Origin of the sequence: Ectopseudomonas khazarica (assembly GCF_017915135.1) — a bacterium.
GTDB classification, from domain to species: Bacteria; Pseudomonadota; Gammaproteobacteria; order Pseudomonadales; family Pseudomonadaceae; genus Aquipseudomonas; species Aquipseudomonas khazarica.
This window is the reverse complement of the sequence record NZ_CP068551.1, coordinates 5183152-5293996: the sequence shown is the minus strand read 5'-3', so window position 1 is coordinate 5293996 and position 110845 is coordinate 5183152. Positions and strand designations below refer to the sequence as shown.

106 protein-coding genes and 2 pseudogenes (1 of these 108 cut by a window edge) are annotated in these 110845 nt (G+C 66.7%); 38 read left to right on the top strand and 70 right to left on the bottom strand.

Annotation, left to right across the window (positions count from 1 at the left end; translation table 11 throughout):
• Positions 1 to 7 precede the first annotated feature (7 nt).
• Both zigA and JLK41_RS24890 read left to right on the top strand, forming a co-directional pair.
• Positions 8 to 1213 (top strand): zinc metallochaperone GTPase ZigA, encoded by a 1206-nt coding sequence (gene zigA / locus JLK41_RS24895; RefSeq protein WP_037055578.1) that lies wholly within the window; start codon positions 8 to 10, stop codon positions 1211 to 1213.
• Positions 1213 to 1857 carry a DUF1826 domain-containing protein gene (locus JLK41_RS24890; protein ID WP_210390065.1) on the top strand — a complete coding sequence of 215 codons (645 nt, stop codon included), beginning with the start codon at positions 1213 to 1215 and terminating at the stop codon, positions 1855 to 1857. Before zigA ends, JLK41_RS24890 begins: the two co-directional genes overlap by 1 nt.
• 185 nt (positions 1858 to 2042) lie before the next feature.
• On the opposite strand, the gene JLK41_RS24885 is transcribed toward JLK41_RS24890, so the two are convergent.
• Positions 2043 to 2393 (bottom strand): hypothetical protein, encoded by a 351-nt coding sequence (locus tag JLK41_RS24885; protein WP_037055574.1) that lies wholly within the window; start codon positions 2391 to 2393, stop codon positions 2043 to 2045.
• A gap of 84 nt (positions 2394 to 2477) precedes the next feature.
• On the opposite strand from JLK41_RS24885, the gene JLK41_RS24880 reads away from it, so the two are divergent.
• Together JLK41_RS24880 and JLK41_RS24875 are read left to right on the top strand one after the other, a co-directional pair.
• Positions 2478 to 3455 (top strand): CobW family GTP-binding protein, encoded by a 978-nt coding sequence (locus tag JLK41_RS24880; RefSeq protein ID WP_210390064.1) that lies wholly within the window; start codon positions 2478 to 2480, stop codon positions 3453 to 3455.
• A gap of 36 nt (positions 3456 to 3491) precedes the next feature.
• Positions 3492 to 4370: an alpha/beta fold hydrolase gene (locus tag JLK41_RS24875; RefSeq protein ID WP_210390063.1), complete on the top strand. Its 879-nt coding sequence runs from the start codon at positions 3492 to 3494 to the stop codon at positions 4368 to 4370.
• A gap of 95 nt (positions 4371 to 4465) precedes the next feature.
• Here the strand turns inward: JLK41_RS24875 and JLK41_RS24870 are convergent, their stop codons facing one another.
• Complete coding sequence (locus tag JLK41_RS24870) at positions 4466 to 4861, bottom strand: DUF3301 domain-containing protein (protein WP_037055569.1); 396 nt, start codon at positions 4859 to 4861, stop codon at positions 4466 to 4468.
• A gap of 121 nt (positions 4862 to 4982) precedes the next feature.
• Here JLK41_RS24870 and JLK41_RS24865 point away from each other — a divergent pair, with 121 nt between their 5' ends.
• Complete coding sequence (locus JLK41_RS24865; RefSeq protein ID WP_047584225.1) at positions 4983 to 5516, top strand: TFIIB-type zinc ribbon-containing protein; 534 nt, start codon at positions 4983 to 4985, stop codon at positions 5514 to 5516.
• 25 nt (positions 5517 to 5541) lie between these two features.
• Here JLK41_RS24865 and JLK41_RS24860 read toward each other — a convergent pair whose 3' ends face one another.
• Positions 5542 to 6027, bottom strand: a complete 486-nt coding sequence (locus JLK41_RS24860; protein ID WP_037055566.1) for an acyl-CoA thioesterase — start codon at positions 6025 to 6027, stop codon at positions 5542 to 5544.
• Between the two features lie 104 nt (positions 6028 to 6131).
• Here JLK41_RS24860 and JLK41_RS24855 point away from each other — a divergent pair, with 104 nt between their 5' ends.
• Positions 6132 to 6842, top strand: a complete 711-nt coding sequence (locus tag JLK41_RS24855) for a tetratricopeptide repeat protein (protein ID WP_210390062.1) — start codon at positions 6132 to 6134, stop codon at positions 6840 to 6842.
• Positions 6842 to 8089 carry a hypothetical protein gene (locus JLK41_RS24850; RefSeq protein ID WP_210390061.1) on the top strand — a complete coding sequence of 416 codons (1248 nt, stop codon included), beginning with the start codon at positions 6842 to 6844 and terminating at the stop codon, positions 8087 to 8089. Before JLK41_RS24855 ends, JLK41_RS24850 begins: the two co-directional genes overlap by 1 nt.
• Positions 8090 to 8201: 112 nt before the next feature.
• On the opposite strand, the pseudogene JLK41_RS24845 reads toward JLK41_RS24850, so the two are convergent.
• The 3 genes and pseudogenes from JLK41_RS24845 to JLK41_RS24835 form a co-directional block, all read right to left on the bottom strand.
• Positions 8202 to 8357: pseudogene (locus JLK41_RS24845) on the bottom strand (glutamine synthetase family protein); the annotation flags it as partial.
• Positions 8358 to 8460: 103 nt separating this feature from the next.
• Positions 8461 to 9828 (bottom strand): glutamine synthetase family protein, encoded by a 1368-nt coding sequence (locus JLK41_RS24840; protein ID WP_210390060.1) that lies wholly within the window; start codon positions 9826 to 9828, stop codon positions 8461 to 8463.
• A 96-nt stretch (positions 9829 to 9924) separates the two neighbouring features.
• Positions 9925 to 11319: an aspartate aminotransferase family protein gene (locus JLK41_RS24835; protein WP_134676568.1), complete on the bottom strand. Its 1395-nt coding sequence runs from the start codon at positions 11317 to 11319 to the stop codon at positions 9925 to 9927.
• Positions 11320 to 11564: 245 nt separating this feature from the next.
• Between JLK41_RS24835 and JLK41_RS24830 the strand changes: the two genes are divergently transcribed.
• Entirely contained in the window at positions 11565 to 12218 is a 654-nt protein-coding gene (locus tag JLK41_RS24830) for a GntR family transcriptional regulator (protein ID WP_210390059.1), read from the top strand.
• Positions 12219 to 12319: 101 nt separating this feature from the next.
• Here JLK41_RS24830 and JLK41_RS24825 read toward each other — a convergent pair whose 3' ends face one another.
• Positions 12320 to 12727, bottom strand: coding sequence for an SMI1/KNR4 family protein (locus JLK41_RS24825; RefSeq protein WP_037055555.1), 408 nt, complete (start codon positions 12725 to 12727; stop codon positions 12320 to 12322).
• Between the two features lie 106 nt (positions 12728 to 12833).
• Here JLK41_RS24825 and JLK41_RS24820 point away from each other — a divergent pair, with 106 nt between their 5' ends.
• A complete protein-coding gene (locus tag JLK41_RS24820; RefSeq protein WP_210390058.1) occupies positions 12834 to 13310 on the top strand; it encodes a GNAT family N-acetyltransferase in 477 nt (158 codons plus the stop codon).
• Positions 13311 to 13461: 151 nt separating this feature from the next.
• On the opposite strand, the gene JLK41_RS24815 is transcribed toward JLK41_RS24820, so the two are convergent.
• The 4 genes from JLK41_RS24815 to uvrD all read right to left on the bottom strand — a co-directional run bounded on the left by JLK41_RS24815 (position 13462) and on the right by uvrD (position 18919).
• Positions 13462 to 14307, bottom strand: coding sequence for a Tim44 domain-containing protein (locus tag JLK41_RS24815; RefSeq protein WP_210390057.1), 846 nt, complete (start codon positions 14305 to 14307; stop codon positions 13462 to 13464).
• A 166-nt stretch (positions 14308 to 14473) separates the two neighbouring features.
• A complete protein-coding gene (locus tag JLK41_RS24810; protein ID WP_150607219.1) occupies positions 14474 to 15556 on the bottom strand; it encodes a TRAP transporter substrate-binding protein in 1083 nt (360 codons plus the stop codon).
• A 52-nt stretch (positions 15557 to 15608) separates the two neighbouring features.
• Positions 15609 to 16709 (bottom strand): TRAP transporter substrate-binding protein, encoded by a 1101-nt coding sequence (locus JLK41_RS24805; protein ID WP_150607217.1) that lies wholly within the window; start codon positions 16707 to 16709, stop codon positions 15609 to 15611.
• A gap of 26 nt (positions 16710 to 16735) precedes the next feature.
• Positions 16736 to 18919, bottom strand: coding sequence for a DNA helicase II (gene uvrD, locus JLK41_RS24800; RefSeq protein WP_037055547.1), 2184 nt, complete (start codon positions 18917 to 18919; stop codon positions 16736 to 16738).
• Between the two features lie 493 nt (positions 18920 to 19412).
• On the opposite strand from uvrD, the gene JLK41_RS24795 reads away from it, so the two are divergent.
• Together JLK41_RS24795 and JLK41_RS24790 are read left to right on the top strand one after the other, a co-directional pair.
• On the top strand, positions 19413 to 22295 hold the full coding sequence (locus tag JLK41_RS24795; RefSeq protein WP_210390056.1) for a putative bifunctional diguanylate cyclase/phosphodiesterase: 2883 nt from the start codon (positions 19413 to 19415) through the stop codon (positions 22293 to 22295).
• A gap of 58 nt (positions 22296 to 22353) precedes the next feature.
• A complete protein-coding gene (locus JLK41_RS24790) occupies positions 22354 to 23082 on the top strand; it encodes a hypothetical protein (protein WP_244976459.1) in 729 nt (242 codons plus the stop codon).
• Positions 23083 to 23114: 32 nt separating this feature from the next.
• Here JLK41_RS24790 and JLK41_RS24785 read toward each other — a convergent pair whose 3' ends face one another.
• Positions 23115 to 23540: a VOC family protein gene (locus JLK41_RS24785; protein WP_037055538.1), complete on the bottom strand. Its 426-nt coding sequence runs from the start codon at positions 23538 to 23540 to the stop codon at positions 23115 to 23117.
• Between the two features lie 108 nt (positions 23541 to 23648).
• Between JLK41_RS24785 and JLK41_RS24780 the strand changes: the two genes are divergently transcribed.
• The 3 genes from JLK41_RS24780 to JLK41_RS24770 all read left to right on the top strand — a co-directional run bounded on the left by JLK41_RS24780 (position 23649) and on the right by JLK41_RS24770 (position 26150).
• Entirely contained in the window at positions 23649 to 24509 is an 861-nt protein-coding gene (locus tag JLK41_RS24780; RefSeq protein ID WP_037055537.1) for a LysR family transcriptional regulator, read from the top strand.
• 61 nt (positions 24510 to 24570) lie between these two features.
• Positions 24571 to 25083, top strand: coding sequence for an RNA polymerase sigma factor (locus tag JLK41_RS24775; protein WP_210390055.1), 513 nt, complete (start codon positions 24571 to 24573; stop codon positions 25081 to 25083).
• Between the two features lie 98 nt (positions 25084 to 25181).
• Complete coding sequence (locus JLK41_RS24770) at positions 25182 to 26150, top strand: FecR family protein (protein WP_210391269.1); 969 nt, start codon at positions 25182 to 25184, stop codon at positions 26148 to 26150.
• Here the strand turns inward: JLK41_RS24770 and JLK41_RS24765 are convergent.
• Entirely contained in the window at positions 26144 to 26302 is a 159-nt protein-coding gene (locus tag JLK41_RS24765; protein ID WP_210390054.1) for a hypothetical protein, read from the bottom strand. The two genes, JLK41_RS24770 and JLK41_RS24765, sit on opposite strands and share 7 nt — an antisense overlap.
• Before the next feature lie 228 nt (positions 26303 to 26530).
• Between JLK41_RS24765 and JLK41_RS24760 the strand changes: the two genes are divergently transcribed.
• Positions 26531 to 27121, top strand: coding sequence for a biliverdin-producing heme oxygenase (locus JLK41_RS24760; RefSeq protein ID WP_037055528.1), 591 nt, complete (start codon positions 26531 to 26533; stop codon positions 27119 to 27121).
• Complete coding sequence (locus JLK41_RS24755) at positions 27114 to 27509, top strand: YbaN family protein (protein WP_134676550.1); 396 nt, start codon at positions 27114 to 27116, stop codon at positions 27507 to 27509. Before JLK41_RS24760 ends, JLK41_RS24755 begins: the two co-directional genes overlap by 8 nt.
• 158 nt (positions 27510 to 27667) lie before the next feature.
• Here the strand turns inward: JLK41_RS24755 and JLK41_RS24750 are convergent, their stop codons facing one another.
• The 7 genes from JLK41_RS24750 to zur all read right to left on the bottom strand — a co-directional run bounded on the left by JLK41_RS24750 (position 27668) and on the right by zur (position 33374).
• The gene (locus JLK41_RS24750) at positions 27668 to 28438 is read right to left on the bottom strand and encodes a MetQ/NlpA family ABC transporter substrate-binding protein (protein ID WP_210390053.1); all 771 of its coding nucleotides are present in this window, start codon (positions 28436 to 28438) and stop codon (positions 27668 to 27670) included.
• A gap of 64 nt (positions 28439 to 28502) precedes the next feature.
• Positions 28503 to 29171 (bottom strand): methionine ABC transporter permease, encoded by a 669-nt coding sequence (locus tag JLK41_RS24745; protein ID WP_210390052.1) that lies wholly within the window; start codon positions 29169 to 29171, stop codon positions 28503 to 28505.
• Positions 29171 to 30178, bottom strand: coding sequence for a methionine ABC transporter ATP-binding protein (locus tag JLK41_RS24740; protein WP_175253163.1), 1008 nt, complete (start codon positions 30176 to 30178; stop codon positions 29171 to 29173). Before JLK41_RS24740 ends, JLK41_RS24745 begins: the two co-directional genes overlap by 1 nt.
• A gap of 181 nt (positions 30179 to 30359) precedes the next feature.
• Positions 30360 to 31199: a PA5502 family lipoprotein gene (locus JLK41_RS24735; RefSeq protein ID WP_210390051.1), complete on the bottom strand. Its 840-nt coding sequence runs from the start codon at positions 31197 to 31199 to the stop codon at positions 30360 to 30362.
• A gap of 116 nt (positions 31200 to 31315) precedes the next feature.
• Entirely contained in the window at positions 31316 to 32104 is a 789-nt protein-coding gene (gene znuB / locus JLK41_RS24730; RefSeq protein WP_037055522.1) for a zinc ABC transporter permease subunit ZnuB, read from the bottom strand.
• Complete coding sequence (gene znuC, locus JLK41_RS24725) at positions 32104 to 32892, bottom strand: zinc ABC transporter ATP-binding protein ZnuC (RefSeq protein WP_210390050.1); 789 nt, start codon at positions 32890 to 32892, stop codon at positions 32104 to 32106. Before znuC ends, znuB begins: the two co-directional genes overlap by 1 nt.
• On the bottom strand, positions 32889 to 33374 hold the full coding sequence (zur, locus tag JLK41_RS24720; RefSeq protein ID WP_037055519.1) for a zinc uptake transcriptional repressor Zur: 486 nt from the start codon (positions 33372 to 33374) through the stop codon (positions 32889 to 32891). Before zur ends, znuC begins: the two co-directional genes overlap by 4 nt.
• Before the next feature lie 266 nt (positions 33375 to 33640).
• Between zur and znuA the strand changes: the two genes are divergently transcribed.
• Positions 33641 to 34567 (top strand): zinc ABC transporter substrate-binding protein ZnuA, encoded by a 927-nt coding sequence (gene znuA, locus JLK41_RS24715; RefSeq protein WP_244976458.1) that lies wholly within the window; start codon positions 33641 to 33643, stop codon positions 34565 to 34567.
• Between the two features lie 268 nt (positions 34568 to 34835).
• Positions 34836 to 36095, top strand: coding sequence for an MFS transporter (locus JLK41_RS24710; RefSeq protein WP_210390048.1), 1260 nt, complete (start codon positions 34836 to 34838; stop codon positions 36093 to 36095).
• Positions 36096 to 36120: 25 nt separating this feature from the next.
• Here the strand turns inward: JLK41_RS24710 and JLK41_RS24705 are convergent.
• Together JLK41_RS24705 and zwf are read right to left on the bottom strand one after the other, a co-directional pair.
• Positions 36121 to 36270, bottom strand: a pseudogene (locus JLK41_RS24705) (Hcp family type VI secretion system effector); the annotation flags it as partial.
• Positions 36271 to 36531: 261 nt separating this feature from the next.
• Positions 36532 to 37974 (bottom strand): glucose-6-phosphate dehydrogenase, encoded by a 1443-nt coding sequence (zwf, locus tag JLK41_RS24700; RefSeq protein WP_210390047.1) that lies wholly within the window; start codon positions 37972 to 37974, stop codon positions 36532 to 36534.
• A 202-nt stretch (positions 37975 to 38176) separates the two neighbouring features.
• On the opposite strand from zwf, the gene hexR reads away from it, so the two are divergent.
• The 3 genes from hexR to JLK41_RS24685 all read left to right on the top strand — a co-directional run bounded on the left by hexR (position 38177) and on the right by JLK41_RS24685 (position 40589).
• Positions 38177 to 39043, top strand: coding sequence for a transcriptional regulator HexR (hexR, locus tag JLK41_RS24695; RefSeq protein ID WP_037054469.1), 867 nt, complete (start codon positions 38177 to 38179; stop codon positions 39041 to 39043).
• A 247-nt stretch (positions 39044 to 39290) separates the two neighbouring features.
• Complete coding sequence (locus JLK41_RS24690) at positions 39291 to 39476, top strand: PA3496 family putative envelope integrity protein (protein ID WP_210390046.1); 186 nt, start codon at positions 39291 to 39293, stop codon at positions 39474 to 39476.
• Between the two features lie 105 nt (positions 39477 to 39581).
• Positions 39582 to 40589 carry an Ldh family oxidoreductase gene (locus JLK41_RS24685; RefSeq protein ID WP_210390045.1) on the top strand — a complete coding sequence of 336 codons (1008 nt, stop codon included), beginning with the start codon at positions 39582 to 39584 and terminating at the stop codon, positions 40587 to 40589.
• 89 nt (positions 40590 to 40678) lie between these two features.
• On the opposite strand, the gene JLK41_RS24680 is transcribed toward JLK41_RS24685, so the two are convergent.
• The 14 genes from JLK41_RS24680 to JLK41_RS24615 form a co-directional block, all read right to left on the bottom strand.
• Positions 40679 to 42262: an aldehyde dehydrogenase (NADP(+)) gene (locus JLK41_RS24680; protein ID WP_210390044.1), complete on the bottom strand. Its 1584-nt coding sequence runs from the start codon at positions 42260 to 42262 to the stop codon at positions 40679 to 40681.
• Positions 42263 to 42341: 79 nt separating this feature from the next.
• Positions 42342 to 43277: a dihydrodipicolinate synthase family protein gene (locus JLK41_RS24675; RefSeq protein ID WP_210390043.1), complete on the bottom strand. Its 936-nt coding sequence runs from the start codon at positions 43275 to 43277 to the stop codon at positions 42342 to 42344.
• Positions 43278 to 43418: 141 nt separating this feature from the next.
• Positions 43419 to 44456, bottom strand: a complete 1038-nt coding sequence (locus JLK41_RS24670) for a trans-3-hydroxy-L-proline dehydratase (RefSeq protein WP_150607168.1) — start codon at positions 44454 to 44456, stop codon at positions 43419 to 43421.
• Positions 44457 to 44468: 12 nt separating this feature from the next.
• On the bottom strand, positions 44469 to 45191 hold the full coding sequence (locus JLK41_RS24665) for an amino acid ABC transporter ATP-binding protein (RefSeq protein WP_037054492.1): 723 nt from the start codon (positions 45189 to 45191) through the stop codon (positions 44469 to 44471).
• On the bottom strand, positions 45184 to 45834 hold the full coding sequence (locus JLK41_RS24660) for an amino acid ABC transporter permease (RefSeq protein ID WP_037054493.1): 651 nt from the start codon (positions 45832 to 45834) through the stop codon (positions 45184 to 45186). Before JLK41_RS24660 ends, JLK41_RS24665 begins: the two co-directional genes overlap by 8 nt.
• 13 nt (positions 45835 to 45847) lie before the next feature.
• Positions 45848 to 46513, bottom strand: coding sequence for an amino acid ABC transporter permease (locus JLK41_RS24655; RefSeq protein ID WP_210390042.1), 666 nt, complete (start codon positions 46511 to 46513; stop codon positions 45848 to 45850).
• Between the two features lie 3 nt (positions 46514 to 46516).
• Positions 46517 to 48292, bottom strand: coding sequence for a cis-3-hydroxy-L-proline dehydratase (gene lhpI, locus JLK41_RS24650; protein ID WP_425321831.1), 1776 nt, complete (start codon positions 48290 to 48292; stop codon positions 46517 to 46519).
• A 22-nt stretch (positions 48293 to 48314) separates the two neighbouring features.
• A complete protein-coding gene (locus tag JLK41_RS24645; RefSeq protein WP_037054498.1) occupies positions 48315 to 49133 on the bottom strand; it encodes an ABC transporter substrate-binding protein in 819 nt (272 codons plus the stop codon).
• Positions 49134 to 49382: 249 nt separating this feature from the next.
• Complete coding sequence (locus JLK41_RS24640) at positions 49383 to 50135, bottom strand: AraC family transcriptional regulator (RefSeq protein WP_051800625.1); 753 nt, start codon at positions 50133 to 50135, stop codon at positions 49383 to 49385.
• 70 nt (positions 50136 to 50205) lie between these two features.
• Positions 50206 to 51441 carry an NAD(P)/FAD-dependent oxidoreductase gene (locus tag JLK41_RS24635; RefSeq protein ID WP_134676529.1) on the bottom strand — a complete coding sequence of 412 codons (1236 nt, stop codon included), beginning with the start codon at positions 51439 to 51441 and terminating at the stop codon, positions 50206 to 50208.
• On the bottom strand, positions 51438 to 51674 hold the full coding sequence (locus JLK41_RS24630; RefSeq protein WP_037054509.1) for a (2Fe-2S)-binding protein: 237 nt from the start codon (positions 51672 to 51674) through the stop codon (positions 51438 to 51440). The genes JLK41_RS24635 and JLK41_RS24630 overlap by 4 nt, the downstream gene beginning before the upstream one ends.
• On the bottom strand, positions 51667 to 52776 hold the full coding sequence (locus tag JLK41_RS24625; protein WP_175254337.1) for an NAD(P)/FAD-dependent oxidoreductase: 1110 nt from the start codon (positions 52774 to 52776) through the stop codon (positions 51667 to 51669). Before JLK41_RS24625 ends, JLK41_RS24630 begins: the two co-directional genes overlap by 8 nt.
• Positions 52773 to 53708, bottom strand: a complete 936-nt coding sequence (locus JLK41_RS24620; protein ID WP_210390040.1) for a 4-hydroxyproline epimerase — start codon at positions 53706 to 53708, stop codon at positions 52773 to 52775. Before JLK41_RS24620 ends, JLK41_RS24625 begins: the two co-directional genes overlap by 4 nt.
• 132 nt (positions 53709 to 53840) lie before the next feature.
• Positions 53841 to 54512, bottom strand: coding sequence for a GntR family transcriptional regulator (locus tag JLK41_RS24615; protein ID WP_037054516.1), 672 nt, complete (start codon positions 54510 to 54512; stop codon positions 53841 to 53843).
• 247 nt (positions 54513 to 54759) lie between these two features.
• On the opposite strand from JLK41_RS24615, the gene JLK41_RS24610 reads away from it, so the two are divergent.
• Positions 54760 to 55218: a (2Fe-2S)-binding protein gene (locus JLK41_RS24610; RefSeq protein WP_210390039.1), complete on the top strand. Its 459-nt coding sequence runs from the start codon at positions 54760 to 54762 to the stop codon at positions 55216 to 55218.
• Positions 55219 to 55386: 168 nt separating this feature from the next.
• Positions 55387 to 57624, top strand: a complete 2238-nt coding sequence (locus JLK41_RS24605) for a xanthine dehydrogenase family protein molybdopterin-binding subunit (protein ID WP_179555244.1) — start codon at positions 55387 to 55389, stop codon at positions 57622 to 57624.
• A gap of 480 nt (positions 57625 to 58104) precedes the next feature.
• Here the strand turns inward: JLK41_RS24605 and JLK41_RS24600 are convergent, their stop codons facing one another.
• Both JLK41_RS24600 and JLK41_RS24595 read right to left on the bottom strand, forming a co-directional pair.
• Entirely contained in the window at positions 58105 to 59292 is a 1188-nt protein-coding gene (locus JLK41_RS24600) for an XdhC family protein (RefSeq protein ID WP_210390038.1), read from the bottom strand.
• 81 nt (positions 59293 to 59373) lie between these two features.
• Positions 59374 to 60348, bottom strand: a complete 975-nt coding sequence (locus JLK41_RS24595; RefSeq protein WP_280527679.1) for a LysR family transcriptional regulator — start codon at positions 60346 to 60348, stop codon at positions 59374 to 59376.
• 156 nt (positions 60349 to 60504) lie between these two features.
• On the opposite strand from JLK41_RS24595, the gene JLK41_RS24590 reads away from it, so the two are divergent.
• Both JLK41_RS24590 and oadA read left to right on the top strand, forming a co-directional pair.
• Positions 60505 to 61920 carry an acetyl-CoA carboxylase biotin carboxylase subunit gene (locus tag JLK41_RS24590; protein WP_037054528.1) on the top strand — a complete coding sequence of 472 codons (1416 nt, stop codon included), beginning with the start codon at positions 60505 to 60507 and terminating at the stop codon, positions 61918 to 61920.
• Positions 61921 to 61928: 8 nt separating this feature from the next.
• A complete protein-coding gene (gene oadA, locus JLK41_RS24585; RefSeq protein WP_037054531.1) occupies positions 61929 to 63737 on the top strand; it encodes a sodium-extruding oxaloacetate decarboxylase subunit alpha in 1809 nt (602 codons plus the stop codon).
• Between the two features lie 249 nt (positions 63738 to 63986).
• Here the strand turns inward: oadA and JLK41_RS24580 are convergent, their stop codons facing one another.
• The 13 genes from JLK41_RS24580 to JLK41_RS24520 form a co-directional block, all read right to left on the bottom strand.
• On the bottom strand, positions 63987 to 64715 hold the full coding sequence (locus JLK41_RS24580) for a carbonic anhydrase (RefSeq protein WP_051800626.1): 729 nt from the start codon (positions 64713 to 64715) through the stop codon (positions 63987 to 63989).
• Positions 64716 to 64873: 158 nt separating this feature from the next.
• The gene (gene pgi, locus JLK41_RS24575; protein ID WP_210390037.1) at positions 64874 to 66538 is read right to left on the bottom strand and encodes a glucose-6-phosphate isomerase; all 1665 of its coding nucleotides are present in this window, start codon (positions 66536 to 66538) and stop codon (positions 64874 to 64876) included.
• A 14-nt stretch (positions 66539 to 66552) separates the two neighbouring features.
• Positions 66553 to 67506, bottom strand: a complete 954-nt coding sequence (locus tag JLK41_RS24570) for a carbohydrate kinase family protein (protein ID WP_210390036.1) — start codon at positions 67504 to 67506, stop codon at positions 66553 to 66555.
• A 109-nt stretch (positions 67507 to 67615) separates the two neighbouring features.
• Positions 67616 to 69115, bottom strand: coding sequence for a xylulokinase (xylB, locus tag JLK41_RS24565; protein ID WP_134678325.1), 1500 nt, complete (start codon positions 69113 to 69115; stop codon positions 67616 to 67618).
• Between the two features lie 2 nt (positions 69116 to 69117).
• A complete protein-coding gene (tal, locus tag JLK41_RS24560) occupies positions 69118 to 70080 on the bottom strand; it encodes a transaldolase (RefSeq protein WP_210390035.1) in 963 nt (320 codons plus the stop codon).
• A 15-nt stretch (positions 70081 to 70095) separates the two neighbouring features.
• A complete protein-coding gene (locus tag JLK41_RS24555; RefSeq protein WP_210390034.1) occupies positions 70096 to 71571 on the bottom strand; it encodes a mannitol dehydrogenase family protein in 1476 nt (491 codons plus the stop codon).
• A 26-nt stretch (positions 71572 to 71597) separates the two neighbouring features.
• Positions 71598 to 72701 (bottom strand): ABC transporter ATP-binding protein, encoded by a 1104-nt coding sequence (locus JLK41_RS24550; protein ID WP_152489985.1) that lies wholly within the window; start codon positions 72699 to 72701, stop codon positions 71598 to 71600.
• Between the two features lie 13 nt (positions 72702 to 72714).
• The gene (locus JLK41_RS24545) at positions 72715 to 73548 is read right to left on the bottom strand and encodes a carbohydrate ABC transporter permease (protein ID WP_037054547.1); all 834 of its coding nucleotides are present in this window, start codon (positions 73546 to 73548) and stop codon (positions 72715 to 72717) included.
• A gap of 10 nt (positions 73549 to 73558) precedes the next feature.
• Complete coding sequence (locus JLK41_RS24540) at positions 73559 to 74491, bottom strand: carbohydrate ABC transporter permease (protein ID WP_037054550.1); 933 nt, start codon at positions 74489 to 74491, stop codon at positions 73559 to 73561.
• Between the two features lie 167 nt (positions 74492 to 74658).
• Complete coding sequence (locus JLK41_RS24535; RefSeq protein ID WP_037054551.1) at positions 74659 to 75969, bottom strand: ABC transporter substrate-binding protein; 1311 nt, start codon at positions 75967 to 75969, stop codon at positions 74659 to 74661.
• Between the two features lie 227 nt (positions 75970 to 76196).
• Positions 76197 to 77102, bottom strand: coding sequence for an AraC family transcriptional regulator (locus JLK41_RS24530; protein ID WP_134678236.1), 906 nt, complete (start codon positions 77100 to 77102; stop codon positions 76197 to 76199).
• A gap of 61 nt (positions 77103 to 77163) precedes the next feature.
• Positions 77164 to 78225, bottom strand: coding sequence for a PA0069 family radical SAM protein (locus JLK41_RS24525; RefSeq protein ID WP_210390033.1), 1062 nt, complete (start codon positions 78223 to 78225; stop codon positions 77164 to 77166).
• A gap of 76 nt (positions 78226 to 78301) precedes the next feature.
• A complete protein-coding gene (locus JLK41_RS24520; RefSeq protein ID WP_047585233.1) occupies positions 78302 to 79288 on the bottom strand; it encodes a bile acid:sodium symporter family protein in 987 nt (328 codons plus the stop codon).
• Positions 79289 to 79369: 81 nt separating this feature from the next.
• On the opposite strand from JLK41_RS24520, the gene JLK41_RS24515 reads away from it, so the two are divergent.
• Entirely contained in the window at positions 79370 to 80161 is a 792-nt protein-coding gene (locus JLK41_RS24515) for an AraC family transcriptional regulator (protein WP_150607133.1), read from the top strand.
• Between the two features lie 190 nt (positions 80162 to 80351).
• Here JLK41_RS24515 and JLK41_RS24510 read toward each other — a convergent pair whose 3' ends face one another.
• Positions 80352 to 80639 carry a YheV family putative zinc ribbon protein gene (locus JLK41_RS24510; RefSeq protein ID WP_037054561.1) on the bottom strand — a complete coding sequence of 96 codons (288 nt, stop codon included), beginning with the start codon at positions 80637 to 80639 and terminating at the stop codon, positions 80352 to 80354.
• Positions 80636 to 82684, bottom strand: coding sequence for an oligopeptidase A (gene prlC, locus JLK41_RS24505; RefSeq protein WP_175254319.1), 2049 nt, complete (start codon positions 82682 to 82684; stop codon positions 80636 to 80638). Before prlC ends, JLK41_RS24510 begins: the two co-directional genes overlap by 4 nt.
• 130 nt (positions 82685 to 82814) lie before the next feature.
• Between prlC and JLK41_RS24500 the strand changes: the two genes are divergently transcribed.
• Together JLK41_RS24500 and JLK41_RS24495 are read left to right on the top strand one after the other, a co-directional pair.
• A complete protein-coding gene (locus JLK41_RS24500) occupies positions 82815 to 83351 on the top strand; it encodes a gamma carbonic anhydrase family protein (RefSeq protein ID WP_047585228.1) in 537 nt (178 codons plus the stop codon).
• 2 nt (positions 83352 to 83353) lie between these two features.
• Positions 83354 to 83854: a GNAT family N-acetyltransferase gene (locus tag JLK41_RS24495; protein WP_210390032.1), complete on the top strand. Its 501-nt coding sequence runs from the start codon at positions 83354 to 83356 to the stop codon at positions 83852 to 83854.
• Positions 83855 to 84022: 168 nt separating this feature from the next.
• Here the strand turns inward: JLK41_RS24495 and JLK41_RS24490 are convergent, their stop codons facing one another.
• Positions 84023 to 85309, bottom strand: coding sequence for a HipA domain-containing protein (locus JLK41_RS24490; protein ID WP_210390031.1), 1287 nt, complete (start codon positions 85307 to 85309; stop codon positions 84023 to 84025).
• Entirely contained in the window at positions 85306 to 85557 is a 252-nt protein-coding gene (locus JLK41_RS24485) for a helix-turn-helix domain-containing protein (protein ID WP_150607125.1), read from the bottom strand. The genes JLK41_RS24490 and JLK41_RS24485 overlap by 4 nt, the downstream gene beginning before the upstream one ends.
• A 387-nt stretch (positions 85558 to 85944) precedes the next feature.
• Between JLK41_RS24485 and JLK41_RS24480 the strand changes: the two genes are divergently transcribed.
• On the top strand, positions 85945 to 86622 hold the full coding sequence (locus JLK41_RS24480) for an HAD family hydrolase (RefSeq protein WP_210390030.1): 678 nt from the start codon (positions 85945 to 85947) through the stop codon (positions 86620 to 86622).
• On the opposite strand, the gene JLK41_RS24475 is transcribed toward JLK41_RS24480, so the two are convergent.
• Both JLK41_RS24475 and JLK41_RS24470 read right to left on the bottom strand, forming a co-directional pair.
• Positions 86607 to 86837 (bottom strand): DUF1161 domain-containing protein, encoded by a 231-nt coding sequence (locus tag JLK41_RS24475; protein WP_179555232.1) that lies wholly within the window; start codon positions 86835 to 86837, stop codon positions 86607 to 86609. The genes JLK41_RS24480 and JLK41_RS24475 overlap by 16 nt on opposite strands.
• A 62-nt stretch (positions 86838 to 86899) precedes the next feature.
• Positions 86900 to 87961, bottom strand: coding sequence for an aminopeptidase (locus tag JLK41_RS24470; protein WP_210390029.1), 1062 nt, complete (start codon positions 87959 to 87961; stop codon positions 86900 to 86902).
• 135 nt (positions 87962 to 88096) lie between these two features.
• On the opposite strand from JLK41_RS24470, the gene JLK41_RS24465 reads away from it, so the two are divergent.
• Complete coding sequence (locus tag JLK41_RS24465) at positions 88097 to 88516, top strand: PA0061/PA0062 family lipoprotein (protein WP_134678245.1); 420 nt, start codon at positions 88097 to 88099, stop codon at positions 88514 to 88516.
• A gap of 15 nt (positions 88517 to 88531) precedes the next feature.
• Here JLK41_RS24465 and JLK41_RS24460 read toward each other — a convergent pair whose 3' ends face one another.
• The 3 genes from JLK41_RS24460 to JLK41_RS24450 form a co-directional block, all read right to left on the bottom strand.
• Positions 88532 to 88957, bottom strand: a complete 426-nt coding sequence (locus JLK41_RS24460) for an OsmC family protein (protein ID WP_134678246.1) — start codon at positions 88955 to 88957, stop codon at positions 88532 to 88534.
• Between the two features lie 84 nt (positions 88958 to 89041).
• On the bottom strand, positions 89042 to 90043 hold the full coding sequence (locus JLK41_RS24455) for an LLM class flavin-dependent oxidoreductase (protein ID WP_150607118.1): 1002 nt from the start codon (positions 90041 to 90043) through the stop codon (positions 89042 to 89044).
• A 113-nt stretch (positions 90044 to 90156) separates the two neighbouring features.
• Positions 90157 to 91185, bottom strand: a complete 1029-nt coding sequence (locus JLK41_RS24450; protein WP_037054583.1) for an AraC family transcriptional regulator — start codon at positions 91183 to 91185, stop codon at positions 90157 to 90159.
• Between the two features lie 172 nt (positions 91186 to 91357).
• On the opposite strand from JLK41_RS24450, the gene JLK41_RS24445 reads away from it, so the two are divergent.
• A complete protein-coding gene (locus tag JLK41_RS24445) occupies positions 91358 to 92329 on the top strand; it encodes a TAXI family TRAP transporter solute-binding subunit (protein ID WP_037054586.1) in 972 nt (323 codons plus the stop codon).
• 65 nt (positions 92330 to 92394) lie between these two features.
• Here the strand turns inward: JLK41_RS24445 and JLK41_RS24440 are convergent, their stop codons facing one another.
• The gene (locus JLK41_RS24440) at positions 92395 to 93300 is read right to left on the bottom strand and encodes a LysR family transcriptional regulator (protein ID WP_210390028.1); all 906 of its coding nucleotides are present in this window, start codon (positions 93298 to 93300) and stop codon (positions 92395 to 92397) included.
• Positions 93301 to 93428: 128 nt separating this feature from the next.
• Between JLK41_RS24440 and JLK41_RS24435 the strand changes: the two genes are divergently transcribed.
• The 5 genes from JLK41_RS24435 (at position 93429) to JLK41_RS24415 (ending at position 100473) form a co-directional block, all read left to right on the top strand.
• The gene (locus tag JLK41_RS24435; protein ID WP_037054587.1) at positions 93429 to 94667 is read left to right on the top strand and encodes a D-amino acid dehydrogenase; all 1239 of its coding nucleotides are present in this window, start codon (positions 93429 to 93431) and stop codon (positions 94665 to 94667) included.
• A 39-nt stretch (positions 94668 to 94706) separates the two neighbouring features.
• Positions 94707 to 95066: a RidA family protein gene (locus tag JLK41_RS24430; protein ID WP_037054590.1), complete on the top strand. Its 360-nt coding sequence runs from the start codon at positions 94707 to 94709 to the stop codon at positions 95064 to 95066.
• An 80-nt stretch (positions 95067 to 95146) separates the two neighbouring features.
• Positions 95147 to 96118: a TAXI family TRAP transporter solute-binding subunit gene (locus JLK41_RS24425; protein ID WP_047585207.1), complete on the top strand. Its 972-nt coding sequence runs from the start codon at positions 95147 to 95149 to the stop codon at positions 96116 to 96118.
• 172 nt (positions 96119 to 96290) lie between these two features.
• Positions 96291 to 98849 (top strand): TRAP transporter permease, encoded by a 2559-nt coding sequence (locus JLK41_RS24420; RefSeq protein ID WP_210390027.1) that lies wholly within the window; start codon positions 96291 to 96293, stop codon positions 98847 to 98849.
• A gap of 115 nt (positions 98850 to 98964) precedes the next feature.
• On the top strand, positions 98965 to 100473 hold the full coding sequence (locus JLK41_RS24415; RefSeq protein ID WP_210390026.1) for an NCS2 family permease: 1509 nt from the start codon (positions 98965 to 98967) through the stop codon (positions 100471 to 100473).
• Position 100474: 1 nt separating this feature from the next.
• On the opposite strand, the gene JLK41_RS24410 is transcribed toward JLK41_RS24415, so the two are convergent.
• Together JLK41_RS24410 and JLK41_RS24405 are read right to left on the bottom strand one after the other, a co-directional pair.
• On the bottom strand, positions 100475 to 102115 hold the full coding sequence (locus JLK41_RS24410) for a Na/Pi cotransporter family protein (RefSeq protein WP_152489970.1): 1641 nt from the start codon (positions 102113 to 102115) through the stop codon (positions 100475 to 100477).
• Between the two features lie 85 nt (positions 102116 to 102200).
• On the bottom strand, positions 102201 to 103328 hold the full coding sequence (locus JLK41_RS24405; protein WP_134678255.1) for a PilT/PilU family type 4a pilus ATPase: 1128 nt from the start codon (positions 103326 to 103328) through the stop codon (positions 102201 to 102203).
• Positions 103329 to 103494: 166 nt separating this feature from the next.
• On the opposite strand from JLK41_RS24405, the gene JLK41_RS24400 reads away from it, so the two are divergent.
• Positions 103495 to 104229 (top strand): substrate-binding periplasmic protein, encoded by a 735-nt coding sequence (locus JLK41_RS24400; RefSeq protein WP_244230099.1) that lies wholly within the window; start codon positions 103495 to 103497, stop codon positions 104227 to 104229.
• 16 nt (positions 104230 to 104245) lie between these two features.
• Here the strand turns inward: JLK41_RS24400 and JLK41_RS24395 are convergent, their stop codons facing one another.
• Entirely contained in the window at positions 104246 to 105148 is a 903-nt protein-coding gene (locus JLK41_RS24395; RefSeq protein WP_037054608.1) for an AEC family transporter, read from the bottom strand.
• Between the two features lie 70 nt (positions 105149 to 105218).
• Here JLK41_RS24395 and JLK41_RS24390 point away from each other — a divergent pair, with 70 nt between their 5' ends.
• Positions 105219 to 105620, top strand: coding sequence for a GFA family protein (locus tag JLK41_RS24390; RefSeq protein WP_210390025.1), 402 nt, complete (start codon positions 105219 to 105221; stop codon positions 105618 to 105620).
• A 9-nt stretch (positions 105621 to 105629) separates the two neighbouring features.
• On the opposite strand, the gene JLK41_RS24385 is transcribed toward JLK41_RS24390, so the two are convergent.
• The 6 genes from JLK41_RS24385 to JLK41_RS24360 all read right to left on the bottom strand — a co-directional run.
• Positions 105630 to 107585 carry a DUF7844 domain-containing protein gene (locus JLK41_RS24385; RefSeq protein ID WP_210390024.1) on the bottom strand — a complete coding sequence of 652 codons (1956 nt, stop codon included), beginning with the start codon at positions 107583 to 107585 and terminating at the stop codon, positions 105630 to 105632.
• Positions 107582 to 107902 carry a DUF2388 domain-containing protein gene (locus tag JLK41_RS24380; RefSeq protein WP_210390023.1) on the bottom strand — a complete coding sequence of 107 codons (321 nt, stop codon included), beginning with the start codon at positions 107900 to 107902 and terminating at the stop codon, positions 107582 to 107584. Before JLK41_RS24380 ends, JLK41_RS24385 begins: the two co-directional genes overlap by 4 nt.
• Positions 107903 to 108045: 143 nt before the next feature.
• Positions 108046 to 108369 (bottom strand): DUF2388 domain-containing protein, encoded by a 324-nt coding sequence (locus JLK41_RS24375; protein WP_047585185.1) that lies wholly within the window; start codon positions 108367 to 108369, stop codon positions 108046 to 108048.
• A gap of 83 nt (positions 108370 to 108452) precedes the next feature.
• The gene (locus JLK41_RS24370) at positions 108453 to 108656 is read right to left on the bottom strand and encodes a DUF1127 domain-containing protein (protein ID WP_037054620.1); all 204 of its coding nucleotides are present in this window, start codon (positions 108654 to 108656) and stop codon (positions 108453 to 108455) included.
• Positions 108657 to 108882: 226 nt separating this feature from the next.
• Positions 108883 to 109098, bottom strand: coding sequence for a DUF1127 domain-containing protein (locus JLK41_RS24365; RefSeq protein ID WP_037054622.1), 216 nt, complete (start codon positions 109096 to 109098; stop codon positions 108883 to 108885).
• Positions 109099 to 109456: 358 nt separating this feature from the next.
• A protein-coding gene (locus JLK41_RS24360; RefSeq protein WP_037054625.1) for an NAD(P)(+) transhydrogenase (Re/Si-specific) subunit beta crosses the window boundary here: on the bottom strand, positions 109457 to 110845 show its 3' portion. It continues 48 nt past the right edge of the window; only the last 1389 of its 1437 coding nucleotides appear in the window; its start codon lies off the right edge, out of view; it ends in the stop codon at positions 109457 to 109459.

Below are 110845 nucleotides of genomic sequence, written 5' to 3'. Positions count from 1 at the left end.
ACACCCCATGCATCAGCGTCTACCCGTTACCGTGCTGTCCGGCTTTCTCGGCGCCGGCAAGAGCACCCTGCTCAACCATGTGCTGAAGAACCGCGAAGGCCGCAAGGTCGCGGTGATCGTCAACGACATGAGCGAAATCAACATCGACGGCAGCGAAGTGCAGCGCGACGTCAGCCTCAACCGCGCCGAAGAGAAGCTGGTGGAGATGAGCAATGGCTGCATCTGCTGCACGCTGCGCGAGGACCTGCTCGACGAGGTCAGCCGCCTGGCCAGCGAGGGCCGCTTCGACTACCTGCTGATCGAGTCCACCGGCATCAGCGAGCCGCTGCCGGTGGCCGAGACCTTCACCTTCCGCGATGAGCAGGGGCGCAGCCTGTCCGACCTGGCCCGGCTCGACACCATGGTCACGGTGGTCGACGGGGTGAACTTCCTGCGCGATTTCCACGCGGCGGACAGCCTGGCCAGCCGTGGCGAAACCCTGGGCGAGGAGGACGAGCGCTCGATCACCGACCTGCTGATTGAGCAGGTGGAGTTCGCCGACGTCATCCTCATCAGCAAGATCGACCTGATCAGCCAGGCCGAGCGTGAGGAGCTGATGGCCATCCTGCGTGGGCTCAACACCCATGCCGAGATCGAGGTCATGAGCATGGGCCGGGTCGCCCTGGACACGATTCTCGACACCGGCCGCTTCGACTTCGACCGCGCCTCGCAGGCGCCGGGCTGGCTCAAGGAGCTGCGTGGCGAGCACGTGCCGGAAACCGAGGAATACGGTATCGCCTCCAGCGCCTACCGCGCGCGGCGGCCCTTCCACCCGCAGCGTTTCTTCGACTTCCTGAGCCGCGAGTGGAGCAACGGGCGCCTGCTGCGCTCGAAGGGCTTCTTCTGGTTGGCCAGCAAGTACCAGGAGGCGGGCAGCTGGTCGCAGGCTGGCGGCCTGATGCGTCATGGCCTGGCCGGGCGCTGGTGGCGTTTCGTGCCCAGGCAGCACTGGCCGCAGGACGAAGAAGGTCTGCAGGCCATCATGAAGCACTGGAGCGCCGAGGTCGGCGATTGCCGCCAGGAGCTGGTGTTCATCGGCCAGAACATCGATTTCGCACGCCTGTGCCGTGAGCTGGACGACTGCCTGCTGAGCGACGCCGAGATGGCCGGTGGCCCGGAGGCCTGGCGCCTGCTCGCCGACCCGTTCGGGCCCTGGCAGCAGGAGGCGGCCTGATGTTCGCCCTGCAGTTGCCGAAGGCCTCCCGGCAGGTGCTGGGCGAAGGTGTCGAGGTGCTTGGCGAGGTGCTGCACGACGGCGTCAATCTGGCGGTCTGGCAGCGCCAGCTGCCGGCGCGGATCAGCCTGTTCGCCGAGACCTTGCTGGCCCAGGGCGAGCCGCTGGCGCAGTCGATGACGCTGGAGCTGGCGCAGCCGGACAGCGAGCCGAACCTGTTCGGCCTGGTGGCGCAGTACGCCGACATGCCGGGGCAGAGCGCCTTCCTCGCCGACGTGGCCTGGCTGGTGGGCGCCTATGCCTGCCTGCTCGATGCGCGGCGCATCGGCCTGCGCCTGCGGGTGCTGGACAAGGCCATGTGCCCGCGCTTCCACGTCGATCATGTGCCGCTGCGGCTGATCACCAGCTACGCCGGCGTCGGCAGCGAGTGGCTGGAGGAGGGGGGCATGCCGCGCAGCCGGCTGGGTCAGGCGGCTGCCGAGCCGCAGGATGAGGCCTGCATCCGCCGCCTGGTCGCTGGCCATGTGGCCTTGGCCAAGGGTGAGAAATGGCAGGGCAACGAAGGGCGCGGCCTGATCCACCGCTCGCCGCAGCCTCCGGCCGGCGAACGACGCCTGCTGCTGACGCTGGACTGGCTGGCCTGAGGCGAGCGGTCCATGCCAAGGACGCCGCTGGCCGGCCAGGTGCCGGAGACACCGACGGGGCAAAAAAAAGCCGGAGCGACTGCCCCGGCTTCAAGCACCAAGAGATCATGTCGACGCGTGACTCGACATGAGGGTTACGTGAGGTACCCGTGGCTATTAGGCGCTTGTTCGATGACGCTTTGATGTCAGGGCTTGATCCACTTGCCGCGATACTGGCTGGTGCAGGCGGGCTCCAGATACAGCGCATCGCTGGCCACGCCGTAGTAGTGGATGTCCTGCTGGTACAGGTCGTTGCCGGCGAGCGCGTTCTGGCAGACCCCGTAGGCGCCTTGCGGGCATTGCTCGACGAACTCCACCTCGACCTTCTGGCCCTTCAGCTGCGGCTGGCAAAAGCCCTCGTGGAACAGCGAGGAGGGGATATTGCGGTTCTCCTGGCACACCTTCACATCCAGGCGCTCCGCCTGGCTACGCACGATACAGGCCTCGGCGAGCGCCAGGCCCGGCAGTAGGGAAAACAGCAACAACCATGCACGCATCTGCTCGACTCCGGGAAAAACCGTCCGCGAATCTAGCACGCCGACCCGTTGCAGTCTGTGCCATGAAGCACCGACCATAGGCCCATGCTCACTCACATCCCCACTCATCTGATCGCCGGCCCGCTGGGCGCAGGCAAGACCAGCCTGATTCGTCATCTGCTGGCGCAGAAGCCGGCGCACGAACGCTGGGCGGTGCTGATCAACGAATTCGGCCAGATCGGCCTGGACGCTGCGCTGCTGGAGCAGGGCGACGATGCTGTCGCCATGGCCGAGGTGGCGGGCGGTTGCCTGTGCTGCGTCAACGGCGCGCCGTTTCAGGTCGGCCTGGGCCGCCTGCTGCGCAAGGCCAGGCCCGACCGCCTGCTGATCGAGCCGTCCGGCCTCGGTCACCCGGCGCAGTTGCTGGTGCAGCTGCGTCAGCCGCCCTGGCTCGGCGTGCTGGCCGTGCAGCCGGCGCTGCTGGTGCTCGATGCCCAGGCGCTGGCTGAGGGCCAGGCGTTGCCGGAGGTGCAGCGTGAGGCCCTGGCGTATGCCGGCTTGCTGCTGCTGAACAAGAGTGCCGGGCTGGATGCGGCGAGCCGCGCGCGGATTGCCGCCGCGCTGCCACCCGTGCCACTGCGGTGGAGCGAGCATGGGCAACTCGATCTGGCCGAGCTGCCGGGCGTGGCGGCGCAGGCCGCAACGGGCGGGGTCGGCGCCGGGTTACCCACAGGTGCGGCGAGCCTGCCGCAGATCTGGCGCAACGCGGCCGAGCCGATCTGCCAGGTGCAGGCTCAGGCGGAAGGCTGGAGCATCGGCTGGCGCTGGCACCCGAGCCAGCGCTTCGACCTGGCGTCGCTCGGGCAGTGGTTGCAGGGCCTGGACTGGCGGCGTGCCAAGGCGGTGGTGCACGGCGCGGCCGGCTGGCGTTCGCTCAATGCCGTGCAGGGGCAGGCGCTACAGGACTGGGGGACGAGCGAATGGCGCAAGGACTCGCGTCTGGAGCTGATCTTCGCGCAGGCGCACGACGCCGATGCGCTGACGGCGGCGTTCGCCCGCTGCCGAATCGACCCGGCTGGCTGATACACTCGCCGCGCTTTCATCGCTGTGGATAACCTCATGCAACTGCTGTCCTGGTCTCACGCCACTTCTGCCGGTTTCACCCTGCGCGGCTGGCACAGCCCGCCGTCGGGCAAGCCGCTGCTGCATTTCCTGCATGGCAACGGCTACTGCGGGCGGGTCTACACGCCGATGCTGACGCTGCTGGCGGAGGACTTCGACCTCTGGCTGTGCGACGCCCAGGGGCATGGCGACAGTGATCATGGCGGCCGCTTCCACGGCTGGAACCGCAGCGCCGAGCTGGCGGTGGAGGCTTTCGAGACCCTGCGTGGCCCGTTCGGCGAGGTAGCGCGCTTTGCCGTCGGGCACAGCTTCGGCGGGGTGCTCACCAGCCTGATCCTGGCCCGCCATCCCGAGCTGTTCCGGCGCGCCGTGCTGCTCGACCCGGTGCTGTTCAGCCCGGCGATGATCGGCGTCATGGCGCTGTCCGACGTGGTCGGTCTGGCGCAGCGCACCGGGATGGCCAAGCGGGCGCAGAAGCGCCGCCGGCAATGGCCGGACCGCGCCAGCGCCCATGCTGCCCTGCACGGCCGTGGCATGTTCAAGGGCTGGGATGAAGCGGCCTTCGCCGCCTACGTCGAGCATGCCTTGAAGGATGTCGAGGGTGGCGTCGAACTCAAGTGCCGGCCGAGCCGTGAAGCCGACATCTTCGGCTCCTACCCGCGCCGGCTGTGGCCGTCGCTGGGCAAGATCTCGACGCCGACGCAGGTGATCCACGGCGCGCGTACCTACCCCTTCGTGGCGAAATCGGTGGCGCGCTGGTGCGCAGGCAACGGCCACGTCCGCAGCCAGGTGGTGCCGGGCGGGCACTGCTTCATGCAGGAACAGCCGGCAGACAGTGCCGAACGGGTCGCGAACTTCCTGCTGCAACGCGGCTGATGGGGCTCCGCGTCATGTAGGAGCCGGCTTGCCGGCGATCGAGTGGCACGGTATCGCCGGCAAGCCGGCGCCCGGGACCAAGGCTGCGCGCTGCCTTACTGCGCCTTGCGGCGCCAGTCTTCCAGGCGGATGACGTTGCCCGGATGCTGCACCGAAACCGGCTCGGGCTGCGGCTCCAGAACCGGGTGCGGCTCCAGCTCGATGCGCCCGAGGTGTGCGCCGAACATGCTGATCTGCCCGCGCAGGCGCTGCTCGCCGGTAACGGTGAACTCGAAGTCGTAGAGCCGGGCCAGCCGGCGGTGGCCCCTGGCGTCGCGCTGGATGGCCAGGCGGCGCAGCGCCACGGCACCGTCCAGCAGCTCCACATCGAGCTTGGCGCAATGCTGCTTGGCCAGTTGCAGGGCCCGCTCGCGAATGCCGTGGCCGCGCCACAGCCAGGCGCAGACGGCGGCGAACAGTATCAACAGGAATGCATCGAACAGGTTGATCATGGTGACTCCGACTTCGGGAGACAGAGCTTAGCCTATCCGCCAAGCAGTTCTCAGCTATCAACTTGCCCTTGTGTCGGCCGTGCATTAGCGTGCGCGCATTCAACTGGAAAAGGACGTCACCATGCACTGCCCCGCCTGCCGCACCAGCCGCCTGCAACCGGCAAAACTCGAAGACGGTCTGCTGGGCCATGGTTGCCCGCAGTGCTCGGGCACCCTGGTCAGCCTGCTGCATTACCGCGACTGGGCCGAGCGCCAGCCGGAGCAGGAGGGTGTGGCGACACTGGCCGCCGAGGAACAAGTGGGCGAGTCCAGCCACGCCCTGAGCTGCCCCAAGTGCGCCAAGCTGATGAGCAAGTTTCAGATCAGCGGTACCCGTGCCAACCGTCTCGACCTCTGCGGCACCTGTGACGAGGCCTGGCTCGACAGCGGCGAGTGGCAGCTGCTCAAGGCGCTGGAGCTGAGCCACCGCATGCCGGCGATCTTCACCGAGGCCTGGCAGCGCCAGGTTCGTCAGCAGGCCAGCGAGCAGGCGCGGCGCGAGCGCTTCACGCGCATCGCGGGGGAGGAGGCGATTGCCCGTGCCGACGAGATTCGCGAGTGGCTCAAGGACCATCCGCAGCGCCGCGAACTGTTGTTCTACATCGGCCACGACTGAAGGCGCGGCCTCTGGCAGAACGTGCTCAGGCCTTTTCCTCGCTTAGTGCCTTGTAGCGCAGTTGCAGCTCCTCGCGGATCTGCCGGCGCTGTGCAGCCTGGCGCTGACGGCGCAGGCCGTCCGGGGTGTCCGGTTGCAGTTCGGGCACCGCTGCCGGGCGCCCCTGGTCGTCCATCGCCACCATGGTGAAGAAACAGCTGTTGGTGTGGCGCACCGAGCGTTCGCGAATGTTCTCGGTGATCACCTTGATGCCGATCTCCATCGAGGTGCGCCCGCAGTAGTTGACCGAGGCGAGGAAGGTGACCATCTCGCCGACGTGTACCGGCTCGCGGAAGATCACCTGGTCCACGGACAGGGTCACCACGTAGCGCCCCGCGTAGCGGCTGGCACAGGCGTAGGCCACCTCGTCGAGGTACTTGAGCAGGGTGCCGCCGTGGACATTGCCGGAGAAATTGGCCATGTCCGGGGTCATCAGTACGGTCATCGTCAGTTGCGCGGTTCCGGCTTCCATCATGGCTCCGAGTACGTGTGGGGCTGCTGAGAGTAAGGCCCGTCGGCCCTGGGGATGCAAGATTCAAACTAGACTCGCCACTTCCTGTTGCAAGGATGCCATCCATGCCAATCCGCTCGAAACGTCTGTACCTGTCCCTGCTGCTTGCCGTCGCCGGCAGTGCGCAGGCAACCGAGGACTGCGCCACCGTGGTGCAGTGCAACCAGCGCGGCACGGCCGCCTACCAGGCCGGCCAGTATGCGCCGGCCATCGAAGCGTTCGAGCGTCAGTTACGACGTGTCGAGCAGGGTGACTCGGCACAGTTGGAACTGGCCCTGAACAACCTGATCCTGGCCAACCTGCGCGCTGGCGATGCCGGTATGGCGCGGGCCTGGCTGGGCGTGGCCCTGGACAGGCAGCTCAACGGCGCCTCGACCCGCCTGCACCTGGGCAAGGTGGCCGAGGCGCTGGATTACCAGGCGCTGGCCGCCAGTCCCCAGGGTCGCTACCTGCGCTACGGCGGCCAGGCGGTGTGGAGCGAGCTGCAGATCAGCGCCGACCCGCAGGGTGGCTATCGCGCCCGCTTCTCGCCGCTGCGCGCCGGGGCGCGGGTGGAGGAATACGGCCCGGCAGCCATCGGCAAGCTGGACGGTCGCCTGCACGGCGATGGCGCCGCGATGACACTGCAGGACGCCCAGCTGGGCGCCGGTTGCGCCGTGCAGCTGCTGCGCGAAGGCATTGCCCTGCGCGTGCTGGAGGTGTTCGACGAGGGCTGTCAGGACTACGGCGGCATGGGCATCAGCGTGGCGGGCGGGTACATCAAGGTGAGCCGGTGATGCGCAGAGGGATCGTTGCACTGCTCGCGAGTCTGCCGGTGCTGCTGGTCGTGAGTGGCTATGCCTGGATGCGGGATGAGCCGCTGAGTGCCGACGCCCAAACCTGGCTCGAACAGGCCCAGGTCGATGCGGGGCAGAGTCGGGCCTATGTGTTTCTCAATGGTCTGGATGCCGATTCTGGGCAGTCGCCAGAGGCACTGGGTGCCGAGCGGCTGCAGGCCTATCGCACCTGGCGCAGCAGCCACGGCCCGCTGGATGAGGGTTTCACGGAGCCGCTGGTCCCGACGTTGGCTTTAGCGAATGGACCATTGTTCTGTGCGATAGAGAAAGATGGCTGTCTGAGCACACTGCTGAGCGGGGTGTCTGGCTGGGTGGAGACGGATGAGCAGCGTCTTCTGCGCGAGCGCTACTGGCAGTTCCTCCAGCTCGATGACTACCGCAATCTGCTGGAGGACAGCATCATGGCCCCGTTGCCGCCCTACCACTACCTGGTGAATGGCCAGCAGCTGCTGGCTCTGCAGCTGCTCAAGGCGGCTCAGGCGGGGGAAGGTGAGCAGGTTCGGGGGCGTCTCGACGAGGAGCTGCAGCTGCTGCGAGGGCAGATGCGTCGCGCCGATACGCTGATCGCGAAGATGATCATGGTGCGTATGGTCGAGCGCAACATGCGCTGGCAGGCCGTGCTCTATCGCCAGGGGCTGATGCCCGCGCCGAGCAGCGTGCCGGCATTCGATCAAGCCGAGCGCAGCTTGCTGAGGCCGCTGCAGTATGAGTTTCAGTTGGCGGCATTGCTTCTCCAGGCGCTGCCGGACGCCGAGAGCTCCTGGACGGAGTGGCTGATGTTGCAGTGGGGCCTTCGTCCTCAGATGAGCATCAATGTCAGCTTGATGTTCTATCAGCCGATGGCCGAGCTGTCGCAACTTCCGCCTGAAGCCTTTGTCGGGGCGCTGCAGCAGTTGCCCGCTGAGCAGTGGCAACGCAACTGGCGCAACCCGATGGGTAACGTGTTGCTTGAGATCGGCTCGCCGGACTATCGCCGCTATGCGGTACGACTACAGGATCTGGAGGCCTATCGTCGCCTGCTGCAGGGTTTGTCGCAGCTGCCTCAAGGTACGCCAAGTGCCGAGCAGCTACGCGCCTTCGACAATCCCTATTACCCGGGCCAGCCGGCGCAGCTCGATGAACAGGGCCGGCTGTGTTTCGATGGACCGCAGCTGGAAGCCGGGCGCGCGCGCTGCCTGCCGCTGTGAGCGGGACGTAGCCCGGATGCAATCCGGGGGGCGGTTTGGCAGCGTCCCCGGATTGCATCCGGGCTACATGGCGCAGTCGGGTGGGTGACGCTTGTTCATCCACCTGCCCGACTCAGGCGTGGCTCAGGCACCAGCGCCAGTCCTGTTCGCCCACTTCGCCCATGAACTGGCGGTACTCGGCCCGTTTGATCGCGAGGAGCACCCTGAGGAAGTCCTCGCCCAGCGCCTCGCACGCCCAGCTTGAACCTTCCAGGTTGCGCAGGCCCGTAGCCCGGATGCAATCCGGGGGGCGGTTTGGCAGCGTCCCCGGATTGCATCCGGGCTACATGGCGCAGTCGGGTGGGTGACGCTTGTTCATCCACCTGGCCGAGTCAGGCGTGGCTCAGGTACCAGCGCCAGTCCTGTTCGCTCACTTCGCCCATGAACTGGCGGTACTCGGCCCATTTGATCGCGAGGAATACCTTGAGGAAGTCCTCGCCCAGCGCTTCGCGCGCCCAGCTTGAGCCTTCCAGGTTGCGCAGGGCGGTAAGCCAATCCGTGGGCAGCGTTTCGCGGGCCTGTTCGTAGCCGTTGCCGACGATGGCCGCCCCCGGATCGATCTGTTCGCGGATGCCCTTGTGGATGCCGGCGAGAATCGCGGCCGCCGCCAGGTAGGGGTTGGCATCGGCGCCGCAGATGCGGTGTTCGACATGACGGCTGTGGGCCGGTCCGCCCGGCACGCGGAAGGACACGGTGCGGTTGTTCACCCCCCAGCTCTTGGCCAGCGGTGCATAGCTGTTGGCCTGGAAACGGCGGAAGGAGTTGGCGTTGGGGCAGAAGATCGCCAGCGCATCGTCGAGCGTGGCCATCATGCCGCCGATGGCGTGGCGCAGCAGCGGCGTACCCTGCGGGTCGTCGCTGGCCATCAGGTTGTTGCCGTTCTCGTCGGCCAGCGAGACGTGCATATGCAGACCGCTGCCGGCCAGGTCGCCGAAGGGCTTGGCCATGAAGCAGGCCTGCAAGCCATGTTTGTTGGCCACGCCCTTGACCAGGCGTTTGTAGCGCACGCCTTCATCGACGGCCTGCAGGGCGTCGAAACGGTGCTCCAGGGTCAGCTCCAGCTGGCCCGGCGCGTATTCGGAGATCGCCGTGCGCACCGGCAGGCCTTGCACCTCGCAGGCGGCATAGAGGTCGTCGAGGAACGGCTGCAGCTGTTCCAGCTCGTAGACGCCGTAGACCTGTGGCGCCTGCGGGCGCACGCCGTTCATCTGCACGGCAGGCTGCGGGCGACCATTGGCGTCGCGCTGCTTGTCCAGCAAATAGAACTCCAGCTCCACCGCCATCACCGGGTGATAGCCGTCGGCCTTGAGCGCATCGATGGCCCGTACCTGCACGTGGCGCGGGTCGCCCGGCGTGGCTGGCAGGCCCTGGGTCGGGTGCATGCTCACCTGCAGCTGGCCGGTGGGCACCGCGCGCCAGGGCTGCAGGGTCAGGCTGCCGGGCAGCGGGTAGGTCCAGCAGTCGGCGTCGGCCACTTCCCAGACCAGGCCGCTGGCCTCGACGTCCTCGCCCTGGAGGGTCAGCGACAGGATCGAACTGGGCAGCGGCCGGCCGTTCTCGTAGATGGCCAGCAGTTCGTCGCGGTGCAGCAGCTTGCCGCGCGGGATGCCATTGGCGTCGATCAGCATCAGTTCGATGCTGCGCACCTCGGGGTGGCGTTCGAGGAAGTCGTGGGCTTCCTGAGGGTGGGCGAATTGCATGTGGGTTCTCGTAGAAGGTCGTGGGGCGCGTCTGTGGGAGGCGCTTCAGCGGCGACTGTCGCGGCTGAAGCCCCTCCCACAGGCATCCTTTGGGGCTTACTCGCGGGCGCCGGGGATGGCCAGTAGCTCGCTCAAGGCCAGGTCGAGTGTGACGATCAGCTTGTCCACATCCTCGGTCGTGGTGCTCGGACAGCACAGGGTCATGTTGTGGAACGGGGTGATGAGGATGCCGCGGTTGATCAGGTACAGGTGCAAGGCCATCTGCAGCTCGTCATGGAAGGCGGCCTCGGCTTCGGCCCCGGTGCGCGGCGCTGTGGCACAGAACTGGAATTCGCAGCGTGCGCCCAGCTCGGTCACCGACCAGTCGAGGCCGTGCCGGCCGATCAGCTGACGGAAGCCTTCGGCCAGGCGCGCGGCCAGCGGCAGCATGCGGTCGTAGGCATCCTGGGTCATCACCTGCTCCAGGTTGGCGCGCATGCAGTGCATGGCCAGGGCGTTGGCCGACAGGGTGGTGCCCATGCCGCTGTGGCCATGACCCTGGCTGCCTTCGCTGGCGCGCTGGCGGGCTTGGTTCATGGCGCTGGCCATCGCCGCGCTGCAGCCGAAGATACCGCAGGGCACGCCGCCGGCGATGGGCTTGCCGACCACGAAGAAGTCCGGCTCCAGCCCCCACAGGCGGGTACAGCCGCCGATGTCGGTGGAGATGGTATGGGTCTCGTCGATGATCAGCAGGCTGCCGTACTGGCGCGTCAGCTCGCGGCAGCGCTGCATGAAGCCCGGATCGGGGAGGACCATGCCGATGTTGGTCATCGCCGGCTCGCAGAGCAGGGCGCAGACATCACCCTGGGCCAGGGCGGCCTCCAGCGCTGCGACATCGTTGAAGGGGATGGCGCGGCTGTGCTCGGTCAGGTCGTAGGCCTGGCCGATCAGCCCCGAGCGGTGCACCGTCTGGCCGTCTCTGTGGCGCACCATCACGTCATCGACGGTGCCGTGGTAGCAGCCGTCGAACACCAGCAGGGTCTTGCGCTGGGTGATGGCGCGCGCCCAGCGCAGCACGTAGCGGTTGGAGTCGGTCGCCGTGGCGGTGACCTGCCAGTAGGGCAGGCCGAAGCGCTGCGCCAGCAGTTCGCCGCAGACCACGGCATCCTCGCCGGGGAGCATGGTGGTCAGGCCGTTGCCGGCCTGCTCGGCGATGGCGCGGGCCACGGGATCGGGCGAGTGACCGAACATGCTGCCGGTGTCGCCCAGGCAGAAGTCGATGTACTCATGACCGTCCACGTCGAAGAAGCGTGCGCCCTTGGCGCGCTCGACGAACAGCGGCACCGGTGTCGACCAGTCGGCCATCCAGTGCATCGGCACACCGCCGTACAGCGAATGGCGTGCACGTTCGGCCAGGGCTGCGGATTTCGGGTTGCGGGACAGGAACAGCTCGCGCTCGGCAGCGACGAAACGCTCCACGGCGGCTTGGCTGATACCACTGGCAGTGGTCATGGGAAGTACCTCGATGGGGTTTCGTGCATCATATTTTGTGATCACAAAATAGTAAACGGTAGGATTTAGCCGTTCATTCAGGCAGTAATCTGCTAATTTGTGATCACATAATATTTACGCTATAGCGTTTTTTCACACAAAATCCATATCGACGTAGACTTGTCGGATTTTTCCAGCGGAGCCTTCCATGCGCGACTGTAGCCTCACCCTTGCTCAACTGCCGGCGCCACCGAGGGAGCCGGCCCATGGCTGACAACCTGCAGGAACAGCTGTACCAGAACATTCGCTCGGGGCTGCTGGCCGGGCGCTTCCAGCCGGGCCAGCGGCTGAAGATCCGTGACCTGGCTGCCGAGTGGGGCACCAGCCCGATGCCGGTCCGCGCCGCCCTGCAGCGGCTGGTGGCCGAGGGGGTGCTGGAGGGCGAGCAGCAACGCTCGGTGCGGGTGCCGTCGATGACGCGTGAGCGCTACGAGAACATCTTCCAGGTGCGCCTGGCGCTGGAGGGCATGGCGGTCGAACTGGCGACGCCACGGCTGGACAGCGCGGACCTGGCGCTGCTGCGCGACTGCGTGCAGCGCATGGATGCAGCCATCGAACAACGCCAGGTGCAGGACTACCTGAACGCCAACAGCCAGTTTCATCTGCACCTGTACGGCGCGTGCGGCAACCCGGTGCTGCTGCGCTCGATCGAGGCGCTGTGGCTGCAGATCGGTCCCTTCTTCAACCGCCTGTTCACCGGCGCCGACCTGTCACTGCGGCTCAACGACTTTCACGAGGACGCCTTCGCCGCCATCGAGGCTGGCGATGCCAAGGGGGCGCGCCAGGCCATGGAGCAGGACCTGCTGTACTTCGCGCGGTTTCTGCTCAACCTGCTGGCGCTGGAACAGGGCGAGGTGTGAGCCGGGTTTGCCTGATGGGGTGTGCCGGTCGCGGCTGAAGCCCCTGCCTCGGGCTCAGGTGTAGCGGTCAGCCGTGGGCGCCGCGCTGGCGGCGACGCCGTTCAGCTTTCCAGCCAGACATCGCGGCACCAGTGCCAGACCGAATCCCAGCTCTCGTCGGTCAGCTCACCCTCGTCGCCGTCCCACAGCCACACCTGGCCTTCCACGTCCACGGCGTAGTAGTCGCGGCCGTCCTGGCACAGCGGCACCAGGTCGCGTGGCAGGCCGAGGTCCCAGGCCACCGAGGCCACTTCCGGCAGATAGGTGTGCGATTGCGGGTCGCTGGCGGTAACCGGCTCCAGGCGGCCATAGACCACGTCGCTGACCTTGAGCAGGAACTCGCGCAGCTCGAAGGGCAGGTGGATGAGGATCTGCTCCTGAATCTCCACCAGGGTCTCTTCCTCCGGCAGCTCCAGCGGTACCGGCACCGGTTCGTTGAGTTCGCGCAGCTGTTCGATGACTTCTTCCACGGTGTCGGCTCCTGATGCGGTGGGATCGGCTTTATACAGTAGCTGCTGGGTGGAATGAAAACCTCCGGGCGTCGCGGCATACTGCTGATTTTTACGGAGCACCCTTATGCCGTCTCTCTCCTGGCAATGCCTGCACCACCGCGAACTCGATACCGCCACGCTCTACGCGCTGCTGGCGCTGCGTACCCAGGTGTTCGTGGTCGAGCAGAACTGCCCGTATCTGGAAACCGATGGCCAGGACCTGCTGGGCGACACCTGCCACCTGCTGGCGCGCGACGAGCATGGCCTGGTGGGCTATCTGCGTCTGCTCGATCCGCAGCGCATGGACGGTGAGGTGGTGATCGGTCGGGTGGTGATCGCCGCGTCGGCGCGAGGCAGCGGTCTGGGGCACCAGCTGATGGAGCGGGCGCTGGCCGAGTGTGGGCAGCGCTGGCCAGGTGTGCCGCTGTACCTGTCGGCGCAGGCGCACCTGCAAGGCTACTACGGGCGCTATGGCTTCGAGCCGGTGACCGAGGTCTACCTGGAGGACGACATCCCGCATATCGGCATGCGCCGGGCGGCGGGCGAGCAGGCGTCCGACTAGGTCGCCGCTGCAGCGCCCGCTCGGATGCGCCCGCAGCGCTGCTGCCGAACGGGCTGACGGTGTTGCAGGAGCGCTCCCGGCCGCGCAGGCCGGCCAGGGCCGAAACGAAAACCCCGGGGCTTGCCCGGGGTTTTTCATGCTGCGCTGCTGATCAGTTCTGGCGGATACCGGCGATCAGCCAGGGCTGGTTGTCGCCCTGGGCGCGTTCCAGGCGCCAGCTTTCGCTGAACGCTTCGCCCTGGTCGAAGCGCGAGGTCTTCGACAGGCCGCTGAAGGTCAGGGTGGCGATGGTCTTCTCGGCGTTGTCGTCGACGCCGTCGAGCTGCACGTCGAGCTCGTCGATGTAGGTGGACTGGAAGCCGTCACCCAGCTCGGCGCGCTCGTGCTTGAGGAAGTCCAGCAGTTGCGGGGTGACGAACTCGGCGATCTTGTCCATCTCGTTCGCGTCCCAGTGCTGCTGCAGGTTCATGAAGTGTTCGCGGCCGGCAGCCAGGAAGCTCTGCTCGTTGAACCAGGCCGGGGCGTTGATCACCGGGCGCGCCGCCGCAGCGCCGCTGCCGCCGAAGATCGAGGTCGGTGCGGCCTGGGCCGGCATTTCGCGCTGGTACGGAGCGCCAGCGGTGGCGGCTTGCGGCTGCTGCTGAGCACGACGGGCGGCGAGGAAGCGGAAGATCAGGAAGGCGATCAGGCCGAAGATCAGGAAGTCCATGATCTGCAGGCCTTCGAAGCCATCGCCCATGAACATCGAGGCGAGCAGGCCACCGGCGGCCAGGCCGGCCAGCGGGCCGAGCCAGCGCGATGCGCCGCTGGCGGCAGCGGGTTGACGACCAGCGGTGGGCGCGGTGGTTGCCGGTTGCGACTGCGGCGTGGCCTGGCGAGTCTGGTGGCTGGGCGCGGAACCGAAGGACTTGCCGCCGCCAAAGCGCTTGGCGTGGGCTTCGAAGCTGAAGGTCAGCGCCAGGCACAGGACCATGGCGATACTGAGGAAACGCTGCATCACGGTTTTCTCTCTTGTGGAAAAGCTTGGGCGGCATCTTGCCCGGCAAGGATGGGCGTGGCCAGTGACAGAATGTTTCTGGCTTTTGCCTGGCGCGGCAGGCCCCGTGCGGACGAAATCCGCGCGCCTGCCCGAACGACGAACGGAGCCCGCAGGCGCCGTCCATTCAGCGCCAGTCGTAGAGTTCCTTCTCCGACAGCGCCTGCATTGAGGTCGCCAGCGCCTGGAAGGCCTGCATCGAGGCCCAGATGCGGCCGTTCAGTTCGCTCTGCGCGGCCAGTTCACCGAGCACCTGTTCGGTTTCCTGCTGCATGGCCAGCAGCACCTCGTCGGGGAAGCGCTTGAGCAGCGTGCCACTTTTCTTCAGCTCGTCCAGCGCCAGGGCGTTGTTGAACACGTAGTCGTCCATCATGTCCAGGGTCGAGGCGCGGGCCGCCTCGGTGACGATCGCCTGCAGGTCGGGCGGCAGGCTGTCGAAGGCCTTCTGGTTGATCAGCAGCTCCAGCACCGACTGCGGTTCCTGCCAGCCGGGGTAGTAGTAGTACCTGGCGGCCTTCTGCAGGCCGAAGGCGAGGTCGTTGTAGGGGCTGACCCAGTCGGTGGCATCGATGGCGCCGGTCTGCAGGGCGGTGAAGATCTCGCCGCCCGGCAGCACCACGGTGGTGGCGCCGAGGCGACTCCAGACCTCGCCGCCGATGCCCGGCATGCGGATCTTCAGGCCCTTGATGTCGGCCAGGCCGTTGATTTCCTTGTTGAACCAGCCGCCCATCTGCATGGTGCTGTTGCCCGCCGTCAGCGGCTTGAGGCCGAAGGGCGCGTAGGCTTCGTCCCACAGCGCCTGGCCGCCGCCATGGCTGAGCCAGGCGTTCATTTCCAGGGTGGACAGGCCGAAGGGAACGGCGCCGAAGAACTGCGCGGCCGGCACCTTGCCCTTCCAGTAGTAGGGCGTACCGTGGCCGAGCTCGGCGGTGCCACGGGAGACGGCATCGAACACTTCCAGCGCCGGCACCAGCTCGCCAGCGGCGTAGACCTTGATGGTCAGGCGCCCGGCGCTCATGGCGTTGATCCGCTCGGCCAGACGCTCGGCGGCGACGCCGGTGCCCGGGGCGTTCTTCGGCCAGGTGGTGACCATCTTCCAGTGGAAGCTTTGCGCAGGCGCCTGGGCTGCGTCGGCAGGGGCGGAATCGTCCTTGCAGCCGGTCAGGCCGAGGGCGAGCAGGGGCAGGAGAAGCAGAGAGCGAAGACGCATGGACAGTCATCCCTAAGAAAAACGGGGCCTCCAGTGGCCCCGTTCGATTGGCTCAGCGCCAGTTGTACAGCTCTTTCTCGGTCAGTGCCTGCATGGCGCTGGCCTCTTCGAGGAAGGCTTTCTGCGAGGCCCAGATGCGGCCGTTGAGGTCGCTGGCGGCCGCCAGTTGCTCGAGCACGGCTGCGGACTGTTCGCGCATGGCCTGCAGCACGTCGTCCGGCAGGCGCTTGAGCTGCACGCCTTCGGCCTTGAGGCTGCCCAGCGCCTTGGCGTTGTTGAACACGTAGTCGTCCATCATGTCCAGGGTGGCCGCGCGTGCCGCCTCGACGACGATGGCCTGCAGGTCGGCCGGCAGGGCGTCGAAGGCCTTCTGGTTGACCATCGACTCGACCACCGCCTGCGGCTCCTGCCAGCCTGGGTAGTAGTAGTACTTGGCGGCCTTGTGCAGGCCGAAGGCCAGGTCGTTGTAGGGGCCGACCCAGTCGGTGGCGTCGATGGCGCCGGTCTGCAGGGAGGTGAAGATCTCGCCGCCGGGCAGGTTGACGGTGATCGCGCCGAGCTTGCTCCAGACTTCGCCGCCGAGGCCCGGCATGCGGATCTTCAGGCCCTTGATGTCATCCAGGCTGTTGATCTCCTTGTTGAACCAGCCGGCCATCTGCATGGTGGTGTTGCCAGCAGACAGCGGCTTCACGCCGAACGGCGCGTAGGTCTCGTCCCACAGTGCCTGGCCGCCGCCGTGGCTGAGCCAGGCGTTCATTTCCAGGGTGGACAGGCCGAACGGCACGCTGCTGAAGAACTGCGCGGCCGGCACCTTGCCTTTCCAGTAGTACGGGGTGCCGTGGCCCATCTCGGCGGTGCCGCGGGAAACGGCGTCGAACACTTCCAGGGCGGGCACCAGCTCACCGGCGGCGTAGACCTTGACGGTCAGGCGCCCGGCGCTCATGGCGTTGATGCGCTCGGCCAGGCGCTCGGCTGCGGTGCCGAGGCCGGGGAAGTTCTTCGGCCAGGAGGTGACCATCTTCCAGTGGATGGTCTGTGCGGGCGCGGCTGCGGCTGCGGTTTGCTCGCTGCCAGCCTTGTCTTCCTTGCAGCCGAGCAGGCCGAAGGTGGCCATCAGGGCCAGGGCGGCGCCGAACAGGTTGCGGCGATTCATCGATGGTTCTCCAGATACGGTAGGTTCTAACAGGCTTCCAGCTTGGCATAGGCCAGCATCAGCCACTTGCTGCCTTCGTTTTCGAAATTCACCTGTACCCGCGCCTGTGCGCCGGCACCCTCGAAATTGAGGATGGTGCCCTCGCCGAACAGGCTGTGCCGCACGCGTTGCCCCAGGTTGAAGGGCGTCTGCGGTACGGCGCTGCCGGCGAACAGGCTGCTGCCACCCATGGAACTGGTGTTCACCGGGCGGCTGACGCTGTTGTTCAGGCGGACTTCCTGAATCAGTGGTGCGGGTATTTCGCGGACGAAGCGCGATACCTTGTTGTAGGTCTCGCTACCGTAGAGACGCCGGGTTTCGGCGTAGCTGATCACCAGCTTCTGCATGGCACGGGTAATGCCGACATAAGCCAGGCGGCGCTCTTCTTCCAGTCGGCCCGGTTCTTCCAGGCTCATCTTGTGCGGGAACAGACCCTCTTCCATGCCCACCAGGAACACCAGCGGGAATTCCAGGCCCTTGGCGCTGTGCAGGGTCATCAGTTGGATGCTGTCCTCGTTCTCGGCGGCCTGGGTGTCCCCGGCCTCCAGCGAGGCGTGGGTGAGGAAGGCCTGCAGCGGGGTCAGCTCGTCGTCTTCGTCATTCTCGAAGGTGCGTGCCGCGCTGACCAGTTCCTCGAGGTTCTCCACGCGGGCCTGGCCTTTCTCGCCTTTTTCCGCTTCGTGGTAGGCGAGCAGGCCGCTCTGCTCGATGACCACCTGGGTCATCTGGTGCAGGGGCATCGCCAGGACCTTCTCCGCCAGGCCTTCGATCAGCTCGATGAAGCCGCTCAGGGCGCTGGAAGCGCGGCCCGGCAGGGCCTTGTTGGCGAGCATCAGGCGGATCGCTTGCCACATGTGCACGTCATGCGCGCGGGCGTATTCGCGAATGGTCTCGATGCTCTTCTCGCCGATACCGCGCGCCGGCACGTTGATGATGCGCTCCAGCGCGGCATCGTTGCCGCGGCCGTCGAGCAGGCGCAGGTAGGCCATGGCGTTCTTGATCTCGGCGCGCTCGAAGAAGCGCTGGCCGCCGTAGATGCGGTAGGGGATCTTCTCGCGCAGCAGCGCCTCTTCCAGCACCCGCGACTGGGCGTTGGAGCGATAGAGGATGGCGATCTCGCTGCGCTTGAGGCCGTCCTTGCGCAGGGCGTCCTCGATGCTCTCCACCACGTAGCGGGCTTCGTCGTGCTCGTTGAACGCGGCGTACAGCGCCAGGGGCTCGCCGTCGCTGCCGTCGGTCCACAGCTCCTTGCCCAGGCGCCCGTTGTTGTTGGCGATCAGGGCGTTGGCGGCCTTGAGGATGCCGGCTGTGGAGCGGTAGTTCTGCTCCAGGCGGATCAGCTGGGTGTCGGGGAAATCGCTGGAGAACTGCTGGATGTTCTCGATCTTCGCGCCGCGCCAGCCGTAGATCGACTGGTCGTCGTCGCCGACCACCATCAGGCTGTCGCCGCCCTTGGCGAGGAAACGCAGCCAGGCGTACTGCACGGCGTTGGTGTCCTGGAACTCGTCGACCAGGATATGGCGGAAGCGCCGCTGGTAGTGTTCGAGCAGGCCCGGCTTGTCGCGCCAGAGGTCGAGCGCGCGCAGCAGCAGCTCGGCGAAGTCGATCACCCCGGTGCGGGCACAGGCCGCCTCGTAGGCTTCGTAGATGCCTCGCATGGTGGCGAGGAACAGGTCGCCGCCCGCCTGGATGTGCGCCGGGCGCAAGCCCTCGTCCTTCTGGCCATTGATGAACCACTGCGCCTGCTTGGCCGGCCAGCGCTGTTCGTCCAGGCCGAGGTCGCGGATCACCCGCTTGATCAGGCGTTGCTGATCGTCGGAGTCGAGAATCTGGAAGTTCTCGGCCAGGCCGGCTTCCTGCCAGTGCGCGCGCAACAGGCGGTGGGCCAGGCCGTGGAAGGTGCCGACCCACATGCCGGCCGGGCTGTGCCCGAGCATGTCCTCGATGCGCTGGCGCATCTCGGCGGCGGCCTTGTTGGTGAAGGTCACCGACAGGATCGAATGAGGCGAAGCACCCATGGCCTGAATCAGGAAGGCGATGCGGTGCACCAGCACACGGGTTTTCCCGGAGCCGGCACCGGCCAGTACCAGTTGGCGGCCGAGCGGGGCAGCCACGGCCTGGACCTGGGCGTCGTTGAGCGAAGCGAGGAGGAGTTCGGGGTCGTTTTGCATCGCGGCATTCTAGGGGGCCGGACAGGGGAGGGCAAACCGTGTCGACCAGGCGGTTTGCCGAGGCCTGCGCGCGGAGTTGGCAACGGCTCTTGGGGCGCCGTGACGCCGGTTTCCAGCGCGGCTAGCCCCGGCGCCCTTGGCGAGCCCCCGACGCTTTCGGCGGAGAACCTGGACGAGCACGGCAGGGGCCCCGAATCCGGATGGGGCTCGAGCGGCAGGGGGCCGTTCCAGCTGCCGTCCGCCAAGGCTGCAAGTGCCTTGCGGGCGGCCCGGGCGAAAGCGCTCAACCGATGACTGGCTGGTCAGCCGGCCGGTGTCCGCGCGCGTTGCGCCCCTGGCGCGGGACGCCCGCCGAAAGTTGGACGCCAGGTTGTGAAATTGCCCACATCTCTGTTGGGCACAGCGTCTGTCTCGGGTATTCTGCCGCCACGTCAGGGCTGCGACCGCCGCTTGCGCGGGCAGGCCCTCAGGCACCATTACAAGAACATCGCCTATGACCGCCACCACTAGCGCCGCAATCCAAGAGATGACGCTGGACCCGCATCAGACCGAGCATCAGTTCGCCACGGATATCGCCGTCGAGCGCACGCGCCTGCTTTTCCAGGGCTCGCGTCTGCCCACGTTGCTGATGTTGCTGGTCGGCCTGGCCTGCCCCCTGCTGCTGTGGCATCAGCAAAGCGTGCCCCTGCTCGCGCTGTGGCTGGCCTGGGTGGTGCTGCTGGTGCTGCTGCGCCTGACCCAGGTGAAGGCCTTCGACGACGCCCTGCCCAGCCGCCAGGCGGAACCCTACTGGCGCCGCGTGTTCCTGCTCGGCGCCGGTGCCTCGGGGCTGAGCCTGGCCTTCGCCGTGATCGTCCTGGTGCCCGCCGATGTGTTCTACCAGCAGGCCCTGGTCTATGGGCTGATCGCCGCGGCCATCCTCTCCGCCAGCGTCGCCTACGCGGTCAGCCTGCCGGCGTTCCTCACCTTCGCCTTGCCCTGCCTGCTGCCGTCGGCGGCCTTCCTGCTGCTCAGCGACAACAGCCTGCAGCGCGGCTGGGGGCTGATCAGCGTCATTCTCTTCCTGGCACTGCTGGTCGTCGCCTGGCAGGTCAACCGCCTGGTCCAGCGCAGCCTGTTGCAGCGGTTTCACAACCTGGCGCTGATCGCCCATCTGGAGCACGCCAAGCAGCGCGCCGAGGGGCTGAACGGGGAGCTGGCCAGCGAGGTGGAGCAACGTCGTCGCGCCGAGCGCGAGCTGCGCGATGCCCATGGCGAACTGGAAATGCGCGTGGCCGAGCGCACCCTGGAGCTGGACGAGGCCACGCACGCGCTGGGCAAGAGCCAGGCGCGCCTGTCGCTGGCGCTGGAGGCCAGTGAACTGGGGCTGTGGGACTGGGACCTGCAGAGCGACCAGGTGCACCACTCGCACCTGCGCGAGCTGTTCGGCCTCGACCCCGAACAGGTCAGGGAGATGCTGCGCGACCTGCGCCCGCGCCTGCATCCCGACGACCTGCCGACGTTGCGGCGTGCCTTGCTCGAGCACATGAAGGGACGCAGCGAGGACTATCACGTCGAATACCGCGTACGCCACGCCGACGGGCACTGGGTGTGGGTCGAGGACCGTGGCCGTGCGGTCGAGCGCGACTCCAGCGGGCGCGTGCTGCGCATGCTCGGCACCCGCCGCAACATCAGCGCGCGGCGCCAGCAGGAGCAGCAGCAGCGGCTGGCGGCGATGGTCTTCGAAGCGGCCAGCGAGGGTATCTTCATCCTCGACCCGGATTACCGTCTGCTGGCGGTGAACCGTGCCTTCAGCAGCGTGACCGGCTATTCGCGGGACGAGGTGCTCGGGCGCCGGGTCACCAGCCTGCTCGGCAGCGACGAGATGCGCCGCCAGTACCTGAGCATCCGCCAGGAACTCGATGGCAGCGGCAACTGGCAGGGCGAGCTGATCGAGACGCGCAAGAGCGGCGAACTCTACCCGCAGTGGTTGCAGCTCAACATGGTGCGTGACGCGGCCGGGCGGCCCAGCCATATCGTGGGCTTCTTCGCCGACCTGACGGCGCGCCGCGAAGCCGAGGAGCGCCTGCGCTACCTGTCGCACTACGACGAGCTGACCGGCCTGGCCAACCGCACGCTGTTCCGCGAGCGCCTGCACGAGGCCAGCCAGCGTGCGCGGCAGACGGGACGCAGTATCGCCCTGATGCACATCGACCTGGACCGTTTCAAACTGCTCAACGACAGCCTCGGCCACGAGGTCGCCGACCAGTTGCTGCGGCAGATGAGCCGTCGCCTCACCCAGACCGTGCCGGAGGCCGACTGCATCGCGCGCCTGTCCGGTGACGAGTTCGCCATCATCCTCGATGCCTACGGCAGCCTCTCCAGCCTAGCGCGGGTGGCCAGCCGTCTGCTGGCCAAGCTGCGCGTGCCGATGACCGTCGGCGGCCACGAGCTGGTGGTCAGCGCGTCGCTGGGGATCAGCCTGATGCCGGACTATGCCCGCGAGGTCGGCACGCTGATCAGCCAGTCGAACATGGCCGTGCAGCATGCCAAGCACCTGGGCGGCAACACCTTCCAGTTCTTCACCGACAACCTGCAGGCCTGCACCCTGGGGCGCCTGCAGCTGGAAAACCAGCTGCGCAAGGCGATCGACGAGGGCCAGCTGGAGGTGTTCTACCAGCCCAAGCTGAACCTCGCCGACGATCAGCTCAACGCCGCCGAGGCGCTGGTGCGCTGGCGTCATCCGCAGCAGGGGCTGGTGCCGCCGGGCGAATTCATCGGCCTGGCCGAGGAGACCGGGCTGATCACCGCGATCGGCGAGTTCGTCCTGCGCCAGGCCTGTCGCCAGGCGTGCGAGTGGCAGCGCCAGGGGCTGGCGGAGATTCGCGTGTCGGTCAACCTGTCCGTGCACCAGCTGCGCCAGGGCAATCTCACCAGCCTGGTCCGCCAGGTGCTCGAGGAGACCGGGCTGGCGCCGGAGTACCTCGAGCTCGAACTGACCGAGAGCCAGCTGCTGGACAACGTCGAGAGCGTCATCGTGACCTTCCAGCAGCTGCGCGCGCTGGGTGTGAAGCTGGCGATCGACGATTTCGGCACCGGCTACTCCTCGCTCAGCTACCTCAAGCGCTTTCCGGTGCACTACGTGAAGATCGACCAGACCTTCATCCGTGACCTGTCGCCGGGGGGCGAGGACGCGGCGATCACCCGCGCCATCATCGCCATGGCGCACAGCCTGGAGCTCAAGGTGGTCGCCGAGGGCGTGGAGACCCAGGCGCAGATGGACTACCTGAAAAGCCAGCGCTGCGATGAGATCCAGGGCTTCCTGATCAGTCGTCCGGTGGAGGCGAGTGCCTTCGCCGAGCTGCTGCGCGCGCAGATCGAGCGCGCGCCGGGTTGAGCCGCGTTTCCTCCCTACCCAGTCGCGGCTGAACGCTGCGGGCGTGACCGGCGCAAAGATGACTGCGCCCCGCGTGTCGCTGCGCGATGCTGCGGGCCTCGCTCACGACAAGAAGGACCCGATGGCCAAAGCCCCCAACCTGAGCCTGTCCCAACGCCTGCTGCTGGCTTCGCAGCGCATGGCGCCGGTGGCGGTGAAAGCGGCGCTGGTGCAGCAGCTGGGCGCCGAACAGGCCGCGCAACTGTCGCCGCACATGCCGCCGGCGCAGTTGCGCGAACTGATCATGACGCTGCCCATCGAGTTCCTTGCCGAGGTCACCACGCACCTCGATCCGCGCAGCATCCTCGATACCTACCTCAGCCTGCCCGACAGCCTGCACCTGGAGGTGGCCCGGCGGTTGTGCGTGATCGGGGCCTTCGCCACTGCGGCGCGTTATGCCGAATGCCTGTCGCCCAGGCAGGTGAAGGTGCTGATCTATGGCATCCACGACGCCGACCAGGTGCTGCAGATCGCTCGTCATATCGTCGACATCGAGCTCATCGTGCAGAGCCTGCGCAGCTTCTCCACCAGCTACCTGTGCAAGCTCACCGAGGCGGCCGCCGCCGATGCCAACGTGGCGCTTTCCGCCCGCGTGCTCAGCGGCCTGCCGCTGCCACGCCAGGCCGATATCTGCGCCCATCTTGCGCCAGCCGTGCTGGAGCCACTGCTGCCGCTGCTGCTGCAGGCCAATGCGGCGCTGCGCGAGCTGTTGCCCGAGCCCGCGCAGCCTGTAGCCGAGCTGCCCTAGGCGCGCGCCGAGCCGGGCGGTTGGCGGCGGACCTAGCGCGCGAACAGCTGGCCGATGTCCTTGAACGCCTTGAACTCCAGGGCGTTGCCGCACGGGTCGAGGAGGAACATCGTGGCCTGTTCGCCGACCTGCCCCGCGAAGCGCACGTAGGGCTCGATGACGAAGCGGGTGCTGCGGCTGCGCAGGCGCTCGGCCAGCGCTTCCCAGTCGGCCCAGGCGAGCACCACGCCGAAGTGCGGCACCGGTACGTCGTGGCCATCCACCGGGTTGCTCACCGCCGACTCCTGGTAGGCCATCTTCGGCGCCTGGTGGATGACCAGCTGGTGGCCGAAGAAGTCGAAGTCCACCCAGTGCTCGCTGCTGCGGCCCTCGGCGCAGCCGAACACCTCGCCATAGAAATGCCGCGCGGCGGCCAGGTCGTATACGGGAATTGCCAGGTGAAAGGGAGCAAGGGCCATCACGGAGTACCTCTGTTGGTTTTTGCTCCAGCCTACCAACAGCGAAATTGATCGAAAGCGAATATCCTTGCTAGCAAGCTCAAATATTTTTGATCGATAGGGGCCGCCGTGCTGCGTGAGCTGAAAACCTTCGTCACCGTCGCCCGCCTGGGCACCTTCGCCGCGGCCGGCCAGCAGGTCGGCCTCACCCAGTCGGCGGTAAGCGCCCAGATGCGTGTGCTCGAACAGCAGCTCGGCGTGCGCCTGTTCGACCGCAGCGGCCGCAGTGCGGTGCTCAATGCGGCCGGCCGGCATGCCTTGCCGTTGGCCGAGCAGATGCTCGCCCTGTACGGGCAGATGGCCCTGCCGCCAGGGGCTGGCGACTGTGTCGGCGAGTTGCGCGTCGGCGCCATCGCCACCCTGCAGACCGGCCTGCTGGCCGAGGCGCTGCCGCGTTTTCGCCAGCTGGCGCCACGGGTCGAGCTGAAGCTGGTGCCGGGTGTCTCGCTGCAGCTGTTCAGTCAGCTCGATGCCGGCGAGCTGGACCTGGCCTTGCTGATCAAGCCGCCGTTCGCCTTGCCCAAGGAGATTCTCGAAGTGCCGCTGGCGCGCGAACCTTTCGTGCTCGTCGCCCCTTTGCACGTCGAGGGGGATGACCCGCTGCGGCTGCTGGCCGAGCAACCATTCGTGCGTTACGACCGCACCTCGTTCGGCGGCCGCCAGGTCAGCCGCTTCCTGCGAGAGCAACGCCTGACGGTGCATGAGGCGCTGGAACTGGACGAACTGGAAGCCATCGTGCGCCTGGTGGAAAACGGCATGGGGGTGTCGCTGGTGCCGCGTGCCGGCCTGTGGCTGCAGCGCCCGACCCGCCTGCGGGTGATCGAGCTGGGCGCGTTGACCTTCCACCGCGAACTGGTCGCCTTGTTGCGCCGGGCACAGCGCCAGCCGGCACTGGACTGTCTGCTGAGCTGCCTCGAGTCGATAAATTGAAAATGCTTCTCAATAAAAATAAGATGCCGCTTTCCTATCGCCCAAGACCAGGGATGCACGATTGTCGGACTTGGATCTCAAAGGCCTGTTCCAGAAGCACGCCAAGACCCTGCACAGCTTTCTGCTGCGCAAGAGTCGCGACCCGCAACTGGCCGCCGATCTCACTCAGGAGAGCTTTCTGCGCCTGGCCGAGCAGAGCGGCGGCGAGCGCATCGACAATTCGCCGGCCTACCTCTACCGTACGGCCAGCAACCTGCTGATCGACCACCAGCGCCAGCAGATTCGGCGCAGGACCGACCTGCTCGGTGATGACCTGTTGCATGAAATCGAGGCCGAAGGCAGCTCGCTGGACGACATCACCGCCGCGCGCCAGCGTATCGAGCGCCTGCAGGAGGCCGTCGCCGAGCTGCCGGCGCGGACTCAGGAGATCTTTCGCCTCAACCGCATCGAGGGCCTGACCCACGCCCAGGTGGCGCGTCAGCTGGAGATCTCCGACAGTTCGGTGCAGAAGCACCTGGCACGCGCCTTGGCGCATGTGATGGAGCGCGTGCTCGAGGCGGACGAACAGGCATGACGATGGTTTACGGTAAAACCCCGCGTCGCACGTCATTACTTGAAACGGGTATCAGCCGCCCGCTCCGCAGCGACCTATAACGAGAATCCAGAGTGAGCGTGATTAGCCAAGATCCGCAACAGCGGAGCATCCGTGAGGCCGCCGCCGAATGGGCGGTGCTGCTCGCTGACGATGCACTCGACGACGCCCGAGACGAGGCGCTGCAGCATTGGTTGCAGGCCGATGTCCGGCATGCCGAGGCGCTGGCGTTCGCCCAGCGTACCTGGGCGGCCCTGGAGGGTCTGCCGGTCGACAGGCCCCGGCAGCATCGGGCGCCGCCAGTGGCCTCTGCCAGGCCCCAGCATCCCGTGCGCAAGGCGCGCCTGCGGCGCTGGGGCGCGGCGGCCTGCCTGGCGCTGCTGCTCGGTGGCCTGGGGTTGAGCCAGCGCGACCGCCTGTTAGTGCCGCTCATGGCCGACCATCGCACCGCCAGCGGCGAGGTGCGCAGCCTGACGTTGGCCGATGGCAGCGAGGTGATCCTCGACAGTGCCAGTGCCATCCGCCTGGACTACTCCGCGACCCGGCGGCGGGTGGAGCTGCTGGCCGGTGCCGCCATTTTCCAGGTGGCGCCGCAGGCGGATCGGCCGTTCGTCGTCGAGGCGTCCGGCGGGACGGCACGCGCCCTGGGCACGCGCTTCCTGGTGCGGCGCGAGGCTGACGAAGGCGCTCTGGTCGGTGTGCTGGAGCACGCCGTGCAGGTCAGTGCCGGCGGCCAGCAGCAGCGTCTGGAAGAAGGGGACAGCGTGCATTACGACGCCTCGGGCATCAGCGACGTGGCGCTCGACCTGCAGCGTGTCACCAGCTGGCAGCGTGGCTTGCTGGTGTTCGACCGCGTGCCGCTGGCGCAAGTGGTCGAACAGCTCAACCGCTATCGCAGCGGACACATTCTCCTCGGCAGCGAGGCGCTGGCACAGCGCGAGGTGAGCGGGGTTTTCCGCCTGGACGCACTCGACGATGCCCTGGCCACCCTGGCGCGGGAAATGCACCTGCAGCGGGCAGAAATGCTGGGCATCAGCCTGATCTACTGAGGCGCATCGAGGCGCTCCGACAGGGCCGGCAGAAAAAATTTCACGATTTCCTTACTGAGTTTCTCCGGGTTGCGGTCTTTGCTGGTAGTGATTTTCATTATCAACAAAGAAAGCCCTGGGGTTAGTCGTGAGTCGTCGTCGTTCTGCAGCATCACCTGCTTTCCGTCATCCTTGCTGCGCAGTGGCGTGGCCCTAACCGCAGCAGGTTATGTCACGTGTGCCTTCGGCGAGCCAGGTGGTGGGCCTCAGCATGTTCCTCGAGGGCGGCGTGCTGGCCGCCGCCGACCTGGAGCGCCTGGCCGGCTATTTCGTCGACGCCGATTACTGAATGAAACCGACTGATTCGTCTTTACCTAACCGAACCATTCAGGGCTACCGCCATGACCGCACCTTCGCAACTTTCCCACCCGCTGCGCTCGCAGCGTCTCAACGCCATCACTCACGAGCCGCACAGCCGCCTCGATCAGCTGGTCAAGAGCCATGATCCGTTCGCCAGCCCGGAGCGTTTCGCTCATTTCGTGGCGGCGCAGTACCTGTTCCAGCGCGACCTGCAGGCGCTCTACAGCGATCCCGAGCTGACCCGGCTGATCGCCGACCTGCCGCAGCGCTGCCGTGTCGAGCAGGCCAGGCTGGATCTCGCCGACCTGCAACGTGACCTGCCGCAGGGCGATGAGCGCATTCGTGGCCAGGCCATGGGCACCGGCGAGGCGCTGGCCTGGTTGTTCGTTTCCGAAGGCTCCAAGCTCGGTGCGGCCTTTCTGCTCAAGCGCATGCCGGCGCTGGGTTTGAGCGAGACCTTTGGCGCCCGTCACCTGGCCGAGCCGGAAGGCGGCCGGGCGCAGGGCTGGAAGGCTTTCACGGCGGTGCTCGACAGCATCGAACTGGACGCCGAGCAGGAACGCCAGGCCGAAGTGGCGGCGATTGCGGCCTTCGAACGCTTCACCGAGCACCTGGAGCGCTGCTTTGCCTGACGCCAGCCTGCAGCCCGGCTGGCAGCGCTGGCTGTGGCTGCTGCTGGCCTACCTGAGCATCGGCATGGCCATGCTCGGAGTGATCCTGCCGGGGCTGCCGACCACCGAGTTCGTCCTGCTGGCGGCGTGGGCGGCCTCGCGCAGCTCGCCGCGCCTGGCCGCCTGGCTGGAGAACCATCGTGTGTTCGGCCCGCTGTTGCGCGACTGGAAGAACGGCGGCCTGGTCGCCCGGCGCACCAAGTGGCTGGCCAGCCTGAGCATGCTGGTAGCGCTGGGGATCATGATCCTGACGGTCGAGCACCGGCCTTCGGTGCTGTTCGCTGCGGCGGGCATGAGTTGCGGCGCGCTGTTCATCTGGACCCGCCCGGAGAAGCCCAGGGCTGCCTAGTGAGTAGCCCGGGTGCACTCCGGGGTGGCCGGCGAGAAGGGACCCGGATTTCATCCGGGCTACGCCGCTGGTACGGCGCCCCCTTCTGCTGATCCCAATAAAAATGCCGCGTGGCTGGACGGCCACGCGGCATCGGGTACGACGGGTACGAGCAGCGATCAGAACGCCGGTACGACAGCGCCCTTGTACTTCTCTTCGATGAACTGCTTGACCTCGGCGCTGTGCAGGGCCTTGACCAGCTTCTGCACGGCCTCGGCGTCCTTGTTGTCGGCGCGGGTCACCAGGATGTTGACGTACGGCGAGTCGCTGCCTTCGATGGCCAGGGCGTCCTGGGTCGGGTTCAGCTTGGCTTCCAGGGCGTAGTTGGTGTTGATCAGGGCGAGGTCGACCTGGCTCAGCACGCGCGGCAGGGTGGCCGCTTCCAGTTCACGCACCTTGATCGCCTTCGGGTTCTCGACGATGTCCTTCGGCGTGGCGAGGATGCCGGCGTCCGCCTTGAGCTTGATCACACCGGCCTTCTGCAGCAGCAGCAGGGCACGGCCGCCGTTGGTGGCGTCGTTGGGGATGGCCACGGTGGCGCCCTGCGGCAGTTCGCTCAGGTTCTTGATCTTGCTGGAGTAGGCGCCGAAGGGCTCTACGTGCACGCCGGCGACGCTGACCAGATCGGTCTTGCGGCTGGCATTGAACTCGTCCAGGTACGGCTGGTGCTGGAAGAAGTTGGCGTCGAGGTTCTTCTGCTGCACCTGCAGGTTGGGCTGCACGTAGTCGGTGAACACCCGCACCTTCAGCTCCACGCCTTCTTTGGCCAGGGCCGGTTTGACGAACTCGAGGATCTCCGCGTGCGGCACCGGGGTGGCGGCGACGCTGAGGGTTTCGGCCTGGGCCGAGAAGGCCGCGCAGGCGGCGATGGCAGTCAGCAGTTTCTTCATTTCAAGGTTCCTTTTGGGAAGGTTGGTGCGGGTCTCGCGGGTGGCGAGTCGCCGCTTGTCGTGATTACTTACGAGAAAAATGTACAACCAGCCGGTCACCGATCATCTGCAGCGCCTGAACCAGAATCAGCAGCAGGATCACGGTCACGGCCATCACGTCCAGCTGATAGCGGTGGTAGCCGTAGCGCACCGCCAGGTCACCGAGACCGCCGCCGCCGACCAGGCCGCTCATGGCGGTATAGCCCACCAGGGTAATCGCGGTAACCGTGGTAGCCGCGAACAGGCCGGGCAGAGCCTCCGGCAGCAGCGCGCGGGTGATGATCTGCCAGGTGGTAGCGCCCATCGCCTGAGTTGCTTCGATGATGCCGCGTTCTACTTCGCGCAGGGCGCTTTCCACCAGGCGGGCGAAGAACGGCGTTGCCCCGACGATCAGGGGAGGGATGGTGCCTTTTACGCCCAAGGAGTCACCAACCAAGAATGCGGTGACGGGCAGCATCAGGATCAGCAGGATGACGAAGGGCATCGAACGCAGGATGTTCACCAGCAGCGACAACGTGTTGTACAGCTTCTCACGCTCGAAGATCTGGCCCGGGCTGGTCAGAAACAGCAGTACGCCGAGTGGCAAACCGAGCAGGACGATAATCACCATTGAGCCGAAAAGCATGAGCAGCGTGTCTAGGCTGGCCTCCCAGATTTCCGGCCAGAAGACGTTGGGCAGCAGTTGTTCGAGCATCAGCGCAGTACCTCCAGATGCACGTCGGCGGCTGCGAAGCGCGCTAGCGCGGCGTCGATGTCGCCACCGGTCAGGGCCAGGGTGAGCTGGCCGTAGGGGGTGTCCTTGATGCGGTCGATGCGCCCGGCGAGGATGCTGTAGTCCACCCCGGTCTCGCGGGCCACGGTACCCAGCAGCGGCGCGTAGGTGGCGTCGCCCTGGAAGGTCAGGCGCAGGATGCGGCCTTCGACATGGGCGAAGTCATCGCGCTGTTCGGCTTCGTCGACGTGCTCGGACTCCTGCACGAAGCGCCGCGTGGTCGAGTGCTGCGGGTGCAGGAACACCTCGGCCACCGGGCCTTCTTCGACGATGACGCCGGCATCCATCACCGCCACGCGGTCGCAGACGCGGCGAATCACATCCATCTCATGGGTGATCAGCACGATGGTCAGGCCCAGCTCGCGGTTGATCTCGGCCAGCAGGTGCAGCACGGCGGTGGTGGTCTGCGGGTCGAGGGCGCTGGTGGCTTCGTCGCACAGCAGGATCTTCGGCCGGGTGCTCAGCGCGCGGGCGATGCCGACGCGCTGCTTCTGCCCGCCGGAGAGCTGCGCCGGGTATTTCTTCGCATGCTCTTGCAGGCCGACGCGGGCCAGCAGTTCGGCAACACGGGCATCGATCTCGGCACGGCTCAGCTCGCCGGCCAGGCGCAGCGGCATGGCGATGTTGTCGGCGACGGTCTTCGACGACAGCAGGTTGAAGTGCTGGAAGATCATCCCGACCTGCTGGCGGAAGCGGCGCAGGCCATTGGCGTCGAGCGCAGTGACGTCGACATCGTCGATCTCGATGCGCCCGCCGCTGGGCTCCTCGAGGCGGTTGATCAGGCGCAGCAGGGTGCTCTTGCCGGCGCCGGAGTGGCCGATGATGCCGAACACCTGGCCGCGTCCGATCTGCAGCGTGGTGGGCTGCAACGCCGGAATCTCGCGGCCCGCGACGCGGTAAGCCTTGTGGACGGATTGAAACTGGATCACACGAACGACCTTTTGGGTGTGTTCAAGGGCGGGCTACGGGGTTGTCGAGCCGGCCATCGGGCGCCGGGTGGGCGCAAAAGGGCGCTAGTTTACCCGGCGGTGTTTAGGCCGAGAAAATCTTTGTTGGCCTATGGTTATTACAAAATGGCATTACCTGCAGCGCAGAAGCCGGTGTGCGGCACTACTTGCGCTGCGGGCTCAACAGCAGACGCGGCACCTGCTGCGGCACGATCTTCTGGCTCAGTCGCGGGCGGAAGGTCGGGTCGAGCTTCTTGATCCGTGCCGAGAGCAGCGCCGCGACCCAGGGATAGTCCTTGGCCTCGCGTACTTCGATGCGCACCGCACAGTGAAAGGTCACGACATCGGCCGCGACGCTGTCGAGCAGGCGGCGCAGGTTTTCGTTGTCCTGGTTGTCCAGCATAGGCAGGGCGACGCTGCTGGTGGTGGCGTCGAGGTCGATCAGGCGTGCCTTGGGTGCGCGCTCGACGACTGGCTCCGCGGCAGGCTCGGTGACTGCAGCGGCGGCGGCCTTGAGTTGACGCTCGGCCGCCAGGCGCTGCTGGCGCAGCTGTTCCTGACGCTGTGCATCGAGCCTGGCTGCTGCCTCCCGCGCCTGCTGTTCGGCGGCGTTCTGGCGGGCCTCTCGTGCGCGGTCGATGGCCTGGTTCAGGTCATGGCTCAGCGACGGTGCCTGCGGCAGCAGGCTGCGTGCCTGGCCCAGCGCCTGCGCGGCGCGATCCAGATCGCCCTGTTGCAGCGCCTCGCGGCCCTGTTCCATGTAGGCATCGGCCAACTGGCGCTGGTACTGCTCCAGGCGCGTGTCACCGCTGGCGCGACGCTGCAGGGCATCGAGCTGGCTGCGCGCGTCGTCGAGCCGCTCCTCGGCCAGGCTCACGTCAAGCTGGCGGAAGGCGCTGACCAGTTCATCGACCGGCAGCACGTTGTGCGATGGCGTGTTCTGGCAGCCGGCCAGCAGCAGAACCAGAACCAGGGGAAGACCACGAAAAGCGAACGACTTCATGACTACGCGTCTCGAGTTGTGCAAAAAACGCGCAATCATACAGGTTTGCGGTGCCGATTTCACGCCGCACGCTACACCGCTCCCCGGATGGCGCTCGGTTTAAGCGGCGCGCGCCATCATCCGTTGCGCTTGGGCAGGGCGAAGCTGGCCAGGAACAGTCCGGCGGCGCTGACCACGATGGACGGCCCGGCCGGTGTGTCCTGATACCAGGACAGCGTCAGGCCGCAGCACACCGCCAGCAGGCCGAGCAGGCTGGCGCCGATGGCCATCTGTTCCGGCGTGCGCGCATGACGCTGGGCGGCGGCGGCGGGAATGATCAGCAGCGAGGTGATCAGCAGGACGCCGACGACCTTCATCGCCACGGCGATCACCACCGCGATCAGCAGCATCAGGGCCAGGCGAATCGCCGCCACCGGCAGGCCTTCGACGCGCGCCAGCTCTTCGTGCACGGTGATCGCCAGCAGGGGGCGCCACAGCCAGGCCAGCAGCGCCAGCACCAGTGCGCTGCCGCCGACGATCCAGGCCAGGTCGCTGTGGCTGACCGCCAGCAGGTCGCCGAACAGGTAGCTCATCAGGTCGATACGCACGTCATGCATGAAGCTCAGCGCCACCAGGCCCAGCGACAGGGTGCTGTGGGCGAGGATGCCGAGCAGGGTGTCGGAGGCCAGTGGCTGGCGCTGTTGCAGGGTGACCAGCAGCACGGCCAGCAGCACGCAGCCGACGGTCACCGTCAGGGTCGGGCTGACGTCGAGCATCAGGCCCAGCGCGACACCGAGCAGGGCGGCATGGGACAGGGTGTCGCCAAAGTAGGCCATGCGCCGCCAGACCACGAAGGAGCCGAGCGGGCCGGCCACCAGGGCCAGCGCCAGGCCGGCGAGCAGGGCGTTGAGGAGGAAATCGGGCATCAGTGTTTGCAACCTGGACCGTGAACGTGAGCCGGACCATGGATGGTCAGGCCCGCCTTGACCACGCCGCCATGCAGGTCGTGATCATGGTCGTGATGGTGGTGGTAGACGGCCAGGCTCTTGGCGTCCTGGCCGAACAGCTCGATGAAAGCCGGGTCGCCACTGACCTGTTCCGGGTGCCCGGAGCAGCACACGTGACGGTTGAGACAGACCACCTGGTCGGTGGCGCTCATCACCAGGTGCAGGTCGTGCGAGACCATCAGCACGCCACAGTCGTAGCGCTCACGCAGCTGCGAGATCAGCCGGTACAGCTCGGCCTGGCCGGCCACGTCGACACCCTGTACGGGCTCGTCGAGCACCAGCAGCTGTGGCTCGCGCAGCAGCGCGCGGGCCAGCAGCACGCGCTGCATCTCGCCGCCGGAAATGCTCTGCAGCGGGCTGTCGATCACCTGTTCGGCGCCGACCTCGGCCAGCGCCGCGAGGGCGCGCTTGCGGTCCACCCCCGGCACCAGGCGCAGGAAACGCAGCACCGACAGCGGCAGGGTGGCGTCGACATGCAGCTTCTGCGGCATGTAGCCGATGCGCAGGCGTGGCGCACGGCGGACCTTGCCCCGGTCCGGCTGCAGAAGGCCGAGCACGACGCGCACCAGGGTGGTCTTGCCGGCGCCGTTGGGGCCGATCAGGGTGACGATCTCGCCAGGTCTCACGCTGAGCTGAACGTCGTCCAGCACGGCCTGGCCGTTGAATCCGACGGCCACGCCCTGCAGCTGGATCAGCGCGTCGCTCATCGCTCGTCCTTGCAGCCGGCGCAGAGGCCGACCACTTCAACGGTCTGGCTTTCCACCGCGAAACCGACGCCTGCGGCGCCGTCGACGATCGCCTGGCTGATGGCCGGCTGCTCCAGCTCGGTCGCGGCATGGCACACCCGGCAGATCAGGAACTGGCCCTGGTGGGCATGCTCAGGATGGCTGCAGCCGACGAAGGCGTTGAGCGACGCAATGCGATGCACCAGGCCGTTCTCCAGGAGGAAATCCAGCGCGCGATAGACGGTAGGCGGCGCGGCGCGACGGCCATCTTCCTCGCTGAGTACGCCGAGGATGTCGTAGGCGCCGAGAGGCTTGTGACTGGCCCATACCAGCTCCAGCACGCGCTTGCGCAGAGTAGTGAGGCGCAGGCCCTGGCGGGCGCAGATGGCTTCGGCCTCAGCCAGGGCGTGACTGACGCAGCGGGAGTGATCATGGGGGCGCGAGGCCAGTGGCGTGTCGGTCATGGGCAAGGACGGCGCTGGTAGGAGACGTTATTATATTACTCGCTCAGTGCGTCTCTAAAAACCACTTGCGTTGCCATCGCTGCGTTGAAACCAGGCCCTAGATGCTCATTTACCGTAGGTAAACTGCATCTTCTCGCCTGCCGGACTCGCTGGCGTTCAGCCTTCGGACCAGCCTCTGGCTGATATGTCCGTTGGTCTTGCGCCTTGCGCTGGCTGCCGCGCCCAGGTTTGCAGAGATGTCCACCCATCCAATCCGAGTATGTCCCGTGTCGCGTCTTATCTGTCTTATCGCCGTGTTCTTCGTCGCCAGCGCCCAGGCCGAGGTGCGTGTCCTGACCAGCATCAAACCGCTGCAATTGATCGCGGCGGCCGTGCAGGATGGCGTTGGCGCGCCCGAGGTGCTGCTGCCGCCCGGCGCCTCGCCGCACCACTACGCGTTGCGTCCTTCCGACGTGCGCCGGGTGCGCGATGCCGATCTGCTCTACTGGGTGGGCGCGGACCTGGAGAATTTCCTGCCGCGCGTGCTGAACAATCGCCAGAAACCGCAGGTGGCCGTGCAGGATCTGCCAGGCATGGCCCTGCGTCATTTCGGCGACAGCCACGAGGAGCATGCTGGGCACGGGGAGGATCACGCCGATGAGGACCTCGGCCATGACCACGACCACCGTCCGGGCAGCCTGGATGCCCATCTGTGGCTGTCACCGGTCAATGCCAAGGTAATCGCGGCGCGCATGGCGGCCGACCTGAGCGCGCTGGACGCGGCCAATGCGGCGCGCTATGCCGCCAATCTGCAGGCATTCGAACAGCGCCTGGATGCGCTCGACGGACGCATTCGTCCGCAACTGGCGGCGCTGCAGGGCAAGCCCTATTTCGTCTTCCACGAGGCGTTCGACTATTTCGAGGCTGCGTATGGCCTCAAGCATGCCGGCGTATTCAGCGTGCTGACCGAAGTGCAGCCAGGGGCGCGGCATGTCGCGGCGATGCGCGAGCGTCTGCAGGCTGCGGGGCCCAGTTGCGTGTTCAGCGAGCCGCCGCTGCGCCCGCGCCTGGCGGAAACCCTCACCGCCGGCCTGCCGGTCAAACTGGCCGAGCTGGATGCGCTGGGCGGTACCTTGCCGGTCGATGCCACGGCCTACCCACTGCTGCTGGAAAACCTGGCCAACGGCCTGAGCGAGTGCCTGAACAGCCTGTAGGGTGGAACGCGCTGCAGCGCTCTATCGGATAAACGCCGGCCCGAGCCCTTGATGGTGGATGAAAAAGGCGTCATCCACCCTACGCACAGGAAGATCCGCCGGGGCTTGCGCGAGCGACGCCCCGGATTGCCTCCGGGCTGCGGGGTGGCAAGGCTGTTGTGGGAGGGGCTTCAGCCGCGACCCACCGCGCTACGAACTGTAACCACCGCTGCGTTGCCGCTCGCAGGCGCAAACCACTAGGCTTGCGCTTTTGCCGCGAGCGCCTGCCATGTCGCCATCCGCCTCTCGCCCGTCCAATGCCACGCTGGTGCTGCTGGCGTCGCTGTATTGCGCGCAGGGCCTGCCCTCCGGGCTGATCGCCCATTCGCTGCCGGTGCTGTTGCGTCAGCATGGTGTCGACCTGGCGCTGATCGGCCTGCTCAAGCTGCTGGCGTTGCCCTGGCTGCTCAAGGTGCTGTGGGCGCCCTGGGTCGACCGACTGGCTTCACCCCGCCTCGGCCACCATCGTGGCTGGATCCTGCCGCTGCAGAGTGGTGTCGTGGTCTGCCTGGCCGCGCTGGCGCTGCTCGCGCCGCAGACCCTGTTCGGCTCCGGCCTGTGGCTGTTGCTCGGCCTGCTCGTGCTGATCAACCTGCTGGCGTCCACCCAGGACGTCGCCACCGACGGCCTGACCGTGCGTCTGCTGCCGGAGCGCTGGCGCGGCCTGGGCAACAGCCTGCAGGTGGGCGGCTACAAGGTCGGCATGATCGTCAGCGGCAGCGGCCTGCTGCTGGTGATCGACCCGCTGGGCTGGAACCTGGCGCTCGGCCTGCTGGCCGGGCTGGTCCTGCTGATGAGCGTGCCGATCCTGCTGTTTCCCGAGCGCCGGCTCCTGCCCTTCCAGCCCGCCCTGGCAGAAAGCGCCCTCGGTCCGCGTCTGCTGCTGAACCATTATCGCGGCCTGCTGGCACAGCCCGGCATGCTGCTGTGGCTGGCGGTGGTGCTGACTTTCAAGCTGGGCGACTCGCTCGGCTCGCCGATGATCAAACCGATGCTGGTGGACCAGGGCTGGAGCACCGCCCAGCTGGGCCAGCTGACCCTGATCGGCAGCCTGGCCGGCATCGGTGGCGCCCTGCTCGGCGGCCTGCTCTACGCCCGCATTGGCGTGCTGCGGGCATTGATCCTGTTCGGCGGCCTGCAGGCGCTCGGCATCGCTGCGCTGGCCTTGCTGGTGGGGCAGGGCGCCAATACCGTGCTGGTCTATGCCGTGACCCTGTTCGAGCAGGTGGCCGACGGCATGTCCACCGTCGCCCTGTTCGCCGCGATGATGCGTATGTGCCGCCCGGAACACGAAGGCGCCGACTTTACACTGCAGGCCTCGGCGCAGGTGTTGCTGTCCGGTTTCGTCGGGGCCGGCAGTGGCGTGTTGGCCAAGGGAGTGGGGTATGAGGGGTTGTTTGTCGCTGCGGGCGGATTGGGGATGTTGGTGCTGGTGGTGGTGCTGGCGCATGCCCAGGTGTCGGGTCGAGGGCGCTTGGCATCAAGTTGAAGTGATGCACGCGGATGGTTTGCTCAATGATGACCTGGTGGTTGTACGCCTGAACCAGAATCTGCTCTTCATGACCTTCCTGGAAGATGTTGCCGAGCGAGTCCTCGGTGAAGGTGCCAGCGGTGATCAGACCTTGTTTGGTGCCTTCGAGGGACAGATACGCGGGTGTTGGCATGAGTGCTCTCCTTGCCTGGGTCATGGATCGTGATCGATCCGGGAGCCCTGTCTAAAGTGAGCGGCATGCAAGATAAAATAAATTCAATTAAAACAATCAGTTAGCGTGACAGCGTGGCGATGGTTCGTCACCTTGAGCGCTGGGTCACGTTAATCTGCGCAACAAGTTGCGCAGCGCGCTGAAGGCCCCGTGTTTGCTGGTTTTCAGGCGACCCGGCAGTGCTTTGTCCGGCGGGCGCTGCGCAAGAAGCTGCCGCTCGGCTCATTCGGCCCAGTGCCGGCCATGGCGCTCCAGCAGGTGCTGCAATTGCTCCGGGCCGTCGCTGCCGGCCGGGTAGGGGCGCGGGCTCTGGTAGTGCTGGTGCCAGCCCTGCAGGATCGGGTCGACCCACTGCCAGGCGGCTTCGACTTCGTCGCGGCGCATGAACAGCGTGGAGTCGCCTTCGATCACGTCCAGCAGCAGGCGTTCGTAGGCGTCCCAGCGGCGCTGCTGGCTGAAGGCGTTGGCCAGGTTGAGGTCCAGTTCCACGGGTTTGAGGCGCATGCCCTTGCCCGGGTTCTTGGCCATCAGCTGCAGGCTGATGCGTTCTTCCGGCTGCAGGCGAATCAGCAGCTGGTTGGCCTCGCCGTCGTTGAACAAACGGTGTGGCACCGGCTTGAACTGGATGAGAATCTCCGAGGTTTTCTTCGCCAGGCGTTTGCCGGTGCGCAGGTAGAAGGGCACGCCGGCCCAGCGCCAGTTGTCGATCTCCGCCTGTACGGCGACGAAGGTCTCGGTGTCGCTGTCGTTGTCGACGTTTTTCTCGAAGTAGTAGGCCTGCACGTCATGGCCGCCGATCTGGCCGGCGGTGTACTGGCCGCGCACGGTCTTGTCCTGCACGTCGAGGCCGCTGATGGGCTTGAGCGCTTCGAGAATCTTCACCTTCTCATTGCGCACGGCTTCGGCGTCGAAGCGTACCGGCGCTTCCATGGCCACCAGGCAGAGCAGCTGCAGCAGGTGGTTCTGGATCATGTCGCGCATGGCGCCGGCCTTGTCATAGTAGGCACCGCGGTTTTCCACACCGAGCGTCTCGCAGACGCTGATCTGCACGTGGTCGATATGCCCGGCACGCCAGACCGGCTCGAACAGGGCATTGGCGAAGCGCAGCGCCATGAGGTTCTGCACGGTTTCCTTGCCCAGGTAGTGATCGATGCGGAACACCCGTGCTTCGTCGAATACCGCACCGATGGCCGCGTTGATCGCACGGGCCGAATCCAGCGAGTGGCCGATGGGCTTTTCCAGCACGATGCGGGCGGCCGGGCCTGCCAGGCCGGCGTTGGCCAGGTGGGTGGCGATGTCTTCGAACAGATTCGGCGCAGTGGCGAGGTAGTAGACCCGCACGCGTTCCTCGGCGCGCCCCAGGTATTTGGCCAGGCGGCCGAAATCGGCGCTCTGCGCGGCGTCCATGGCGAAGTAGTCGAGGCGCGCGGCGAAGCTGGCCCAGGTTTCGGTAGTGAAGTCCGCGCGCGCTACCTGCGCCCGGCAATGGCGCTCGGCCAGCGCCTGGTAGGCCTCGCGGCTGTGACTGCTGCGAGCCAGGGCGAGGATGCGCACGTCGGCATGCAGGCGTCCTTCGCGATGCAGGTGGTAGAGCGCTGGCAGCAGCTTGTGCAGGGCCAGGTCGCCGGTGCCGCCGAAGACCAGCATGTCGCAGGGGATGCTCAAGAGAAGACTCCGACTCGATTCTGACAGGCTGTTGGAAACTACCCGTGTTGGTAATACGGCGTCAAAAACGGGCTGTTGGCCGTGCGCCAGTGCCACTCATGTAGTATAACTACAAGGTCACTACAACCCCGGCGGTGGATCATAACCGAGTCATGATCGATCGAGTGCCCGTGGTAGACCCTTTTCTCATAGAGCCAAGCCCGTGAATCTGTTGCAACACATCGCCCAGTCGCGCCACCTGCTGCGCAAGTCAGAACTGAAGGTGGCCGACCACGTCCTGCTCGATCCCGCGTCGGTGATGCACAGCTCGATGGCCGAGCTGGCGCATAGCGTGGGTATCAGCGAGCCGACCATCGTGCGGTTCTGCCGTGCCATCGGCTGCAGTGGTTTCCAGGATCTCAAGCTCAAGCTGGCGCAGAGCCTGGCGGCGGGTGCGAGTTTCGGTCAGTTCGCCATTCACGAGGACGACTCGGTCGCGGACTTCAGCCTGAAGATCTTCGACACCACCCTGCACACCCTGATGGAAGTGCGCGAAAAGCTCGACCCCGAGGCGCTGCAGCGTGCCATCGCCGCCTGCTCGCAGGCGCAGCGCGTGGAGTTCTACGGCTTCGGTGCGTCCGGTGCCGTGGCGGCGGATGCCCAGCACAAGTTCTTCCGCCTGTTGCTCAATGCCGCCGCCTACTCCGACCCGCACATGCAGGCGATGAGCGCGGTCACGCTCAAGCCGGGTGATGTCGCCGTGTGTATTTCCCAGTCCGGCCGTTCCAAGGACCTGCTGATCACCGCCAACCTGGTGCGCGAGTCCGGTGCCAGTCTGATTACCCTGTGCCCGAGCCAGACCCCCCTGGCCGAACTGGCCACCGTCAACCTGGCCATCGATGTGCAGGAAGACACCGAGATCTACACCCCGCTGACCTCGCGCATCGCCCACCTGGTGGTGATCGACGTGCTGGCCATGGGCGTGGCCATGGCGCGCGGGCCGAGCCTGGTCAACCACCTCAAGAGCGTCAAGCGCAGCTTGCGCAGCCTGCGTCTGTCGCCGAAGTCGATCAAGGCTTCCGAGGATTAGAGAACTGGGTCTTCAAGGACGAAGATGCGAGCAAGGCATGCGCTACTGATTGCGCTGGTCGTTTTCTTGGCAGGGTGCAGTACTGTTTCCGCTCGATGCTGTTCGCGGGCACGAGCGTGACGAAGCCCCGCACGAGCTTCGAGCGACCGAGGCGGTCGACGTCACCGAGCATTCATGACGTCGCCGTCAAAGCGTCATCTGCCCGGAGCAAGCTGAGGCCTCCAGTCCTCGTTCCGGGAGTACCGAGATGTCTCGTATCTTCGATGACGCGCTGCTGCAGACCCAATCCGACGCCAAGACCCGTCGCAAGCTGCAGGACCAACGGCGCATGGCCTATCGCCGGGCCATCGAGCACTACGCCGAGCAGTGCCAGCTGCAGCGTGAGCTGGCGGACTTCCCGGATCTGCAGACGAACCAACGCCACGCCGCCTGACGCCGCCGCGCGGTGTGCCGAATTCGGCATGCTGCCTGGGTAAAGCGATCAAGCGGTCGGGGCCTGTTCGGGCCACTGTAACGGGCTGACTGCCAGGAGCCCGATATGACCCGACTGACCCTTGCCGAGGCCCATGAGCTGGCCGCCGATATCCTTCGCCATGCCGGTTTCAGCGCCGCCTTCGTTCAGGCCATCGCCGCCACGGTGACTGCCGGCGAGCGCGATGGCTGCACGTCCCATGGCCTGTGGCGCCTGCTGGGCATCGTGCGCACGCTGAAATCAGGCAAGGCGGTGGCCGATGCCGAACCCGAGGTGTTCGAGCCGGCGCCTGCGCTGGTGCGTGTCGATGCCCATGGCGGCTTCTCGCAACTGGCGTTCGCCGCCGGCCTGCCGCTGCTGGCCGAGAAGGCGCGGCGCAATGGCATCGCCGCCATGGCGATCAATCGCTGCGTGCACTTCTCCGCGCTGTGGGTGGAGATGGAGGCGCTTACCGAGCTGGGCCTGGTCGCGCTGGCCTGCAACCCGACTCAGGCCTACGTCGCGCCCACCGGGGGCAGTCGGCCATTGTTCGGCACCAATCCCATCGCGTTCGGCTGGCCACGTCCTGGCGGCCAGCCGTTCGTCTTCGACTTCGCCACCAGTGCCGTGGCCCGTGGCGAGATCGAGCTGCATCGCCGTTCCGGCAAGCCGTTGCCGAGCGGCTGGGGCGTGGATCGCCAGGGACGGCCCAGCGATGACGCCGCCGAGGTGCTCGACCATGGCGCCATGCTGACCTTCGGCGAGCACAAGGGCTCGGCGCTGTCGGCCATGATCGAGCTGATCGCCGGGCCACTGATCGGTGACCTCACCAGCGTCGAGTCCGCCGCGTTCGATGCGGGGCACAACGCCTTGCCGTATCACGGCGAGCTGATCATCGCGCTCGATCCGCAGCGCTTCCTCGGAGAGCAGGCCGACGCGCAACTGGCCCGTGCCGAGACGCTGTTCGAGGCGATCCAGGGCCAGGGCGCACGGCTGCCGTCGCAGCGCCGCTACGCAGCGCGGGCGCAGAGCCTGGTCGAGGGTGTGGAGATCGCCGACAGCCTGTATCAGGACCTGATCGCGCTGCGTGGCTGAGTGTGGCGGGGCCAGGGGCCTGCGCAAAAAAAGCCCCGGCAAGCCGGGGCTGAGGGTGGGATGCGCCGGTTACCGCGCCGACACGGATTTCAGTCCAGCGCATCCCGCGTGGTGACGCCGTCGACCAGCCGCGCCAGGCCGAGCGGGTTGGCATTCTGCAAGGCTTCTGGCAGCAGGGCGTCCGGGCAGTTCTGGTAGCACACTGGGCGCAGGAAACGCTCGATGGCGAGGCTGCCGACCGAGGTGCCGCGCGCGTCCGAGGTGGCCGGGTAAGGGCCGCCATGCACCATGGCATCGCACACCTCGACCCCGGTCGGGTAGCCATTGAACAGCACTCGGCCGACCTTCTGTTCCAGCACCGCCAGCAGGTCGCCATGGGCCAGCAGGTCATCCGCCTCGGCCGTCAGCGTGGCGGTCAGCTGGCCGCGCAGGCCGTGCAGGGCCCCCAGCAGCTCGGCCTTGTCGGCCACCTCGACGATCACCGTCGCCGGGCCGAAGACCTCCTCCTGGAGCAACGCGTCACCGTCGATCAGCAGGCCGGCATCGGCCTGGAACAGCTGTGGACGCGCCTGCCGGCCCTCCTGCGGCTGGCCCGCCAGGTGACGAATGCGCGGATGTGCGTGCAGCGCTGCCAGGCCCTTCTCGTAGCTGTGCAGTGTGCCGCCATTGAGCATGGTCTGCGCCGGGCGCTGGCCGATCTCGGCGATCAGGTTGGCGGTGAACAGGCTGAACTCCGGCGAGGCGATGCCGATCACCAGGCCGGGGTTGGTGCAGAACTGGCCGCAACCGAGCACCACCGAGTCGGCCAGTTCGCGGGCGATCCGCTCGCCACGGCTGGCCAGGGCGCCGGGCAGCACAAGCACCGGGTTGATCGAGCTCATCTCGGCGAACACCGGAATCGGCTGCGGGCGGGCCGCGGCCATGTCGCACAGGGCACGGCCGCCCTTGAGCGATCCGGTGAAGCCGACGGCCTGGATCGCCGGGTGCTTGACCAGCGCCTCGCCGACGCCACTGCCGTAGATCATGCTGAACACGCCGGCGGGCATGCCGGTCGCGCGGGCGGCACGCAGGATCGCCTCGGCGACGAAGGCAGCAGTGGCCATGTGGCCGCTGTGCGCCTTGAACACCACCGGGCAGCCGGCAGCCAGGGCGGACGCGGTATCGCCACCGGCGGTGGAGAAGGCCAGGGGGAAGTTGCTGGCGCCGAACACGGCAACCGGCCCGACGCCGATGCGGTACTGGCGCAGGTCTGTCCGTGGCAGCGGCTGCCGCTCCGGCTGGGCACGGTCGATGCGCGCCGCGTAGAAGTCGCCCCGGCGCAGGACGCGGGCGAACAGGCGCATCTGGCCGCTGGTGCGGCTGCGCTCGCCCTGGATGCGCGCCGCCGGCAAGGCGGTTTCGCGGCAGACGATGGCGACGAAGTCGTCACCCAGTGCGTCGATCTCGTCGGCGATGGCGTCGAGGAAGGCGGCGCGCTGCGTGGCTGGCAGGCTGCGGTAGGCCGGGTAGGCCTCGGCAGCGGCCTTGGCGGCGGCGTCGACTTCTCCGGCGCTGGCCTGGATGAAGGCGTAGGGCAGGGGTTCGCCCGTGGTGGCGTCATGACTGCTGTGAACCACGCTGCCGGCGGCGCTGAATACGCCGCCGATGATGTTGTGGCCGATGGTGGAGGGCATTGCGGGCTCCTGTATTTGCAGCGGTTCGGGAAGGCCCTGCGCTCGGCTGCGCAGGCGGCAGCCGAGCGAGGTGCAGCGGTCAGGCGGCGGCCGACCAGTTGGCGTACCACTGGCGGAACAGCTGGTACTGGGTCTCGGCGTAGCGGCGCTGGGCGTCGCTGAGCGCGTCGCTCTCGTTGAAGTGCAGGCGGTATTCCTGATCGCCGTTGAGCACCATCAGGTGCTTGTAATAGAGCACCAGGTCGGTGCCTTCGTCGAAGGACGACAGCACGTTCAGCGCTTCGGAAAGCTCCCAGGCCCGGCGGCGCGCAACGGCATCGCCCTTGGCGGCCTGCCTGCTCAGCTCGACCAGTTGCAGCACTTCGTGTGGCAGCGCGTTGCCGATGCCGGTGATGGCGCCGGTGGCGCCGCAGTTGACGAAGCCGTGCACCACCTGGGTATCGACGCCAGCCATGAGAATCACGCTGTCGTCCTGCGAGGTGATGTGTTCGGCGGCGTAGCGCATGTCGGCGGCGCCACCGAATTCCTTGAAGCCGACCAGGTTGGGGTACTGGCGGCGCAGCTTGAAGAACAGCTCGGCGCGGGTGGCGAAGCCGTAGTAGGGGCTGTTGTAGATCACCGCAGGCAGGTTCGGCGCGGCGGCGAGAATGGCGGAGAAGTGCGCCTCCTGGGCGGCCGGCGAGGCGCCACGGGACAGCACGCGGGGAATGACCATCAGGCCGTGGGCGCCGACCTTGGCGGCGTGCGCGGCGTGCGCCACGGCCTCACGGCTGTTCACGGCGCCGGTGCCGACGATGGTCGGCACGCCGGCTGCGACCAGGCGTGCCACGCCTTCCTGGCGCTCGGCCTCGGTGAGCAGCGGCCAGTCGCCCATGGAGCCGCAGTAGACCACCGCGCTCATGCCGATTTCGATCAGTTCCTTGCCCTTGCGCACCAGGGCGTCGAAGTCCGGCTTGCGCTCGGCGGTGCAGGGGGTCATCAGGGCGGGGATGGTGCCGATGAAGATGTTGCTCATGCTGTAGCCTCTTGGATAGATGCAGGGTATTTCGTATACGAAAATAAGCGTGCGAAGCGCACCATTCATTTCCAGGGTCTGGGCCGTAGCCCGGTTCACTGCGTCGGCGAGCCGGCGCTTGTCAATCTGCTGAACGCCGCGTTACAGCTGCACGTCCACCGGCCAGGTGTCCGACAGACGATAGCCGGTTGGCCAGGGGTCGTCCGGGTCGAGCATGTGCTGGTGGGTGCCGGTGATCCAGGCGCGCCCGGACAGGCAGGGGTAGATGGCCGTGCGCCCGGCGACCTCGGTCAGCGAGTCGATGCGGCAGTGGAACGCCGAGCCGATGATCGAGCGGCCGATGAAGCGCTCGCCCACCGCCAGCTGGCCCTTGGCATGCAGCACGGCCATGCGCGCCGAGCAGCCGGTGCCGCAGGGGGAGCGGTCGATCTTGCCGGGGCGGATGACCACCGCGTTGGCGCCAGTGGCCACACCGTTCTCGTGCACCACCGGCGCGGCGATCTGGCAGAAGGAGAGGTGGTTCCAGTCTGGATTCAGCGGGTGGCTGAAGCCGAGCTGCTGGTTGGCCGCCTGGGTGATCTTCAGGCCGATGGCGACCAGGTCTGCGGCTTCGTCCGGGGTGATGGCGAAGCCCAGCCTGTGCGCGTCGGCGATGACGAAACTGTCGCCACCGTAGGCGGTGTCCACCTGTAGCGAACCGATGCCCTCGACCTCGATCCAGGCGTCGAGCCGGTCGGCGAAGGACGGCACGTTCTTCACTTCGACGCGCTCGGCCTTGCCGTTCTTGCAGTCGGCGAGCACTTCCACCAGGCCGCCGGGGGCTTCCAGGGTCAGCCGGGTCTGCGGTTCGCTCATCGGCAGGATGCCGCTGTCGAGCAGCACGGTGGCCACGCACAGCGAGTTGGAACCGGACATCGGTGGCACGTCGGCCGGTTCCATGATGATCCAGCCCATCTGCGCGGCGGGATTCTTCGCCGGCACCAGCAGGTTGACGTGGCGGAACACGCCACCGCGCGGCTCGTTGAGCACGAAGTTGCGCAGGAAGTCGTCCTGCGCGACCCAGCGCGACTGCTGCCAGAGGGTCTCGCCGGGAGGCGGGGTGACGCCGCCGACGATGACGTCACCGACCTCGCCTTCGGCGTGGCAACTGACGACATGGATGAGTTTGCTGCTGCGCATGCTGCGGCCCTCCTAGTTGACCGACTTGAGGAAGTCGGCGGTTTCCGGGCGCTGCGGATTGCCGATCACCTGGTCGGGCGTGCCGATCTCGTGCACCAGGCCGTTGCGGAAGAACGCCACGCGGTCGGAGACGTCCCGGGCGAAGCGGATCTCGTGCGTCACCAGGACCATGGTCATGCCGTCTTCGGCGAGCATGCGCATGGTGTCCAGCACCTCGCCGACCAGCTGCGGGTCGAGGGCGCTGGTGGCCTCGTCGAACAGCATGTAGTCGGGGCTCATGGCCAGTGCGCGGGCAATCGCCATGCGCTGTTGCTGGCCGCCGGAGAGCTTGCTGGGAAACACCTTGAGCTTCTCCGCCAGGCCGACGTGGGTCAGCTGCCTGACCGCCATCGCCTCGGCTTCCTCCTTGCTCAGGCCGAGCACCTTGCGCGGCGCCAGCATGACGTTCTCCAGCACCGTCAGATGCGGGAAGGCGTTCCACTGCTGGAAGACGATGCCGATCTTCTGCCGCAGCCTGTTCAGGTCGGTGCCGGCGGCATGCACCTCGGTGCCGTCGACGCGGATGCTGCCCTGCTGGATCGGCTCCAGGCCGTTGATGCACATCAGCAGGGTCGACTTGCCGGAGCCGGAGCCGCCGATGATCGACACCACCTCGCCCTTGTTCACCGTCAGGCTGACGCCCTTGATGACCTCGAGGTCGCCGAAGGATTTGTGGACGTTGTCGATCTCAATCATTTTCCTGCCACCTTTTTTCCAGCCGGGCGCCGAGTTGGGCGACGACCAGGCTCATGACGTAATAGATGATGCCGGCGATGCACAGCACCAGCAGCGGCTCCTGAATGCGCGTGACGATGGTCTGCGAGGCGCGCAGCAGCTCGACGATGCCGATCCACATGACCAGGGCGCTGTCCTTCATCACGCTCAGCACCAGGTTGAGCCAGCCGGGGAAGGCCACGCGGGTGGCGATCGGCAGCACGATGTAGCGCAGGTCCTGCAGGTAGCTCATGCCCAGCGAGCGCGAGGCGCGACGCAGGTTCGGCGGCACCGCGAGGACGCCACTGCGGACGATCTCGGTGCAGAAGGCCGCGGCGTAGACGCCGAGCACGATGCAGCCGACGGCGAAGGCGCTGATGTTCAGCCCGGCGATGCTCTTCATGGCATTGAACAGCACGAACTGGATCAGCAACGGGACGCTGCGGAACACGTCCAGCACCCAGGCCAGCGGCAGGCTGGCGCGTGGCAGGGTGGCGCGCAGCAGGCCGAAGACGACGCCGGAGAGGGTGCCGATGAGCATGGCGCCGACGGTCAGCTGCAGGGTCACCCAGGCGCCGTCGAGCATGAACATCAGGTCGGTGGAGGTCAGGCTGGTTTCGAACATGTGCAGTCCTCCCTCAGTAGCGGAACAGACGCCAGGCCATCAGCCGTGCGACGAGCACGATGGTCTTGGCGATCAGGTAATAGAGCAGCGCCGCGAGGGCGAAGTACTCGAAGGTGCGGAAGGTCTTCACGTTGTAGGCCTGGGTCACGCCGGTGAGATCGTTGTTCAGGCCCACGACCACGCCCAGCGAGGTCATCAGCACGGCCCAGACCATCTGGTTGGACAGCGGGTGGAAGACGATGCGCAGCAGTTGCGGCACGATGATCATGCGGTACGCCTGGAAGGCGTTCATGCCCAGCGAGCGGGCGGCCTTCATCTGGGTTTCCGGCACGGCCTTGAGGCCGCCACGGAAGTTCTCCGCCAGGTAGCCGGCGTTGTTGAAGGTGATGCCGGCGAGCAGGGCGACCCAGGAGCTGACGTGCAGCCCGAAACTGCCCAGCCCGAAGTAGAGGATGTAGATCTGGAACAGCGACGGCGTGTTGCGGGCGATGGACACCCAGGTATTGGCGAAATGCCGCAACGCCGGGTTCTTCATCTGCCGCATCACGGTCAGCAACAGGGCGATGAGCGTGCCGAGAAGCATCGACAGCGCGGCGGTCTCCAGCGTGACCCAGGCGCCGGCCAGCATGTCCGGCAGGGCCTTGAACGCTGAGCGCCAGTGGAAGGAATAATCGAACATCGATCAATGGGTTCCTTGCGGTTGAGGTTGTCCCAGCCAGGCCGGGAGTTGTCCCTGGTTCTGCCCGCTGCAGGCCGCGTCGACACACGCGGCAAGGCTGCCGAAATGCACCTGGCGTCCGGCCAGCCCGGGGGCGTAGTGGGCGTACTTGCCCGAATTGGTCATCAGGTTGCGGCTGTCCGGCGGCACTACCGGCTCGCCGAGCATGCACCAGCAGGTGTCCGTCAGCAGGCGCACGCCGAAGGCCTGCAGGGTGGCGACATGGCCGCTGGCGCTGGCCTGGTCGTGCACGGCACGCCCGCAGGTCACCACCACGGCGGTATGCGGATGGCGCGTGCGCCCGGCGCAGAGTTCGGCCAGCCTGGCCAGCTCGCTGGCCGAGGCGTGCGGGTTGCCGAGGGCGACCAGGCTGACCTCGCTCGAGTCGGCGCTGTTGAGCTCGGCCCAGCTGCTGCGCAGGTCCGCCAGCGTCACCTGCAGGGTGCGCCGTGGTGCCTGGCCGGCGAGGGCGCGGGTCACGTCCGGCGCCTCCGGGGTGATGCCGGCGATATGGAACATCGGCGCTGCCGAAGTGGTGGCGAAGGCCGCGCTGAAAGCCTTGAGGTCATCGCGGCTCGGCTGGCTGTGCTCGAGGCCGGCGAGTACCGGGATGTCGACGGTGGCGAGCAGCCCGACGTGGTAGCCCAGCAGTGGCCAGAAGCTGTCGTCGGCCTGTGCGGGCGCCTCGACCTCGAGCAACAGGCGCGCCTGGCGGCCCGCGTCGAGATGGCTGCCGGTGCGCGGCGCGCGGCCGGTGAGGGCGATGCAGATGTCGAGAAAGTCCGGGTACTTGAGCGTGCGCGCGCCGATCACGCTGTTGGCATAGGCCACTGCGTTGGATTCGGCCCAGACGATCTGCTCGCCGAATGCCGGTGCGCTGTCGAGCAGGTAGGGCGCGCAGGTGAAGCTGAGCTGCGCGCCCATCGCCATGTACACGTCGCCCAGGCGGCTGGCCGGTTCGCCGAACGTCGGATCGACGCCCAGGGCGCGCCACTGGCGCTGGTCCACCGAGATGGCGTTGAGGGTGGTCGGCACGCGCACCCTGGCGCCCCAGTCCAGCAGTTGCTGGGCGAAGCGCAGGCTGGCCGAGCCGGTGTAGATGCAGCCATCGATATGCGCCTGGCTGATGTCGAGCAGTGCGCTGGCGCCCTGCAGTTCGGCCATGCGGACCAGCAACTGCATGGCGACCTGGGCGGCGCGGCCCTGTTCACCGGCGAGCAGGGCGCGGTCGCCGGCGTTGAGTTCGAGCGTGCTCGCCTGGGTTTCGACCGGCTCGAGCGGGCTGGCTTGCCAGCCATCGTCGGGTGCGTGGGCGAACAGCTGCAGGTTCGCCCCGTCGACGCGAGCGAAGCTGCCGTGGTGCGCGGCCAGTTGGGCGAACGCCGCATGGCCGATGCACAGCACGGGCAGCTGGATGCCGAAGATGTGTTCGGCGACCAGGGCGCCGAGGCTGAGAATTTCGTCGGGTTCGGCCAGCACCAGCGCCGCTGGCGCCGGGCCTGACAGGATCAGCTCCAGCAGGACGCTGCTGCCGGTGCAGGAGCCGCGTCCGCTGGGAATGGCCAGTACGCGCCCGGCCAGGGATTGCCCGCTCAGCGGGTGATGGCGGTCGATCACCTCGCCGTTGCTCGGGTCGACGCCGCCCCAGAAGCTCAGGCCGAGCGTGGCGTGCAGCAGTGGCCCCTGGCCTCGGCCGGCGACCAGGCAGCGACCGTCGATAGTAGTTGCAGGCATCGTCATCATCCCCACCAGGCGCGGCCGATCAGTAGTACACGGCGGGAACGGTCAGGTTGGCCGGCTTGATCTCCTCGCCCACCCACTTTTTCCACAGCTCGTCGTAGCGGCCGTTGCGCACCTGCTGGTTGACGAACAGGTTGAGGTAGTTGAGCAGGCCGTACTCGCTGCGCTTGGCGGCCAGGGACACGTAGTCGACGACGTAGGGGGCGTCGCCCGCGACCTTCAGGCCCTTGTACTTGCCGGACTTGAGGGTGGCGGCGGCCACGGTATTGGTCACCACGGTGGCGTCGATATGGCCCTGGCTCAGGGCGAGGATGGTGTCGTTCTGCGACTGGTAGGCGCGGAAGCTGCCTTCACCCCAGGCCTTCTGATCCTTTTCCAGGGCGATGGCCTCGTAGGTGCCGCTGGTGTTGCCGAGCTTCTTGCCTTTCAGGTCGGCGTAGCCGTTCACGCCGGTGTCTTCGCGGGTCAGCACGACCATCTGGAAGGCGAAGTAGGGCACGGTCATGCCAACCGTCTTGGCGCGTTCGAGGGTGTCGGAGGTGGAGGCGACGATGACGTCGGCCCGGCCGGAAACCAGCGCGGGAATGCGATCCGGGAAGGGGGTCTCGACCACTTCGGCCTCGACGCCGAGGATCTTCGCCAGGTCGCTGCAGTAGTCGACGTCGAAACCGGCCGGCTTGTTCTGCTCATCGCGGAAGCCCATGGGCGGGAAGTCCAGGGTCACGGCGCAACGCAGTTTGCCGGATTCGATGATGTCGTCGAGCTTGTCGGCCTGGGCGTTGCCGATCAGCGAAGCGCTCAATGCGGCGCCGAGGGCGAGGGTGAGGGTCTTTCTGTTCATGTGCAGCCTCATGATGGGTGATGGTTGGCAGATGAATCGAGTATCAAAGATTTCGTATACGATATTTGATTAGCAAGGCCTGTGCCGATTTTCGCCGGCAGCCTGCTGCGAGGTGCCAGCCCTTGTCTGGCAAGGGCTGCAGAGGGGAAGACGAGCAAGGTGACGCAGCGCGCGGCGCTGGCGAACTGTCACCGTGTTACATAACGAAGCATGACGGCGCGCGTTTGCCCCGAAGCGGAACACGCCTGCTCAGAGCTGGCGCCGGGCGTCGCGATACTGGCTGGGAGAGAGGCCGGTCAGGGCCTTGAACTGGCGGCTGAAGGCGCTGTGATCGGTGTAGCCGCAGCGCAGGGCGACCTCGGTGATCGGCAGTTCGCCCTGCAGCAGCTGGCTGGCCGAGCCGAGCCGCGCCTTGTGGATCATCTGCCGTGGCGTGAGCTGGAAGATGCGCTTGCACAGGCGCTCCAGCTGCGCCACCGAGAGCCCGGCCAGTTCGGTCAGCTCGGCCAGGCTGATCGGGCGCGCGTGGTGCTGGCGAATGTAGTCGTCCACCGCAGCCAGCTTCTGGTAGGCCGGGTGGGTGTCCTGCGCGGCCTGCAGGTCACACGACACGCCAGCCATGCCGATCACGTTGCCGGCGACATCGTGCAGCGCCAGCTTGTGGGTCAGGCACCAGCCGGTGAGGTGTCCGGGGTACAGGTGCAGTTCGAGCTGATCCTCCAGCCGCGCGCCGGCCTGCAGGACCTGCAGGTCCTGGGCGGTGTACTGCGGGCCCAGGTGCGACGGGAAGACCGCCTCGGCGGTGCGGCCGAGCAGCGCCTGCTTGTCCTTGCAGCCACAGCGCCGGACCAGCGTCTGGTTGACCATCATGTAGCGCGCCTGCGGGTCCTTGATGAAGAACACCACGCCGGGCATTGCGTCCAGCAACGGCGCGACCGCCGCAAGGCTGTCGAGCAGCGCGGGCAGGTCGGTGAGCGTGGAACGTGGCAGCAGGTCTAACATCGTGCGACTGACAGGTGGCGGCCCCTGAGCATACGGCTCGCGGGGCCGCCTGGGTAGTGCTCGAACGGCGCTATTGCAGGTGCAGCAGGGTGTCGATGCGCGCCGGGCTGAGCGGCGAGCGGGGCGCCGGCTGTGGCCAGTCGAACAGCACCTGCGCGGCGGCTGCGCAGACGCGTCCCTGGCAGGCGCCCATGCCGCAGCGGCTGGCCATCTTGGCCTGGCTCCAGCCAGCCTGGTCGCGGACGGCCGCCAGCGGCACGTCTTCGCAGCGGCAGAGCAGGGTCTCGGGCCTGGCGAGGTGCTTGACCTCGTCACGCAAGGCGAACGCTGCGTTCAACGCCTTGGCGAACCCCTGCCAGTGGTGCCGTCGTGGCCACAGGCGCCGCGCTGCATCGTGCTCGCCGACTGCCGCATGGCCGGCGATGGCGCCTTCCACCAGGGCTTTCTCGCTGCCGCCGAAGCCGGTGCTTTCGCCGGCGGCGTAGTGATCGGCGAGGCTGGTGGCCTGCCAGTCATCCACGGCCAGTGCATTGAGTTCGATGCGGCAGCCCAGGGCCTGGCCAAGTTGCAGGTTGGCTATCAGGCCGAAGCCACATGCCAGGCGGTCACAGGCGACTTCGCGGATGCGCCCGCCGATGCTCAGGCGCACGGCTTGCAGGCGCCCGTCACCGAGTGCTTCGACGACATGGCTGTTCGCCCTGTAGCCCGGATGGAACAGCGTGCAGGCCTGCAGCAGCTTGCCTGGCCAGCGCGGCAGTTGCGCGGCGAAACCGGCGACGGCTGACCAGTGTGCCTGCTCGGTGATGTTCAGCACCTGCGCGCCGTTGTCCTGCGCCGTGGCGGCGCTGGCGAGCAGCAGCGGGCCGCTGCCGGCGACGACGATGCGCTCGCCGGCGACCGGCAGGCCGCCCTTGATCAGTGCCTGCAGGCCACCCGCGCCGGTAACCCCGGGCAACGTCCAGCCGGGAAACGGCAGCAGCAGCTCCCGCGCGCCGGTGCAGAGAATCAGCTTGTCGTAGTGGATGATCCAGCCGCGCGTGGGGTCCTCCAGCAACAGCGCCTTGGGGCCGGCCAGGGCGACCACGCGGGTGCACGGCAGCCACTCGACATTCGCCAGCGCCTCCAGCTGTTGCCGGTAGGCGCGCGCCTGCGCCGGCAGGTGCGCCTGCGGGCCGTCGCGCCAGATCTGTCCGCCCGCGGCGGGATTGTCGTCGACTATGGCGATGCGCGCGCCGCTGGGGGCCGCGGCCAGAGCTGCCGCCATGCCGGCGGGGCCGGCGCCGACGATGAGCAGGTCCACCTTCATGCTCGGGTCTCCACGTGCATGCCGTCCTGGCACAGGGTCTGGCAGGCCAGGCGCCGCTGGCCATCGATGTTCACGCGACACTCCTGGCAGATGCCCATGCCGCACAGCGGGGCGCGGCGCTCGCCACTGACCGAGGTGCGGCTGCTGCCGTCGCCACCGAGCGCGAGCGCGGCGGCGACCGTGGTGCCGGGGGCCACCCGCAATGGGCTGCCGTCGAGAGTCAGTTCAGGCATGCGCGCGTACTCCTGGGAAGCGTTGTGGCAGGTAGGCATCCACCTGCAAGGGGGCGGGTTCGCCGAGCAACTGGGCGATCAGCAGATCGGCGCTGCCCGGTGCAGTGGTCACGCCCAACCCTTCATGGCCGACGGCCAGCCACAGGCCCTGGCGTTGCGGGTGCGCGCCGAGCAGCGGCAGGCCGTCCGGGCTGGCGGCGCGAAAGCCGGTCCAGGCGCGGATGGCGTTGAGCCGGGCCAGCCCCGGTACGTAATCGACGGCGCGCTGCAGCATCTTCGCCAGCATCCATGGTTCGACGGTGGGGTCGCTGGTGTTGAACTGCCGCGATGCGCCGATGAACAGCTGTCCGGTCGGGCGCGGCTGGACATTGGCGGCGGTCGAAGGGCCGCTGGCGTTGTGCGCGCTGGTGACGTAGCCCAGCTCCACCAGGGTGTGGCTGATGCGCCCGGGGTAGCGGTCGGTGATCAGCAGGTGGCCCTTCTTCGGCTCGATCGGCAGCTCCGGGCAGAGGGTGCTGGCGTGGGTGCCGCCGGCGAGAATCAGCGCCTGGGCGCTGAGCCAGCTGCCGTCCTCCAGGCGCACGCGCTGGCCGTCCACCTCGACGACGTGCGCCAGGCGTTGTTCGATCAGCGGGTGGTCGAGCAGCCAGCGCGCGACGTTGGGCGCATAGAGGATGCCGTCACCGATCACGCGCAGACCGCCGTGCAGGCCGTCGCGCAGCTCCGGTTCGGCCCGTTGCAGGGCCGTGGCGCCGAGTAGCTCGCAGTCCAGCCCGTGATCGCGCAGCACCTGATACTTGGCCTCGGCCACGGCCATTTCCTCGGCATTGGCGGCCAGCCACAGGGTGCCGTTCTGCCGGTAGGCGCAGTCCTCCGGCATGTCCCGCGACCAGTCGCGCCAGCGTTGCACCGAGTATTGGCTGAGGGCCAGCTCGGCCGGGTTGTCGTCGAGCACGATCAGGTGGCCCATGCCGGCAGCGGTGGCGGCGCGCAGGCCGGCATCCAGCACCAGCACGCGGTGCCCGCGCCGGGCCAGTTCGTGGGCGCAGGTGGCGCCGACGATGCCGGCGCCGATGACGATGAAGTCGGCGCCGTCGCTCACAGCACGATGCCCCAGGCGAAGGGGTCGTCGTCCTCGATCAGCAGGGTAGCCTCGGCACTGACGTTGGCCCGGCCGCGAATGGTCGGGATGATGCGGCCACCTTCGGCGGTCTCGTAGCGGCCTTCGAACTGGCTGCCGATCACGCTGGCCTGGCGCCAGGTCGTGCCGGGTTGCAGCTTGCCGTCGGCGGCGAGGCAGGCCAGCTTGGCGCTGGTGCCGGTGCCGCAGGGCGAACGGTCGTAGGCTTTGCCGGGGCAGAGCACGAAGTTGCGGCTGTCGGCTGCGGCGTCATCGGCGAACAGCTCGATGTGGTCGATCAGGCCGCCGTCCTCACCGCGAATGCCCTGGTCTTCCAGCGCCTGCTGCACGGCCGCGCTGTAGCGGGTCAGGGCCTCGAGGTTGTCGCCCGCCACGCGCAGGCCGTGGTCGCTGATCAGGAAGAACCAGTTGCCGCCCCAGGCGATGTCGCCGGTGACGTCACCCTGTCCGGGCACGCCCAGGGTGACCGCCTTGCGGTAGCGGTAGGCCGGCACGTTGCGCACGCTGACCGAGCGATCCTCATGCAGGGTCGCCTCGACGGTGCCGACAGGCGTCTCGATCTTGTGCACGCCGGGCCCGATCCGCCCCAGGTGGGCCAGGGAGGCCACCAGGCCGATGGTGCCATGCCCGCACATGCCGAGGTAGCCGGTGTTGTTGAAGAAGATGACACCGGCACAGGCCTGGGGATCGACCGGGGTACACAGCAGGGCGCCCACCAGGACGTCGCTGCCGCGTGGCTCCAGCACGCTGGTCGCCCGCCACTGGTCGTGCTGGCTGGCCAGGCGTCGCCGGCGCTCGGCCATGCTGCCGCTGCCCAGGTCAGGAAAACCGCTGATGATCAGGCGGGTCGGTTCACCGCCGGTGTGGGAATCGATTACCTCGATACGTTTCATGTGGCCATGCCTGCAGTCGTGTTGAGTGACTACAGGGTGACGCGAGGCGCAGCGTCCGGCTTGAGGGATTTGCCTGGGGCGAATGACGAAATCAGCACAACCTCGGGGCGGCTGAATAGGCCGGGGCGGGCCTCAGCGGTGGCCCGGCAAATGCGCGAAGAGGCTGCTGCAGACACCGGTGATGTGTTCCTCGAGCAGCGCCACCGCATGCTCCGTGTCGCGGCTGCGACAGGCGTCGATGATCGCGCGGTGCTCGTGGTCGGCGCGGTCCTTGCCCTCCGACAGGCTCATCTGCATGCGCAGGTAGCGCTCCAGCTTGTCGTGGATCGAGCGGATCAGGCTGACCAGGAAAGGCCGCTGCGCCGGCTCGTACAGGCAGGCATGCAGCTTCCAGTTGAGTTCGGCCCAGCGCCCCACGTTTTCCTCGCCGACGAACTCCTCGCAGATGCGCTCGGCGCGGGCGAAGGTCTCCTCGGTCATGTTCGGAATGGCCAGGCGCAACACCTTGTTCTCGAGGAGGATGCGCACCTCGAACATCTGCGCCAGCTCCGGCTCGGAGATCCGTGTCACCACGGCACCCTTGTTGCGCTGGAACAGGACCAGGCCCTCGGCCTCCAGGCGCTTGAGCGCCTCGCGCACGGGAATCTTGCTGACGTTGAACAGCTGCGCCACGTCGTCCTGGCGAATCGGCTCGCCTTCGGCGATATCGCCCGCGACGATGGCGTCACGCAGGTGCGTGGTGATGACCTCCGATGCCGTTGGCGTGAGGCCGAGGTTGGGGGCGTTGACACGGGCAAGGGGCAAGGGGGCGGTACTCTCTTCAGCTATCGCGGATATTTTATACGAAATTTCTCGAGCGGATCGTAGGGGTATTTCGCAGCTTGCCCGATTCTACGGACTTGTTGCCCGGTTCTGCCGATCTCGTTGGCGGGCAACGACACCGTGCTGTTCGCCCACTACAGTGATGGTCTGGCTCCCTGTGGGCCTGACCGTGAACGCCGGCGAGCCTGGCGAGACTATTCAGACACCATCAAGTCAAGGTGGGCAGACCATGATTACCCTGAATCTCAATGGCAAGGACCATGAGCTGGACGTGGCCGATGACATGCCGCTGCTCTGGGCCCTGCGTGACGTCGCCAATCTCACCGGCACCAAATATGGCTGCGGCATGGCGCTGTGCGGTGCCTGCACGGTGAACGTCGAGGGACAGCCGACCCGCTCCTGCGTCACTCCGGTATCGGCGGTGGTCGGCAAGCGCATCAGCACCATCGAAGCGGTCGCCGAGGACAGCGTCGGCAAGGTCGTGCAGGAGGCCTGGCGTGAGCTCGACGTGGTGCAGTGCGGCTACTGCCAGTCTGGCCAGATCATGGCGGCCACGGCACTGCTCAGCAGCAACAAGACGCCGAGCGATGCCGATATCGACGCGGCCATGAGCGGCAACATCTGCCGTTGCGCCACCTACGTGCGGATTCGTGCGGCCATTCATCAAGCCGCCGAGCAACTGGCCTAAGACCTCTCCAGGGTCTGCTGCGCGTCGCGCGTGCGGGGCATAGAACCGATTCGGAATGCATGCAGCACATCAACGCATGTGCGAGCCCAGTCCGTCGTCGATCGGTTGTTGCCTTGTCCGCCTCTGGCCCGCGAGACCCTGAACAGGTTTTCTTCGGAGAACTGAATCATGGGCAAGATCGAAACCCCCGATAGCGCCGCTCGCGGCATCCTCAACGTCAGCCGTCGCTCGCTGCTCAAGGGCACGGGCGGGCTGGCGCTGGGCATTTTCTTCGCGCCGCTGATCCGCGGCATGGATGCACTGGCCGCAGGTGGCCCGCTGGAGCCGAACGCCTTCGTGCGGATCGACCTGGATGGCAGCGTGACCGTGCTGGCCAAACACCTGGAGATGGGCCAGGGCAGCTACACCGGCCTGGCCACGTTGCTGGCCGAAGAGCTGGACGCCGATTGGGAAACGGTGCGCGTCGAAGGCGCGCCGGCCGATGTGAAACGCTACAACAACCTCGCCTTCGGCCCGATGCAGGGCACGGGCGGCAGTACCGCCATGGCCAACTCCTGGGAGCAGATGCGCAACGCCGGGGCCACGGCCAAGGCCATGCTGGTGGCTGCGGCGGCGCAGCGCTGGGCAGTGCCGGCCAGTGAAATCAGCGTCAGCAAGGGGGTGGTCAGTCACCCCGGCTCGGGGCGCAGTGCCGGTTTCGGCGAACTGGTCGAGGCGGCTGCGGCGTTGCCGGTGCCCGAGCAGGTGCAGCTCAAACAGCCGCAGGACTTCAAGCTGATCGGCAAGGTCGAGCTGCGCCGCAAGGACAGCCCGGGCAAGACCGACGGCAGTGCCGTGTTCACCCAGGACTTCAAGCTGCCGGGCATGCTGGTAGCGATGGTCGCCTACCCGCCGCGTTTCGGTGGCGTACCGCGCTCCGTCGACAGCAGCAAGGCCAAGGCCGTGCGCGACGTGGTCGACGTGGTGGAGTTTCGCGACCTTCCGCACGGCCGTGCCGGCGTCGCCGTGCTGGCGAAGAACACCTGGGCCGCGCGCCAGGGGCGTGATGCCCTGGTGATCGACTGGGACGAGAGCCAGGCGTTCACCCTCGGCAGCGAGGAAATCCTCGCCCAGTACCGCGAGAGTGCCGGCAAGCCCGGCCTGCCGGCTGCCGCCCGTGGCGACGCCGATGCGGCGCTGGCCAAGGCGGCGAAAACCATCGAGGCCGACTACGAGTTCCCGTACCTGGCGCATGCGGCGATGGAGCCGATGAACTGCCTGGTGAAGCTCTCCGCCGATCGCTGCGAGATCTGGAACGGCGAGCAGTTCCAGACCGTCGACCAGGCGATCATCAGCGGCTACCTGGGCTTCAAGCCGGAACAGGTGTCGCTGACCCAGCTGTATGCCGGCGGCAGTTTCGGGCGCCGTGCCAGCTCGCGTTCGGATTACCTGCTGGAGGCCGTGGCGATCACCAAGGCCGCGCGCGACAAAGGCGTGGACGCACCGGTGAAGATGGTCTGGGCGCGTGAGGACGATACCCGTGGCGGCTTCTTCCGCCCGATGTACCTGCACCGTGCGCGCATCGGCCTGGATGAGGCCGGCAAGCTGCAGGCCTGGCACAACCGCATCGTCGGCCAGTCGATCATCGCCGGCACCTCGATGGAGCCGTTCCTGGTCAAGGAGGGCGTCGACCATACCTCGGTCGAAGGTGTCTCCAACCTGTCCTATGCGGTGCCCAACCTCAAGGTGGAGCTGAGTACGCCGAGCAACATCAAGGTGCCGGTGCTGTGGTGGCGCTCGGTCGGGCATACCCATACCGGCTATGTGGCCGAGACCATGATCGATGAAGCCGCGGTGGCGGCCGGCCAGGACCCCTATGCCTTCCGCCATGCGCTGCTGGAAAACCACCCGCGTCACCGTGGCGCGCTGGAGCTGGCGGCCAGGCAGGCGGGCTGGGACAAGCCGCTGGCCGCCGGTGCGGCGGGCGAGAAGCGTGGACGCGGCATCGCCGTGCACGAGTCGTTCGGCTCGTTCGTGGCGCAGGTCGCCGAGGTGACGGTGAAGGCCGACGGCAGCTATCGCCTGGATCGCGTGGTGTGTGCGGTGGACTGCGGTATCGCCATCAACCCGGACGTGATCAAGGCACAGATGGAGGGTGGGATCGGCTTCGCCCTGGCGGCGGCCCGGCACAGTGCGATCACCCTGAAGGATGGGCGGGTCGAGCAGTCGAACTTCCACGACTTCCAGGTGCTGCGCATGAACGAGATGCCCAGGGTCGACGTGCATATCGTGCCCTCTGCGCAGAACCCGACCGGTGTCGGCGAGCCCGGCGTGCCGCCCCTGGCGCCGGCGCTGGCCAATGCACTGTTCGCGGCCACCGGCGTACGCCTGCGCAAGCTGCCGTTCCCGGCGCAGATCAAGGCCTGACCGAGCCAGGTGCTGGACACAAGACGCCCGGGCAGGTTGCCCGGGCGTTTTTGTTCGGGGTGTTTGCGTGGCGGCGTGGTCGTGCTGGGCTTTTCGAGGGGCGTCGCGGCTGAAGCCCCTCCCACAAGGCTGGGGCCGGCGGATGTGATGGGTGCTCGACGGGGCGGGGGTGCACAGGGGGCTGCCTCAGCGCTGAGCCCTTGTGATCGATCGCGGCTGAAGCCGCTCCTACAGGGGGTGGTAGCCCGGATGCAATCCGGGGCGGGGGGTTGCCCTGCGTGGGGGCGTGGTCGTTCTGGGCTTTTCGAGGGGCGTCGCGGCTGAAGCCCCTCCCACCAGGCTGGGGCCGGCGGATGTGATGGGTGCTCTAGGGGGCGGGGGTGTACAGGGGCTGCTTCGGCGTTGAGTCCTTGTGATCGATCGCGGCTGAAGCCGCTCCTACAGGGGGTGACGTAGCCCGGATGCAATCCGGGGCCGCGTTCAGGAGGCGGTCAGGCGGGTGGTCGCTGCGATGTCGCTCGACTCCAGCGGGGTCTGCGCATGAATCGACGCCAGGCGGTGCTTGAGCATGCCTCCGCTGCGCTCGTTCAGCGCGGCGGTCATTTCGGCCAGGATCGAGGTGGCCACGCTTTCCGGTGTGTCGCCACCGATATCCAGGCCGATGGGGTAGTGCAGGCGCTCCAGCGCGGGCAGTTGTGCGGCGTACTGGCGAATTTCCCCCAGCAGGCGCTCGGTGCGCTCGCGTGGGCCCAGTTGGCCGACGTAGAGGGGCGAGCCCTGCAGCACGCTGCCCAGCCAGTGACGGTCCTGGCTGTAGCTGTGGCTCATGATCGCCACCAGCGCGCCGTCGGTCAGCCGGGTCAGGTCGTAGGGCGCTTTCGCGTCCACCTGGCGCACGACGTCGGCATCGGGGAAACGCTCGGCGCGGGCGAAGTGCGCGCGCCCGTCGATCACGCTGACATGCCAGTCCAGCAACTTGGCCATGTGGCTCAGCGGTTGCGCGTCATGCCCGGCGCCGAAGATCACCAGGCGGCGTTGCGGCGGCAGGTACTCGCAGAACGCTTCGATCTCGCCGCGCGCACCCTGGTAGGTCCGCAGCGAGGAGCGGCCCAGGGCCAGGGTCTCGGCCAGGTCGGCGCGGAGCGCATCGTCGAGGCCGGGCTCGGGCAGGCGTCCGCTGCTGGCCTGCGAGGGGTGCAGGGCGAGGCGATCGCCGACACGCACGCGGGCGTGACGATAGCTGGAGATCACTGTGGCCAGCGCGCCGGGCTGGCCGCTTTCGCGCACCTGGCGCAGCAGGTCGAGCACGCCCAGGGGCTTCTCCGCGCTGTGCCGTTCGAGCAGCACGTGCACGGTGCCATTGCAACCGAGGCCGAAGGTCAGCGCGGCGTCCTGGTCATCATCGTCATCCTGGGTCGCGGTGCTGTAGCGACGGATCACCGCCTCGCCGCCGTCGGTCAGCCACCAGGCCTTCTTCGCCACTTCGGATTCCAGGCAGCCGCCGCTGATTGTGCCCACGGTACCGCCGTAGAGCGGGATCAGCATGCGCGCGCCCGGGCGTCGGTAGGCCGAGCCTTCCACCTTGACCACGGTGGCGAGCACGGCCTGGCCGTTATCGCGTTCGACGCTGCCGATGGCGTCGAGCAGGGCACTGATTCCCGACAGCATAGGTTTCTCCCAGACAAGAACGGGGCAGCGACAGGCGGCGACCCTCAGACTGCCAATGTTCCGTATGCCAGTTAAGAAGAGTTAGGCCGATCCTGCGAGATTCTTGCCCGATCCTGCGTGGCTGCCTTCGAAACGCTCGGCCAGCCTGACGATATGCGCGCGCTCGGTGCGGATGAAGTCGACGAAGGCCTGGGCCACGGGGGACAGGCGTCGCCCGCGGATGTTCACCACGCACCAGCTGCGCTGCAGCGGCAGCTCGGCCACCGGCAGTTCGCGCAGCAAGCCGTGCTGCAGCTCCAGGCGCACGGCATGGCGTGGCAGCAGGGCGATACCGAGGCCGGCCAGCACCGCTTCACGCTGCGATTCCAGCGAGCCGATCTCCAGGGTGTTGGGGAAGTGCGCGCGCTTCTGGTGGCAGTACTCCTCGCAGGCGCGCCGGGTGCCCGAGCCGCTCTCGCGGATCAGCAAGGGATAGGGGGTCAGGTCCTGCAGTTGCAGGTTGTCCGCCTGGCACAGCGGATGGTCCGGCGCCGCCACGGCGATGATCGGGTTGTTGAGGAAGGGCATGAAGTCCAGCGCCATGTCCTGCGGCACCTGGCTCATGATCATCAGGTCGTCGCGGCTCTGGGTCAGGCGGCGTACCACCAGGCTGTGGTTGACCACGGTCAGGTTCAGGCTGACTTCCGGGTAACTGCGGCGAAAGTCGGCGAAAAGGTGCGGAATGAAATACTTGGCGCTGGATTCCACGCACAGGTTCAGTTGCCCCTGCAGCGAGCCCTGCAGGTCCGACAGCTGCATGTCCAGGCTTTCCAGGCGACCGAAGATGTCGCTGCTGGCGCGGCGCAGGGCTTCGGCGGCCTCGGTCAGGTACAGCTTCTTGCCGAGGTACTCGAACAGCGGCTGGCCGACCAGCTCTTCCAACTGGCGGATCTGCAGGCTGACGGCGGGCTGGGTCAGGGCCATTTCGTCGGCGGCGCGGCTGTAGGAGCCGTGCTCGCACACGGCACGGAAGACCTGGAGCTGGCGCAGGGTCATGCGCAGCAGGGTTTTACGCACGGTCGTTTCCTCGTTCGCAAAGATGAATAAGTAATTACTTATGCTTGGTCAAATAATTATTCATTTTGGTTAATCCGTATAGCCGGATAGGGTTTGTCCAACTTTGCAACCAACTGTTGCAGCGGCCCTTGCAGCTCTGCGCTGAGGATTCGAACCGTGATCAAGAAGATCCTGATCGCCAACCGTGGTGAAATCGCCGTCCGCATCGTGCGGGCCTGTGCCGAGATGGGCATTCGCTCGGTGGCCATCTATTCGGATGCGGACCGTCACGCGCTGCACGTCAAGCGTGCCGACGAGGCGCACAGCATCGGCGAGGATCCGCTGGCCGGCTACCTGAACCCGCGCAAGCTGGTGAACCTGGCGGTGGAGACCGGTTGCGACGCCCTGCATCCGGGCTACGGCTTCCTGTCTGAGAATGCCGAACTGGCGGAGATCTGCGCCGAACGTGGAATCAAGTTCATAGGCCCGAGCGCCGAAGTCATCCGCCGCATGGGCGACAAGACCGAAGCGCGCCGCAGCATGATCGCCGCCGGCGTACCCTGCACTCCCGGCACCGAAGGCAATGTCGCCGACCTGGCCGAGGCCCTGCGTGAGGCCGAGCGCATCGGCTACCCGGTGATGCTCAAGGCCACCTCCGGTGGTGGTGGACGCGGCATTCGTCGCTGCAACAGCCGCGAGGATCTGGAGCAGGCCTACCCACGGGTGATCTCCGAGGCGACCAAGGCCTTCGGCAGCGCAGAGGTGTTCCTGGAAAAGTGCATCGTCAATCCGAAGCACATCGAAGCGCAGATCCTCGCCGACAGCTTTGGCAACACCGTGCATCTGTACGAGCGCGACTGCTCGATCCAGCGCCGCAACCAGAAGCTCATCGAGATCGCCCCCAGCCCGCAGCTCACCCCTGAGCAGCGCGCCTACATCGGCGACCTCGCCGTGCGCGCCGCCCAGGCCGTGGGCTACGAGAACGCCGGCACCGTGGAGTTCCTGCTCGCCGAGGGCGAGGTGTACTTCATGGAGATGAACACCCGGGTGCAGGTGGAACACACCATCACCGAGGAAATCACCGGCATCGACATCGTCCGCGAGCAGATCCGCATCGCTTCGGGCCTGGCCCTGTCGATCAAGCAGGAAGACATCATCCACCGCGGTTATGCCCTGCAGTTCCGCATCAACGCCGAGGACCCGAAGAACAACTTCCTGCCCTCGTTCGGCAAGATCACCCGCTACTACGCCCCCGGCGGTCCCGGCGTGCGTACCGACACGGCGATCTACACCGGCTACACCATTCCGCCCTATTACGACTCGATGTGCCTGAAGCTGATCGTCTGGGCGCTGACCTGGGAAGAGGCGATGGACCGTGGCCTGCGCGCGCTGGACGACATGCGCGTGCAAGGCGTGCGCACCACCGCGCCTTATTACCAGGAAATCCTGCGTAACCCGGAATTTCGCAGCGGCCAGTTCAACACCAGCTTCGTCGAAAGCCATCCGGAACTGACCCAGTACTCGATCAAGCGCAATCCGTCGCACCTGGCCATCGCCATCGCCACCGCCATCGCTGCCCACGCGGGCCTGTAGGGGACATCATGAGCAAGAAGATCACCGTTACCGATACCGTCCTGCGCGATGCCCACCAGTCGCTGCTGGCCACGCGGATGCGCACCGAAGACATGCTGCCGATCTGCGACAAGCTCGACCGCGTGGGCTACTGGTCGCTGGAAGTCTGGGGCGGCGCCACGTTCGACTCGTGCGTGCGCTTCCTCAAGGAAGACCCGTGGGAGCGTCTGCGTCAGCTCAAAGCCGCGCTGCCCAATACCCGCCTGCAGATGCTCCTGCGCGGGCAGAACCTGCTCGGCTACCGGCATTACAGCGATGACGTGGTCAAGGCCTTCGTCGCCAAGGCGGCGGTCAACGGCATCGACGTGTTCCGCATCTTCGACGCGATGAACGACGTGCGTAACCTGCGCGTCGCCATCGAGGCGGTCAAGGCCGCCGGCAAGCATGCCCAGGGCACCATCGCCTACACCACCAGCCCGGTGCACACCACCGACGCCTTCGTCGCCCAGGCCAAGGCCATGCAGGCGATGGGCATCGACTCCATCGCCATCAAGGACATGGCCGGCCTGCTCACGCCGTACGCCACCTTCGAGCTGGTCAAGGCGCTGAAGAGCGAAGTCGACCTGCCGGTGTTCATCCACAGCCACGACACGGCCGGCCTCGGCGCGATGTGCCAGCTCAAGGCCATCGAAGCCGGCGCCGACCATATCGACACCGCCATCTCCAGCCTGGCCTGGGGCACCAGCCATCCGGGTACCGAGTCGATGGTCGCCGCGCTCAAGGGCAGCGAGTTCGACACCGGCCTGGACCTGGAGCTGATCCAGGAGATCGGCATGTACTTCCATGCCGTGCGCAAGAAGTACCACCAGTTCGAGAGCGAGTTCACCGGCGTGGACACCCGCGTGCAGGTCAACCAGGTGCCGGGCGGGATGATTTCCAACCTGGCCAACCAGCTCAAGGAGCAGGGCGCGCTGAACCGCATGAACGAAGTGCTGGACGAGATTCCGCGCGTGCGTGCCGACCTCGGCTTCCCGCCGCTGGTCACGCCCACTTCGCAGATCGTCGGTACCCAGGCGTTCTTCAACGTGCTGGCCGGCGAGCGCTACAAGACCATCACCAACGAGGTGAAGCTGTATCTGCAGGGTCGCTACGGCAAGGCCCCGGGCAAGGTCGACGAGCAGCTGCGCAAGCAGGCCATCGGCAGCGAGGAAGTGATCGACGTGCGTCCGGCCGACCTGCTCAAGCCCGAGCTGGCGCGCCTGCGTGAAGAGATCGGCAGCCTGGCCAAGTCCGAAGAGGACGTGCTGACCTTCGCCATGTTCCCCGACATCGGGCGCAAGTTCCTCGAAGAGCGCGAGGCCGGCACCCTCAAGCCCGAAGAACTGCTGCCCATGCCCAGTGGCCAGGGCGCGGCGCCGGTCGGCGGCGAAGGCGTGCCGACCGAGTTCGTGGTCGACGTGCACGGCGAGAGCTACCGCGTGGACATCACCGGGGTCGGCGTCAAGGGCGACGGCAAGCGTCACTTCTACCTGTCCATCGACGGCATGCCGGAAGAAGTGGTGTTCGAGCCGCTCAACGAATTCGTCGCCGGCAGTGGCGGCAAGCGCAAGCAGGCCGGCGCCCCGGGCGACGTGTCCACCACCATGCCGGGCAACATCGTCGATGTGCTGGTCAAGGAAGGTGACACGGTCAAGGCCGGTCAGGCGGTGCTGATCACCGAAGCGATGAAGATGGAAACCGAAGTGCAGGCGCCGATTGCCGGCAAGGTCAAGGCCGTTCACGTGGCCAAGGGCGACCGCGTCAATCCGGGCGAAGTGCTGGTGGAAATCGAAGGTTAACCTCAGGAGCCCGGCCTGTTGGATGGGCAAGTTTGACGGGGCGTAACCCGGGCTCCTTTTTTATTCACGGGCGCTTCGCATGAGGCGCCAAGGGTTCGAGACCCGGGAGCCGCAAGGCTCCTTTTTTTACCACGGTTCTCTGGCCGTGCCCCGGGTGTGCAAGCACAGCGCGGGCGATCAGCACCGCTTGCGCGGGGCGCGGCCTTTTCCCTTCGACCGGCCGGAGCAGTTCGCTCCGGCCGGTCTTTTTCATTCCTGCGGGAAGCGCGAGCGCGGGGTGGCCATCGGCACCTTGTCGCCGTCGAGCGGCAGGAAAGTGCCCAGCTCGGCGTCATAGGCCTTGATCTGGCTGGTCTCGATGTCATACACCCAGCCGTGGATGAACAGCTGGCCGCGCGCCAGCTTGGCCGCTACCGAAGGGTGGGTGCACAGGTGGTTGAGCTGCGCCACCACGTTTTCCTCGGTGAGCACCGCCAGGGTTTCCTTGTCGTCGCTGCAGTTGCAGTTCTCCGCCACCACGCTGCGTGCCACCTCGGCATGGCGCAGCCAGGCCTTGACGGTGGGCATGGTTTCCAGCGACGCCGGGTTGAGTACCGCCTTCATCGCGCCGCAGTCGGAGTGGCCGCAGACGACGATGTGCTGCACGCCCAGGGCCATCACCGCGTATTCGATGGCGGTGGAGACGCCACCCATCATCTGCCCGTAGGCCGGCACCACGTTACCGACGTTGCGGTTGACGAACAGGTCGCCGGGCGAGCTCTGGGTGATCAGTTCCGGCACCACGCGCGAGTCGGCGCAGGTGATGAACATGGCACGCGGGTTCTGGGCGGTGGCGAGCTTCTTGAACAGTTCTTCCTGCTGCGGGAAGACTTCGTTGCGAAAGCGCTTGAAGCCATCGACGATGCTGTGCAGCGCCTGCTCGGCGGTTTCGTTGCCCTCATGGGTCTGAAGCGGAATCACCTGGTGTTTGTAAGGCATGCCCTGAACCTCTTTGTTATCTGAAAATGCGCTGCTAGAACGACAGCCGCTGCGCTGTGCGAGTCACACCGCAAGTTTCTCCTGCGCCAGGCGGCGCGACAACCGGTAGGTTTTTGCAATTCGTGGCGAACGCCTGCGGCCGGGCGAGCCGCAGGTCGTCAGCCGCGGTGGTGGCTGCGGAAGAAGTCGATCAGGCCCTGGGTGGAGGCATCCTCGGCGCCGCTGAGGTCGCTGCCGACCATGCGCGAGTAGACGCCCTTGCCCAGTTCCTTGCCCAGCTCCACGCCCCACTGGTCGAAGGCGTTGATGCCCCAGATCACGCTCTGCACGAAGACCTTGTGCTCGTAGAGGGCGATCAGTGCGCCCAGGCGGCCGGGGCTGACCCGCTCCAGCACCAGGGTGTTGCTCGGGCGGTTGCCGGGGACCGCCTTGTGCGGCGCCAGGCGCTGCACCTCGGCTTCGCTCAGGCCCTGGGCGCGCAGTTCGGCCTCGGCCTCGGCGTGGCTCTTGCCGAGCATCAGCGCCTGGCTCTGCGACAGGCAGTTGGCGAACAGCCATTGATGGTGATCGGCGACCGGGTTGTAGCTGCTCACCGGGACGATGAAGTCCGCCGGGATCAGCAGCGTGCCCTGGTGCAGCAGCTGGTGATAGGCGTGCTGGCCGTTGCAGCCGACGCCGCCCCAGATCACCGGGCCGCTGGCGATCTGCAGCGCGCTACCGTCCTGGCGCACGCGCTTGCCGTTGGACTCCATGTCCAGTTGTTGCAGGTGCTTGGTGATGTTGCGCAGGTAATGGTCGTACGGCAGGATCGCGTGGCTCTGCGCGCCCCAGAAATTGCCGTACCAGACGCCGAGCATGGCCAGCAGCAGCGGCATGTTGCGTTCGAACGGCGCCTGCTGGAAGTGTCGGTCCATGCGGTAGGCGCCGGTGAGCAGCTCCTTGAAGTTGGAGATGCCGATGGACATGGCGATGGGCAGGCCGATGGCCGACCACAGCGAATAGCGCCCACCGACCCAGTCCCACATGGGCAGGATGTTTTCCTCGCGGATGCCGAAGGCGCAGGCCGCCTCGACGTTGCTCGACACCGCCATGAAGTGCCGGTGCAGCTCCTCTTCGCTGCCACCCTGGGCCAGGTACCAGCCACGCGCGGCCTGGGCGTTCTTCAGGGTTTCCAGGGTGCCGAAGGTCTTCGACGAGACGATGAACAGCGTGGTTTCCGCACACAGCTTGGCGGCCAGCTCCTGGAACGAGCTGCCGTCGATATTGGCCAGGTAGTGGCAGCGCACGCCGCGCTGGGCGAACGGCAGCAGCGCCTCGGACACCAGCTGCGGGCCGAGGAACGAGCCGCCGATGCCGATGTTCACCACGTCGGTGATCGGCTTGTCGCTGTAGCCGCGCCACAGACCATGGTGCACCCGGCCGACCAGTTCGCTCATGCGTTGCAGGGCGCGGTGCACCTGCGGCATCACGTCCACGCCGTCGACCAGCACGCGCTCGCCCAGCGGCCGACGCAGCGCCGTGTGCAACGCCGGGCGCCGCTCCGAGGCGTTGACCTGCGCGCCATCGAACAGCGCCGCGATGGCCTCGGCCAGGCCGGCCTCGCGGGCCAGTTCGACCAGCAGGCTGCGGGTGCGCACGTCGATCAGGTTCTTCGAGTAGTCGAGGAACAGGCCGCAGTCATCCAGCGAGAAGCGCGCGAAGCGTTGCGGGTCGTCGGTGAAGGCCTGGCGCAGGCTGAAACCCTCCAGTGCCTGGCGCTGCTCGCGCAGGGCCTGCCAGCTGGGCAGTTGGGTGACGTCCTGCGAGGACGGGGTGTAGGGCATCGGGCAATCCTCTCTCAGCGCGCGGCCAGGTGATGGCGGTCCAGCTCGTGCAGGTAGGGCAGGTCGGGGCCGACCCGCGAGCAGGTCAGCGCGGCCGCCTCGATGGCCAGGCGCAGCATGTCGTCGATCGTTGCGCGGTCGAGCGTCTTCAGCGCCTCGGGGCTGTCCAGGCCATGCCGTGCCAGGTAGCTGAGCAGCGCCGCCTGGAAGGTATCGCCCGCACCGACGGTGTCGCGCGTGTGCACCGGCAGCGCCGGTGCGGACCAGTGCCCGTGACGGCAGTGCACGCTGGCGCCGGCACTGCCATGGGTGAGGAACACCAGTTGGCAGCGTTCGTTGAGCCAGCCGGCCGCGACCTGCTGTGGCTCGCGCTCGGGGTACAGCAGCTGCAGGTCCTCTTCGCTGACCTTGATCAGGTGCGCATGGCTGGCGAAGGCTTCGACCCGTTCGCGCCATAGCGCGACATCCGGCGCCGGGCCGAGGCGCACGTTGGGGTCGAGGCTGATCAGGCGTCGCTGATGTTCGCGCTGCACCAGCGCCAGCAGCGTGCTGGCCACCGGCTCCACCACCAGGGAGAAGGAGCCGACATGCAGGCCGCGCACCTGGGCATCCAGGGTCGGCAGGTGTTCGCTCAGCAGCAGGCGGTCGGCGCAGCCCTCGCCACGGAAGGAATACTGCGGCGAGCCGGCGGCATCCACGCCGACCATCGCCAGGGTGGTCGGCGCATCGCTGGCGATCAGGTAGGCATCGCTCACGCCCTCGTCGCGCAGGACCTGGCGCAGCCGCTGGCCGAGGCTGTCGGAGGATATCCCGGTGAACAGCGCCGAGTCGGCGCCCATGCGGCGCATGCCCAGCGCCACGTTGAACGGCGAGCCACCGGCGATGGCCTTGAAGGCCAGCTCGTTGCTGCGGGCGCCGTCGCTCTGGATGAACACGTCGAACAGTGCTTCGCCACAGACCAGGTACATATGTCTCTCCGTATCGGTTCTCGGGCAACTCCGTAAACGGCCCTGGCGCTGGCTCGCGGCGTTGCTCTGCGCCAGTGCCGGGTGTTCCGCAGCCGCCCTCGGGGCGTTCTCACGCCGGGTTGTGTTCGGCGAGCCGGCTGACCTGCTCGCGATAGTGTCGGTAGACCTCTTCGTACTGCGCCGTGCGCGCCGGGTCCGGCTGCGTCTGCGTGCTGGCGTCGAGCTGCACGCAACGTTCGCACAGTGCGGCCAGCTGCGCCTGGCGGTCGGCACCCGTGGTCAGGCACCAGGCCGCCTGGATCGCCGCACCCAGGGCGGCGGCCTCGGTCTGTCGCGGGCAGACCAGCGGCGTGCCCATGATGTCGGCGATCACCTGGCGCCACACCGGGCTCTTCGCCGCACCACCGATCAGGCGGATGGTCTGGCTCTGCAGGCCGCTGGCGCGCAGCAGGTCGAGACCGTAGCGCAAGCCGAAGCTGGTGCCCTCGACCACCGCCCGGCAGAGGTTGGCGCGGGTCAGGTTGTCGCTGTCCATGCCCAACAGGCTGGCGCGCGCGTTGGGCAGCGCCGGTACCCGTTCGCCGTTGAAGAACGGCAGCATCAGCAGACCCTCGGCGCCGATGGGCGCCTGCTCGACCAGCGCGCCGAAGGCCTGGATGTCCAGTTCCAGCAACTGCTGGATCAGCCCGGTGGCGCTGGTCAGATTCATGGTGCAGATCAGTGGCAGCCAGCCGCCGGACGACGAGCAGAAAGTCGCCACCTGGGCATGCGGGCTGATCATCGGCTGCTCGCTGTAGGCGTACAGCGTGCCGGAGGTGCCCAGGCTCATGGTGATCGCGCCGGGACGGATGTTACCGGTGCCGATGGCGCCCATCATGTTGTCGCCGCCGCCGCTGGCCACCACGGCCTGCGGGTTCAGGCCCAGGCGCTCGGCGATCTGCGGGCGGATCGGCCCCACCGGCTGGTCCGGCTCCAGCAGTTGCGGCAGGGCGCGCTGCAGGCGCCCGCTGGGGTCGATGAAATCCAGCAGCGCGCCGTCCCATTGGCGTGTGCGCACGTCGAAATAGCCGCTGCCGGAGGCGTCGCCGTATTCGCTGCAGGCACGCCCGGTGAGCCAGTGGTTGAGGTAGTCGTGCGGCAGCAGGATATGCGCGATGCGGGCGAACAGCTCGGGGTGCTGCTCGCGCGTCCAGAGCAGCTTGGACACCGTGTAGCCGGGCGCGATGGCCACGCCCAGGCGCTGCAGCGAACCGGCTGCGCCGCCGAGGTGCTCGAGCAGGCGCTGGTTCTCCGGGGTCGATTCGGTGTCGCACCAGAGCTTGGCCGGACGCAGCACCGCGCCCTGCTCGTCGAGCAGGACCAGGCCATGCTGCTGGCCGGAGACGCCGATGCCGAGAATCTGCTCGCCGCGAATGCCTGCAGCCGCCAGCGCCTGCCGCGTGGCCTGCTCGAAGGCCTCCAGCCATTGCCCCGGCTGCTGCTCGCGGCGGCCGTTGGCCGCGCTCTGCAGGCTGTGACTGGCGCTGCCGGCGCCGAGCACCTGGCCGCTGTCGGCGTCGAGCACCAGGGCCTTGGTGCCCTGGGTGCCGCAGTCGATACCGAGGTACATGCTCAGAGCTCCCGCATGCGCCCGATCAGCAGCGCTTCCAGGGCGAGCTGATCGGCATGGAACTGGCGAATGCCCTCGGCGAGCTTCTCCGTGGCCATGGGGTCTTCGTTCATCTGCCAGCGAAACTGCTGCTCGTCGAGGCAGGCCGGGGCGAGCACCCGCTGGCCGTCGTCCTGCAGCGCTGGCCGCAGTTCGCCGCTGGCCTGTTCCAGTTCGGCGAGCAGGGCAGGGCTGATGGTCAGACGGTCGCAGCCGGCCAGGGCGAGCACTTCGCCGATGTTGCGAAAGCTCGCGGCCATCACCACCGTGGCGTAGTCGTGCTGCTTGAAGAAGCGATAGACCTGGCGCACCGACAGCACGCCGGGGTCGTTCTCGGCCTCGAAGCGGACGTCCGGGGTCTGCTGCCTGTGCCAGTCGAGAATCCGCCCGACGAAAGGCGACACCAGGTAGATGCCGGCCTCGGCGCAGGCACGGGCCTGGGCCAGGTTGAAGATCAGCGTGAGGTTGCAGCGAATGCCCTCGCGCTCCAGCTGGCGCGCCGCCTGGATGCCTTCCCAGGTGGCGGCGATCTTCACCAGGACACGGTCGCCGGGGATGCCCAGCTGCAGGTAGCGCTGATGCAGCGCGCGCGCCCGTGCCACGGTGGCGGCGCTATCGAAGGACAGCGCCGCCGGCACTTCGGTGGACACCTTGCCCCGGATGGTCGCGAGAATCTCCACGCCCATGCTGACCACCAGGCGGTCGCACGCCTCGGCGATGATCGCGCTGGGCGCTGCGCCGCTGCGGATGGCCTGGCGCAGTGCATCGTCGACCTGACGCTGGTACTGCCCCGCCTGCAGCGCCTTGAGGATGATCGACGGGTTGGTGGTGGCGTCCTCGGGCTGGAAGCGGTTGATGGCGACCAGGTTGCCGGTGTCGGCGACCACCACGCTGTGCTGCTTGAGTTGGCTGAGCAGGCTGGGCATGTGCGTCTCCGGGGCCTAGGCGTGCAGCAGGTTGTGCAGGGTCTGGCTGACGCCCCGCTCGCGCAGGCTGGTCAGGCAGCGCTCGAAGGCGGCGACGAATTCCAGCGAATGCCCTGGCGCGCTGCCGAAGATCGTCTCCTCGCCGAGCACCCGCGCGGTGAGCTGGGCATCGTCGGCGACCAGCGCCTGGCAATGCTCGGCCCTCGGGTCGGGAATCCGGTAGCGGGCACCGCTTTCGTCCTCGCCCTTGAGGTACAGCGCCCAGGCGGCGACCACCAGGGCCACCCGGTCCAGTGGCTTGCCGTCGGCGATCAGGCGCTGCAGGGTCGGCACGATGAACTTGGGAAACTTCGACGAGCCATCGGAGCAGACGCGCTCCAGCTGGTCGGCGATGGCCTGGTTGGAGAAGCGTTCGATCAGCGTGTCCTTGTAGGTGGTCAGGTCGATGCCCGGCACCGGGGCCAGCTGCGGCGTGACGTCGAGGTCCATGAAGCTGCGCACGTACTGGCGCATCAGCGGGTCGTTCATGGTCTCGTGGACGAAGCGATAGCCCTTGAGAAAGCCCAGGTAGGTCAGGGCCAGGTGGCTGCCGTTGAGCAGCTTGATCTTCATCTCTTCGTAGGGCGTGACGTCGTCGGTGAACTGCACGCCGACCTCTTCCCAGGCGGGCCGGCCGCTGACGAACTTGTCTTCCAGAACCCATTGCACGAAGGGCTCGCAGACCACCGGCCAGGCGTCCTCGACGCCATGCTGCACGGCCAGCTGCTGGCGGTGCGCGGCGCTGGTCATCGGGGTGATGCGATCGACCATGGCATTGGGAAACGACACGTGCTGGTCGATCCAGCTGGCCAGCTCCTGATCGGCCAGCTGAGCGAAGGCGAGCAGCGCCTTGCGCGTGACGGCGCCGTTGTGCGGCAGGTTATCGCAGGACATCAGGGTAAAGGCCGGAATGCCGGCGGCCCGGCGCCTGGCCAGGGCCGCGCAGAGGAAGCCGAACACGCTCCTGGGGGCGTCGGGGTGGCGCAAGTCGTGCTGGATGGCCGGCAACTCGGCGAGGAACTCCCCGCTGCTGTCGTCGATGCAGTAGCCGCCTTCGGTGATGGTCAGCGAGACGATGCGGATCGCCGGGTCGGCGAGCTTGTCGATCAGCGCCTGCGGCGATTCCTCGGCCAGCAGCATGTCGTTGATGGCGCCGATCACCCGTACCGGCAGGTTCGGTTCGTCACCCAGTTCGACCAGGGTGTAGAGATAGTCCTGGCCGGCCAGGGCGTCACGCATGGCACGGTCCTCACTGCGCACGCCGACCCCGCAGATGCCCCAGTCGAGCGCCAGGCCCTGGTTCATCAGGGCGTCGGTGTAGACCGCCTGGTGAGCACGGTGAAAGCCGCCAACGCCGATATGGGCGATGCCGGTGCGGATCATGTCCGGGGTGTAGGCTGGCAGCGCGACAGCGCCGCCAAGCCGGGAGAGCTGCTGGCGATTGAGTTTCATCTGGAAAGTCCCGTGATGGCGCGCTGTCAGGCGGCCTGCTGCAAGGGTTTGGCGACGGCCTGGCCGTCGGCGTCGAAGAGGTGGCAGTGCGCCGGGTCGAAGTCCAGCGCCAGGGTGTCGCCATAGCGCGGCGCGAAGTCGCCCCGTACCCGCACCGTGAGCATTTCGCCCGAGCTGCAGCGCACGTGGCAGAAGGTATCGCTGCCCAGGCGTTCGCTGACGTCGGCGGTCACCTGCAGGCGGCCCGTGCCGGCGGCGGCGACGTTGAGGTGCTCGGGGCGCACGCCCAGGGTCACGCTGCTGCCGACGGCGAGCCCGGCGGCGGACAGCGGCAGGCTCAGCTGGCCGCCGCATTCCAGTTGCACGGTGCAGCTGTCGGCCTCGACCTGCTGCAGCGTGCCGCGCAGGAAACCCATCTTCGGCGTGCCGAGAAAACCGGCGACGAACAGGTTGGCCGGGTGGTGGTACAGCTCCAGCGGCGAGCCGACCTGCTCGATGCGGCCGCCATTGAGCACCACCACCTTGTCGGCCAGGGTCATGGCTTCGACCTGGTCGTGGGTCACGTAGATCATGGTCGCCTGCAGGTCCTTGTGCAGTCGCGCCAGCTCCAGGCGGGTCTGCACGCGCAGGGCGGCGTCGAGGTTGGACAGCGGCTCGTCGAACAGGAAGATCTTCGGGTTGCGCACGATGGCGCGCCCGATGGCCACGCGCTGGCGCTGGCCACCGGACAGCTGCCTGGGCTTGCGCTCGAGCAGGGCCTCCAGTTGCAGGATGCGTGCGGCGTTGGCGACCTTCGCCTCGACTTCCTGCTTGCCCACCCGCGCCAGGTCGAGGGCGAACGACAGGTTCTTGCGCACGGTCATGTGCGGGTACAGCGCGTAGGTCTGGAACACCATGGCCAGGTCGCGGCGCGCCGGGGCGACATCGGTGATGTCCTTGCCGTCGAGTTCGATGTGGCCGCTGCTGACTTCCTCGAGCCCGGCGATCAGGCGCAGCAGGGTGGACTTGCCGCAGCCGGAGGGGCCGACGAACACCACGAACTCGCGGTCGCGGATGTCCAGGTCGATGCCCTTGATGATCGCGGTGCCATCGAAGCCTTTCTTCAGGTTGCGGATCTTCAGATCAGCCATGTCAGTTCTCCCGTTATTTCACCGCGCCGAAGGACAGGCCGCGTACCAGTTGTTTTTGGCTGATCCAGCCGAAGATCAGGATGGGCGCGCAGGCCAGGGTCGAGACGGCGGAGAGCTTGGCCCAGAACAGGCCCTCGGGGCTGGAGTAGGAGGCCACCAGCGCGGTCAGCGGGGCGGCGGCGGAGCTGGTCAGGTTGAGCGACCAGAATGCCTCGTTCCAGCACAGGATCAGCGACAGCAGCATGGTCGAGGCCAGGCCGCCGCGAGCGATCGGCAGCAGCACGCGGACGATCTCCTGCCAGGTGGTGGCGCCGTCCAGGCGCGCGGCTTCGAGGATGTCCACGGGGATGTCCTTGAAGTAGGTGTAAACCATCCACACCAGGATCGGCAGGTTGATCAGGGTGTAGATGATGATCAGCGCCAGGCGCGAATCGAGCAGGCCGAACTGCTTGGCCAGCAGGTAGATCGGCACCAGCACGCCGACCGGCGGCAGCATCTTGGTCGACAGCATCCACAGCAGCGTGCCGCGGGTGCGCCTGGTCTCGAAGAACGCCATGGAATAGGCCGCCGGCACGGCCAGGAGCATGCACAGCAGCGTGGCGGAGACGGAGATCAGCACCGAGTTCCAGGCGAAGGCGAAGTAGTCGCTGCGCTCGTTGATGTGCAGGTAGTTCTCCAGCGTCGGCATGAAGATGAACTGCGGTGGTGTGGCGAAGGCGTCGATCTCGGTCTTCAGGCTGGTCAGCACCATCCACAAGATCGGGAAGAAGATCACCGCGGCGATCGCCCAGGACAGGGTGCCGATCAGCACGCTCTGCAGGCGACGGGATTGCTTGAGGGTCAGCATGTCCGGGGCCTCACTGCTTGTCGGTCAGGTTCTTGCCGATCATGCGGATCAGCACGATGGCGGCGATATTGGCGATGACCACCGCGATCAGCCCGCCCGCCGAGGCCATGCCGACGTCGAACTGCAGCAGGGCCTGGTTGTAGATCAGGTAGGCGAGGTTGGTCGACTCGTAGCCGGGACCACCGCTGGTGGTGGTGTAGATCTCGGCGAACACCGAGAGCAGGAAGATGGTCTCGATCATCACCACCACGGCAATCGGCCGCGCCAGATGCGGCAGGGTCAGGTGCCAGAAGATGGCGAGCGGGCCGGCGCCGTCGAGGCGCGCGGCCTCCTTCTGCTCCTGGTCCAGCGACTGCATGGCGGTCATCAGGATCAGGATGGCGAACGGCAGCCACTGCCAGGACACGATCAGGATGATCGAGAACAGCGGATAGTGCGCCAGCCAGTCCACCGGCTGGGCGCCGAAGAATTGCCAGACGGCGGCGAGAATCCCCGACACCGGATGGAAGATCAGGTTCTTCCACAGCAGCGCGCTGACCGTGGGCATGATGAAGAACGGCGAGATCAGCAGCACCCGTGCGATGCCGCGACCGAAAAATTCGCTGGCCTCCAGCAGGGCGGAGATGAGCACGCCGAGCACCACGCTGATCAGCAGCACGCTGCCCACCAGCAGCAGGGTATTGCCGGCACCGGAGAGGAAGGCGGCGTCAGTGACGAAGTACTCGAAGTTCTCCAGGCCGACGAAATCGTTCTCGCCGGGGTACAGCAGGTTGTAGCGGATCAGCGAGAAATAGACGGTCATGCCCAGCGGCACGATCATCCAGATCAGCAGCAGGAGCACCGAAGGGCTGACCAGGAACCAGCCGGGTGCCAGGCGCCGAGGCTTGCGCCCACCCGGCGTGCTGAGCTGGGCAGCAGGTGTGTCGATGGCCGGAGAATTCATCATGCCTCCGAGGGCGGGATAGGGGGTGAGGTAGGGCGGGTGGCGTTGCGTCGGGTGGGGTGGGCGCCCGGTGGAGCAGCGACGCGACGCCGACTCTTGCCTGCTCGGGTGGCGCGCCGCGCTTCACCTGCGACGGCGCTGACCCACACCGGGACGCTGCGCGTGGCTTACTTCGGGTATCCCGCGCGCTTCATTTCCCGCGCCGTGCTCTGCTGCGCGGCCTGCAGGGCCTGCTCCGGCTGCATCTGGCCGGTCAGCGCGGCGGCGAACAGCTTGCCGACACTGGTGCCGATGGCCTGGAACTCGGGAATGGTCACCAGCTGAATACCCACGTAGGGCACGGGCTTGGCGCTGGGGTTGGCCGGGTCGGCCTGCTTCAGCGAATCCAGGGTGACCTTGGCGAACGGCGCCGCTTGCATGTAGGCATCGCTGTAGGTCGAGGCACGGGTGCCAGGCGGTACGTTGGCCACACCGTCGGTGTCGGCCACCAGCTTGGCGTAGGCCTGCGAAGTGGCCCAGGCACTGAAGGTCTTGGCGGCAGCCTTGGACTTGGAGCTGGTGGGAATCGCCAGTGCCCAGGAGTACAGCCAGGAAGCACCCTTGTCGGTGACCTGGGTCGGCGCGAAGGTGAAGCCCACCGCGTCGCTGACCTTGCTCTGCGACGGGTCGGTGACGAACGAGCCGGCCACGCTGGCGTCGACCCACTGCGCGCACTTGCCACTGTTGAACAGAGCCAGGTTTTCGTTGAAACCGTTGCTCGAGGCGCCCGGCGGGCCGTACTTCTTCATGTTGTCGACGTAGAAGTTCAGCGCGTTCTTCCATTCGCTGCCGGTGAATTCCGGCTGCCATTGCTCATCGAACCAGCGCGCACCGTAGGCATTGGCCAGGGTGGTGATCAGCGCCATGTTCTCGCCCCAGCCGGCCTTGCCGCGCAGGCACAGGCCGTAGACGCCCTGCTCCGGCTGGTGCAGCTTGCCGGCGAACTCGGCGAGCTGTGCCCAGGTCGGCTGCTCCGGCATCTGCAGGCCGGCCTGCTCGAACAGGTCCTTGCGGTAATAGGTGATCGAGGCTTCGGCGTAGAACGGCAGGGCGTACAGCGTGCCCTTGGCCGACAGGCCTTCACGCACCGAGGGGAACACGTCGTCGAGGTGATAGTCGGCTGGCAGATCGGTCATCGGCTCCAGCCAGCCTTTTTCGCCCCACAGTGCGGCTTCGTACATGCCGATGGTGAGGACGTCGAACTGGCCGCCCTGGGTGGCGATGTCGGTGGTCAGGCGCTGGCGCAGCACGTTCTCTTCGAGCACCACCCACTTGAGCTTGATGTCCGGGTTCTGTTCTTCGAAGGTCTTCGACAGGCGCTGCATGCGGATCATGTCGCTGTTGTTGACCGTGGCGATGGTCAGGGTTTCGGCGCCCTGGGCGACGACGGTGAGGGACAGGCAAGAGGCTGCAACGAGGGCTTTGATCGAGTTGTTCATGCTTGTGAACTCCTCTCCCGCGCCGGCACGGCTACGGAAGAACGTTATTGTTTTTGTTTCGCTCGGCCCGGATTACACCCCCGCTGGGCCGCGCGGACAAATCCTTGAGCGCACAATGGCCGATACTTTTTTGCACTCGATAGGCAATGCTCAACCCGCCTGGCGAGCAGCGGAACTGCCTGGGATGAGGGGCTGTGGCGATATCGGGGGACAGGAGCGCTGCCGATTCAGTACAGGTTTTGCTCGGTCAGGCGCTGCACCGCCAGCTTGCGATAGCCGGAGGGCGTCATGCCCTTGAGTTGCTGGAAGCGGCGGTTGAAGTTGGAGATGTTGCTGAAGCCGGACTCGAAGCAGACCTCGGTCACCGGCTTGTCGCTCTTGCTCAGCAGCTCGCAGGATTTGCTCACCCGCAGGCGATTGACGAACTCGACGAAACAGCGCCCGGTGGCCTGCTTGAAGAAGCGCGAGAAGTAGGTGGGCGTCATGCCCAGGTGCTCGGCGACCTCCTCCTGGCTGATGCCCTGTGCATAGTGCTGAAAGATGTAGTCCACCGCCCGGTTGATGCGTTCGACGTGCTGTTCGTCGCCCAGCTCCGACGAGGTCACGGCCGAGAGCAGCTGGTAGTCCTCGCTGCCGGCGAGCAGCTCCATGAGGATGAAGAAGTGGCCCAGGCGCGTGATCCCACGGCTGCTGGCGATCCTGCCCAGCAGCACGGCGGCTTCGCGAATCAGCTGCGGGTCGCGGAACTCGATGCCGAACTGTGCGCGGGCGAGCAGGGGCTGCAGGGTCTTGAGTTCGGCGAACACGGCGGTGCCGCTTTCCAGCACCTCGTCGGTGAAGTTGACCAGCATGTCGCGGGTTTCCACCCGTTCGCCTTCCTCGACCTGGCTGATCCAGTTGTGCGGCAGGCCCGGCCCGGTGAGAAACAGGGTGTTGGCGGAGAAGTTGCCGATGTAGTCGCCGATGAACACCTTGCCCGAACTGGCGACGATCAGGTGCAGCTCGTACTCCTTGTGGAAATGCCAGCGCACCAGTGGCGAGGGGAAACCGTGCTGACGGTAGATCAGCGAATGGCCTTCATGGTCGTCCATCAGTTCGTAGGACGGGTCGGCTACGCGGGATGTGCGGGTCATGGGGTGCGCCGGTCAATGCCTCGGTTGACCACGTTTTAACATATCGGTGCCCGCTGCCAAGTCAGAGCAGACTCAATTGCGCACCCGGCGGGCAGAACTGCGTGCAGTCCAGCGCCACGCTGCCCCGGCGGTCCAGGCCGAACTTGCGGCGCGCCAGGCGGAAGCGCTGTTCCAGCAGGTCGGCGAACTGCCCCTCGCCACGCATGCGGCTGCCGAAGCGGCTGTCGTAGTTCCTGCCGCCCCGGCTCTGGCGGATCAGGCTCATCACATGGGCGGCGCGCTCCGGAAAGTGCACCTGCAGCCATTCCTCGAACAGGTCGGCGATTTCCAGCGGCAGGCGCAGCAACACATAGCCGGCCGAGCGGGCACCGGCATCCCGGGCGGCCTCCAGCATCGCTTCCAGTTCCATGTCGTTGATCATGGGAATCATCGGTGCGCAGAGCACGCTGACCGGCACACCCGCCTCGTGCAGCGTGCGCATGGCCCTCAGGCGCGCCGCTGGTGCTGCGGTGCGCGGTTCCATGATGCGCTTGAGCTCGTCGTCCAGGGTGGTCAGGCTGAAGGCCACGCTGACCAGGTTGTGGCTGGCCAGTTCGCCGAGCAGGTCGAGGTCGCGCAGGATCAGCGAGCCCTTGGTGATGATGTGCAGCGGGTGCTTGTAGCGCAGCAGGATTTCCAGCGCCTGGCGGGTCAGGCGCTGTTCGCGCTCGATGGGCTGGTAGGCGTCGGTGTTGATACCCAGGGCGATGGGCTGCGGCACGTAACCGGGTTTCTGCAGCTGCTCTTCGAGGCGCTCGGCCAGGTTGGTCTTGGCGATCAGGCGGGTCTCGAAGTCGATGCCCGGTGACATGTCCCAGTAGGCATGGGTCGGCCTGGCGAAGCAGTAGATGCAGCCATGCTCGCAGCCACGGTAGGGGTTCACCGAGCGATCGAAGCCGACATCCGGTGAGTTGTTGCGGGTGATGGCCGTCTTCGCCTTTTCCTTGCGCACCTCGGTGGCGCGGCTCGGCGGTGTTTCCTCCTGATACCAGCCGTCGTCCTGCTGCTCCGAACGGGTCGGTGCATAACGGTTGTGTGGGTTGCTGGCGGTACCACGGCCTCGTGGCGGCAGGCTGGCGGACATGAACGGGCTCCTGAAAATACTGTATAAAAATACAGTTATCTGGCGCCCGGGCAAGTCCCTTCTGTCGCGGCGCCGCTCAGGCGGTCGCCGGTTGCGTCCCGTCCTTGCGCTGGGCGTAGCGCTGCGCCAGTACCGCGCAGACCATCAGCTGGATCTGGTGGAAGAGCATCAGTGGCAGGATCAGCACGCCGATGGCGCCGCCGGCGAACAGCACCTGGGCCATGGGCACGCCGGTGGCCAGGCTCTTCTTCGACCCGCAGAAGAGGATGGTGATGCGGTCCTCCAGGTTGAAGCCCAGCCACTTGCCGAGCAGGTGGGTCAGCAGCAGCGCCAGGGCCAGCAGCACGCAGCAGGCGACGACCACCGCCAGCAGCGTGACCAGCGGCACCTGCTGCCAGAGGCCGCCGATCACCGCGGCGCTGAAGGCGGTGTAGACCACCAGCAGGATCGAACTCTGGTCGACGTACTTCAGCCAGTTCTTGTTCTGCGTCACCCAGCCGCCGATCCAGCGTTGGGCGATCTGGCCGAGGATGAACGGCAGCAGCAGTTGCAGGCTGATCTTGCCGATGGCGTCGAGCGTCGAGCCGTTGTCGCCGTGCACGCCCATCAGCACGGCCACCAGCAGCGGCGTGATGAAGATGCCCAGCAGGCTGGAGGCCGCCGCACTGCAGATCGCCGCCGCGACATTGCCGCGTGCCAGGGAGGTGAAGGCGATGGCCGACTGCACCGTGGCCGGCAGCGCACAGAGGTAGAGCATGCCCATGAACAGCTCGGTGCCCAGCAGCGGCTCCAGGGCAGGGCGCAGCGCCAGCCCGAGCAGCGGGAAGAGGATGAAGGTGCAGGAAAACACCAGCAGGTGCAGGCGCCAGTGACCGGCACCGGCGACGATCGCCTGGCGTGACAGCTTGGCGCCGTGCATGAAGAACAACAGGGCGATGGCCAGGTTGGTGATCCATTCGAACGCGGTGGCGACCTGGCCGCTGGCGGGCAGTAGCGTGGCGGCGAGTACCACGGCGAGCAGGGTCAGGGTGAAGTTGTCAGGCAGCAGACGGCGCAGGAACATGGCGAATCTCGGACTTGCGATACAGGAGGGCGTCAGACTATCGTCGTCGAAAATTTCCGGCTAACGCTAAAGAGCCAGCAAGTGTCGCTAAGCAGACATCCCGCTACCCTGCATCGCAGCCTGCCCGAGTTGCCCAGCCTGCCTCGGCCGCTCTATGGCCGGGTCGAGTCGCTGACCAACCGTGCGCTGACCTTCCGTCATACCCACCCCTGGGTGCAGCTGTCCTATGCCATCGCCGGGGTGCTCGAGGTGCAGACCGCTGGGGCCCGCTTCGTCGCCCCGCCGCAGCGCGCGGTGTGGGTGCCGGCAGGTGTCGAACATCAGGTTTTCAGCTCGCCTCGTACCGAGATGCGCAGCCTGTACATCGACGGTAGTGCCGTGCCCTGGGGTCCGCCCGACTGCCGTGTGCTGGCGGTCAGCCCGCTGCTGCGCGAGCTGATTCGTGGTTTCAGTGCACTGCCCGCGGAGTACGACGAGCAGGGCGCGCCGGGCCGGCTGGCCGCGGTGCTGCTGGACGAACTGCGCGCTGCCCCGGACGTCGCGCTGATGCTGCCCTTGCCGCAGGACGCACGGCTGCGCGAGGTGTGTCAGGGGTTGGAGGATGCGACGCTGCGCCAACTGGGCCTGGGCGAATGGGGCGAGCGGCTGGGGGTTTCGGAGAAAACCTTGAGTCGCCTGTTCCTGCGCGAAACGGGCCTGAGCTTTCGTATGTGGCGCCAGCGCCAACGTCTGCTCGATGCGCTTACCCCGCTGGAGCAGGGCGAGCGTGTCACCGACGTGGCTCTGGCCTGCGGGTATGACTCGCTATCGGCCTTTATCGCCGCCTTTCGCCGCCAGTTTGGCGCAACTCCTGGAGAGTTCTTTCGCGGTTGATGAGGCGCTCGATCGGCAGGCTGAGGTGGCCGCCCGCCATCGCTCGGACAGGCAATGCCGGGGTCATGGCGGCGTAACCCAGCATCGGCAGAGGCGGGAACTCCGTTTGCTGGGTTACGCGGCGCGTGACCTTCCCCGTTATTGGTGAGCGCGTGTCCGGCGCCGCTAACCCACCCTACGGCGCGAGGGACTACTCGCTGGGCTTCTTCAGCTTCGGGTTGGGGAAGAACTGCACCGCCTGCACGTTCGGATCGGCCGCCTTGGGCTTCAGGCCGCTGACGTTGACCCGCGTGGGCAGTTCCCTGGGCACCGAGTTGCCACGGGCGTCGAGGGTGTCGGCGTAGCCGCACTTGACGCACTCGCGGTGCGGCACGCCATCGACGTTCCACATCTTGATGCTGTCGGTCTCGCTGCACGCCGGGCACACGGCGCCGGCAATGAAGCGTTTCGGCGTGCTGTTCACAGGCGCATCGCTCATGCGGCCTCCTGGCTCAGGCCGAGGTGACGCAGCAGGGCGTCGATGCTCGGTTCGCGGCCACGGAAGTCGACGAACAGCACCATCGGCGCCTGCGAGCCGCCACGGGCGAGGATGGCCTCGCGGAAGGCGCTGCCGGTGGCGCTGTTGAACACGCCTTCTTCCTCGAACTTGGAGAAGGCATCGGCACTGAGCACTTCGGCCCACTTGTAGCTGTAGTAACCGGCTGCGTAGCCGCCGGCGAAGATGTGCGCGAAACCATTGGCGAAGCGGTTGTAGGCCGGTGGTCGCATCACCGAGACCTCGCTGCGCACGCCTTCGAGCACGTCCAGCACGCTGCGGCCGTCGCCGTGGGTGGCATGCAGCTCGAAGTCGAACAGGGAGAACTCCAGCTGGCGCACCATCATCAGCCCGGACTGGAAATTCTTCGCCGCCAGCATCTTGTCCAGCATGGCCTGTGGCAGCGCTTCGCCGGTTTCATGGTGGCCGGAGATCAGCGCCAGGCCTTCCGGCTCCCAGCACCAGTTCTCCATGAACTGGCTGGGCAGCTCGACCGCATCCCAGGCGACGCCGTTGATGCCCGAGGCGCCGGCGTGCTCGACGCGGGTCAGCAGGTGGTGCAGGCCGTGGCCGAATTCGTGGAACAGGGTGGTGACTTCGTCGTGGGTCAGCAGCGCCGGCTTGCCGCCGACCGGCGGGGTGAAGTTGCACACCAGGTTGGCGACCGGGGCGATCAGCTTGCCGGAGGCATCACGCCGCTTGTCGCGGGCGCCATCCATCCAGGCGCCGCCGCGCTTGTTGGCGCGGGCGTAGAGGTCGAAGAAGAAACGCCCGACGTGCTCGCCGTGTTCGCTGATCTCGAACAGGCGCACGTCCGGGTGCCAGGTGTCGAAGTCGTGCAGCTCGCGGATCTGGATGCCGTAGAGCTTCTGCACGATGGCGAACAGGCCGTTGAGCACCTTGTCCACCGGGAACCAGGCGCGCACTTCCTCCTGGGAGATGCTGTAGCGCTGCTGGCGCAGCTTCTCGCTGTAGTAGCCGACGTCCCAGCTTTGCAGGTCGCAGAGGCCCTGCTCGGCGGCGAAGGCCTTGAGCTCGGCCAGGTCCTGCTCGGCGAAGGGCTTGCTGCGCACCGCCAGGTCACGCAGGAAGCTCAGCACCTGATCGGTCGACTCCGCCATCTTGCTGGCCAGGCTCAGCTCGCTGTAGTGGGCGAAGCCGAGCAGGCGGGCCAGCTCCTGGCGCAGGTCGAGAATCTCGCTCATCAGCGGACCGTTGTCGTTCTGCCCGGCGTTCGGACCCTGGTCGGAGGCGCGGGTGCAGTAGGCGGCGTACACCTCTTCGCGCAGGGCGCGGTCGTCGGCGTAGGTCATCACGGCGTAGTAGCTGGGGAACTCCAGGGTGATCAGCCAGCCGTCCAGGCCCTTGGCCTGAGCCGCCTGCTGCATCTGCGCCTTGGCCGAATCGGTCAGGCCGACCAGCAGCGCTTCATCGGTCACCTGCTTGGTCCAGGCCTGGGTAGCGTCGAGCAGCTGGTTGGAGAACCTGCTGGTCAGCTCGGACAGACGCATCTGGATTTCACCGTAGCGCTTCTGCTGTTCGGCCGGCAGGTCGATACCCGACAGGCGGAAGTCACGCAGGGCGTGCTCGAGGATGGTCGTCTGCGCCACGTCGAAAGTGGCCGCCTGCGGGCTCTGCGACAGCGCTTCGTAGGCCTGGAACAGCGGCTTGTTCTGGCCCATCTCGGTCCAGTATTCCGACAGTTTGGGCAGGCAGGCCTCGTAGGCAGCGCGCAGTTCCGGGCTGTTGCACACGGCATTGAGGTGGCTCACCGGGCTCCAGGCGCGGCCCAGGCGCGCACCCAGCTCGTCCAGCGCCAGGACCAGGCCGTCCCAGCTCGGATTGGCCTGCTGGCGCTCGAGCAGTTCGGCGATGGCGACGCGGCTGTCGGCCAGGATCTGCTCGACGGCAGGTTCGACGTGCTCGGGTTTGATCTGCGAGTAAGGCGGCAGGTCGAAGTCTTGCAGCAGGGGATTGTTCGCGGTCACGACGAGGCACCTGTAACGAAGGGAGATTGGGTTGAGAGCGTGGCAGCGCAGCGAGGCGGCACGATAACAACCGACATGGGGGCCATATTAATTACAATCAAGCCTTCCCGCAGCCTTGGAGATTTCTATCATGGCGATTCGCAGTTACCAGCAATTCACTCCGCAGCTCGGTGAGCGGGTATTCGTCGATGCCAGCGCCGTGGTGCTGGGTGACGTCGAGATCGGTGACGACAGCTCGGTCTGGCCGATGACCGTGATCCGTGGCGACATGCACCAGATCCGCATCGGCGCGCGCACCAGCGTGCAGGATGGCAGCGTGCTGCACATCACCCATGCCGGGCCGTTCAATCCGGAGGGCTACCCGCTGATCATCGGCGACGAGGTCACCGTCGGGCACAAGGTCACCCTGCACGGCTGCACCCTGGGCAGCCGCATCCTGGTCGGCATGGGCAGCATCGTCATGGACGGCGCCGTGGTCGAGGACGAGGTGATCATCGGCGCCGGCTCCCTGGTGCCGCCGGGCAAGCGTCTGGAAAGCGGCTACCTGTACGTCGGCAGCCCGGTCAAGCAGGCACGGCCGCTGACCGACAAGGAGCGCACCTTCTTCAGCTACACGGCGGGCAACTACGTGAAGCTCAAGGACCTGCATCTGGTCGAGGGCTACTAGCCGTGAGCGATGCCGAACTGCGCATTCGTCCTCTCGAGGCCGCCGATTTCGACCAGGTCTGGCCGATCATCCGTGATGTGGTGCAGGCGCGGGAAACCTATGCCTTCGACCCGGACATGGATCGCGCCAGCGCCTGGAAAACCTGGGTCGAGCTGCCGCGTGCCACCTTCGTCGTCGAGCAGGACGGGCAGATCCTCGGCACCTACTACATCAAGGCCAACGCCGCCGGCCCCGGCGATCATGTGTGCAACTGCGGCTATATGACCGCCCCTGCCGCGCGCGGCAAGGGCGTGGCCAGCGCCATGTGCCGGCACTCGCTGCAGGTCGGCCGCGAGCTGGGCTTCAGCGCCATGCAGTTCAACAGCGTGGTGGCGAGCAACACGGTAGCCGTGGCGTTGTGGCAGAAGCTCGGCTTCGCCATCGTCGGCACCCTGCCCAAGGCCTACCGGCATGCGCGACTGGGGCTGGTGGACTGCCATGTGATGTTTCGCAGCCTGACCTGAGCCGCCCGCGCCGGGCGTGCCGACAGCACAGTTCTGCATGCGGGCGCTTTTGTCCGCCATGCAGGGTGCCGTTCAGGTGCCCTCACTCTGCTGACGGGTGGCTGCTCAGGCCGTAGGCCCCGAATGGGCCGGACGTCGAGCAGCGGGCTGTGGCGAATGAACACGTTGCTATTGCAGCCGAGCGGCTTGCTCCAGCAGTAACGACCTGATCGCCCGCAAGCAGCGCATCTCCCCGGCAAAGGTGGCACGCAGTTCCGGGCGTTCGGTTGCCAGCCCGGCATTCTCCTGTGTTGTCTGTGCCAGCAGTTCATCGGCGTGCGCGACGATGCGCGTCTGCATGCGCTGCAACTGCGCGTTGGCCGGGGAGCGCTTCAAACCCAGTACCTCTGCGGCATCGAGCAGATGCTGGCGGTCGATACGCGCCAGCTGCGACTCGCCAAGTATCGGCCAGGCCAAGGTAGTCGCCTGGGGCCAGCGATCCTGGTCGAAGGCTCGGGTTTCATAGACGGCTGTGCTCAGCAGGTCATAGAACGGTGACAACTGCTGGCCGCGAGGCCCGACCAGAAAGCTGATGTTCTTCAGGTGAGCGTCGGTATTGCCGATCAGCACGTTGAACAGCAGCCAGCTGAACAGGCGAGCACGGGCAACGGCCGGGGCGGTGGTCAGCGTCAGTAGCTGTACCAGGCGTTCGATGCTGCCGGCCTGGTACTTGAAGTGTCGATCCAGAGCGAGCATCTGGCAGGCGTCGATGCTGTGCACGCGTTGCCAGGTCGCGCCCCGTGCCTGGCGGTCGAAGCGCTCGATCAGGTAGATCGGCTGGGGCACGTACTGTCGGCTGACACTGGGCACGGCTAGGCCGACGCGCGCGGCCAGGCGCATGCAGAACCATTCGTTGATCACCGAGTGCGCGAAGGCCGGCTCGGGATGATCCGGTTTGAGGATATGCGTCGAGGGCGCGGCACCGACTGGCTCATGCAACCGGCCGTCCTCGAGTACCACGGCCAGCTTGTGCTGAGCGCCGGCCAGAGACATGCGCTTGTGGGCTTCGTGGGTCAGTGGCAGGCGTGGCATGGCTGCAATGCGTCTGGCCAGTGCTTCATGGGTCAGGGCGCGCAGCTCGCCTGCCGGCAGCGATGTGTCAGGCGGCAGCAGGGTCAGCGAGCCAGCCGATTCGGCGCCGTAGTAAGCCAGCAGGGCAAAGGCATCGCTCGCCTCGATGCGTGCGTCAGCTGCCAGCAATTGACGCTGGCCTTCCTCGGGCAGCAGGTTGTCGAAGTACCACTGCACCGGGCGTTGGCTGCTGTTGTCGACGATGATGCCCTGGGCCCGTGGCAGGTTCGGGCAGAGGTCGAAGGCGGTCCAGCCCTCCTCATAGCGGAAACTCCAGACGCCATTGTCGTCATGCAGATGCCCCACCAGGCGATCACCGATCCAGGCCAGCAGCTCGCGCTTCATGCGTCGGGTTCACCGTGCTGCGATTGCACCTCATCCGGTAAGTCGACGATCAAGCGCAGGCCGAGGCCATCAAGCACCTGGAACAACTTGCCCCACTGCACGTTCTCGCTGCCGCGCTCGACCTTGCCGAGGAAGTTTTCGCTGACGCCAATACTGCCGGCAGCGTCATCCTGACGGATGTTCTGTGCCTTGCGTGTCCGACGAATCAACTCGCCCAGTTCCGCGGCGCTCTTGAGTGTGGTTTGCATGTCAAATCCTCACGGTTGTAAGGAATCTGGCATGTAATACCCTGTTGAGCAAGAAAATCCTCATGGTTGTGAGGATTACTCGGTTCGTCGCTGCATGGCGAGCGGTAATCCTCACAATCATGAGGATTGCTCTTGAGCGGCGCCCTGAGCCTGGTGTCAGCGTCAGAGCGGTTCGCTCGGCGACCACTGTCGTTGCGCGGCAGGCTGATCGGCCCGCTACGCCGCATCTTGCCATGCAGCACGACCAGGCCGTGGGGATATCCGGCACCCAGGTGGAGCTCTCATCTCTACGTCACTGCCGAACAGATGGGCTGTCTCTTCCGATTGGGTAGGCCGGGTTATTGCCTTATCCTGCGCTGCCGTTTCGGCCGCGCACAGGTATCAGCCATGCATCACCCGACCGTTCTTTTCGACCTCGACGGCACGCTCACCGATCCGCGCGAGGGCATTACCCGTTCGGTGCAGTTCGCGCTGGCCAAGCTGGGCATCGACGAACCGGATCTGGCGGCCCTGGAGCATTTCATCGGCCCGCCATTGTTGCAGTGCTTCATGGCCAGCTACGGGCTGGACGAAGCCACCGCCTGGCAGGCGGTGAACCACTATCGCGAGCGCTTCAAGGTCACCGGGCTGTATGAGAACCGGATGTTCGCAGGCGTGCCGAGCCTGCTCGACGCGCTGCAGGCGCAGGGACGCACGCTGTACATCGCCACCAGCAAACCCACGGTTTTCGCCGAGGAGATCGCCCGGCACTTCGGTTTCGACCGCTACTTCAAGCGCATCTATGGCAGCGAGCTGGATGGTACGCGTACCAACAAGGTGGAGCTGCTGGCGCATCTGCTGGAGTCGGAGGGCCTGGCACCGGGCTCGGCGCTGATGATCGGTGACCGCAAGCACGACCTGATCGGCGCACGCAGCAACGGCGTGCAGGCGGTGGCGGTGGGTTACGGTTTCGGCAGCCGTGAGGAGTTGCTGGGTGAGGCGCCGGCGTTCCATTTCGAGACGCTGGAGGCGCTGCATGGAGCCTTCATGGGCAACGCCCCCGGGGTGGCTCAGTCGTTGCGCTGATAGATGATCTTCCTGGTGCCGCCGTCGCAGCTGCCCACCACCATGCTCTGATCCTGGACGTCGTCGTTGGCAACGATTTCCAGGGTGTAGCTGGGCACATTGTTGGCCTGAATCTTCACTTCGATTTCCTGCTTGAGCTCCTCGCAGGGTTTGGGCGCCGCCAGCGCGCCGCCTGCAAGCATCAGCAGGGCCAGGGCAGGGATCATCCGTTGCATCGCGCGTATCTCCAGGGTTGTGGGTGACCTGTGAGGTTGGACTGGCAGATTGCCCGGCAGTTCTAGTCGTCACCCTGCAGGGCGGTCAGTTGCGCATGGCGTTGTTCGGCGGGCAACTGGCCCAGAGCGGCGACGGCGGCGTAGAAGGCCGGCCAGTCGCGGCCTTCGCGGGCAAACAGCGCGGCGAAGGCGGGCACCCACTGGTCGTAGAGGCCGAAGGGCAGCAGCTTGGCGTTGTTCAACGGGGCGTCGATCCAGGCGTCATAGCGGCCCTGGCCGCCCCACTCGCGTTGGCGCAACCTGTGGTAGTCGTGGCGCAGGCGGGCGAATTCGGCCTGTTTGGCACTGCGCATGGCCGCTGCCGGCAAGTCGCGGGCGTAGAGCAGGCGCAGGCGTTCGCGGCTGGCCAGGACCAGTTCGACGAACTGCTGGCGCTGATGGTCGTCGCTGGCGGGGGGCGTCTCCCCACGGGATGTGTGCCACTGGCGCAGGCCCTCGCGCTCGACGAAGGTGGCGAAGGACTCGTTGAAGGCGGTATCGCCCGGCAGGTAGAACTGCTGGTGCGCCAGCTCGTGAAAGATCACCGCGACCAGGCGCTCGTCGTCCCAGCGCAGCATGCTGTTGAGCAGCGGGTCATCGAACCAGCCCAGGGTGGAGTAGGCCTCGACGCCGCCTATGTAGGTGTCCAGCCCCTGCTGGCGCAGCAGCGCGGCGGCGCCACGGGCGCGACCCTGCTGGTAGTAGCCGCGATAGGCGACGCAGCCGGCGATGGGGAAGCAGTGCAGCTCCGGGTCGAGGGAGAACTCGGGCGTGGCGAACACGTTCCACACCACGAAGGGGCGCTTGAGGTCGGCGTAGAGCCGGTAGCTACGGTTGTCCGGCAGGCGCAGGCTGGCGCTGGCGAAGTCCCTCGCCTGCTGTGACAGCGCCAGGCGCCTGGCCAGTTCGGGTGTGGTTTGCGGGTCCTGCAGCAGTCGCTCGACGGGCTCGCGGGCCTGCAGCAACTGCCACTGGCCCTGGCCGAGATGGGCGTAGTAGTCCAGGGTCGAGCAACCGCCGAGCAGCAGCGCGAGCAGCGGAACCGCGAGGCGGCGCAGAATGTCGATGGAGAAGGTGTCGGGCATGCGCTCACGCTAGCCGATCCGGATGGTCGGTGCCTAGGCTCCGGATGAAAAGCGCCGCGACAGATGGCTCTACTATTTCCCTGGGACCGGCCCGCGCACGCTAGGCTGGTGCCCGAACCCAAGATGGAGGTCGACATGCGCGCCCTGCTGGCTGTTCCCGTTCTGCTGACACTCGGAGCCTGTGCTTCGCCGTTGCCCAAGCCCGATCCCCAGCAGGCCTGGGTCGAGCTGTACGCCACCGCCGATACGCTGTTGATGGCCGACCGCCTGGACGGCGAGCGCTGGCCGGATGGTCGTTACTTCCAGGTCACGCCCGGCAAGCACGAGCTGGAAACGCGCTTTCAGTTCGAGGTGCGCGGCGGCACGCTTGGCATGCAGAGCGAGCCGTTGCGCATGACCTGCGAGATTCGTCTGCGCTATGACGGCTTCGCGCCGGGCCAGCGCTACCGTGTCGAAGCCAGGCCGCTGCTGATGAAGGCGCAGGCCTGGCTGTACGACGATCAGCGCAACGTGCTGGCGCGAGGCGAGGTGCTGCGCTGCGGCACAGGGATCTAGCCGCAAGCGGCTGGCTCAGTCCTCCAGCACCGCTTCCAGCGTGATCTTGGCGTTGAGCACCTTGGACACCGGGCAGCCGCTCTTGGCGGTCGCCACGGCCTGTTCGAAGGCGGCGCGGTCGGCGCCGGGGATTTTCGCCCGCAGCGATAGGTGCACGGCGCTGATCTCGAAACCGCCATCGACCTTGTCCAGCGTCACTTCTGCCTGGGTATCGATGCTCTGTGCGGTCATCCCGGCGTCCCCCAGCTCCTTGGACAGCGCCATGGAGAAGCAGCCGGCGTGGGCCGCGCCGATCAGTTCCTCGGGGTTGGTGCCGGGCTGGTCGGCGAAGCGGGTGTTGAAGCCGTAGGGCGAATCCCTGAGCGCGCCGCTCTGGGTGGAAAGGGTGCCCTTGCCGTCCTTGATGCCGCCCTGCCAGTGGGCCGATGCAGTCTTTTTCATGTGCGCTCTCCCATTGCTTGCAAGAGGCCGCCAGTCTGGCGGCCTTCCTGCATTCAGAGGGCGCGCATGCGCACAAGTTCGAACTCAGTCGCGTTGCAACTGCGCGAGAATGTCGAAGGCATGCAGGCGATCAGCGAAGTCGTACATGTCGCAGGTGAAGATCAGCTCGTCCGCCTCGGTCTGCTCCAGTAGCTGCTCCAGGCGCTGGCGCACCGTGTCCGGACCGCCGATGGCGGCCAGGCCGAGGAATTCACCGACGGCCTGGCGTTCGTGCGGCAGCCAGAGGCCCTCCATACTGGCGACCGGCTGGCGCTGCACCAGGCTCTGGCCACGGACCAGGGCGAGGATGCGCTGGTAGGCGGAGGTCGCCAGGTACTGCGCCTGTTCGTCGCTGTCGGCGGCCAGCAGCGGCACGCCGAGCATCACGTAGGGCTTGTCCAGCACCGCCGATGGGCGGAAGTGATTGCGGTAGATCCGGATCGCTTCATGCAGGTAGCGCGGTGCGAAATGCGAGGCGAAGGCGTAGGGCAGGCCCTTCATCCCGGCCAGCTGCGCGCTGAACAGGCTGGAGCCCAGCAGCCAGATCGGCACCTCGGTGCCGCTCCCGGGCATGGCGATCACCCGCTGGCCCTCCTCGCGCGGGCCCAGGTAGGCCTGCAGCTCCTCGACGTCCCTGGGGAAGTCTTCCGCGCTGCCATCGCGGCTGCGGCGCAGCGCATGAGCGGTGTACTGGTCGGCGCCGGGCGCGCGGCCCAGGCCCAGATCGATACGGCCGGGGTAGAGCGTGGCCAGGGTGCCGAACTGTTCGGCGATCACCAGTGGCGCATGGTTGGGCAGCATCACGCCGCCTGCGCCCAGGCGAATGCGCGACGTGCCGGCGGCCAGGTAGCCGATCAGTACCGCCGTGGCGGAACTGGCGATGCCGTCCATGTTGTGGTGCTCGGCGACCCAGAAGCGTTCGAAGCCGAGGCGTTCGACATGCCGGGCCAGGGCCAGCGAGTTGTGCAGGGCCTGGGCAGCGTCGCCGTCGTCACGAATCGGCGCCAGGTCCAGGGTGGAGAGCTTGATCGAGGCCAAGCGGCTCATGGGGAGTCTCCTCAATGCGTGGCCGGCTACTCTAACCCCTCGGCTTGCGGGGGCGCACGCCACGCGGGAGCATAGTCATCATCGACGTGGCTGATGCGCAGCGGGGCGTCACCTCACCCGGCGCCGTAGCGGGCGCGATACTCGCCCGGCGTCAGGCCGGTCCACTGACGAAAGGCGCGGAAGAACACGCTGGGTTCGGAGTAGCCGAGCAGCCAGGCGATTTCCGTCGCGGGCAGGCGCCCGTCACGCAGGTGCTGCTCGGCCAGTTGCCGGCGCGTGTCGGCGAGCAGTTGCTGGTAGCTGCAGCCTTCGTCGGCCAGGCGGCGTTGCAGGGTGCGCTCGCTGAGAGCCAGTGCCCGTGCCAGTTCGGCGCGGTCCGGCTCGCCGTGGGCCAGCTGTTCGCCCAGCAGTCCGATCACGCGGGCGCTCAGGCTGGCGCTGGGCAGGCGGGCGAGCAGGGCTTCGGCATGCTGGCGCAGCAACTGCTGCAGTGGCGGGTTGGCCTGGATCAGCGGCAGCTGGCACAGATCGCGCGGCAGGACGATGGCGTAGTCGTCGCAGGCGAAGTGCAGCGGACAGTCGAACACATCGTCGTAGGGCGCGAGGTCGCCCGGCTGCGGATGACGAAAACGCACGTCGAGCAGGCGAAAGCCGTCCAGCAGCGGCAGGGTGGTCTGCACCCAGCAGGCCATCATCGCCAGCACGCGGATGCGGGTCGCCGGGTGCTGGGGGTACAGCGGGCGATAGAGCAGCGAGAGCGTGTCGTCCTGCTCCTCGACCTGCAACTCGCCACCCTCGCCGCCGAGACGCTGGTAGCGCAGCGCGGCGGTCAGCGCATCGCCCAGCGTCGCGCTGCTTTGCAGCAGGTAGCTGAGGACGCTGAAGGGTCCGGGCGTCAGGTTGCGTCCCAGCAGCAGCCCCGGTTCCGGGTGTTGCAGGCGTCTGTCCAGTTCGAGCCACAGCGCTTGCTGGGCGGCGAAGGGAATGCGCGCATCGGGGTCGACGAGCTGCTCGTCGTGCAGTGCGCAGGCGTCCAGCAGGGGCTGGCGCTCGAGGCCGAGGCGCGTGGCGGCGTGCAGGATCGCCTGGGTCAGGCTGGCGCTGACCGAGGCCTGCGTGGGGGCGTTGGGCGGGTTCGACATCCGTCGATTCTGCCCAATGCCGGCAGTGGGCGATAGCCCGGCTTCACACACGCCGTTACCAGCGATTGTTCGACAGCGCGTGCATATTCGCCGCGAGCGGTTAGACTTCCCACCCGGACGTCGCTCACAAGGCGCGCTCGCTCAAAACAACAGAGAAAAAAGGAGATATCCCATGAAAGGCAAATCCTTGGCATGGGTCCTGTCCGCCGCGCTCGCGGGTACTGCCCTGAGTGGCATGGCACAGGCCGAAGAGAAATTCGTCACCATCGGCACCGGCGGCCAGACCGGCGTCTATTACGTGGCCGGTCAGTCCATCTGCCGCTTCCTCAACCGTGGCTCGGCTGAGCACGGCATCAAGTGCAACGCGCCGGCCAGTGGCGGCGGCGTCGCCAACGTCAACGGCATTCGCAGCGGCGAATTCAACTTCGGCATCATGCAGTCCGACCACCAGTACAAGGCGCTCAACGGCCTTGCACCGTTCGAAGCCGAAGGGGCGATGAGCGATATCCGCGCCGTCTTCTCCCTGCAGAGCGAAGTGTTCACCATCCTCGCCCGTCGCGACGCCAACATCAAAGGCTTCGATGACCTCAAGGGCAAGCGCGTCAACGTCGGCAACCCGGGTTCCGGTCAGCGCGACACCCTGGAAGAAATCCTCGCCGTCAAAGGCTGGGACCGCTCCGCCTTCGCCCTGGCTGCCGAGCTGAAGCCGGCCGAGCAGGCCAGCGCCCTGGGTGACAACAACATCGACGCGATGACCTACTTCGTCGGTCATCCCAACGGCGCGATCCAGGAAGCCACCACCACCACCGACGCCGTTCTGGTTCCGGTGACCGGCCCCGAGATCGACAAGCTGCTGGCCGAGAAGACCTACTACACCAAGGCCGAGATTCCGGGTGGCCTGTACAAGGGCAACGATCAGGCGACTCAATCCATCGGCGGCAAGGCCGTGCTGTCCACCAGCGCCAAGGCCGACCCGGAAGTGGTCTACCAGCTGGTCAAGTCGGTGTTCGACAACATCGATCGCTTCAAGCGCCTGCACCCGGCATTTGCCGACCTGAAGGAAACCGACATGATCAAGGTCGGCCTGACTGCCCCGCTGCACGAGGGCGCCGCACGCTACTACAAGGAGCGTGGCTGGCTGTAAGCCTGCCTGGCGGCTAACAAAAAACCGCGGCCTCTGCCGCGGTTTTTCGTTTTCCGGCGCCTGGTTCAGCCCTGTGGGGCAAGCAGGTCGGTCGCCAGACTCTGCAGGCGCGTCAGCAGTGCCTGCTGCGCGGCCGAGGGTGTTTCATCGACACGCCGCAGCAGGTACAGCGTCACCGGGATGTTGGGCTCCAGCGGGCGGGCCTGGACATCGCCCAGGTTGCCGGACAGTGCGGTGAAGGGGTCGACCAGCGCCAGCCCCTGTCCCGCTGCCACCAGCATGCGGGCCAGCTGGTAGGTCTGCACCGAGATATCGATGCGCGCGGGCGGCTGCAGCTCCTCGATGTGTCCGCGCAACAGACCGCCCAGCGCGTCTCGCGTGTCCAGGCCGATCAGGCTCAGGCCGGCCATGTCTTGCAGGCGTATCGATGTCGAGCAGGCCGCCTCGCTCCACCAGCCCGGCGGCGCGATGGCCATCATCCGGCCCTGCGTCAGGACCTCCGTATGCAGATCCGGGTGCTCGACGCGTTGCAGCGTCAGGCCGAGGTCGGCTTCGCGCAGCAACAGGGCCTGGACGATTTCACTGGTGTGCTGGGTCGCGAGGTCGCAGCGGGTCTGTGGATACTCGGCGCGCCAGCCGCACACCACATCGGGCAGCAGGGTCTGCGCCAGGGTGGGCGTGCAGACGAGGCGCAGCGCCCGTTCTTCTCCACGGCGCAGGCTGGCCGATAGCCGCCGCAGGTCCTGCAACTCGGCAGACAGCCGCTCGGTCTGCTGCTGCAGTATCCGCGCTTCCGCAGTGGGCAGCAGCTTGCCGCGCACGCGGCTGAAGAGTGCGAACCCCAGCTGCTGCTCCGCATGCTGGAGAATCTTGCTGGCGGCCGGCTGCGAGATGTGCAGCAGCTCGGCGGCAGCCGTGAGGCTGCCAGTCTGCAAGACCGCCTGAAACAGCTCGATATGACGTAGGCGCATGATCCGTTCGTGCTCCAGCGAGACTGGCTGGAGCATAACCTGGGGTTATGGGCTGCCACTATCTTTTCATTGGTCGCCCGCGCCAGGCATCCATACCCTGAATTCCATTCGGATGCGGGAGATGGATGATGCGGGTCGCGGTTATCGGTGGTGGCGTGATAGGCCTGACCACCGCCTATGCGCTGGTGCGCCAGGGCTATCGGGTCGATTTGATCGAGCAGCGTGATGAAGTGGCGCTGGAGACCAGCTTCGCCAATGGCGGTCAGCTCAGCTATCGCTACGTTGCGCCGCTGGCCGATGCCGGCGTGCCGCTGCAGGCGTTGTCGTGGATGCTTCAGGGCAATGCGCCCTTGCGCTTCCGGCCCAGCCTGAACCCCCGTCAGTGGCACTGGTGCCTGCGTTTCCTGCTGGCGTGCCGGCGCTCGGTGAACCAGCGCAATGCCGAACACCTCCTGCGCCTGGCGCTGTACAGCCAGTCGGTGCTGCAGGAATGGCGTGAGCACGAGCTGCTGGACGATTTTTCCTGGCGCGCCAACGGCAAGCTGGTGATCTACCGCAACGCGTCGAGTCTGCACAAGGCGCAGGCCGGGGTCGACCCGGCCCATCAGCGTCTGCTCGGCGCGGAGCAGTGCATCGAGCTGGAACCTGCCCTGGCGGCGCTGGCCGGACGCTTCAAGGGTGGCATCTTCGCCGCCGGCGACGAGGTCGGTGACTGTCATCAGTTCTGCCGCCAGCTGCTGCGCAAGCTGCGCGGCCATCCGACGTTCCGCCTGCATACCGGGCAACGCGTCAGCGGGCTGCCGCTGGAGCGCGGCAAGGTCCGGGCCGTGGCGCTGGCGGGCAAGGAACTGGAGGTCGATCAGGTGGTGGTGGCTGCGGGCATCGGCAGTGTCGAGCTGCTTCGCCCGCTGGGATTGCGCCTGCCGATCTATCCACTGAAGGGCTACAGCCTCACCCTGCCGTTGGCCGACCGCGCTGCGGGACCGGAGACCAACGTCACCGACTACGACAACAAGGTGGTCTACGCCCGTCTCGGACAGCGCCTGCGGGTCGCGGCGATGGTCGATATCGGCAGTTGGGACGCCAGCCCGGATCCGGGGCGGCTGGCCGCGTTGCAGCGCTTGGCCCAGGCCAGCTTCCCCGCTGCGGGAGACTATGCCGCCGCCGAGACCTGGGCGGGCATGCGTCCGGCGACGCCGGAGGGTACGCCGCTGCTGGGCGCCAGTGGTATCGACAACCTCTGGCTGAACGTCGGCCATGGCAGCCTGGGCTTCACCCTGGCCTGCGGCAGCGCCGAGGCCGTGACCCAGCTGATAGGCCGGCAGCGCCCGGCGATCTCTCTCGAGGGGATGAAGCTGGCCTCCTGAGAACCCCTGAACAACCCCATGACCCCGTAGGAGTTTGCCATGCTCGTGCAACGCATCCAGACCAATGCGCGTCTTTCCGGCGCGACGATTTTCGCCGACCTGGTGTTTCTTTCCGGTCAGGTGCCGACCGATCGCAGCCAGGATGTCGCGGGCCAGACGGCCCAGGTGCTGGACAAGATCGATGCCCTGCTGGCCGAGGCCGGCTCGGATCGCAGCCTGCTGCTCAGTGCGCAGATCTGGCTGAAAGACATCGAGAAGGACTTTGCCGCCATGAACGAGGTCTGGAGCCGCTGGCTGCCGGCCGGCTGCGCGCCGGCGCGTGCTACGGTCGAGGCGCGTCTGGCCTCCGCCGACGTACTGGTCGAGATCATGCTGACAGCGGTGCGCAAGCCCGCGTAACTGCCGCATTGGTTCCATCGATGGTGCCGGCGCTGCCGGCCCGTCTGCCGTTCGAAAAACAAAAACACGAGGACGTTGATATGCAGCAACATCGAATCATGGGTCTGTTGGCGTGCGTGCTGGGCAGCAGTCTGCTGGCCAGTCCCCTGGTCGCCGAAGAGCGCTACGTGACCATCGGCACGGGCGGGCAGACCGGGGTCTATTACACCGCCGGTCAGTCGATCTGCCGTTTCCTCAACCGCAGCGGTGCCGAGCACGGCATCAAGTGCAACGCCCCATCCTCCGCGGGCAGCGTCAGCAACATCGCCTCGATCAAGAGCGGTGACTATGACTTCGGCTTCATTCAGTCCGATCACCAGAACAAGGCGCTGACAGGCCAGGCGCCGTTCGACAAGGACGGCGCGGTCGCGGACCTGCGCGTGGTGTTCTCGCTGCAGAGCGAGATTCTCACCGTGGTCGCCCGTGCCGACAGCGGCATCCAGAGCTTCGCGGACCTCAAGGGCAAGCGGGTGAACATCGGCGTGCCAGGCTCGGGTAGTCGCGACACCTTCGATGAGGTGATGCAGGCCAATGGCTGGGGCAAGTCCGACTTCGCGCTCGCGGCCGAGCTGAAACCGGCAGAGATGGCGGCGGCCCTGGGGGACAACAACCTGGATGCCATCACCTATGTGGTCGGCCATCCGAGCGGCGCCATTCAGGAGGCGATGGCCACGGTCGATGCGCGGCTGATTCCGGTCACCGGTCCGGGAGTCGACAAGCTCTTGGCCGAGGCCAGCTACTTCACCCGGGCGGACATTCCTGCCGGCCTCTACCCCGGCGTCAACGAGGCCATTGCGTCCATCGGCGGCAAGGCCGTGCTGGCGACGTCGGCAAAGACCGATCCCGAGGTCGTCTATCAGCTGGTCAAGTCGGTGTTCGACAACCTCGAGCGCTTCAAGCGCCTGCACCCGGCCTTCGCCGATCTGCGTGCCGAGGACATGATCAGCGCGGGGCTGACGGCACCGATGCATGAGGGCGCACTGCGTTTCTACAAGGAGAAAGGCTGGCTCTAGGCCGGGTGGAGAGAACCTGGCAGAGCTCTAAACTCTTCGATAACGGGCGCAGTTGAGTTTGTATAGGTAAACTGCGTGCCTAGAGACCCGTTCACAGGGTCGAAAAACCGAGCCCCTCCGTCAACGAGGGGCTCGCCGTTTTATCAGAATGACAACGTAGGTGTACCTCCCTATGGCCGAAAAACAACTCTCCACCGAGGAACTGATCGCCCAGGACGTCGGCGCGCGTTTGCCCGTCGGCCCGATGGCCCAGGTGATCACGGGCCTGGCGCTGCTCTGGTCGCTGTTCCAGTTGTGGATCGCCTCACCCCTGCCGTTCATCTTCGGTTTCGGTGTGCTCAACGACACCCAGACCCGCGCCATTCACCTGGCCTTCGCGTTGCTGCTGGCGTTTCTCGCCTACCCGGCGTTCAGAACCTCGCCACGTGATCGCGTGCCGCTGCTGGATATCGCCCTCGGTCTGGTCGCCGCCGCCAGCGCCGCCTACCTGTTCATCTTCTATCAGCAGCTGGCCCTGCGCCCCGGCAGCCTGACCACGGGCGACCTGGTCACCGCCTGCATCGGCATCCCGCTGCTGCTGGAGGCGACCCGCCGCGCGCTGGGCCCACCCCTGGCGATCATCGCCCTGGTGTTCCTCGTCTACAGCGTGGCCGGCCCCTGGATGCCGGGGCTGCTGGCGCACCGTGGAGTGAGCTTCCATGCCCTGGCCAACCACCAGTGGATCACCACCGAAGGCGTGTTCGGTATCGCGCTGGGTGTGTCGACCAGCTTCGTCTTCCTCTTCGTGCTGTTCGGCGCGCTGCTGGAACGAGCGGGGGCCGGGCACTACTTCATCCAGCTGGCGTTCAGCCTGCTCGGTCACTTCCGCGGTGGTCCGGCCAAGGCCGCGGTGCTGGCGTCCGGCCTGACCGGGATGATCTCCGGCTCGTCGATCGCCAACGTGGTCACCACCGGCACCTTCACCATCCCGATGATGAAGCGCACCGGCTTTTCCTCGGAGAAGGCCGGCGCGGTCGAGGTGGCGTCGTCGGTCAACGGCCAGATCATGCCGCCGGTGATGGGCGCGGCGGCCTTCCTGATGGTCGAGTACATCGGCATGCCCTATGTCGAGATCATCAAGCATGCCTTCCTGCCGGCCGCGATTTCCTATATCGCGCTGCTCTATATCGTGCACCTGGAGTCGCTCAAGCTCGGCCTGCAGCCCATCGGTGGGCATCAGCCCAAGCCGTGGCTGCGCCGCCTGACCGGTTTCGCCTTCGGTGCGGCGCTGATCAGCGGCCTGTCACTGGCCGTCTACTACGGGCTCGGCTGGCTCAAGCCGGCGCTGGGCGAGTACGCCCTGCCGGTGATTGGCGTGCTGCTGGCGGTGGTCTACCTGGCCCTGCTGAAAGTCGCCGCCAGTGTGCCGGTGCTGCCGGCCGAAGACCCCAACGCGCCGCTGGAAGAGCTGCCGCAGACCCGTGCGGTGCTGCTCTCCGGCCTGCACTTCCTGCTGCCGGTGGTGGTGCTGGTCTGGTGCCTGATGATCGAGCGCCTGTCGCCCGGCCTGTCGGCCTTCTGGGGCAGCGTGATGCTGATCATCATCCTGCTCACCCAGCGTCCGCTGCTGAGCTGGATGCGCCGCGATGGCAGCCATGACCACGGCACCTTCGTCGACGGCGTGGTCGATCTGCGCGAAGGCCTGATCGCCGGTGCGCGCAACATGATCGGTATCGGCATCGCGACCGCTGCCGCCGGCATCATCGTCGGCGCGGTCTCGCAGACCGGTGTGGGCCTGGTGCTGGCCGATCTGGTCGAGCTGCTGTCGATGGGCAACCTGCTGCTGATGCTGATGCTGGTGGCGGTGTTCAGCCTGATCCTCGGCATGGGCCTGCCGACCACGGCCAACTACATCGTGGTGTCCAGCCTGCTGGCGCCGGTGGTGGTGGCGCTGGGGCAGCAGAACGGTCTGATCGTGCCGCTGATCGCGGTGCATCTGTTCGTCTTCTACTTCGGCATCATGGCCGACGTGACCCCGCCGGTGGGGCTGGCCTCGTTCGCCGCGGCGGCGGTGTCCAAGGGCGACCCGATCAAGACCGGCCTGGTGGCGTTCTTCTACAGCCTGCGGACTGCCGCCTTGCCGTTCCTGTTCATCTTCAACACCGACCTGTTGCTGATCGACGTGGACTTCTGGCACGGCGTGCTGATCTTCATCGTCGCGACCATCGCCATGCTGATCTTCGCCGCCGGCACCCAGGGCTTCTTCCTGGTACGCAGCCGCTGGTACGAGAGCGTGCTGCTGCTGGTGGTCGCCTTCAGCCTGTTCCGCCCCGGCTTCTGGATGGACATGGTCCACGACCCGTATCAGGACATCCCGCCGGCGCAGTTGGCCCAGGCGCTCGATGGCGTCGAAGATGGCAGCTCGCTGCGCCTGCGTATCCGTGGCGAGGATGCCGTTGGCGATCCCCGCGAGTTCAGCCTGCTGCTGCCGGTACCGGACGGTGCCACGGGTGAGGAACGCCTGCAGAAGCTGGGCCTGAACCTCTACGAGGAGGACGGCAAGGTGCTGGTCGACAGCGTCGCCTTCGGCAGCATGGCGGCCGATGCCGGCCTGGAATTCGATCAGCAGGTCCTCAAGGTGCGTGCGCCGACCGACCGCTGGGTCAAGGAGCTGATGTGGATTCCGGCCTTCGTGCTGTTCGGCCTGATCGTGCTCCTGCAGCGTCGTCGCCAGGTGCCGCAGGCGGCGTAACCGGCTCGACCCGACCACGACAAGGCAGCTTCGGCTGCCTTGTTCGTTTATGGCCGATGGCCAGGTTGATAGACTCGCCGGCCTGACCATTCGGACAACAAGGATTCAGCCCGTCATGTCGACGCCGCGCGTGCATTACCCCTGGTACAAGAAGGAGGACACCGACGCCTTCTTCGCGCTGTTCCAGAACAACATCGCCAACTTCGTGATCATCGCCATCAGCATGCTGGGCATGGGCTTTCCCGCCGAGATCGTGTTTGGCCAGGTGTTGCCGGGGGCGGCCGTGGCGGTGATGGCGGGCAATTTCTACTACGCCTGGAGCGCGGCGCGGCTGGCGCGCAAGGAAAACCGCGCGGATGTCACCGCGCTGTCCTACGGCATCAGCACGCCGGTGATGTTCGTCTTTCTGTTCGGCGTGCTGCTGCCGGCGAAGAACCTCACCGGCGATGCCGAGCTGGCCTGGAAGGTGGCCGTGGCCGCCTGCTTCATCAGCGGCGCCATCGAGGCGGCGATCAGCCTGATCGGCAACTGGGTCCAGCGTTCCTTGCCGCGCGCCGCCATGCTCGGCGCCGTGGCCGGTGTCGCGCTGACGTTCATCGCCGGTGAAATGCTGTTCAAGACCCTGGAAATCCCCATGATCGGCCTGCTGGTGCTGGCCATCATGATCGTCGGCCTGGTGGCGCGGGTGAGCATGCCGTTCCGTCTGCCTGCCTCGCTGTTCGCCATCATCGTCGGCACGGCGCTGGCCTACCTGGTCGGCGCGGCGGACAGCGGCAAGTTCGCCGATGCCTTCACCCACCTGGGCTTCTACCCGCTGTTGCCCAACCTGGCCTGGTACGAAGGCCTGGGGCTGCTGTTCACCAGCCTGCTGGCGCTGATCACGGTGATCCTGCCGATCACCCTGTACAACGCCATCGAAACCATGAACAACGTCGAGGCCATGAGCGCTGCGGGTGATACCTACAGCGTGCGCGAATGCCAGGCGGTGGATGGCGTCGGCACGCTGCTGGGCGCGCTGTTTGGCGGTGTGTTCCCGACCACCGTGTACATCGCCACCGTCGGCTCGAAATGGATGGGCGCCGGGCGAGGCTACAGCCTGCTCAATGGCGCGGTGTACGGTCTGGCGAGCATGTTCGGCCTGATCGCCTTCATCGCTGCGCTGATTCCGGTCTCGGTGGTGGCGCCGATCCTGGTGTTCGTCGGCATGTCGATGATCGCCACGGCGTTCCACAGCAACCAGGCGCGCTACTACCCGGCGGTGGCGCTGGCGATGCTGCCGTATTTCGCCAACTACCTGATGACCCGCTTCAACCGCGGCGCGCCCGAGGTGGTCGAGGGCATTTCCAGTGCCATCGGCGCGCTGGGGCAGGGCGCCATGTTCAGCGCCATCCTGCTCGGCGCCATGTGCGTCACGGTGATCGACCGGCAGTTCCGCCAGGCCACCGTTTTCGCCCTGGTGGCCGCCGGCATGGCCTTCGTCGGCCTGATGCATGCGCCGAAGCTGGCCTGGTACGCCGCACCGGACTTCGTCCACGGCTACCTGCTGATGGCGCTGTTCTTCGCCTGGTACGCCTGGCGCGGGGTGGCACCGTCAGCCCCGGCGCAGGCGCCCGGCGCGGACTGAGTCACTCGCCACCATCGGCCTGCAGGGCACCGGTGTCCCGGCTTTCCAGCACCACGTAGGCGCTGGCGCAGAACAGCGAGTTGAGCCGCTTCATGTCGGCGATCAGCTCCAGGTGCAGCGAACTGGTCTCGATGCTTTGCACCACCTGCCGTTGCAGCCGGCCGATGTGCGCGTGCGCCAGGCGCCGTTCCTGCGCGCGGAAACGGCGCTTCTCGCGCAGCAGCTGGCTGGCGCTGGCCTGGTCGGCACTGAGAAAGACGTTCAGGCCGAGGCGCAGGTTGGCCCTCAGCTGGGTGTGCAGGTGGGTCAGCTCCTCCAGGCCCTTCTCGGAGAACGCCCGGCGTTGCGCGGTCTTCTCGCTCTGGATCTTGCCCAGCATGCGCTCGATCAGGTCGCCGGCCTGCTCCAGGTTCACCGCCAGTTCGAGGATCTCGGCCCAGCGCTGACTGTCGTGGTCGCTGAGTGCCTCGCGGGGGACCTGCGCGAGATACAGCTTGATCGCCCGGCACAGGCTGGCGACGTCGTCATTGAGGCTGCGCAGTTCCTTGGTCAGCGCCGGCTGGTTGTGTTCCAGCACCGGCCCCAGGTGGCCGAGCATGCTCTCGACCAGGTCGCCGGCGCGCAGGGTTTCACGCACCGCATTGGCCAGTGCCAGGCTCGGCGTGGCCAGCGCCGTCGGGTCGAGATGGCGCGGGCGGGCGACGCCGCTGTCGTCGTGGCGGTCCGGCAGCAGCCAGTTGCAGAAGCGCGCCATGAGCCCGACGCTGGGCAGCATGAGCAGGGCGCGCAGGCTGTTGTAGAGCAGGTGGAGGAAGATCACCAGCTCGGCTGGCCGCCAGTTCAGGCTGTCCAGCCAGTTGGCCAGTGGCTGCAGCACCGGCAGGACCAGCAGCAGGCCGATCAGCTTGTAGATCAGGCTGCCCAGCGCCACGCGACGTCCGGCCGGGTTCTGCAGGCTGCTGGTGAGAAACGCCAGCAGGCCGCTGCCGATGTTGGCGCCGATGACCAGGCCGATGGCCACTGGCAGGCTGATCATGCCGGCGCCGGCCAGGGTCGCGGTGAGCAGCACGGCGGCCAGGCTGGAATAGGTCAGCAGGGCGAACAGGGCGCCGACCAGGGCGTCGAGCAGCAGGTCGCCGGTCAGCGAGGCGAACAGCACACGGATGCCACGCGCCTCGGTAATCGGCGTGGCGGCGGCGACAATCAGCTCCAGTGCCAGCAGCATCAGGCCGAGGCCGATGGCTACCCGGCCGAGCTGGCCGGCCCGCGTCTGCCGGCGCGAGAGGAAGAAAATCACCCCGATGAAGATCAGCAGAGGGCTCAGCCAGCTCAGGTCGAGCGTCAGCACGCGCGCCATCAGTGCGGTACCGACATCGGCGCCGAGCATGATCGCCAGGCCGGGTGCCAGGGCCATCAGCCCCTGGGCGACGAAGGACGTGACCAGCAAGGCGGTGGCGTTGCTGCTCTGTACCAGCGCGGTGACGCCGATACCGGCGACGAAGGCCAGCGGTCGTCGGCTGACGTTGTGGCTGAGTACCTTGCGCAACTGCGAGCCGAACACGCGCAGGATGCCGGTACGTACGATGTGTGTGCCCCAGACCAGCAAGGCAATGGCTGACAGCAAATGCAGCAGGGTCAGCATGAATCGGCCCCCCTGAAAGACGGCCGATGAGGAATTATGCTTTCGGCCTGTATTGAGCATCGGCCGAAATCGTTCAGAAAGCCAGTCAGCCGTCGCGCAGCACCTTGAGTTCGGCGTCGTCGGCGGAGAAGCCGCGTTCGAGTTTGAACTTGAGACTGAGGTCGGTGCGCGAGTCGGCGAACTTCAGGGCATCGGCCAGGTTGATGCGCCCGGCTTCGAGCAGGGCGAACAGGTGCTGGTCGAAGGTCTGCAGGCCCTGTTCCGCCGCACGTGCGATGGCTTCGCGCAACTCGTCCAGCTGATCGCGCTGGATCAGGTCGCGGATGTAGGGCGTGCCGAGCATCAGCTCCACCGCTACCACGCGCTTCTGGGCGATGCCGGGGACCAGGCGCTGGCCCACCACGGCGAGGAGGTTGTGCGCCACGTCGGCCAGTACCTGCTTGCGCGCCTCGTCGGGGAAGAAGCGGGCGATCCGCTCGATCGCATGGCTGCTGCTGGTGGCATGCAGGGTGGCGACGCACAGGTGGCCGGTCTCGGCGTAGTGGAGCGCGTGCTGCATGGTCGCGGCATCACGGATTTCGCCGAGCATGATCACGTCCGGCGCCTCGCGCAGCACGTTGCGCAGGGCGTCGTCGAAACTGTGGGTATCGAGGCCGACTTCGCGCTGATCGATGATCGAGCGCTGGTGGCTGTGGAGGAACTCGATGGGGTCTTCGATGCAGACGATATGGCCGCTCTTGTGGCGATTGCGGAAGTCCAGCATCGCTGCCAGAGTGGTGGACTTGCCGGAGCCTGCCGCGCCGGTGACCAGGATCAGCCCGCGATCCTGCATGGCCAGCTTTTCCAGCAGCCTGGGCAGACCGAGCTGCTCGACGCCCGGAATCCGGCTCTTGATCAGACGCACCACCATGGCCACCTCGCCACGCTGGTAATAGACATTGACCCGGTAGCGCCCGGCACCCTGCAGGCTGACCGCGAGATTCATCTCCAGGTCGCGCTCGAACTCGGCGATCTGCTTCTGGGTCATCAGCTGGTAGGCCAGCTGCTGCACCTCGCCGGCCTTGAGCACGTGCTGGCCGGCCGGCTGGCTGTGCCCCTCGACTTTCATGTGCGGCGGCGCACCGACGCTGAAGAACAGGTCCGAGCCCGCATGCTGGTGCATCAGCTGCAGATAGGGAAAGACGTCGGGTTGCTCGGCGCTGGTGTCGTTCATCGGCGGGTCGCAGTTCGTGGCGTTGCAGCAAGGATAGTCGGCGTTCGCACACGCCCATTGCTTTGTATCAAGAGAGCGGGATGATTGGTCGCCTTATAGCTGGATCGCCGTCCGGCCACACTGCGGCACGGCCTGGTGCTTGAACGTCGGATACGGGAGGAAGGTGGTGGGATTCTGGAGGGCTGCCCTGCTGGGGCTGCTGCTGTGCACATCGCTACGTGCCGAGGTTCTCCACCTGGTCACGGGGGATGAGTACGCGCCATTCACGGGCAAGGCGTTGCCGGGGCAGGGCATGCTCACCCAGGTGGTGCAGGCCGCGCTGGCCGAGCAGGGGCTGGCCATGACGCTCGATTGGCAGCCCTGGAACCGTGGCTATCTCAATGCCTCGCGCGGCGAATACGACGCCACCTTTCCCTACGTGCACTCCACCCAGCGCGAGCAGGATTTTCTCTACTCGGCCCCTCTGTACAAGGCCGAACAGCACCTGTTCAGTCGCGTCGGCGACTCGCTCGAACTCGACGACCTGTCGCGCCACAAGGGACTTCGTCTCTGCTATCCGCTGGGCTGGCAGCCGCCCGTCGCGATCCAGCGCCTGATCGACCAGGGCGCGCTCAGGCGCCATTCACCGCTCGGCCTCAAGGAATGTGCACGGCTGTTGCTGCTGCAGCGCGACGACCTCTTCATCGCCGACCGCAATCTGGGGGAAAGCGCCCTCAGCTCGACCGGTGTCGGTGCGGAGCGGTTTCACCGCTCGCATGCACTGGGCAGCAACACCCTGCATTTCATCGTGCCTCGACGCCATCCGCGGGCGGCGGAGCTGATCGAGCGCTTCGACCACGGCCTCGACGCGCTCAAGGCGAGTGGTGAGTACCAGCGCATCGTCGACCGTTACGTGGAATAGGTGGTCGTGGCGGATTTCACAGCAGCGTCATGACCAGCAGCAGGCTGCCCGCTGCCAGCAGGGTCTGCAGGGTGATGATTCCGGCCATCAGCTGGCTGTCGCCGCCCAGCTGGCGGGTCAGTACGTAGGCCGTGGGGGCGGTGGGCAAGGCGAAGAACAGCACCAGCACGGCACTCTCCATGGCCGGCAGCGCCAGTGCCCAGGCCACGCACCAGGCCAGGACGGGCATGACCAGCAGGCGCAGCGCGCTGTTCCAGCCCAACGCGGGCACCTCGGCGCCCAGTTGCTCGGGCTTCAGTGCCGCGCCGACGCAGAGCAGGCCCAGCGGCAGGCTGGCCGCGGCCAGCAGGCTGAGCAGGCGATCGGTGCCGCCAGGCAGTCCGATGCCCGTGAGGTTGAACAGGGCTCCCCCGACACAGGCGAGAATCAGCGGATTCTTGGCGATGGGCAGCAGCAGACTGCGGGCGCTGACACCGCGTTCGGCGGTCAGCGACCAGACCGACAGCACGTTCACCGTCGGCACCATCAGGGCCAGCATCAGCGCGGCCAGGGTCAGGCCTTGCTGGCCGAACAGGCTGCCCACCGCTGCCAGTCCCAGGTAGGTATTGAAGCGCAGGATGCCCTGGCTGAAGGCGCCGAAGCGCCCGGCCGGCCAGCCACGCAGGCGGCGTACCAGCAGCAGGGCGATCCAGGCGATGCCCAGGGCCAGCAGCACGGCGAGAGCCAGGCGCGGCAGGGCGGGGTTGTTCAGGGGCGCCCGGGCCAGGCTGGAGAACAGCAGCGCGGGGAACAGGATGAAGTAGTTGAGGCGTTCGGCACCGGGCCAGAAGGCCTCGCTGGGGAACTCACGCAGGCGCAGCCAGTAGCCGGCGACTATCATGGCGAACAGCGGCCACAAGGCCAGCAGCAGGTCTATCACGGTAACCCCCGACGGTGGTGAGGGCCTATCTTGGTCAGCGGCGCATGGCAATGCAAGACGGAGTGAAGAGATGAGCGAGCAGCATGAAGGTGGCTGCCAGTGCGGTGCCCTGCGTTACCGGATCGAGGCGCCGCTGTCGGACAGTGCGCATTGTCACTGCGCCATCTGCCGGCGTAGCAGCGGCGGCATTCTCACCACCTGGGTCACGGTGCCCAGGACGAGCTTCCAGTGGTTGCAGGGGCAGCCGCGCACCTTCGCTTCATCGGCCAGTTGCTCGCGCTACTTCTGCGCCGACTGCGGTGCGCACCTGGCGCTGTTCACCACGCTCAGCCCGCATACGCTGGACGTGACAGTCGCCACCCTCGATGCGCCGGAACTAGCGCCGGCCAATCGACACATCTGGGTAGGCAGCCGTCTGTCATGGCTCAGCGTCGATCCGCAGCTGCCGGAGGAAGATGGGGAGCTGCTGTAGCGGGGGGCATCAGGGCAGCTCCAGGCCTCCGCTGGCCTTGTGCAGCGCGCGCAGGTGCTCACCGAGGGCGAGGAGGTTGGCCTCGTTGGCTTCCAGCTCGAGCAGACGCCCGGGCTCCAGCAGCTTGCGCACCTCGCCGTCGAGTTCGTCGCTGAGTTGGCGCAGCTGCTGCTGCCGCTCACGGCTGCGGTCTTCCAGCCCCTGCCACTCGCTGTGCTGTGGCAGGCCATAACCACCGTCGAGCAATTCTGCGGGGCGGCTGAGGAAGCCGCTGTTGGCGAGTATCTGTTCCAGCGCGCTGCCGGCCTTGTTCAGGTTGGGGGCGCCTGCGGCACGCCCGCTCAGGTAGCGCTGCTTGAGTTCGTCCTGGGCCAGCAGCAACTGGCGGCGCAAGGCGGCTTGTTCGAGCAGCAGCAGGGCGGCGCTGGCACGCAGATCGGCTTGGCTGAACCACTGGCGGCGATCCTCTGCGGGTTGTTCCAGCCAGGCTTCGACGCTGCCCTGCGGGATCGGCAGGCGCTGGCGCAACACGCCGAACATCGCCTGGTAGCGCTCGCGGAAGGAGTCGAAGCGGTAGCCCAGGCGCAGCGCTTCGCGCGGGTCGTCCAGCACCGAGGTGTCGGCCAGGCCGCGGGCGTCCATCAGTTGCAGCAGGCCGTTGGGCAGGATGCTGTCGAGCGCCTGCAACTGCGGGTTGCCGGTACCGCTGCGCAGCAGCTTGAGGGTTTCCACCGCGCAGTTGTTGGAGATGAAGTAGTAGTCGCCGTCATAGCTCCAGTGCTGCTCCACGGCACGGGTCACCAGTTGCTCGAGCTGGTCGCGTGACAGGCGCAGTGGCACCGAGGCCAGGCTGCGCAGCTCGACCTTGGTGTACTCGTCGATCACCTGCTCCAGTGGCAGGACGAACAGGCGCGATGGGTAGACGCCGGTCAGGCCATCCCAGCTGGAGAGCTGCAGGTCGCCGACGAAGGCGCGATAGGACAGCACCAGGTGCTGGTCCAGATCCAGCCGGCAATCCGGGCCACGCGGCCTGCCCGGTGCGCAGACCACCAGGCGCAACATGCTGTGGCCCCAGCGGCTCATCCAGGCATCGTTGGCTTCGGCGAGCAGGTAGTCGACCTCGTACACGCGCTCCAGGTCCAGGCGCCCCAGCGGCTGGCGGGCGAAGTCGCGCCCGGCGTTGAGGTAGGGGTAATCGCTGGCGCAGCTCGCGCTCGGCGGTGCCCAGTCGAAGTGCTCGCGCCAGTAGCGAGCCAGTGACGGGCGGCGACAGGCGTAACTCGGATCGAGCAGGAAGTATTCGAGGTTGACCGCAACGAACTCCAGTGCGTTGCGCAGTTCGTAGTCGTCCGGGCTGCGCGCCACCTGGCCGTTGTCCGGGTCGCGTGCGCCGCGCCTGCCGACCCGTTGCGCCCAGCCGGCCAGGTCGAGCAGACGTGGGTCGTCGCTGAGGGTGAAGCGGCGCTCGGTCTGGCCACGGCACTCGTCCGCCAGCCCGACCAGGCCGGTCGACCTGGCGCGCTGCCGGCACTGGTTGATCCGCTGGCGCTCGGCGGTGGGCCAGAGCCGGGCGCGATCGTAGAGGTGGGTCAGCTCGTGCAGCAGGGTGGCCAGCAGCTCCTGGCGCTGGGTGCCGTGGGCGCGACCGGTGCGATTGCGTGCCGCCGAGCCGTCCACCAGCCTTGGCAGCAGCGCGGCATTGAGCTCGATGCCGCTGAAGCGCCCGACCTGACCGTAGACGTCGGCCGGCATCTCGGCACGCCAGCTGACAGCGACCACGCGATCCAGCCGCGCGATGAAACTTGGCGGTAACGCCGCCATGGCCTCGTCCAGCAGTGTCTGGCTGGCCTGGCGCTCGGCCGCAGCGAGTGCGTCGTCGTCCAGCAGCAGGCGCAGCTGTGCCTGGGCGAGGCCCGTGGCGAGCGTCAGCAGAACGCCGCAGCACCAGGCGGCGAGGCGAGTCACAGGGCGAGGATGGCTTCGGCGAGTTGCAGGTCGCTGGCTTGTCGGGCCTCTGGCAACTGCTGGCGGATGGTCTGCAGGGCGGCTTCCAGTTGCGCGCCGCGGATTTCGCCGGCACTGGCAACGAAGCTGGCCGCGTCGTCACGGGCCTGTACCACGGCCTTCATGTCGCGCAGCGAGGTGGTGGTATCGGAGGTGAAGTTGATGCTGCGATCCAGCGCGCGCACGATGATGTTGCTGGTGGCGACCAGGGTCTGTGCCTGGGCGAGGCCGCTGCACAGGGCGCAAGCGGTAAGGGCGATGACGAGTGAACGACGCATGATGAGTAGCTCCGAGAACTGCAGAACGGACGATTTGACGTGGGCAAGCCTGCGCGGTTCCCCGTGCGCGGTCGCTCGGGGAAGTGTACGGGGCGCGGCGAAGCCGGTCAGCAGTGAGTCGACCGGCAGGGGCGTGGAGCCTTCTACAGGCTGAGAATGGCTTGTGCCAGGGTCAGGTCATCGGCCTGCGCCAGCTCGCTGGCATGGCTGCGAATCTGCAGCAGGGCGGCCTCCAGCCTGGCGCTGCGGATGGCGCCGTCGCTGGCGACGAAGCTGGCGGCGTCCTCGCGAGCGGCGCGTATCTGCTTCATGTCGCGCAGGGAGCTGGTCGCATCCGAGAGGCCTTCGGCCGTGCCGGCCAGGGCGCCCCCGAGGGTATCCGTGGTGGCGACCAGGCTACTGGCGCTGGCACTGCCGACGAGCAGCATCGTCAGCAGGGCAGCGCTGAAGGATTTGTTGAGAGGCATCTGGGGTCACTCCGAGGTTACGGGACAAGGTGCTGCCCGCGTCCGCAGCTTAGCCCAGAAGGCCTGTGCACTCCATTGCTGGCCTAGCGCCAGAAGGGCTTGGCCAGTTCCTGCTCGCGCTGGGCCGGGCTGATGCCCGCGTCGGCCAGCTGCTGTGCATTCAACTGGGCCAGCTGGCGGCGCGTGCGCAGGTTGCGCTGCCAATGGCGCAGCAGCGCGTAGAGGCGCAGGGAGTCCAGGGCATGGGGATGTGCGTGCTGCGAGAGCGGGGAGTGCGTGCGGTCCATGGCGTGCTCCTGTCCAGAGACAAGGTGTGGCAGTCCATGATCTCGCCAATGGCTGTCGAGGAGCAGATACAAACGGGGGGGAATTGTGCAGGGGCAGTGTCTGTTACCTGGCAACTGTACTGCTCGTCAGGGCGACGACTGTTCCAGATAAAACGAAAGCCCCACCGCAGCAGAGACGGTGGAGCTCTCAGAAGATCCCAATTCTGGGATGGAGCAAAGCGGTCAATCAGCGCCAGAACGGCTTCTGCAGTTCGACGAAACGCTGATTTTCGGTGATGCCGGCGTCAGCGAGCAGGCGGGCATCCAGTCGAGCCAGTTGACGACGGCTGACGATGCGGCGCTGCCACAGGCTGAGGGTGGCGATCAGGCGCAGGGGCCAGGCAGACTTGTCACTGGCAACGCTGTGAGTTTGGAGCAGGGCGGAACTGAGGGTACGTTCCATGGTGGTCATCCTTCCGCTTGTGGCGGGTCTGGTGTTTGCTTTCGATGGGGAAATTATCCCGAGCGCGAGCGTGGTCCAGTAGTCACAGCTGGATGAAATTGTTGTGCTATTAGATAGGTTGCTTTGTAACTGTTCGGTCAGGAAATGAATGAACTGTACTGGCCATAAGTTAAAAAACTGGGTGCAACCCATTTATACGAGATTTTTAGCTGGGTGCAACCCGTTCGTCATGGTCTTTCGAGCAGTACAGTTGCAAATTGACTTGCCGTAGCGCTTGACCTGAAATTCAGCTTTTTTACCGGTTCCAGAAACGGAAAACCCGGCGCGAGGCCGGGTTTCCTGTCTGACTGGTCAGGGCTTATTCCACGGCCTTGACCATGTCCTCGATGACCTTCTTGGCATCGCCGAAGACCATCATGGTCTTGTCCATGTAGAACAGTTCGTTGTCCAGGCCGGCGTAGCCGCTGGCCATCGAGCGCTTGTTGACGATCACGGTCTTGGCCTTGTAGGCCTCGAGGATCGGCATGCCGGCGATCGGCGACTTCGGATCGTTCTTCGCCGCCGGGTTGACCACGTCGTTGGCGCCGAGCACCAGCACCACGTCGGTCTGGCCGAACTCGGAGTTGATGTCCTCCATTTCGAACACCTGCTCGTACGGCACTTCGGCCTCGGCCAGCAGGACGTTCATGTGGCCCGGCATGCGGCCGGCAACCGGGTGGATCGCGTACTTCACGGTCACGCCACGGTGGGTCAGCTTCTCCGCCAGTTCCATCAGCGCGTGCTGGGCACGGGCAACCGCCAGGCCATAGCCGGGGACGATCACCACGGTGTCGGCGTTGGTCAGCAGGAAGGCGGCGTCGTCGCTCGAACCCGACTTCACGCTGCGCTGCTCCTGGCTGCCGCCTGCCGCACCGGCATCTGCGTCGGCACCGAAGCCGCCGAGGATGACGTTGAAGAACGAACGGTTCATCGCCTTGCACATGATGTACGAGAGGATGGCGCCCGAGGAGCCGACCAGCGAGCCGGCGACGATCAGCATCGAGTTGTTCAGCGAGAAGCCGATACCGGCAGCCGCCCAGCCCGAGTAGGAGTTGAGCATCGACACCACCACCGGCATGTCGGCGCCACCGATCGGGATGATGATCAGCACGCCGATGACGAAGGCCAGCGCCACTAGCACTGCGAATGCGGTGATGTTGCCGGTGAAGGTGAAGTACAGGCCCAGGGCGAGGATCGCCAGGCCGACCGCGAGGTTGACCAGGTGCTGGCCCTTGAATACCACCGGGGCGCCCTGGAACAGACGGAACTTGTACTTGCCCGACAGCTTGCCGAAGGCGATCACCGAACCGGAGAAGGTGATGGCACCGATGGCCGCGCCGAGGAACAGCTCCAGGCGGTTGCCGGACGGGATCGCATCGCCCAGGGCGGCGACGATACCCAGCGACTGCGGTTCGACCACGGCGGCGATGGCGATGAACACGGCGGCCAGGCCGATCATGCTGTGCATGAAGGCGACCAGCTCCGGCATCTTGGTCATTTCCACGCGCTTGGCCATGACGGTGCCGACGCTACCGCCGACCAGCAGGCCGACGACCACGAAGCCGATACCCTGCACGGCCAGATCGGCGCCGAGCTTGTAGATCAGGCCGACGGTGGTGGCCACCGCGATGCCCATGCCGATCATGCCGAACAGGTTGCCGCGCCGCGACGTGGTCGGGTGCGACAGGCCCTTGAGCGCCTGGATGAA

Bases quoted from the DNA above. Each gene is read 5' to 3' on its own strand.
- zigA (WP_037055578.1), top strand. From the start codon at position 8: ATGCATCAGCGTCTACCCGTTACCGTGCTGTCCGGCTTTCTCGGCGCC.
- JLK41_RS24890 (WP_210390065.1), top strand. From the start codon at position 1,213: ATGTTCGCCCTGCAGTTGCCGAAGGCCTCCCGGCAGGTGCTGGGCGAA.
- JLK41_RS24885 (WP_037055574.1), bottom strand. From the start codon at position 2,393: ATGCGTGCATGGTTGTTGCTGTTTTCCCTACTGCCGGGCCTGGCGCTC.
- JLK41_RS24880 (WP_210390064.1), top strand. From the start codon at position 2,478: ATGCTCACTCACATCCCCACTCATCTGATCGCCGGCCCGCTGGGCGCA.
- JLK41_RS24875 (WP_210390063.1), top strand. From the start codon at position 3,492: ATGCAACTGCTGTCCTGGTCTCACGCCACTTCTGCCGGTTTCACCCTG.
- JLK41_RS24870 (WP_037055569.1), bottom strand. From the start codon at position 4,861: ATGATCAACCTGTTCGATGCATTCCTGTTGATACTGTTCGCCGCCGTC.
- JLK41_RS24865 (WP_047584225.1), top strand. From the start codon at position 4,983: ATGCACTGCCCCGCCTGCCGCACCAGCCGCCTGCAACCGGCAAAACTC.
- JLK41_RS24860 (WP_037055566.1), bottom strand. From the start codon at position 6,027: ATGGAAGCCGGAACCGCGCAACTGACGATGACCGTACTGATGACCCCG.
- JLK41_RS24855 (WP_210390062.1), top strand. From the start codon at position 6,132: ATGCCAATCCGCTCGAAACGTCTGTACCTGTCCCTGCTGCTTGCCGTC.
- JLK41_RS24850 (WP_210390061.1), top strand. From the start codon at position 6,842: ATGCGCAGAGGGATCGTTGCACTGCTCGCGAGTCTGCCGGTGCTGCTG.
- JLK41_RS24840 (WP_210390060.1), bottom strand. From the start codon at position 9,828: ATGCAATTCGCCCACCCTCAGGAAGCCCACGACTTCCTCGAACGCCAC.
- JLK41_RS24835 (WP_134676568.1), bottom strand. From the start codon at position 11,319: ATGACCACTGCCAGTGGTATCAGCCAAGCCGCCGTGGAGCGTTTCGTC.
- JLK41_RS24830 (WP_210390059.1), top strand. From the start codon at position 11,565: ATGGCTGACAACCTGCAGGAACAGCTGTACCAGAACATTCGCTCGGGG.
- JLK41_RS24820 (WP_210390058.1), top strand. From the start codon at position 12,834: ATGCCGTCTCTCTCCTGGCAATGCCTGCACCACCGCGAACTCGATACC.
- JLK41_RS24815 (WP_210390057.1), bottom strand. From the start codon at position 14,307: ATGCAGCGTTTCCTCAGTATCGCCATGGTCCTGTGCCTGGCGCTGACC.
- JLK41_RS24810 (WP_150607219.1), bottom strand. From the start codon at position 15,556: ATGCGTCTTCGCTCTCTGCTTCTCCTGCCCCTGCTCGCCCTCGGCCTG.
- JLK41_RS24805 (WP_150607217.1), bottom strand. From the start codon at position 16,709: ATGAATCGCCGCAACCTGTTCGGCGCCGCCCTGGCCCTGATGGCCACC.
- uvrD (WP_037055547.1), bottom strand. From the start codon at position 18,919: ATGCAAAACGACCCCGAACTCCTCCTCGCTTCGCTCAACGACGCCCAG.
- JLK41_RS24795 (WP_210390056.1), top strand. From the start codon at position 19,413: ATGACCGCCACCACTAGCGCCGCAATCCAAGAGATGACGCTGGACCCG.
- JLK41_RS24790 (WP_244976459.1), top strand. From the start codon at position 22,354: ATGACTGCGCCCCGCGTGTCGCTGCGCGATGCTGCGGGCCTCGCTCAC.
- JLK41_RS24785 (WP_037055538.1), bottom strand. From the start codon at position 23,540: ATGGCCCTTGCTCCCTTTCACCTGGCAATTCCCGTATACGACCTGGCC.
- JLK41_RS24765 (WP_210390054.1), bottom strand. From the start codon at position 26,302: ATGCTGCAGAACGACGACGACTCACGACTAACCCCAGGGCTTTCTTTG.
- JLK41_RS24760 (WP_037055528.1), top strand. From the start codon at position 26,531: ATGACCGCACCTTCGCAACTTTCCCACCCGCTGCGCTCGCAGCGTCTC.
- JLK41_RS24750 (WP_210390053.1), bottom strand. From the start codon at position 28,438: ATGAAGAAACTGCTGACTGCCATCGCCGCCTGCGCGGCCTTCTCGGCC.
- JLK41_RS24745 (WP_210390052.1), bottom strand. From the start codon at position 29,171: ATGCTCGAACAACTGCTGCCCAACGTCTTCTGGCCGGAAATCTGGGAG.
- JLK41_RS24735 (WP_210390051.1), bottom strand. From the start codon at position 31,199: ATGAAGTCGTTCGCTTTTCGTGGTCTTCCCCTGGTTCTGGTTCTGCTG.
- znuB (WP_037055522.1), bottom strand. From the start codon at position 32,104: ATGCCCGATTTCCTCCTCAACGCCCTGCTCGCCGGCCTGGCGCTGGCC.
- znuC (WP_210390050.1), bottom strand. From the start codon at position 32,892: ATGAGCGACGCGCTGATCCAGCTGCAGGGCGTGGCCGTCGGATTCAAC.
- zur (WP_037055519.1), bottom strand. From the start codon at position 33,374: ATGACCGACACGCCACTGGCCTCGCGCCCCCATGATCACTCCCGCTGC.
- JLK41_RS24710 (WP_210390048.1), top strand. From the start codon at position 34,836: ATGTCGCCATCCGCCTCTCGCCCGTCCAATGCCACGCTGGTGCTGCTG.
- JLK41_RS24690 (WP_210390046.1), top strand. From the start codon at position 39,291: ATGTCTCGTATCTTCGATGACGCGCTGCTGCAGACCCAATCCGACGCC.
- JLK41_RS24685 (WP_210390045.1), top strand. From the start codon at position 39,582: ATGACCCGACTGACCCTTGCCGAGGCCCATGAGCTGGCCGCCGATATC.
- JLK41_RS24680 (WP_210390044.1), bottom strand. From the start codon at position 42,262: ATGCCCTCCACCATCGGCCACAACATCATCGGCGGCGTATTCAGCGCC.
- JLK41_RS24675 (WP_210390043.1), bottom strand. From the start codon at position 43,277: ATGAGCAACATCTTCATCGGCACCATCCCCGCCCTGATGACCCCCTGC.
- JLK41_RS24670 (WP_150607168.1), bottom strand. From the start codon at position 44,456: ATGCGCAGCAGCAAACTCATCCATGTCGTCAGTTGCCACGCCGAAGGC.
- JLK41_RS24665 (WP_037054492.1), bottom strand. From the start codon at position 45,191: ATGATTGAGATCGACAACGTCCACAAATCCTTCGGCGACCTCGAGGTC.
- JLK41_RS24660 (WP_037054493.1), bottom strand. From the start codon at position 45,834: ATGTTCGAAACCAGCCTGACCTCCACCGACCTGATGTTCATGCTCGAC.
- JLK41_RS24655 (WP_210390042.1), bottom strand. From the start codon at position 46,513: ATGTTCGATTATTCCTTCCACTGGCGCTCAGCGTTCAAGGCCCTGCCG.
- lhpI (WP_425321831.1), bottom strand. From the start codon at position 48,292: ATGACGATGCCTGCAACTACTATCGACGGTCGCTGCCTGGTCGCCGGC.
- JLK41_RS24645 (WP_037054498.1), bottom strand. From the start codon at position 49,133: ATGAACAGAAAGACCCTCACCCTCGCCCTCGGCGCCGCATTGAGCGCT.
- JLK41_RS24640 (WP_051800625.1), bottom strand. From the start codon at position 50,135: ATGTTAGACCTGCTGCCACGTTCCACGCTCACCGACCTGCCCGCGCTG.
- JLK41_RS24635 (WP_134676529.1), bottom strand. From the start codon at position 51,441: ATGAAGGTGGACCTGCTCATCGTCGGCGCCGGCCCCGCCGGCATGGCG.
- JLK41_RS24630 (WP_037054509.1), bottom strand. From the start codon at position 51,674: ATGCCTGAACTGACTCTCGACGGCAGCCCATTGCGGGTGGCCCCCGGC.
- JLK41_RS24620 (WP_210390040.1), bottom strand. From the start codon at position 53,708: ATGAAACGTATCGAGGTAATCGATTCCCACACCGGCGGTGAACCGACC.
- JLK41_RS24610 (WP_210390039.1), top strand. From the start codon at position 54,760: ATGATTACCCTGAATCTCAATGGCAAGGACCATGAGCTGGACGTGGCC.
- JLK41_RS24605 (WP_179555244.1), top strand. From the start codon at position 55,387: ATGGGCAAGATCGAAACCCCCGATAGCGCCGCTCGCGGCATCCTCAAC.
- JLK41_RS24600 (WP_210390038.1), bottom strand. From the start codon at position 59,292: ATGCTGTCGGGAATCAGTGCCCTGCTCGACGCCATCGGCAGCGTCGAA.
- oadA (WP_037054531.1), top strand. From the start codon at position 61,929: ATGAGCAAGAAGATCACCGTTACCGATACCGTCCTGCGCGATGCCCAC.
- JLK41_RS24580 (WP_051800626.1), bottom strand. From the start codon at position 64,715: ATGCCTTACAAACACCAGGTGATTCCGCTTCAGACCCATGAGGGCAAC.
- pgi (WP_210390037.1), bottom strand. From the start codon at position 66,538: ATGCCCTACACCCCGTCCTCGCAGGACGTCACCCAACTGCCCAGCTGG.
- JLK41_RS24570 (WP_210390036.1), bottom strand. From the start codon at position 67,506: ATGTACCTGGTCTGTGGCGAAGCACTGTTCGACGTGTTCATCCAGAGC.
- xylB (WP_134678325.1), bottom strand. From the start codon at position 69,115: ATGTACCTCGGTATCGACTGCGGCACCCAGGGCACCAAGGCCCTGGTG.
- tal (WP_210390035.1), bottom strand. From the start codon at position 70,080: ATGCCCAGCCTGCTCAGCCAACTCAAGCAGCACAGCGTGGTGGTCGCC.
- JLK41_RS24555 (WP_210390034.1), bottom strand. From the start codon at position 71,571: ATGAAACTCAATCGCCAGCAGCTCTCCCGGCTTGGCGGCGCTGTCGCG.
- JLK41_RS24550 (WP_152489985.1), bottom strand. From the start codon at position 72,701: ATGGCTGATCTGAAGATCCGCAACCTGAAGAAAGGCTTCGATGGCACC.
- JLK41_RS24545 (WP_037054547.1), bottom strand. From the start codon at position 73,548: ATGCTGACCCTCAAGCAATCCCGTCGCCTGCAGAGCGTGCTGATCGGC.
- JLK41_RS24540 (WP_037054550.1), bottom strand. From the start codon at position 74,491: ATGAATTCTCCGGCCATCGACACACCTGCTGCCCAGCTCAGCACGCCG.
- JLK41_RS24535 (WP_037054551.1), bottom strand. From the start codon at position 75,969: ATGAACAACTCGATCAAAGCCCTCGTTGCAGCCTCTTGCCTGTCCCTC.
- JLK41_RS24530 (WP_134678236.1), bottom strand. From the start codon at position 77,102: ATGACCCGCACATCCCGCGTAGCCGACCCGTCCTACGAACTGATGGAC.
- JLK41_RS24525 (WP_210390033.1), bottom strand. From the start codon at position 78,225: ATGTCCGCCAGCCTGCCGCCACGAGGCCGTGGTACCGCCAGCAACCCA.
- JLK41_RS24520 (WP_047585233.1), bottom strand. From the start codon at position 79,288: ATGTTCCTGCGCCGTCTGCTGCCTGACAACTTCACCCTGACCCTGCTC.
- JLK41_RS24510 (WP_037054561.1), bottom strand. From the start codon at position 80,639: ATGAGCGATGCGCCTGTGAACAGCACGCCGAAACGCTTCATTGCCGGC.
- JLK41_RS24500 (WP_047585228.1), top strand. From the start codon at position 82,815: ATGGCGATTCGCAGTTACCAGCAATTCACTCCGCAGCTCGGTGAGCGG.
- JLK41_RS24490 (WP_210390031.1), bottom strand. From the start codon at position 85,309: ATGAAGCGCGAGCTGCTGGCCTGGATCGGTGATCGCCTGGTGGGGCAT.
- JLK41_RS24485 (WP_150607125.1), bottom strand. From the start codon at position 85,557: ATGCAAACCACACTCAAGAGCGCCGCGGAACTGGGCGAGTTGATTCGT.
- JLK41_RS24480 (WP_210390030.1), top strand. From the start codon at position 85,945: ATGCATCACCCGACCGTTCTTTTCGACCTCGACGGCACGCTCACCGAT.
- JLK41_RS24475 (WP_179555232.1), bottom strand. From the start codon at position 86,837: ATGCAACGGATGATCCCTGCCCTGGCCCTGCTGATGCTTGCAGGCGGC.
- JLK41_RS24470 (WP_210390029.1), bottom strand. From the start codon at position 87,961: ATGCCCGACACCTTCTCCATCGACATTCTGCGCCGCCTCGCGGTTCCG.
- JLK41_RS24465 (WP_134678245.1), top strand. From the start codon at position 88,097: ATGCGCGCCCTGCTGGCTGTTCCCGTTCTGCTGACACTCGGAGCCTGT.
- JLK41_RS24460 (WP_134678246.1), bottom strand. From the start codon at position 88,957: ATGAAAAAGACTGCATCGGCCCACTGGCAGGGCGGCATCAAGGACGGC.
- JLK41_RS24455 (WP_150607118.1), bottom strand. From the start codon at position 90,043: ATGAGCCGCTTGGCCTCGATCAAGCTCTCCACCCTGGACCTGGCGCCG.
- JLK41_RS24450 (WP_037054583.1), bottom strand. From the start codon at position 91,185: ATGTCGAACCCGCCCAACGCCCCCACGCAGGCCTCGGTCAGCGCCAGC.
- JLK41_RS24445 (WP_037054586.1), top strand. From the start codon at position 91,358: ATGAAAGGCAAATCCTTGGCATGGGTCCTGTCCGCCGCGCTCGCGGGT.
- JLK41_RS24440 (WP_210390028.1), bottom strand. From the start codon at position 93,300: ATGCGCCTACGTCATATCGAGCTGTTTCAGGCGGTCTTGCAGACTGGC.
- JLK41_RS24435 (WP_037054587.1), top strand. From the start codon at position 93,429: ATGCGGGTCGCGGTTATCGGTGGTGGCGTGATAGGCCTGACCACCGCC.
- JLK41_RS24430 (WP_037054590.1), top strand. From the start codon at position 94,707: ATGCTCGTGCAACGCATCCAGACCAATGCGCGTCTTTCCGGCGCGACG.
- JLK41_RS24425 (WP_047585207.1), top strand. From the start codon at position 95,147: ATGCAGCAACATCGAATCATGGGTCTGTTGGCGTGCGTGCTGGGCAGC.
- JLK41_RS24420 (WP_210390027.1), top strand. From the start codon at position 96,291: ATGGCCGAAAAACAACTCTCCACCGAGGAACTGATCGCCCAGGACGTC.
- JLK41_RS24415 (WP_210390026.1), top strand. From the start codon at position 98,965: ATGTCGACGCCGCGCGTGCATTACCCCTGGTACAAGAAGGAGGACACC.
- JLK41_RS24410 (WP_152489970.1), bottom strand. From the start codon at position 102,115: ATGCTGACCCTGCTGCATTTGCTGTCAGCCATTGCCTTGCTGGTCTGG.
- JLK41_RS24405 (WP_134678255.1), bottom strand. From the start codon at position 103,328: ATGAACGACACCAGCGCCGAGCAACCCGACGTCTTTCCCTATCTGCAG.
- JLK41_RS24390 (WP_210390025.1), top strand. From the start codon at position 105,219: ATGAGCGAGCAGCATGAAGGTGGCTGCCAGTGCGGTGCCCTGCGTTAC.
- JLK41_RS24380 (WP_210390023.1), bottom strand. From the start codon at position 107,902: ATGCGTCGTTCACTCGTCATCGCCCTTACCGCTTGCGCCCTGTGCAGC.
- JLK41_RS24375 (WP_047585185.1), bottom strand. From the start codon at position 108,369: ATGCCTCTCAACAAATCCTTCAGCGCTGCCCTGCTGACGATGCTGCTC.
- JLK41_RS24370 (WP_037054620.1), bottom strand. From the start codon at position 108,656: ATGGACCGCACGCACTCCCCGCTCTCGCAGCACGCACATCCCCATGCC.
- JLK41_RS24365 (WP_037054622.1), bottom strand. From the start codon at position 109,098: ATGGAACGTACCCTCAGTTCCGCCCTGCTCCAAACTCACAGCGTTGCC.